This window comes from Xenorhabdus sp. KK7.4, from assembly GCF_963876465.1.
Classification (GTDB): domain Bacteria; phylum Pseudomonadota; class Gammaproteobacteria; order Enterobacterales; family Enterobacteriaceae; genus Xenorhabdus; species Xenorhabdus stockiae.
Map to the genome: position 1 here is coordinate 1 of NZ_CAWNQF010000013.1, position 115343 is coordinate 115343.

The following is a 115343-nucleotide window of genomic DNA, read 5'->3' on the forward strand; positions in this document are numbered from 1 at the left end:
TCACTAGAATGCAAATGTCAGATTGCGATGCGCCTGTTAGGGCGCGGCAGGTAAGAGAGCCTTATAGGCGCATATGAAAAACCCCCGGCTATGCCGGGGGATACTTATTGCGTTTCTGGAATATATAAAATTTATTTTTAGAGATAGAAAACCAATTCACGGATATAATTATCGGGCTATTTTAAATACTGATAAAGACTATAACCTGTCACTGCCCCAGCTACATCGTACACAAAATCCTGCCAGCTCCAGCCTGTTCCAGTAGGGCGGCTATCATAAAATTCTTTTGCAGCACCAATTCCAATCGATAGTAATAAACCAAATTGAGCACTTTCGCGATGTTTCCAGTTCTGGTGATCGCCATAAGCGTTACCCGCAGCGGCTATGGCAGCAGAAAATAGAAAATGTTGGGCTTTATCCTTGCCGGTCCAGGTGTCATTTGCCTGGCGAATATTAGTACATGCGGTAGTGGTAGATAGGAGGGATATTACTATTAATATATTTATAAATTTATTTCTTCCGGCCTTTTTCATCTTATTTTTCGCCATTATTAATAATTTAATAAATAATAGCGTTTTGATAAATAAGATACAAAAAATCCTCTCTTGTTATGACAAGAGAGGATTAATAAATGAGATAAATATTTATCTATGTTTACAATATTCTGCTGATCAGGCGGTCAACACGAATACGACGTAAACGGCGTATTAATTTGCGAACCTTAACGGGATAGAGCTGTATACTATCCAGTTCCTGATAACTGGTAATAACCGTTGTATGAGTGCGAATAGAATCCAGTTCTAAAGAGCGTTGTTCTTGCATTTCTTTATGCGGATCGTGAATAAGAATAGCATTTTCTAAATCCAGTCCCCACGCTCGTGGATTGAGATTATTACCGGTGATCAGCTGCCATTTATTATCGACCCAGACGCCTTTTAAGTGATAGCTATTATCTTCATCTTTCCACAGCCGGATAGTCAGCTGCTGGCTATCGATAAAGTGTTGCAATCGACTAGTGAAACGGCGCAAGTTAATCTCATAGAGATAAGGCAACGCTCCGATAATCTTGAATGGCTCTTCGGGCGGGATATAAAAATCATTAGCTGTTTTGTCGCCAATGATAATTTCAATGTGTTTTCCTTGTCGCAGTAACCTTGAGATAGAACGCACCAGTACTGCCGGTAAATTAAAGTAAGGAGTACAGATGACTAACTTCTCCTCGGTGCTGGCGATCAGATGGCAGATAGTTTTATTCAGCGGGTTTTTTTTGCCTAATCCAACAAGCGGAGTGACTGCCAGCTCTTCATTTGAAGCCTGATTTTCAACATGATACGTCGCACTACGTAAGTGGCCCCGAAATTGTCTGATAAAATTCTTTATTTCAAGGCTACGAGGGCGGTTTGGGCAGGCCAGATTATTGACTGCTTTGTCAGAAATAATGCTGTCATCTATATACTGCTTCATGATGGCTGCGAGCTTCGCATTATGCAGTAAATGATAACGATCATAACGATATTTTTCATGGCGGTGCAGATAGACATTATTAATGCTGGCACCACTGTAAATCACAGTGTCGTCAAAGATAAAACCCTTTAAGTGTAAGACACCTAGCGCCTCACGGGTATTGACGGGAACACCAAGAATGGAGATATGGGCATTCGGATATTTTTCAGCCATAGAGCAATACCAGTCTGCATTTGTTGCAGCTGCTTGTGCGCCAATACGACCACGCTGCGCGCGATGCCAATCGACCAGAATTTTGATATCCAGTTCAGGCCGTTTTTGCTTGGCTTCATATAACGCAGTTAAAATATCTTGACCGGCATCGTCATGTTCTAAATATAATGCGGCGATATAAATATGCTTTTTGGCGCCTGCAATGCGTTCCAACAGTGTGCTGCGAAACTCTTCAGATTGATAAAGGGTTTCAATATCAGCAACTGACTGTGGTAATTTAGGCAGTTGTGCAAGGTGTTGTTGGTGTTTTGCTTGTTTAAATTTAGACAACATCACAGTGCGATTTTTCTCTTAGTTTGGATGGTTATAATCCCATCGTAAATTTGTGAATCAAAATGATCTGGCGATGATACCACTAGTTTTGTCAATTGTGGCTAAAGTTTTAAAACAAGATTAACGATACCTTCTTCTAACTGGATATCGATGGTAAATCCCAGTTTTTTAGCCAGCCTGATCATATTGCGGTTTTCTGGCATTGTTATCGCAGTCAAGACCTGTATGCCATGTTCTTTGGCGTAATGAATGAGTTTAGCCATAAGCTGAGATCCTAACGTGATTCCTTTCAGATCCGATCGCACCAATACAGCAAATTCTGCTTCGATATTATCGGGATCAGCCATAGCACGTGCGACACCGATAATTTCTGGTTTTGTTGTCGGATGACGTATTGCGACAAAAGCCATCTCACGGTCATAGTCAATCTGAGTCATATTGGCGAGATCATCATGAGTAAATTCATTGATCTCACTAAAATAACGATAATAAAGATCTTCTTTTGTTACCTGCTCAATGAATTCTTTTAATAGTGGTTCATCTTCCGGCAGAATCGGGCGTAGCAAACAGGTAAAATCGTCTTTGATATAGATAGTTTCTTCCAGTTCATTAGGATAAGGCCGAATTGCCAGTCGATTCCGCGGATCGTCAGTGATTGGGGTTAATTCCATTGTGACATCTAAGAGTGTGAATTCACTTCCCGAAGCCAGTAATGGATGAATATTCAGACGGGTGATTTGGGGGCAATCGATCAGTAAATTAGAGACCCGCACCAGCAGCTGGCTCAGTGAGGGAATATCGAGAGGCTGCAATGATGCTCCGGATTTTATTTTACCACTCTTAATCGCCTGAATGACCAGATAACGTGCCAAAGCCATATTAAGCGGTGGCAGAGCAACCGCCGCCTGCGTTTCATTAACCCAGTCTATCCCGCCTTCTCCAAGCATAATTAAAGGGCCAAAAACTTCATCCTGTTCAATGGCAATTCTCAGTTCCTGTGCACCGGCACGGTTTGCCATATTCTGCACCAATAATCCCTCAATTCTGGCTTGCGGAAAATTCTGTTTTACACGTTCAACAATGGCCTGAGCTGCGGTTTTCACTTCTTCCGCAGTACGAAGATAAAGCATGACACCCTGTACTTCTGATTTATGAGGAATATCAGGTGAGCGAAGTTTCAGCGCCACAGGATAACCAATTTTTTCTGCGATACTGACCGCATCGTCACTGGAGTGAGCAATCCATGTCGGCAACGTATTCAGCCCATAGGCTTCAAGAATAGAATGAACTTCATGCGTATCTAACTGAGTATTACCCTTATCAAGAGCCTGTTGAATGCAATCATGGGCGTGGGCCGTATTTGAAGTAATACCAATTGGCAGGGCAGGTGTTTCTTTGAGTTGTTTCTGATTACGGCGATACTCCACCATATGCATAAATGCGGTGACCGCTCCTTCAGGGGTGCGATAGGTTGGGATCCCGGCTTCGCTGAATAACCGCCTTACTTCCTGTGAAGAATATTCCCCACACCAATTCGTGAATATTGTCAGCCATTTTCCACGGGGATGTTCTTTGATAGTCCGAATAACGTTTACGGCTGTTTGCATACTGTCGGAAATTGCACAGGGAGAATGAATCAACAATAAGGCATCATAGCTACGGCTATCTAACAGTATTTTCAGCGCGTCAATATATTGTGCAGTTGACGAAGCGTCCCCGAGATCCAAAGGGTTTTGTAAGATTTGTACATCCGGTAGTACACTGACCAATTTAGCAATAGTTTCTTCTTCTAAGTCAGCTAATTTACCGGTTCTTCTGATTAGTTCATCTAGTGCCATAGCGGCTGGAGCTGTGCCATTGCTGACAATTAACAGGCGTTCTCCACGTAGTGGACGCATAAAACTCAGTGTTTCGACAGCAGAAAACATTTCATGCGTATCCTGTACGCGTAACAATCCGGCTCTTTGAATTGCGGCATCATAAGCGACATCAAAATTTTGCTGTTCTCCCAGTAACTGCTGCGCTTTACGGGTACGGCTGCTTTTGACTACCAGAATTGGTTTATTGCGTGATGCGCTGCGTGAAGCGGAAAGGAAACGGCGGGCATCGCTAATATGTTCCAGATGCAGGAGGATTGCACTGGTTTTACTATCTCGCGCTAAAAAATCCAGTAGATCATCAATATCAATATCAACGCTATCTCCCAGTGCAATAAAATACGAAAAACCGATATTGCGATGGTTTGCCCAGTCCAGAATCGTGTTGGATATTGCGGCTGATTGCGAAATAAAAGCCAGTTTTCCTTTTAGAATAGGAATAGGAGAGAAACTGGCATTCAGCCCGATCCACGGGGCCAGAATACCGAGGCTGTTAGGCCCAAGAATGCGGATATGATGTTTCTGGCTGTATTGCTTCAGTTCAGCAAACTGGGAGGGATGGGATGAGAGAATGATAACCGTTGTACATCCCAGCTCGGTCAGTTGGGCTAATAATGGTAAGTTACGGCTGTGATGAGTACAAATAACCGCCAAATCGGGCGTTAAGGGTAGCTTGTCGATAGAAGGATATGCCAGCACACCGAGAACAGAACTTTTATTGGGAGTGACGGGAAGGATCGGGCCGGTAAAATTTCCTGCTAACAAATTCCGCATCAGGAGCGAACTGGCTTTTTCTGGTTTCTCGGAAGCTCCGATAACGGCAATGGATTTGGGATGCAGTAGGGCTTCAAGTCCACGCTGGCTCATTTTTCGCTCCTTGTTAAGATCACGTCATCATTAGTTAAGCAACTACCATGAATAACTTTAGCCGTGATCGACAGGAATTACTGTGATTTATACCGCTGGATGATTTGATTTCCCAGCCAGATACTGTTCCCGAAAATGATTGAAATGGTTCAATAATTGTTGGGATGCTTCAAAATCATTGGCTAACTCTAACGCTGCGGCAGCGACCTCAGCAGTACAGTGTTGCTCTTCTCTTGATGGCATTCGCAGTAAATAGTCGATTTTGGCAATGCTATTGATTGATAACAAAGGAATATCATCCAGATATGGGCTTTTGCGAAACATTTTTCTTGCTTCAGGCCAGGTGCCATCCAATATAATGAACAACGGCGCTTTTTGCGTGTCTGGCAGTTGCTGATACACAGTTCGCGATGGTGTGGCGTAACTATCAGGAAAAATCAGATAAGGTTGCCGGCTCGGATCACGCAGTACATCAAGCATTCTGTGGTCAGGCTCAGTTCTTGACCACAGAAACGCCTGTGTATCAGGCAGAACATCTGCAATTAACTTTCCTGTATTACTAGGCTTCATTGGCTCAGTATCAAACATAATAAGGCAAAAACGGCTGTCAGCTTTTGCAGGTGAAATATTTTCACACAGACATCTTTTTTGGGGTAATAAACAGTACGTACAACGTTTAACCCGACAGCCTCTTGCTTGAAAAGGGCGGGTAGAACGCGCAAGACGGTGTTGGCGAAGCTGATAAACGGCGTTGTTATTTCTCATTTAAGAACTCAGAAATGCTCATGTGCAAAGTCAGAAGAAAATTGACGGATATTTTAATTGATTGTCGTTGCCAGAGGTAGCTTCGGAAGCGAACATCGGGTAATCTGCGCGCCATAGAGAAGTTGGAGAAATAGATGAACGATTCCTATAGTGGTAAGAGTGGCAAAGTCAAAGTAATGTATGTCCGTAATGAGGGCAGCAATGACAGCCGTAATAATAATGATCGTCGTAACAACAATGATCGCCGTAACAGCAATGATCGTCATAACAACAATAAACGCCCGTCAGGTAAAGGACGCGAGCAGGGCGGCAGACGTTACGACAATGATCGTCCTGAGCAACCAAAAGAGCGTTCTCCATGGAGAACAGTTTCCCGCTCGCCAGATGAAGAGTCAAAACCTGATCATGGCGGCATTAGTGGCAGAAGCCATATCGATCCTGAACAACTGCGTCGTCAGAGACTGGAAGAAACCCGGATCTATGGCGAAAATGCGTGTCAGGCAATGTTCCAGAATCGCCCGGATGCAATTGTGAGAGCATGGTTTGTTCAGTCAGTAACCCCTCGTTTTCGTGATGCACTGAAATGGATGGCAGCAAACCGTAAGGCTTACCATGTAGTGGATGATGAAGAATTAGCAAAAGCATCCGGTACGGAGCATCATGGCGGCGTTTGTTTTCTGATTAAAAAACGTAATGGCCTGAATGCCGAAACTTATCTGCAACAGGCTCCGGCAAAAGATTGCGTATTGGCATTAGAAAATGTCGGTAATCCACATAACCTCGGCGCAATTATGCGTAGCTGTGCTCATTTTGGCGTACAGGGTGTGATATTGCAGGATACGACAATGCTGGAATCCGGTGCGGCAGTCCGTACTGCGGAAGGTGGTGCTGAACACGTTAAAGGTATTGATGCAGATGGTTTTACCACAGCACTGAGCCAATTCCGTGATGCAGGTTATACCATTGTGACCACATCAAGTCATAAAGGCAGCACAAAACTGGCAGAAGCTAAACTTCCTGAAAAAATGGTTCTGGTACTGGGGCAGGAAGGCGACGGCCTGAGTGACAGCGTCTGGGAAGATGGTGATATCCGTCTCTCGATTGGTGGTACTGGTCGGGTCGAAAGCCTGAACGTTTCTGTCGCAACAGGGGTTATGCTGGCGGAATGGTGGCGTCAGAATAAAATCTGATTGTTAATAAAGAATATAACTTCTTTTATAAATAAGGCTCTGAATTTTCAATCAGAGCCTTATTCTTTTGAAAAAATAAATAACTCACAACAATTAAATTTAATAAATAATATCAACCGTAATAATTTGGTTTTAATATCACAAATATTAATTTTAAATAAAATTATTTATTTTTGAAATTTATTTAGATTCCTTATGTTATACCTTTGAACCTACCTTTACCCATTTCCTTCGTCTTTTGAGTTGTCTCTTTTGCTAGCTAAGGCTGCTTATCCCAATCATTCCCGGTTGCCGTAATTTATCCTGAAATGCGTTATGTATAAAACCTTTGCAGTAATATGGTTGTTAATGATAATGGTTTTAATTATCATTCGCTAAAGCGTGTCTCTTATGAATACAGGGTGTGGTAATGGATATGAATGAAAAATTTTATTACATGATCTCGCTGTACACCGGAGCTGAACTTGGTTCCTGAATTCTCTAAGAGAAAATACAGGATCACCATTCAGATAAATAATCAAAAAATTGAAGAAAAAATAATAGAAAATCATTTTGATAACAGGACAAAAAAAGAGTGATTAACACAATTTCTCATCGAAATCATTTAACCAAGAAAAAATTACTTTCAGTCCTAATCCCGCTGCTTATTACAGGGAACAGTACGGCAATAGCGGAAGAAGGGCATGGGCAGAATGATAAAATTGTCGTAATAGCAGGAACTCCGGGGCATGAAGGAGTCACTGAAGACAGCGAGATGTACAATACGACTTCAATGGTAACCTCAACCGGCCTGAATTTATCTGCACGTGAAACGCCACAAAGTGTCAGTGTGATGACTAAGCAGTTGATGATAGATGAGAATCTGGACAGTGTAAAAAGTGCCATCGGTAGTATCACAGGCATGACAGTGAATCAGGCTGACAGCGATCGCTTTACCTTTTCGTCAAGGGGGATGACGGTCAGAAATATGTTGCGTGATGGCGTACCAACCTTTTACGACATTCGCTTTAATTACGGTGATAACCTGATGGATACTATCATGTTTGACCGTCTGGAAGTTGTGCGTGGTGCTGCGGGTTTGATGGTGGGGCCGGGTACACCTTCTGCGGCAGTGAATGTGATCCGTAAACGCCCAACCAAAGAATTCCGTGGTGAAGTTACTTTGGAAGGCGGTTCCTGGGATAAATGGCGAACAGGCCTTGATTTATCCAGCTCATTAAATGAAAGCGGCACAATCAGAGGCCGTTTTGTCACAGCTTACCAACGTTCCAACTCTTTTATTGATCGTGACAAGCACGAGAAATACCCATTCTACGGCATTATTGAAGCTGACTTGACAGCGAATACTCTGCTAACTATTGGTGCTGATTATCAGATTAACCATACCCGTGGCGGAATGTTTGGTGGTTTGCCGATTTATTTTAAAGATGGCAGCAAAACTGACTATAAACGTAGTAACAGTTATGCACCTGATTGGGCATTCTCAAAAGTCCGTTCGTCCTCTGTTTTTACCAGCCTACAACATAAATTCGATAATGGCTGGGGTGTGAAAGGAACCTTTACCTATGATAATAATGCCCTTGATCAAAAAGTATTATGGGCAACGGGTTTTCCTGATCGGGCGACGAATGAGGGAATGTATCCGGGGAATATAACATTGATCGATGGAACCCGACATCAGCGCAATGTTGATTTACAGGTCAATGGTAATTACGGATTACTAGGGCGTATTCATCACGCTAGTTTTGGTTTGAACTACCAAAAACAGAACTTCAGGAATGACTATTACAATGCTCCATGCATGAAGCCGTCTTTTAGCTGTAATAAATATCCACTGGGTGATTTCACTAAGCCTTCATGGGATTATCCTGAGCCAATCTGGAGTGAAACCCGAGATAATGGTTCAGATGGCTACATAGAGCAAACAGCGGGTTATGCGGTTACTCAGCTATCATTAGCCGATCCATTAACGCTGATTCTTGGTGGGCGTATCACAAACTGGAAAACCCGTGGTGATAATTTTGGTACACCGCAGAATGGCACCTACAATAATGAATTTTTGTCATATGGTGGATTAGTTTATAACCTCACTTCCGATTTCTCCGTTTATGGTAGCTATACCAAAATTTTTGAACCGGAAGGCCGGATTAACCGTGATAACCAACTGCTGAAGCCAGTTACCGGAGAAAATTACGAATTAGGGCTGAAAGGTGTCGCTTTTGATAACGGCCTTGATTATTCTCTGGCTCTCTTCGAGATCCATCAAAATAATTACACAATCCGTGATAATTCCCCACAGAGGCATCCGGAGATTCCAAAGAACTCAGTTGTTTATTCTGTCGTTAATAAAGTAAAAACCCGTGGTTTTGAATCTGAAATCACTGGTCAGATTACCGATAACTGGCGTATTTACGCTGGGTACACCCAATTCCGCGCTATATTGCCTGACGGTAAACGTACCAATACAGATAAACCAAACCGTTTGTTCAAGCTATTCACGACTTATACCTTACCTGATGCCCTGAGCGACCTGACTCTTGGCGGTGGTGTTAACTGGCAGGGTAAAACACGGTTGGAGCTTAATAGCCCAGACGGCATACGTGAAGATGGGCAACGTAGCTTTACCACGGTTGATTTGATGGGACGCTACCATTTCACTCCGGATATTTCCCTGACTGTTAATCTGAATAATCTGTTCGACAAAAAATACTACACCTCATTTGGTAGCTACACCCAGTATTACTATGGTGAACCACGTAATGTCTCAGCGACTTTACGTTATAAGTTCTAACTGATTAACGGACAGCGGCGATGCATTTTTATCCATTAATGTTGATACAGAAAATATACACACATTGCAAAATATGGGTCGTCGTACCGCTGGTACTGCTGGCCGGTTTATTGGCAGGTTGTGATAAGCCAGCGCCAGCAGACGCGTTACAGAAAAATACCACTGGCTACCCTAAGACGATTACGACTGAGTTGGGAACTGCGGTAATTAACCAGCCAGCGCAACGCGTTGTAGCGCTGGGAACCGGTACTGAAGATATTTTATTAGATCTTGGCATTATTCCCGTAGGTGTTGAATCGCATCGCTGGGGTGGTGATGCAGACGGATATTTACCCTGGTTCAGGGAAGAAATAGAGCGACGTGGAGCAAAATTACCGGTGGTTATCGAAATGTATCCGGAGCTGGATATTGAGAAGATCATTAAATTAAAACCGGATCTGATTCTGGCAACACAATCAGGTATCACACAGGAAAATTATGATCATCTGTCTCATTTTGTGCCTGTCGTTGCCTATCCCCATAAACCGTGGCAGACAACACCCCGGCAACAGATCGAACTAGTCGCCCGCGCACTGGATAAAATACCACAGGGAGAAACGCTCAGTACCGAACTGGATACTATTCTGACTCGGGCAGGAAGTACAATCCCTAATATAGCCCGTTATTCTTTTGCTTATATTAAAGCAGGAACAACAGGTAACACCTTATCTATCTACGTCAAAAATGATCCACGCGTAGATACCCTTGTCCATCTCGGTTTGTCCTTACTTCCACTGGCTGATTTCCTGACCGCGCCTTTTGGCAGTTTTACAGGCAACATTGGTTTGGAAAATGCGGATCTACTTAATGGTGCAGATATTCTGGTGACTTGGTATAGCAGTGAAAAAGAGCGTCAGCAGACAGAAGCACAACCTTTGTTTCGTTCAATCAGGGCGGTACATCAGGGAGGATATATTCCACTGACCGATCAATCTATTGTGATGTCGATGTCTTATGGCTCACCACTGAGCTTGCGTTGGGGGCTACCCAGATTTATGCCATTGCTGAAGCAGGAGATAGCAAAACATGAAAAACCCTAAACGGCATAAGGTTCGTATCTTGGGTTTGGTATTGATGGCCTTGCTGACCTGTCTTTGCATTATTGCCAGTCTGAGCCTGGGCTCGAAACCAATACCAATGTCAGCAGTCTGGCTGCATTACTGGCAGGGCGATCAGGGCAGCTACTATGATTTAGTCATCAATGCCCGTGAGCCGCGTACTCTTATTGGCCTGATGGCCGGAGCTGCATTGGCTCTCGCGGGAGCAGTCACTCAGGGCTTGCTGCGCAATCCGTTGGGGGATCCGGGATTATTAGGAATTAATGCGGGAGCGGCAGTTACCGTGGTTTTTTTCTCTTTTATTCCGGCGCTAGAGGGATTCTCCCGTTTTTGGAGTGCATTTATTGGCGCGGGTTTATCAACCTTATTGTTCTATTTACTCAGCGGCGGTGCCCGTAATACTAACCCTGTACGGCTGGTTCTGACAGGTGCGGCTATCAATGCCTGCCTGTTTGCGGTTGTACAGGGAGTGGTATTGATAAACGCACAGGTAATGGACAGTTACCGTTTCTGGACAGTGGGTTCATTGAGTGCGATGTCGCTGAATGAGGCCAGTTTACTGATACCTTACCTGCTGGTGGCGATTGTATTGACGCTTTCACTCAGTGCTTCATTAAATGTCATGGTTTTTGGGGAGGGAATTGCAGGCGCTCTCGGCGCTAACGTTGCCCGTACCCGTATTCTGTCACTATTAAGTGCCACGATGTTGGCTGCCGGAGCGACAGCAATGGCTGGCCCAATTGCTTTTATTGGTCTGGCAGCACCACATCTGATGCGGGCATGGGTAGGCAGTGATTTTCGTTGGTTGTTGCCTTACTGCCTGTTTGCCGGCCCTTGCCTGTTATTGATATCAGATGTTGTGGGGCGGTTATTAATATCGCCTGAAGAAATCATGGTCGGCATTATTACCGCCTGTATTGGTGCTCCGCTGCTTTATCTGGTTGCTAAAAACCGGACACAAAAAATCATGGTGGAATAGAGCATGACTCAGATTTATTCACCGAGGCCAATAAGGCAACAAGCTGTCAGAACTTTCTCACTGGGAAGAGCTATATTCATCAGCCCATCATGGCACACGAGTAAGGTAATCATGCTCATTCTGCTGTTGCTGGTGGCGCTTTTCTATCTGACGTTGTCATCGGGCAGGAAAGGGATGGATAACCCCTTTCTGGGGACAGGAAACTCCTATCAGGAATTTATTTTATTGCAAATCCGCTTACCCAGAGCGTTGTTAGCAATAGGGGCCGGAATGGCTCTGGCGCTTTCGGGAGCGCTTTTTCAGCTGACGACCCGTAACACACTTGGCAGCCCGGACATCATCGGTATCAATGCGGGTGCCGCACTGGGGATTATGGTTGCATTGCTTGTCTGGCCTGATGTATTGCCAGCCTCTGTAGGGGCAATATCAGGTGCCGGGCTTGCAGTATTGCTGGTTTATCTCGGCAATGGTGCAGGGCTGGGCAGAATGCAAACAGGTAAAATCGTGATATCCGGCGTGGCCATTGCTGCATTCTCTATGGCAATCGTTGATTTTGCTGTTTCAAATATTCGTGTTGAACAGGCCCAGCAAATACGTGCATTACTGAGTGGTAGCCTCGCCAGCAGGGGATGGCGGGATGTGGCAATTATTAGTGGGCTGGTCGTTTTCACTCCCGTTTTATTTTGGCTGGGCAGGCAATTACGTTATACCCATTTTGGTGACGATATAGCTAATACATTGGGTGTGCCCGTACGCCTTATCCAGATTATCAGTATATTACTGGCTGTCATTTTCGCTGCAATGTCAGTATTAGTTGTCGGCCCCATTTCTTTTATTGCCCTGTCTGCGCCACAAATTGCCCGTCGGTTAGTCCATGCGAAAGGTGCTGCATTATTTTGCTCAGCTTTAGTTGGTGCTTTACTGATGCTGCTGTCTGATTTTATTACCCTAATTTTACCTACTCCGGCACGTTTGCCTGTTGGTTTAGTGACTGCGGTGATTGGGGGAATCTACTTGATGTATTTACTGTATGCAGAATTAAGGAGAACACGATAATGCCATCGGATGCGAATTCCCCAGAGGTGATTTCACGGCTTAAAGCCCGGAGTCTTTCACTGGCATACGGTAAAAAAACGATTATTGAAGATATTAATCTTGCAATCCACGATAACGAGTTCAGCGTTATTATTGGCCCTAATGGGTGTGGAAAATCGACGTTGCTGCGGGCAATTAGCCGAAGCATGCATCCACAACACGGTGAAATTCAACTTGATGGAATAAATATCCATCGTTATAAGCCAAAAGCGGTTGCACGTGAATTGTCACTGTTAACCCAAGGGGCAATTGTGACGGAAGCGTTGACGATTTATGACCTTGTTTCCCGCGGTCGCTATGCTTATCAGACTTTCCTGCGGCAATGGTCAGAAACAGATGAACGCATTGTCAGAGAAGCCTTACAGGCTGTCGATTTATGGGATATGTCGGAAAAATTTGTCAGCGAACTCTCTGGAGGCCAGCGTCAGCGGGCATGGTTTGCCATGACACTGGCACAACAAACGCCGATTATCCTACTGGATGAGCCGACGACTTATCTGGATATTTCTCATCAGATTGAAATGCTTGATTTATGCCAGCGCTTACATCAGCAGGGGAAAACACTGGTATTGGTTTTACACGATATTAATTTAGCTCTGCGCTATGCTACACGATTGATCATGATGAAGAATGGTCATATTTATGCGGAAGGAAAGCCTGAAGAAATTATCACAGAGCAGAGTATTGCCGATGTATTTGGTCTGGCATGCCGAATTATCCGTGATCCAGAATCCGATAAACCATTAATTATTCCAAGATATTATGGAAGGGTGTAGAATGACTCAGATAACGTTAGAAGTAGATGTTAATAATATTGTTAGTTTATTCGACAGCGCATTCAGCCATTTTAATTCATCTATGAAAGTGAATGCAGAAAATATTCCAGAAGATAGCATGGTATTTCACCAATGGTCGGATGAAAAAGAATTTTTATTATTAATGCAACGTTACCATAATGAGTATTATGCAAATAGTGATCAGAAGCCGAATAATAAAGGGCTTTATTCTTTATGGGCACAGTGGTATTTCGGTTTAGTTGTTCCTCCAATGATGCTAATGCTGCTGGAATACCCTCAGGCGGCAGATGCTGATTATAATCTTTTTCAGGTTGAATTTCATGAAAGCGGCCGGCCTAATATGGTTTACTATCAATTAACTTGGATGGATGAGCCTCTGTCCTTACTGGAACGCTATTATGCTTTATTGGATCGCCATATTATTCCGGTCTGTGAAAAGATTGAATCTTATAAAGGAATTAATGGGCGTTTGCTATGGAATAATATTGGTTATGTGATGTATTGGTATTTAAGTAACTTTAAAGAAAGAATGAGTGATGAACAATATCAAATATTGGTCAATAATCTTTTCTTTGAAGCAAAATTACCTGATGGCAGAGATAACCCATTATATCGTACAGTGATATTAAGAAATAACATTATACAGCGTCGCTGTTGTTGCCAGCGGAATAAATTACCGGGAGTAGGAAACTGTCGTGACTGCCCACTTGAAATTGGTTAATCAACAGGAGTCGCTTGGCCAATTCTGCTTTGGGATAAATTGATATACGGCGAGTGGATTTTCAGGGGGTTAAACTGGAACACTCTCAGGTTGCTGAAATCATGGAACAGCTCGGCATTGTGGTTATTGGCTAGCAGCAGGATGCATGTCAGGCGGTCAATCACGGCAATACATCCGAAACAGTCTGGCTAAATGCTCTCCGGCGGGGGTTAAATTGGTATCTTTACGACGGATCAGACAAAACATGGCTAATGGAAGCTGTTCTTTAAGGTCTAAGGCGACAAATTGCTGATGAAACAGTACATCATCTGCTAAATCGACAGCGACGATGGTCACAAAATCACTTTTGGCAACGAGGCTCATGCAAGACATCAATGTTTCGCACGTGACGCTGAAGACAGGAGGCTTCTCCATTAATGAAAGCCTTTCGAATAAACTGCGATAATAGGTACCTTTTGGTGTTGGCATGGTCCAGTTGCAATCAGATAGCTCTTCTAGAGAGGTCGCATGCTGTTTGGGGTGCCCTTTACGCACAATCACTTTGTACTCTTTTTCCATCAACCTCTCAAAGCTGAGGTCTGCATCTGTATTCTCGGGATAATAGGTATTCACAGAGAAATCCAGTTCACCTTGTCTGAGTTGGGGTAACATAGCCAATAACTGCCCTTCAACAATACGCAATTTGACGGTGGGGTAATTGCGATGAAATTGTGTAATGATTTTTGGCATGATTGTGCGGACAATACAGCCAGCAACGCCAATATTGATGACACCACCGAGTAATCCAATACGTTGCTGAATATCTTCTTGAGCAATTCTCAACTCTTCAAGTATCAAGCTGGCACGTGATAAAAAACTTTGCCCGCACTCTGTTAAATGAATGCCCTGATTACTGCGTATAAATAATTTTGCCCCCAGTGAATCTTCCAATTCACGAACGGATTTTGTCAAAGCAGGTTGCGAAAGTGACAAGGATCGGCTTGCTGCTCGAATACTGCCATAGCGGCTAATTTCAACAAAAGCCCGTAACTGATTGAGTTTTATTGGCATCACTATTTTCTCTTTTGCGATAACTATTAGTTATATAGATGAAGTTAATTGTATCTCATTTAAGCAGCGCCTCTTGTCTACATTAATTAAAAACAAACTACTGATGTGATAACTAAAAGGGATAGGCATATGCAAACTTTATTGAATGAATCTATTCGGCAAATTGCCGGACAACTACAAAACTGGCGTCGTGATTTTCACCATTTTGCTGAGTCAGGCTGGTTTGAATTCAGAACCGCGACCCTTGTTGCTGATGAGCTACACCGGTTAGGTTATAGCCTGAAAATGGGGCAGGAGGTGATTAAAGCCGATGCGAGAATGGGGCTGCCTTCAGTACAGGCATTACAGGAGCAAGAACAGCGAGCCATCCAACAGGGCGCGAAGGTAGAATGGTTGCCGCATTTTTCCGGTGGTTTTACTGGCATTGTCGCAACACTGGATACCGGCAAAGCAGGCCCGACACTGGCATTCCGGGTTGATATGGATGCACTTGATTTGAATGAAGATCAGACTCATGTTCATCGCCCTCATGCTGAAGATTTTTCTTCCTGTAATGCACATATGATGCATGCCTGTGGTCATGATGGTCACACAGCTATCGGGCTCGGACTTGCGCGTATATTGAAGCAATATGAAAATCGGCTCACAGGAAAAATCAAACTGATATTTCAGCCCGCAGAAGAAGGGACAAGAGGGGCTAAATCAATGGTTGAGGCCGGGGTTGTGGATGATGTTGATTTTTTTATCGCCATCCATATTGGCCTCGGTATACCTATGGGGGAATTAGTTTGTGGTAATGATAGTTTTCTGGCGACGACCAAAATTGATGTCACTTATCACGGGGCTGCTTCTCATGCGGGCGGAAAGCCGGAAGAAGGAAAAAATGCTTTGTTGGCTGCGGCTCAGGCTACGGTAGGACTGCATGCAATTTCTCATCACAGCAAAGGTATTTCGCGTATTAATGTTGGCGTATTACAGGCTGGTACTGGTCGTAATGTTATTCCTGACTATGCATTAATGAAAGTGGAAACCCGTGGTGAAACGAATGAAATCAACGAGTTTATCTACAGTCACGCCCTCGATGTTATCGAAGGCGCAGCAAAAATGCAGAATGTGGAGTATGAAATCGAGCTAATGGGGGCAGCGAAAAGTAGTAAACCCAGTCCGGCATGGGTCGATTTTATTTATCAGCAGGCTCAACAGCATGTCCCTGAGCTTTCATCTGTTGTTAAAAGCGGTCGTCAATCCGTAGGTTCAGAAGATGCAACTTATTTTATGGAGCGGGTTAAAGCAAACGGAGGTCTGGCTTCTTACCTTATTTTCGGTACTGAACTCAGTGCAGGCCATCATCATGGGCAGTTTGATTTTAATGAAGATGTACTGGCAATTGCAGTGAAAACACTGGCAACCATCACCATTCACCTACCTGATTTTGACGCTCAGCGTCACCAATAACATTTATTAGGCTTGTCTGTTCAGGGCAAACCTGCATCCAGACACAACCGCATACAACATAACAATGTCAGCAAATGCAGAGGAAAAACTATGAATCAGGCCTCTCTATCTGTAAATAAGAGTCCGGGATATATTTTGGGATGGATTGAAAAAGTAGGAAATAAAATTCCGAATCCTTTTGTTTTATTTATCTATCTGATTGCCGTGTTAATGATTGCGACCGCTATTTTATCCTGGTTTGATTTGGCGGTAAAAAATCCGATAGATGGAGAAATGGTCAGGGTTAAAAATTTACTCAGTGCTGAGGGAATACAATGGATTCTGCCTAATATTGTAAAAAATTTCAGTAGCTTTACCCCTCTCGGAGCCATTCTTGCGTTAGTCATTGGTGCCGGGCTGGCTGACAAAGTCGGTTTGTTAAGAGCTCTGATGTATAAAATGGCAGCGGGTATCAATAAACGTTATGCCAGCTATATGGTGTTGTTTATCGCCTTTTTTAGCCATATTTCGTCGGATGCGGCACTTGTTGTGATGCCCCCGTTGGGAGCACTGATGTTTATTGCCGTTGGGCGACATCCAGTGGCTGGATTACTGGCTGCAATTGCGGGTGTAGGATCAGGATTTACGGCAAATCTCCTGATTGTCACAACCGATGTTCTGCTGTCTGGTATTAGCACGGAAGCGGCTAAAATGTTTGATCCTAATTTGAATGTCAGTGTCATTGATAATTGGTATTTTATGGCAACATCCGTGATTGTACTGACGATTGCGGGAGCAATTCTGACGGATAAGTTTATTGAGCCGCGTTTACCTGTCTGGGAAGGAAATAGCGAGGATAAATTAGAAAAGCTTACGCCACAACAAAATCGCGGGTTATTAATGACCGGGCTGTCGGCCCTGATTTTTATCGGTATTGTTGGGTTGATGGTAGTTCCTGAAAATGCGCTTTTGCGGGATCCTCTGACGGGATCAGTCCTTCCGTCACCTTTTATAAAAGGGATTGTGCCGCTGATTATTCTGTTTTTCTTTGTCGTTTCGATTACATATGGTGTTTTTACCAAACAAATAAAAACACCTAACGATATTCCGGAGTTGCTCGTTGACCCGATGAAAAGCATGGCGGGTTTCATTGTGATGGTTTTTCCTTTGGCTCAGTTTGTTGCTTTCTTTAATTGGAGCCATATGGGCAAATTTATGGCCATTGGTATCACTGGCCTGCTGGAAACACTGGGTCTGACTGGCGCACCTGCTTTTATCGGACTGATGTTTTTATCTTCTTTTTTGTGCATGTTTATTGCGAGTGGTTCAGCCATTTGGTCGATTCTTGCACCTATCTTTGTGCCGATGTTTATTTTACTTGGCTTTCATCCTGCTTTTGCGCAGATCATCTTTCGCATTTCTGATTCTGCTGTATTCCCTTTGGCACCGATGTCACCTTTTCTGCCTCTCTTTTTAGGATTTCTCCAGCGTTATTATAAAAATGCCCGTTTAGGCACTTACTATACGCTGGTACTGCCTTATCCTCTGGTATTTTTTATCGTCTGGATGCTGTTGCTTATCGGATGGTATTTTGCCGGATTACCTATCGGGCCGGGTATTTATCCAATATTAAATTAATGACTAATATGTAGTGGTTATAACTTAATCTGATCTCCGTTGAGAGGCTTCGTCCTCTCATTAATCCCCAGTAAAATAATCCTCCCAATCTATTTATTCCTGTTATTACAGAGTTCGGCAAAGAGTAATTATTCATTTTTTATATAGGGCATTTTATTTTAAATGGCGTGTTTATTTTGAACGGGTGTTTGTTTTTGAAAGTATGATTTGTTTTTAATGGGGCGATATATTTTAAAGTCTGCAATGTTGCCGGGTTTATTTATATTACGCCTTGTTGTTGTTAATAAATGCTATCCAGACGTTATCAAAACACTCATTATTATTTATGCCCACATTCATTTCGTGAGTTATTCCTCTGGTTTTCGATGTGATAGCTATTTTATTACACCTATTTCTAAATTTTACTGTCGTGGTTTGAAGCATGACTCACACTTAATAAAGAATATAAAAGTATACGAGGAAGGTGGTATGTTCTTAAGTAAAGAATCGTTCAGTGACGAGGAGTGGAACGATCCCAAGTTTCAGTTACGTAACTTAATTAAAACATCTGAAGGGCTGGAAAAATGGGTAGCATTAACTGACGGAGAAAGAAAAGCCATAGAAGCAGTTAAAGGAAAATATCTTTGGCAGAGCACTCCGTATTATGCTTCGCTTATGGACAAACATGATGAGAATTGCCCCATTCGATTACAGACTATTCCTCATTTAAGAGAAATGAACGTAGCGGAAAACTCTGATAATGATCCGGTAGGAGATACAGCTAACCTCAAAACAGCCAGAGTAGTACATAAATATCCGAATAGAATTGTTTTACTGGTTTCGGATACTTGCCCTGTTTATTGTCGCCATTGTACGCGAAAGTTTCATACCACAGATGTCAGTGGCACCTATTTTGGTTCCGATCTTGCCGCATCTTATGAAGAAGACTTCGCTTATATTGAGAGCCACCCCGAAATTGATGATGTTCTGCTGACGGGCGGTGATCCCTTAATACATTATGACAAGTTTCTTGAAGCGATTATTAAGAGACTGAGGAGCATCAGTCACATTAATATTATCCGTATCGGAACCCGTTATCCCGTATTTGCCCCTCAAAGAGTGACAGAAAAATTCTGTCAGATGCTGGAAAAGTACCACCCTATCTGGGTTAACACACATTTTAATCACCCGAAAGAAGTGACCGAAGAAGCGGCTGCTGCCTGTGATCGATTACTGCGACATGGCATCCCTGTGCAAAACCAGTCCGTTTTATTAAAAGGGATCAACGACGATGTAGAAACGATGCGGTCACTACTCAAGGCGCTTTTGAGGATCAGGGTTCGTCCTTATTACTTGTACCATTGCGATAACGTATCCGGTGTTTCTCACTTCATGACCACTCTGGAGAAGGGACAGGAAATTATGGATGCGATGGTAGGGTTCGAGACAGGTTTTAGCGTGCCGCAGTATGTCGTTACAACGACATTAGGCAAATTACCGGTTAACCGGGCCCATGTTACCGCTCATGAAGATGGTCGTGTAACGGCGAGGAATTATAAACAGGATTCTTTGGATATTACTGAATATATCAAACCGCCCTCAGATTTGAATGATTATCCCTCTGAATATCGTAATAGTGAAATTATTCCCTCTAAGACTGTCGATTTATAAAAAGAGCGATCTGTAGGCTATCGGTTTTTAAAACGAAAGATTAAGCATTGTTATATTAATTAACTGAGATGTTCATAATGATACAAGAGAATCCTTTTTCATCCCGCATTGCTGGCAGAGCAAAGAATATTAATGCCTCAGTAACGGTAGGGCTGGCAGATATCGTTGCCAAATTGAAAAGTGAAGGTCGTGACATTATTGGATTAAATGAAGGTGAGCTGGATTTCAGTACTGGGGCTACGATTGTTAATGACACCATCCGGGCACTGATAGATGGCAGGACACGTTATAGCTGGCTCAACGGTGAACCTGAATTAAGAGAGAAAATCTGCCAAAAAGTATTTGAAGATAACCGGATTAAAGCGACGCCTGAAAATGTCATCGTAACCAATGGCTCCAAACAAGTTATTTATGAAATCTTACAGACAGTCATTAATCCCGGTGATGAAGTCATTATTCCCGTGCCCTGTTGGGCAACATACCTTGAAGCAGTCAAATTAGCCGGTGGGAAAGCGGTATTAATTGAAAATATTGGTGTTGATCTGGATGTTGAAAAAATAAAGCAGGCCATTACCGAAAATACCAAACTTATCATTATCAATACGCCAAATAATCCGACCGGGGCTGTTTACTCGAAAGCTGCATTACAGACCCTGTGCCAAATCGTCAAAGAAAAACAGATTTTCATGTTATCTGATGAAGCCTATGAACAAATTGTCTTTGATGGTGAACATCATAGTCTGGCTGCCCTTGATGACAATGAATACATAATCACGGTGCAAACATTTTCAAAAAGCTTTGCCATGACGGGCTACCGTATTGGTTACATGATAGCCCACTCTGAATTAATCAACAGAGTCTCTGACCTGCATGGTCATATGACCGATAATGTCTGCACTTTTGCCCAGTATGGTGCAATTGCCTCGCTCGAAATGCCCAAAGATTTTTATCAGGAAAGGTTAGAGATACTCAAACAACGCCGGGATCGGGCATACCGATATACCCGCGAACTTTTCGATTGTGAGCTTCCTGCGGGCGCATTTTATCTGTTCCCCAATGTTGAAAAATACCTCAATGATCGTTGTCGTGATGCCACTCAATTCTGTGAATATCTGCTCACTCATGCAGGGGTAGCCCTGATCCCGGCAGAAGCCTGTCTGTATCGTGGACACGTACGAGTTTCTTTTGCTGCGCCTATGGATGCTATTGAGCAGGGGTTTGAACGGATCGCAAATGTATTGCGGTAATTTATGACCATAAGGATTAATAAGAATGAACCAGGCGATATATTCCATTGAATTGTCTAATTCAGAAGTTGATGAGATTCAGGCTCTCATCGCAAATTTACAAGAACGTTATCATTCTACTGATGATCAGGCATTTGTTCGCAGCTTGCCGGAATGGGTCGAGTCATTGCCCACCCGATTACGTATTGAAGTCAAAAAATTCCGCCATCAGGGTTACCCGCTAGCTGTTATAAAGGGATACCCCGATATGTCCGGTTCGATGGGGGCAACACCAAACCACTGGAAGGACGTTTCCAATACGAACGGTCATTATGATTACTACTGTTGTTTGATGTCGAGCTTATGCGGTGATGTAGTCGGTTTTTCCGATTTACAAGACGGCAAACTGGTGCAAGAGATCTTCCCAATCCAGCAAGATGCCGGAAAGCAATTAGGCACGGGTTCTGTCGATCTATTACTGCATACCGAAGATACCTCGCTGGACTATCGTGCGGATTACCTCGGTTTCATGTGTATTCGCAATATTTACCGCATCCCCACCAGCGTGTCAGTTCCCGATTTTTCCAAACTCAGTGAAAAAACCGTCACTATTCTCAAGAAAAACAAATTCCGTATTTTTAATGATCGTCCGTGTTTGTCAAAAGAAGAGCGGGATGAAAATTATACGGTTTGTCCTGTTTTGACGGGTAGCGGCGAGCATATTCATATGCGCTACGATCCTCTGTATATGGATAAAGCTGCGTTGGATACCGAAGAACTTGAGGCGGTGGCTGAACTGGAGACATTAGCTGAGTCGGCGGTATTTGATCTGGTTTTAAGCCCCGGTGAAATTGCTTTTATTGATAATTACCGCTGTGCTCATGGCCGTAAAGCGTATCAACCCAGATATGATGGCACTGATCGCTGGTTGAAGCGTACCCAGATTTTAACAAGATTACGGGATTTTAAACACCTGTCATTAACCGGCCGCATCAACGTGTTGCCTTAAATTTTTACCTTAATTCTAAGCACTAAGGTGAATTTTTGCTGCCTGAAATATTGATGTATTTGAGTGATCTTTTTTATTTGGTTTAAGAGTATGCGTAAACACAATCAAAATGCAGGAGCAGATCGTTTTGTTGAGCAATGGCGTGTCTGCCTTCAGGGACTCGATACTGATAATGTCCTTATTCTGGCGTTACTGAAAAAAGCACTCAGCGATATTGATACAATACGGTTTAACGACTTGCAATCCGGGCGTCAGCTAAGCTGGCGCCAATTACTGTGCAGTATTGCCCGTATTTATCGTTATTTGCATGAATTGAACATTACTCGTGGTCAGCGGGTAGTGACAATTTCGCATAATTGCTGGGAATTACTGGCTATTGAATTCGCCTGTCAGCTTAAAGGCGCTATTTATGCGCCGGTATACGCCAATTATTCTGAGGAGATGATGACTTACTGTCTGTCATTGGCAGAACCCGCATTAGTCATCACCGAAAAGGTATCACTTGCTCAGACGCTGGCACAGCATAGCCCGTGGCAGGTGATGATACTGGAACAGGCCGGACCTTTCCCTGATTTTGCCGGTATTGACAGGGAAACTGATCTGATTAGCCCGGATAAAGCCGTCAGCCATGAAGCTATCGGAGAGGCGTTACTCAGGGCTATTACGACAGATTTACAGGCCACGCAGGCAGAACAGGCATTCTGTTTGATGTTTACTTCCGGTTCCAGTGGTAAACCGAAAGGTGTGTTGCTCAGTCAGAACAATATTCTTTCACAGCAGCAGGCTCTGCAAACATTATGGCATTTCGATGGCCCGCAATCTTTTCTCAGTTACCTGCCGTGGCACCACAGCTTTGGTGGATTATTTGAAAAATACACGGCCATTTTCAGTCAGGCGATGTTACATATTGATAATAGCCGGGGCATGGATATTGACCGGATGTGCACTAATCTGAGTCAGTTAAAACCGACACGTTTTTTCAGTGTGCCCAAGATACTGACAGTCGTTGCCAACAAAATGAAACATTCCGGGGCTTTTTACCGGGCAGTGGCACCGACATTGCAGATGATCTTCTCTGCTGCCTCCAAATTGCCTCCGGATATCGAAGACTATTTTAAGCATTGCGGTATCTATGTTGCTGAGGGCTGGGGGCTGACGGAAACCAGCCCATGCCTGACACTTAAAGGCCCGGGCTATGAAGAACACAACAGTGTAGGTCGCCCCTTACCCAATGTCATTCTCAGAATTGATGAAGACAGTGGGGAGATTTTGGCAAAAGGGCCGAATGTCATGCTGGGCTATTATGCAGATGAAGCCGCTAACCAGCGTTGTTTCAGGCAGGGCTGGTTCAGGACAGGCGATCTCGGCAAGATGGTCAAGGGTGAACTTGTGCTTCTGGGGCGGTTAGATTCGGTTAAGAAACTGTCTAATGGCGAAAAGGTATCCAGTGATGCCATTGAACAGAGTCTGTTTGAGAAAACCGATATTATCAACCATGCCATTATTGATATTGAACAACGTCCCTACGCTACTGCTCTATTGTTTATTAACCCTGAGTTGTGTCGCCAGCGATTTGGTGAGAATTGCACACTACAACACTCATCCCGCTTGCAGGAGCATATTGCTGAGGTGGTACAACAGCATAATCAGCAGGTGGAGGATAGTTCGTTTAAATTGATTGCGGTGGCGGTCACTGAAACCTCACTGTCTCTGGAGAAAGGAGAAGTCACACCGTCATTTAAAGTGTCGCAGCATACTGTACGCGAGAATTATCAGGCTGTGCGTGATGCCTTATACGATACCCGTAAGCCTTTCCATATGAATCCGGCATGTCATTCATTCCTGAAAATTACCGAAAATCATATTGTTTCATCCGTTATTCCTCAGGAGGCTGTGCCAATACAGAGAATTAACTGGGAAACATTTGTTCACATCATTGGTCAGGTGCGGGGTCAGAAACTGGCCGAAGATGATGTACAACGTTCTTTAATGGATCTGGGTTATAACTCCGTGACCATCGTCCAATTGGCTGACAGTTTAAGTCAGGCTATGGGCCATGCGGTGACTGAAGTCGTGTTGTTCTCCGCTTCGTCAATTCATCAGCTTTGGCAGAGGCTGGCATTAGCAGTACCTACAGTAAAAACCACAGATGAAAGCCTTTCGCGCACTGAGGCCACAACGTCACTGCCGTCTAAACAAAATAATGCTGAAGTAGCGATTATCGGCTATGCCGGACGTTTTCCCGGCGCAGAAGATTGCGATCAGTTGTGGGAGAATCTGCTGGCAGGAAAAAGCCAGTTCAGCCGTTGCCCGGAAGACCGTCCTTTTATGGCATCGCTATTAGCCGAGTTTGAGGCGAAGGGCATCCAGTTGAGCGGGGCATTTTGCGACGATATTCGTCAGTTCAATCATAGTTTCTTCCAAATTACGCCTAAAGATGCCCGGCTGATGGACCCTCAGCACCGATTATTGCTGATGGTGACATGGGAGGCTATTGAGCAGGCTAACCTGAGCCTGAATGACCTGAAAGAAAGCCGAACCGGTGTATTTGTTGGTATCAGCCAGAATGGTTATCGACAGTTGCTACAGAATTATCTCACGGAGACAGGGGAAGAGGGATATCCGAGCAGTGCAATCAACAATCAGAACAGCGTATGCGCTAATCGGCTATCGTACTTTTTGGATTTGAGAGGGCCTTCGTTAACGGTCGATACCTTGTGTTCATCATCGCTGGTGGCATTGCATCAGGCACGTTTGAGTATTGAGCGGGGCGAATGCGATACCGCTATTGTGGCGGGGGTACATCTACAGCTGGATATGGCCCATTTCAGGGAAATGCAGCAATTGAGCGTATTATCCCATGATGGCTTATGCCGCCCTTTTGATGCCAGAGCCAACGGAACTGTTCTGGGGGAAGGGGCAGGTGTGGTTATCCTTAAACGTCATGATCTTGCCATCCGTGATAATAACGATATTAAAGCCAGTCTGCTGGCTTCTGAGATTTATCATGGTGGTCGTAGTAATGGCATCACAGCCCCCGATCCGCTTGCACAGCAACAGTTGCTGGAACAGTGTTGGGCAAATGCTGATGTGAAGGCGAGTGATATCGGTTATTTCGAAACTCACGGTACGGGCACTCATCTGGGCGATCCTATCGAAATGGCGGGTATCCATGCCTGTTTTCACGCTCAAAAAGCGCAGACTCCCTGCTATTTAGGCGCTATCAAAGCTAATATCGGGCATCTCGAGGCTGCGGCAGGTATTGCCGGATTAATCAAACTGTTGCTGATTGATAAACACAGAATAGCGCCGCCAGTGGCAGGATTCAGCGAGCTGAATCCACGTATCACGCTGACCGAAGGACAACTTGCGATCCCGACTATCGCCCAACCGCTTGCCCCCGAAAAAACGTGTCTGGCCGTCAGTGCATTTGGCATGGGAGGAACAGGGGCGCATGTGGTGATCAAAAGCCACCATAAAAGTCAAAAAAGTCTTGTTGAGACAGAGCCGGAAAACCAGACGTTGCCTTGTGTGCTGAGCGGATACGATCAGGCACATTTGAAGGCGTTTGCCAGCCGATTATTGGCGGATGTGCAGCAACATATCAAACAAAAGCAATTTGTGCTTAGAGACTTTTGCCAGACACTGGCTCAACGGACGGTATTGCCGGTTGTTTGTACACTGGGGGTCAAGAGTGCTGAGCAATTGGTTGAGCAGCTATCCGCAGTATCCAGAGGCGAAATAGTCGGTTATCGCGCCAGTGAACATGGCCCATCAATTGCTGATACCACAACTGATAAAACAACGATGGCATTAGTTTTTGCCGGGCAGGGAACGCAATCGGTAGCAATGGCGGCTCAGTTGTATCGTCATAATGTGCAATTTGCCCAGTGGATTGATCAGATTGATCAATTATGTTCGGAGATAGCACATGAAAGTGGGCAACTCAAGGTGGAGGTCAGACAACTTCTGATTGAGCAGGTAGACGAGCAGATAATCAACCGCACTGAGTTTGCTCAGGTTATTTTGTTTGCTTTTGAATATGCGCTCTATCAGTGTCTGCGTCCTGCCATCGGACGCATTGATATTCTGCTTGGTCACAGTCTTGGTGAATATGTGGCGGCCTGTATCGCCAATGTATTTTCCCTGAAAGAAGGGCTGAGGATCATCATCAAACGCGCTCAATTAATGGAAGCCAGCGATCCCCGTGGTGCAATGATGATGGTAAATGGTTCGGCGGAGCAAGTCAGTGAGCTGATAGAGCACGCTGAGCTGACTATTGCCGCAGAAAACAGCGAAACCAACACTATTATCAGCGGTACACGTGATGCGCTTGAGCATTTCCGGCAAAAACTGGAGCAGCATGATCTCCATGCCCGATTTATCAATACCAACCGGGCATTTCATTCTCCGATGATGGATAAGGCAGCTCAGGAATTTGGGGCGTTTCTCGCTGATATTCCGCTTAAAGTGGCAGAAGTGCCGATTTTGTCGAATCTGACAGGACAACCGGAAACAGCGTGTTTCGCGACAGTCGAATACTGGCAGCAGCACATGTTAGGCCGTGTCCTGTTCCGGCGTAATCTGGAGAATTTAGTGGCGATGTCTGGGCTGAAAGTCATTGAGATTGGGCCTAAAAGTATGCTCAGCATATGGTTGTCGGAGAAACAACCGCAACACTTTGCCTCCGCTTATAGCTCCTCCCGGAACAGCCAGCAACTCAATTATTGCGATTTATTGGCAGTATTAGCCAGCGACTATTTATCCGGCTCACCGAGAGAATGGCTGACAATGTATTCACCGTTCACATTTAATCCCGCCTTATTGCCGGCCAGAAAACTACTGACAGAAACGTGTTGGTTTACGGAATACACCGCCACGTTAGCGAATGGCGTAAGACAGCAGAAACAGCCTGAAGAATATGAGCAGGGCAATCTGCTCGATCATGAACCTTTCTTCATCATGCAGCAGCAAATTGACTGTATGAATGCCATTTTCCAAGCCCAATTAGAACTTATGAAGGGAAAGTAACGTAATGACGCAACTGCCAAATGAACTAAAACACGCTTTGCAAAATTGGCTAGAGTCGGAATTAGCGAGTGAGCATGTGCCTACCAATACTGACTTTTTGGCGCTGGGTATTGAATCTCTCACGTTGATTAGATTTAAAAACAATATTAAATCCCAATATGGCGTGGATATCAGCATCGGGAAATTTTTTAAGGGATTGTCGAATATCGATAAGGTTGCCAGTTTCATCAGTGAACAGGCTCAGCCTGCCGTGGCTGAAAGTGTTAATCATGAACCGAATGTGCCGCTAACTGCGCCAGAGATGCCAACACCGCAGCAATCACTGGCAGAGCCACAGGCAGCCGACAATAGGCAGCCTGAGCCGATAGTTAACGAATCTATGGTTAATCAATCTGTAGTTAACCAATCAGTGGTTAACCAGTCTACAGTTAACACACCTGTCGTTAATGTGCCGATGACTCCTGTCCGTGAAACCAAGCTCGATATTGAGACTAAACAGGGCATTATGGTGGCTCAGTTAAACGCTATGCAGCAACTGTTTCAGCAGCAGCTGGCGGTATTGCAGAATATCAGGGGAGGAACCACGAATTTTATCACGGAAAATCAACCGCCAGTATCAGCATTAGCCCCGGTATTATCTACAGCCCCAATAGCGCCACCAGCACAAATAACGGTGCCTACAGCATCAAATACCGTTCCATTGACCAGCACTCAATCAGGTAAACAATCTGTTGAGATCCCCGATCATCACACTGAGCAGCCTCAGCCTGAGGTGACAAAGCCAGCAGCTTCATCAGGTGAAAAAGCCAAATTTACCTATAAACCGGTTGTGCTTTCAGAGCCTGTGCAATGTGATGCGGAAACGACAGCGTTTATTCAGCAATACAATGCGAAAACAATCGCGTCAAAAAACACTATCCAGAAATATCGGACAGCGCTTTGTGATAACCGCAATGCGATCCAATTCAACAGCAAACTGAAAGAACTGTGTTACCCGATTGTGGGGAAAACGGCAAAAGGGGCGCACTTTACCGATCTGGACGGTAATGTTTTTATCGATATCGCGATGGGATTTGGTGTCAACTTTTTTGGGCATAACCCCGATTTTATCCAACAGGCGTTGCAAAAGCGGCTCCAGCACGGTTTTCATCTTGGCCCTGTTGATGAGTCTGCGATGGTTGTTGCGGATCTCATTACCGAAATCACCGGCGTTGAACGCGTCGCGTTCACCAATTCAGGTACTGAGGCGATTATGCTTGCCTGCCGTGTGGCGAGAGCTGCCAGCGGGAAACAAAAAATTGTCATCTTCAATAATGCCTATCACGGTCATTATACGGAAATTCTCTTTATGGGCGGCATGAAGCCCGGAGAGCAGTTCCCACAATCCAGCGGTATTCCTGATAATCTGGGGCGGGATATTGTGGTGCTTAATTATGGCGAACAGCAAAGTCTGGATTACATTACAGCCCACGGGCATGAAATCGCCATGGTTATGGTTGAACCGGTTCAATCACGCAATATCACTTTACGACCAGAATTGTTTATTCAGACGTTACGGAAAATCACCGCACAGAAGAATATCGTCTTGTTATTTGACGAAATTATTACAGGATTCCGTTATCACGCCCGAGGCGCCCAACATTACTATCAGGTTAAGGCAGATTTGGTGACTTATGGCAAAGTCATCGGTGGCGGCCTGCCTGTTGGTGTGCTGGCCGGAGATGCGGTAGTCATGGATTATATTGATGGTGGTTTCTGGCAATTTGGTGATGTTTCTTACCCGCCTAATGAGACTACTTTCTTTGCCGGAACATTTTGTAAACACCCTTTGGCAATGGCTGCCGCAGAAGCAACGCTGTTACATATGAAAGCACAAGGGCCCTCATTACAAGCTGATTTGAACGACAGAACAACGGGATTCGTTAAACGGCTTAATGGTTTATTTACTGCGGCAAATAGCGGGATAGAAGTTGCGAATTTTGGATCACTTTTCAAATTCAGCCAGAAGAAAAACCATGAACTGTTTTTCCATCATTTATTGATGAATGGGGTTTATACGTGGGAAGGGCGTACTTGTTTCCTCTCGACGGCTCATGACGATAATGTTCTGGAGGCGTGTTTCACTGGCTTCGAAAAAACGGTTGAAGGAATTACCGCTGCTTCTCGCTCTTCTTCTGCCCGTCCGCCGGATAGACCAATTACGCCGAAAATGCAGGAAACAACGGTTTTGGCTGAACCCAGAATGCAGAAAAATCTGGCGATGGCGAGTTGGTACGATCCGGCAGCCTCAAAATCTTATAATGAATTCATTCAGTGTGTGATTACCGATGAATTACAGCCTCATCGTTTGAACAGCACCATTAAGTATCTATTCAATCGTCATCAGCAGCTACAACAGGTTTTTTGCCCTGAAACGTTTAAAACCGTAACGGGGCAATTTGACTATTATGCTGCCATGCGTGTTGAGAAGTCTCCCTTCGATTCACCGGAGCAGTTTTCTCAGTGGCAACAAGCCTGTATAGATGAAGAATTTATACTCGATCGCGGGCCTATGTTCAGAGTGCATGTGGCGCAGGTCGATCTGTCCAAGCCATTATGGAATGGAACTTCTTTAGCGCAATACGCATCAGATCATTGCCGGGTGGATATCATCTGTTTGGTTGCCCATCATACGGTTGTTGATGGTGTCTCTTTGGATATCTTTATCAATGAATTAGTTGCTGTTTATCATGGTGCCAGTGATTTGCCACCCGCTGCGCAATATCAGGATTATCTGGGACGGCTGGCAGCTTTCAAAAACACACCAGATTTTATTCATCAGAAATCATTCTGGCATAAATATCTATCTGGCTGGCAGAAGGATTTGGCTAATTTACCCGTTACGGTACCTGTCGAACTCACTGAAGAAGGTGACGTGCTGGCTACGGGGGGCTTTCATCTGGAGAAATTACCGGCTGAACTGACGGCTAAGCTGTTACATTACGCCACTAAACATCGCGTAACACCTTACATACTGATGTATACCGCCTACTCCATTTTTCTGGGATCGGTACTTAAACAATCTCAGTTCGTTATGGCGACATCGGTGGCCGGGCGTAATTTTGATAACTTCGATAATTTGGTCGGGTTAACGACCGCGATGTTGCCCGTCCGGGTTAATACCTGCAATGAACAGCAGCTTTTCAGTGAGTATCTTGACCTGACCTGTGAGCAATTGTTGGAGGTTCTTTCCCATCAGGATGTGACTGTTGATGATCTGACAGTGCAAAGTAACAGCCTGAGCAATCGTTCAGAAATGCTGACTCGTTATCTCAATTACGATTTCAATTTCAGCCCCCGTAAACTGAGGCTGAATGAGAGTGGTAGCTGGTCGGTATTGCTGGACAATCCCAAACGTTTCATTGTGGGTCAATTGTCTCTGGATGTGTTCCAGAGCGAGAATGATCTGTATCTGCACTGGGAGTATGCGGCTCAGGCCTACAGCAAGGTACAAGTTAAAATGCTGTCCGGTAAGATGGCTCAATTATTGGACTATCTGGTAAGTGCACCAGAGCAGAATGCACTGACTTTGGCTGATATTACTACTCATCTTAAATCACTGGATGCGTCTTCTATTGCCATAGGAACAGTGCGGAAGGATTTTCTGTATCAGGCACCGATCCATGCCTTGTTTGAGCAACGTGCTTCTGATGCACCACAGGCGTGTGCATTAGTTGATACCAGCTTGCCGGAAGGGGTAAAACAACTTTCATTTTCTGAGCTGAACCGTCAGGCAAATGCGTTGGCTCATCACCTGTTACATCAGGGATTACAGCCAGAAGAACCTGTTTTTGTCAGGGTGCGCCGCGGTGTTCCTTTGGCAATCTCCGTGTTAGCCATACTGAAAGCAGGGGGCGTATATGTTCCTGTCGATAAAAAATTACCGGTGACTCAGGTTGAATATCTGCTCTCAATACTGACTCCACGATTTGCCCTTATCGACGAAGATTATGGCACCTTCAGCACTCTCTCACATGTGCAATATTTAAACTTTTATGATGAAGAGACGCTGTTACGTCAATGTGGTGTGGATGAAGATGGAGTGAGTGAGGAAAATTCGGCGTTACTGAAAAATCCCGAAAAAGTGATTGCAGCAGGCCAGACGGCTTACATTACCTGTACTTCAGGCAGTACTCAGCAACCTAATTGTGTGATGAACTCTCATGGAGCCATTGCCCACCACTGTTTGATGATGAAGGAATATCTGGCGATTGGGCCCGAAGATCGGATGCTTCAATTTACCGATTTATTCTGGGATATTGTTCTTGAAGAACTTTTCCCTGTCTGGAGCGCCGGCGGTCGGGTTGTCTTTCTGGGAGATACACCGCCAAGCACTTTCTCTGATTTTAATCAATTGCTGACTGAGCAACAGATTACGCTGGCTGATTTACCATCGACTTACTGGCAAGGCTGGGTGGAAAGTTTAGACGATCCGGCGATTGAGTATCCCTCTCACTTACGACGTATTTTAGTCGGGACGGAAAAAGTTGATCCACAGACACTGAAAAAATGGCAGCAGCACGTTCCGAAAGGCGGAATTTTCTCCAATGCTTATGCTCAGACTGAGACAACCATCACCGCGACGGATTCGGTAATCACTACTGATACATGGGTCGGTGAAACAGTTCCGCTGGGCAAGCCATTAGCGAATACTGGTTTTTATGTGCTGGATGAAGCCGGGCAGCCAGTGCCCCGTGGCGAACCCGGTGAATTGTATATTGGCGGCCCGCTGGTATCCAAAGGGTATTACGGTAATAACACCCTGACTGCTGCCAAATATGTGGCTGATCCGTATATTCCGCGTGAAGCCTGCAACCATGCCACTCCACGCATGTATAAAACCGGGGATTTGGTCAGCATGGATGAGCAGGGATGCCTGTCATTCCTCGGTCGTACCGATTTCCAAATTAAAGTACGTGGCTATCGCATTGAGCCGACTCAGCTGGAAAGTATTATCGGCCAGTGGGAAGGTGTTGAGCAGGTTGTACTGACAACAAACAGTGTCATTGATCCACGTATTCCGCCGGCGGAAACAAAATTACTCTGTTATGTGAAAACTCAGGCGGATAAAGCGGAACAAAAAGCGCTAAGTGAGCGGATACGCCAGTATATCCGTGGTAATTTTGCTCATTATATGCAGCCACATGCCATTATTTATCTGACTGACTTCCCTAAAACCACCAATGGCAAAGTATCGATAAAAAGATTTCCTTTGCAACCTGACCTATTCCCAAATAACGCGTTACAACACCGTTCATTACAGATGCATGTTGCCGAACGTGTCACGCAAGCGCCATCACCGGCGGATCTTAGCAGCACAGCGGGTCGTTTGCTGATGACTCATCTTGGACAGCATGGTTTGAATATGAATGAAAGCTTTGTTGCATTGGGCGGAGATTCGTTAATTGCGATCAAAATTCTGTCCGCCTTGCAAAAAGAATATGGCATGACGCTGAGACTACCGGAGTTTATGGCCTGTGAAACCTTGGCTGATCTGATTGGGTGGATTGAATCAATGCTGGCTGAGAGCAGGGTTACAGTCCGATCTCAGTCACTCTTATCGAATAGTCATGCAGAGATGGCCGGGCAAAAAGTAAAACCAGTATTACAGGCCCGTAGCCGAAAAAAGAAGGTAATGGTTGAATGAAGGGGATCAATGGTTTTTATCCGCTGTGGATTGGCATTGCAGTGTCGATTTTTGGCAGTGAGCTGACCGAATTTGCATTCGGGCTGTGGTTGCTGGAAAAGCAAATGTCAGTCACTGCCTACACAAATATGTATCTGGTATTAGTGCTTCCGGCCTTTTTACTGATGCCTTTAGTCGGGTATGTGATTGATCATTACGATAAACGTAAGGTGTTATTGTTCACAGAGGGCATTGCGGGTTTAGCCCTGGCGATTGTGCTTATTTTCAATCACTTTGGCTATCTCAATAACATCGTGGTTTATCTCTATATCGCATTGACCAGTGTGTTGACGGCGTTACAAATTGATTGTTACAGCACGCTGGTTTTCCGGCTGGTTCCGGCTGCTTCACTGAATCGGGCGAATTCATTGGGCAGCCTCAGCGATTCATTACCACAGATGCTTGCTCCGATCATCGGGGCGTTTCTGTTCTCTCATTATGGTTTAGGGATTGTGCTGACGCTCGATCTACTGACTTTCATGATCAGTGCCTTTGCTGCCGGATTATTGTTCAGGGTCAGCGCTGTGCAGTTTCTGCCGCATGATGATGGCACGCTCTCTAAATTGAACTGGAAAGCCATTTTTCCTGATATGGGGTGTGTCCGGTTGGTCAGGGCATCGCCGGAAATGACTTATATGATTGCGTACACCTTTTTTAAAGCCATTCTGGTCGGGGGAACGCTAATCACTATTGTGCCTTATTTCACCACTTATTTTTCTGTCGCAGATGCCGGTTACATGATGTCTATCGGTGGTGTCTCCATGGTGATCGTCAGCCTTATCTCAGCATGGCGGCCTTCTATATTAAAACGTATGCCGCTATTCGCGCTGGAATTCCTGTTCGCGGCGGGTTTTGTGATATTGACCCAGATAAAGAATATTTATGTCGCTGGCATATGTATTGCGCTTAGCTTTATCACGATGCGGATAAGCATCATTAAAATGCAAACGTTATGGCAAACAACGGTGCCGAAAATATATCACGGCCGAGTCTTCGCACTGCGTAATCTGGTTAAGACATTCAGTAGTTTCATTATTTATCTCATCACCGGAATTGTATTGGATCTCTTACTGGCTCAAGAGGGTGGATGGGCGATTTGGGGGCAGGGTAATCCTATGGATCTTTACTTTATAGGGATTACCTTACTGATATTACCTCCCTTGCTTATCTCGACACGCAGGCTGTTAGTCGCTATAGGGGGAGAATAATATGCTCAGAATAGGCATTATCGGTACGGGGGCGGTTGCGTGTTACTTAGCCCATCAATGTAAACAACAAGGATGCCAGGTTTTTTTATTGTCTTCACGCGGTACAAGACATCAGGCACATCCGATCAGCCAAATACAGCTGTTCGATGAGACAAAACCAGAATACGCCGCGAGTGTGGATCTCGGTAGCATTACTATTGATGGGCATCTTACCGACTACAGTGCTTTTTTGGCTAAAGAGTTTGATCAACTGTATGTGTGCAGTAAAACCGTTTCCAACCTGCATATTTGTCAGCAATTGTCCCGCCATAAAAACCGTCTTAAAGGCCCGGTGATCTTATTTCAGAATGGGTTTGCCACTGAACGGACATTCATTGATGAAGCTCTGGATGTCACGATTATCCGAGGAGTGCTCAATTTCTCAGTGACTCAGCACGGGAAACAAAAACTGAAATTGAGGTTCCTGAAAACCAGTTATCTTGGTGTCCCTGAGCAGATCAAAAGAATCAAAGAGCGGTCAGAAACGGACATTTTAGCGGCGTTGGATTTACTCAACCGCGTGGGCATTCCCTTCGAAGGCTGTACAGATATAGAGCATAAAGCATTTGCTAAAAACACCCTGAATGCAGCGGCTTCCGTGTGTGGGTTAGTCCGTTCCGGCGTAGAAACAGCGATGCGTAACAGCAGTTCCCGAGCCGTGATACAGGCGATTGTTGATGAATGTACGGCTATTGGTGAGAAGGCAGGATACGTCGGAGATAGTGAAAATTTTCGTCGTCAGTCTATGGGATATTTGATGTCGATTCCTGATTTTAAATCCTCATTGGTGCTGGATGTACTTCATGGCAAAGAAACAGAAGCTGAAACCTTGCTCGCTTCTTTTATCAATCTCAGTCAACGAATGGGCATTGCGGTACCAAATCTGGATTTCGTTTATCGTTATTTCGATTTTTACAATACCTATATAACTCAGTCGTGCATAACCCAGTCCTATACATTCACAGATATGACTCTGGTTGAAGGAGATGTGTAATGAGCGGAACAACAGTCAGTTCGCTTGATGATGGTGAAGGCGTTCTGAATAACGTATTTTCTCCTTATGCTGATTATTTTATCGACATACTTAGTCAGCGTAATTCTTTTATTGCAACGCAACCCGTTGGGATCTATGAAAGCCAGATTAAACACTATATTTGTCAGGATTATTTTAAGGACGAACAGCAAAAGCTGTGGAAAAAAATCCCTCAGTTTATAACTCCTATTCAGTCACTGGAAAATATCGGGGATTTTATTACGGTTGATTACCAAGGCCGTGTTCCTATGATCGTAAGCAAAGTAGACAGTGATCGCTGTGCTGTATTTGCAAACGTGTGTCCACATCGGGGAGCAAGGCTGGAAAACCAGACGGAAGGATGCAAGAAAGCCTTTGTTTGCCCTTATCATAGCTGGTCATTCAGCCATCAGGGACACTTAATTGCTGCGCGCTGGCGGGAAGCCTTCCCCGAAATACCAGACCAATACCGTTCACTGAATTCAATTAATGCCCGACAAAGATTCGGTATGTTGTGGCAAATGCCGAGCGATCCTAAACCTGATTTTTCGCTGGATAACTGGTTCGCTGCCATTGAAGATCAAATGACAGCCATCGGTTTTGAACAGCATCAACTGCTGAATTCCCGCGAAAGAATGGTGCAGGCTAACTGGAAACTGCTGATTGAAAACTTTATCGAATACTATCACGTTCAGTCGTTGCACCGGAACAGTCTGGCACCCACATTGAATGGTCAATTGTACTCACTGGATTCTTTTGCCCAGCACGGCCGTATTCTGACTCCGCTGAAAAATCTGGCTCAGGTTCGCCAGCAAACTCCTCATAAGATACGCCGGGAAATGGTTGCGACTTATTTACTGTTCCCTAACGTGATTATCGGGGTACAGCCTTATCATGTTTTTGTCTCTTTTTACCATCCTGTATCGGCTAATCAAACGTGGTCGAAGACCTTCAACTTTATCCATAACGCGGATGAAGAGATTAAGGAAGTATGCCAGCTAGATGTGGAGTATTTGGCGGAAGCGTTGGAAGAGGATTACGAGGCCATCGAACAAGTACAGAAGAATCTGGAAGTATCCAGTGCTCCGAGCCTGTTATATGGTGAGGCTGAGTCTCTCATCAGCCAGTTGCACCGCAACTTAGCGGCGATTTTACATCCAAATGGCAGGAAGGAAAGTCAGGCATGAATAAGATGAAAGACCAGATGCATACTGATACTGAGATGGAACGTACCTGTGAAATTGATGAAATACAGGCCTCTGCCGGTCAGCAAGATTTATGGCTGGCGGAGCAGTTGAACGAAAAACAGCTCTACATTGTGCCTGTCACCTACGAGTTGGTCGGAACGTTGGATCAGGTGAGGTTATTGGATGCCATTGAACAGACGATCCAAAACAGTGAAGCTTTCCGTACGGCATTTGTCGAAACTGAACAGGGGTTGGTGCAGCATATTTACCCTGTGGTTGAATTACCGGTGACGGTTGTAGATCTGTCCGGGCAAAATGAGATCCCGGATGATCATCAGCAGTCGCAACTGCAACGGGCACTGGCTTACTGCCAGAATAATCTGGAAACACCATTTACATTGAGCCAGCCCGGTTTAGCCCGCTTTCTGTTGATCAAATTAGGAGAGCAACGGCATATTCTGCATTTTTGCCTTCATCACCTGATTTGTGACAATGATTCTGTCGCCTTAATTCTCAATAACATTGCGACTGCATACGCAGGAGAACTGTTATTCGGTGATGATGCAGGAGCCGATATCCTCGAGTACGCTGATTTTGCAATTTGGCAGGACGAGTTACTGCGTGGGGATTACTTGGATGGTGATGAAGCTTACTGGCTGAATGAATTGTCCGGAGTAGATGGCCGGTTGGAGTTTGCTATCGGTAATCCCATCTCCTCAAAGAGTGAGCAGGGCGGTATGGTTCGACGTTTGCTGAACTCGCATTTAGCTAATACTTTCAATCAATGTGCTTCTGGTCTGGGCATTTCACCGGCACTTGCTTACTTCACTGTATACGCTGCGCTGCTATACCGACTGACCGGACAACAAACGATTGTGTTCGGTGTCCCCACGTCTTTGCGGGATGATGCACGTCTTGATAAAACAATAGGTTACTTTATCAATGTGTTACCCATTAAAGTAACCTTCCACCCGAAAATCAGTTTTGCCGATATTGCTACTCAACTGAGTAACCAGCTTTATACCGGTATACAGCATCAGCAATTTCCTTACAGCTCTATTGTGCGCAGTGTCAGCCATGCGCAGCAGACCTCACAAACTCCGTTATTCAATGTGATGTACAACTATTTTATCGGTCAGACAGATTGGACGTTACCCGGTACTCGTGCTTATTTACATGAGTTAACGCCGGTCGGGGGAAAATTCCCACTGACGCTGTTTGTGGTGAATCACGTTGATACCGTGGAGCTATGTTTTGAATATCAATATAACCATGTTGCGGCAGACTATTCTGACGTATTAATCAATAGCTATCAGCAGTTATGTACCGCGATGACTCTTAATGCTGATCAGGAAGTATTGGCTCAGTCTTTGCTGAGCGAGGATGATTACCAACGTCAGGTACTGGCATTCAATCAGACCGATACTCTCTTTCAGGAAGACTTCTGTCAGCATTTTTTGCGCCAATTAAGTACAGAGCCTGAGTTAACAGCAGTTGAATATTTAACTGGCTCACATGATGAAAGCATGAGTTATGAAAGACTATATTCTCTGAGCCAGAAAGTCGATGATGAGTTACGCCGGCATATTACGTCAGAAACGGCGCAGCAGGCCCGGGTTGTGATTTTCTCCGGTGCTACCCCTTTGGCTCTGGCCACTATTATTGCCTGTTTAATGGAAGGCATTGTCTGGATACCTGTCGATAGCCATTTACCTCTTAACCGTTTGCTGATGATTATTGAAGATGCCTGCCCTGACGCTGTTGTGATTGAGGAAAGTGGTGTCGAGGGTAAAAATGCGTCTTTGGCTGCGGAGATATCGCGTTTCAATACGCCTGTTATTGAGCTGACGAGCGAATGGGAAACGGCCAGCAGAGACAACAGAAACTATGGTGCCTTAGTCCCTCAATGGGAACAAATTCCCCAGAATAACAGCCTTTGCTACATGATTTACACCTCCGGTACGACAGGCAAACCCAAAGGCGTTGAAGTTTATCGTAAGGGGCTGAATAACTATCTCAACTGGGCAGCACAAACCTATATTCCGACAAAATCTATTCCGACAAAATCCCATGATTTAGGTGGGCTGGGTGTTCCCGTAACAACATCCTTCGGTTTTGATGCCACTATCACCAGTTTACTTTTGCCGTTAATGGCACGGGGACATGTCATACTGTTCTCCTCACAAGCCAGTCAGGATAGCCAGGATGGGCCATTACTGCGCCTATTAGAACTGAATAAGCCACTGGGATTAATGAAAACAACACCTTCACAACTGGAGCATCTGGCACTCAGTCTGGGACAGAAACAGACATCGCTGGACGTTAAAGTGGTCGTCGTCGGTGGCGAGCAAATGAGTCGTACCCATCTGGAGTATCTCAGCGCTATTGCGCCTGAAAGTGTGTGTTTTAATGAGTATGGCCCGACAGAAACGGTTGTGGGTTGTTGTGTCGAGCGATTGAATATCGGGTCAGACCTCCAAAGGAATCAGGGGGTGTTACCGATTGGCTCTCCCATTGCCAATACACAGATGTATGTTCTCAATGAACGGGGCTGCCATCAGCCAGCCGGAGTGGTTGGTGAGTTATTTATCGGTGGTGCGGGGGTCGCGAAAGGATACTGGCAGCGTCCCGACTTAACTGCAGCTGCGTTTATTGAAGATACTTTCTCCCGTATCAACGGCGAACGGCTTTATAAAACCGGTGATCTGGGTTGTTTTACTCTGGATAACACGCTGTTGTGTCTGGGGCGGAAGGATAAGCAAATCAAACTCCGAGGTTATCGGATCGAGCCGGAAGAGATTGAATCTTGGATTAAGCAAGTACCGAATATTGATAAAGCTGTCGTCGTTGTTGAAAAACAGCCCCATGAGCGGCTCTGTGGTTATCTGGTGCCAGCTTCGGGGGTTATGGAGAGCCCTCATCAACTTATTGATCTGGTCAAACAGCACCTGCAAGGCCAATTGCCGGATTATATGATCCCAACGCAATGGCGGGTAATCGATGCTATTCCTTATACCATAAACAATAAGATTGATACTGCCGCTTTATTGATATTAGGGCAAAACCAACATTCTCCACTGGCAGAGAAACATGTGGAGTGTGAATTTAACTCTGAGATTGCCAGACAGCTCTGTTCCCATTTCAGTGAGGCTCTCAATCGCAGCACTGTTTTGCTGGAGGACAATTTCTTTGAGCTGGGAGGAGATTCTCTGATGGCTGTACGCCTGCTGGCAAAAATTAATGCCCATTTTAGTATTGAGCTAAAACTTAAGGCCTTTTATCAGCGCCCGTCTCTGACAAATTTGATTGCGTTAGCGGAAGAACAGCTGCGCTATCGCAATACGCATATGAATAGGTAATTTATGGAAAAACAGGAGGGAAGTTTGGAGAGTAATAAGCTATTTATTATACCTAAGCCGATCCATAACCCGAGGCTGAGAATATTCTGTTTTCCCTATGCGGGAGGCTCTGCCAAGACGTACCATGACTGGGCTAAATATTTTACGGATGATATTGAAATTGTTGCCGTACAGCCGCCGGGTAGAACAACCCGGATTGATGAAGCGCCATATGAAGATTTGCAATTACTAATCGATGAGTTAGTGGCTCATGCAGAATTTATTACGACAATCCCATATGCTTTCATCGGACACAGTCTGGGCTCCCGGGTGGCATTTGAGCTTGCCTGCAAACTTCAATCCCGTGGTTATCCGGTTCCTGTGCATTTGTTTGCATCAGGCTGTACAGCTCCGCATTTGAGACATAATTACCCCGTAACTCACGACTTACCGCATGATGAATTTATCTGTGTATTACGGGAAATGAATGGTGCTACGGATGAAGTCCTGTTAAACAGGGAACTGATGGATTTCTTGCTGCCGCTTTTAAGGGCTGATTTTAAAATGGCCGAAACTTATCCGATAAAACGGTGCTTGTTGAAAAGCCCGATAACCGTTTTAAGCGGAGATTCAGACCCGGACATTAAACCAATTGAACTCTATGCCTGGTCAGAATTATCCAGTGAAGGTGTAACCGTACAATATGTTCACGGCGGTCATTTTTTTATTGATAAAAATAAAGAGAAAGTTATTGAAATTGTGTTAGCGTCACTGCCTGAAGAACCCGAATGATCCCGGGTTCTTTCAGTCAGAGAATGAGCGGCAATTGTCGGAAAAACCATGAACGGAAATATAAAATCCGCTCAGTGTGCTCCGCCACTACCCTGTTTTCCTGCTACAAAAGGTGGTTTCGCCATCCAGATAAGTAATATCAGGATCAAGAATATACCTGCTGAAATCCAAAAAATTTCATTAGCTGAAATGATCAACCCCTGATGAGTGATCTCTTTTGCCAGATAGGCGGCAATTTGCTGATCATTCATTCCCAATTGAGAGAGTTGCTGATGAACCTGCTGATAATTGGGGTTATACGGGGTGATCTGCTCGGTAAAGTTTGCATGATGCATCGATTCACGTTGTGTCCACAGTGTGGTTGTGATCGATGTACCAATTGAGCCTGATAATATACGGGTAAAGTTTGACAGGCTGGAAGCGGATGCCATGCGTTCAGGCCCCAAACCTGACAAAGTGATGGTTGTCAGTGGCATGAAGAAGCAGGCCATCGCAAGCCCTTGTAAGAATTGGGGCCATGCCGCCGCCGCAAAATCCATTCCTGGTTCGAATGTATATGCCCGCCAGTAAAAACAGATAGCATAAACAATAAAGCTGAAGGTGATGAGGATACGCATGTCAACTTTATGACCATATTTACCGAAAAGTGGTGACAGTAACAGCGGGAGTATCCCCACCGGGGCGGCTGCAAAACCGGCCCATGTTGCGGTATAGCCAAATACTTCCTGTAGTAGCTGCGGTAGCAGAACGATGCTGCCGAAATACAACATAAAGGCGAGGCTGATACTCAATGTTCCGATAGTAAAATTACGCTCCCGGAACAATGAAAGGTCGATAATGGGGTTATCGTCGGTTAATTCCCATATGACTAAAAGTACTAATGAAATAACAGCGATAGTTGCCAGAATAATAATTTCAGTCGAATTAAACCAATCCAGCTCTTTACCCTTATCAAGCATGATCTGTAAGCATCCGACACCTGCGATGAGTAAAATTAAACCAACTGTATCAATCGGTTTAATTTCTGTTTTGGTTTCCCTGTCTCGCAGGAGTTTCATTGTGACAAAGATAATTCCGATACCAAGAGGGACATTGATAAAGAAAATCCAGCCCCAGTGGTAGTTATCACTGATATAACCGCCCAGTATCGGGCCACAAATGGGAGCAACCACCACCATGACCGACCAGAGTGCCAGCGCCATATTCCGCTTGGCTGGTGGGTAGTTATTCAATAACAGGCTTTGGCAAAGCGGAAGCACTGGGCCTGCTACTAATCCCTGAATAATACGAAAAGCGATTAACATCTCAAGGCTGCCTGAGATCCCACACAGCCATGAAGAGAGGGTAAACAGTGCTGTAGACCAGATGAACAGCCTGACTTCACCAATGCGTTTTGCCAGCCAGCCGGTAATGGGGATGGATATGGCGTTGGCAACCCCAAATGAGGTGATAACCCATGTTCCCTGGGAGTTTGATGCCCCTAAATTCCCCGCAATAGTTGGTATGGCAACATTGGCAATGGTTGAATCCAAGACCAGCATAAAAGTAGCCATTGCGAGAGAAATGGTCACTAACGCCAGTTTTGCGCCTGTAAGTGGTGCTCGTGTTACCATGGCTCCCCCTTATAATTAATTCTTTAAGTTACTATTAATGATGTCAGTAACTATTTTGTTTGCAGGAGACATGTCTATCGCCAACGCATTTGTGTGATAGGCTGGTTTAATGCGTTCAGTAGTGGATAAGGCAATTCCGTTGGTATCCGCTGTATCAACGGTGGTTTTTGTTGATAGCCCGATGCGGAGAGGATGTTTTATCAGGTTTTCTGAGTCAATTTCAATGCGGACAGGCAGGCGCTGGACAACTTTGATCCAGTTTCCACTGGCATTTTGAGCAGGTAGCAGAGAAAATGCGCTGCCTGTACCCATATCAAGGCCGACAACTTTTCCTTTATACACGATTTTATCACCGTAAAAATCGCTGACGATTTTTGCTGGTTGACCAATCCGCATATTAACGAGCTGGGTTTCTTTGAAGTTGGCTTCAATCCACATGCCGGTGGCGGGTACGATAGCCATCAAAGGCGTTCCTGTATTGATACGGGAGCCTATCTGTACATTACGGCGGGAAACATACCCGTCTACAGGGCTGATAATTTTGGTTCTCTGTAAATTCAGCCAGGCATCACGGACATCGGAGGCTGCTTTTTCCACTGCGGGTTGTTTTTCCAGCGGTGTATGCAAAATAACAGCCTGATTACTATTGTACTGTTCAATTGCGACATTCAAATCTGCCTGAGCAAGCGCGACACTTTCATAAGCATGTTGTAGCTCTTCTTTACCAATTACTTCTCGACTACCCAGTATTTTCCTGCGGTCAAAATCATTCTGTGCTTTTCTGAGGGCAATTTTTTTCTGTGCAATGATTGCCTGATATTTTTCACTATTAACTATCTGCTGCTGAGTGTTCCGAACCGCCATGGCAAGTCCATTCTGTGCTTTTTCCAGTGCAAGTTCTGCATCTTTAGGATCGAGCTGGACCAGAACACTACCACTTTTCACGAAATCGGTATTATCAAAATAGACCGTGGTGACACTGCCATTCACCTGAGACATGATCTGAATCTGATTGCCTGTGACATAGGCGTTATCCGTTTCTTGCTGGTGGCGCGAGAAGAGATACCAGTAAATGGCGTAAATAACTCCGACGATGAGAAATAATAAAGAGATTAAAATCAATGCATTGCTACGAGAGCGTTTTTTGTTTCTCATATTTTTTTGAGGTTGATTCGAAGTTGGTGGTACTGGATTTCCCTCACTAGAACTCATAGTGAATCTCCGTAATTTCTGTTTATGTTGCTGTATGACATAAATATCATAAAAACCATTCAATTCCAGTAGTGTAGATGACACTACTGGAAAAGATAGACTTATGGGATTGATTATTATCAGAGGATAATCGTTAGCCATATGAAGTATCAAATGATACAGGCTAGCGGAAAAGTTTTTTTAGGTCATATTGCCATAATGTGATTTTTTGACTCAGTACTATTCAGGGAGAAACAATCACTTTTTCAAACAATCCCCAATATTATCCAACTGTGTCAGCAATTTTCTCATCAAATTCTCTAATTGTTTTTGTTCCTCCAGATCAAGGGCAGACCAAAGTTTAACCAAGCACTCATGCTGAGGCGGGAGTAAACTATTCAAAAAAATTGTACCTTTTTCTGTCAGATGAAGATGGAGACAACGGCGGTCGTTGTGGCTCTCCTTTCTTTCTATCCAGCCTTGCTTCTCTAATTCATCAGCAATTCGAGTTGCGTTTGTACGAGAAGAACCCAACGCTGCACTAAGTTCTGATGGCTGAATGCTGCGACTTTCTTTGGTATCCAGGATCATCAGTGCCATAAACAAGGTTTCGTTGATTCCTTGAGCTCTCAGCATGTTATTTCTATTTTCCAGCATCTTACTCTGGACATGCATCGATAAGCGAGTCAGTAATATCTCTTGATAGGGCAAACTTTTGTTCAACTCTTTTTGCTGTGCAACACGGCAATTAAGCAACTCTTCTGTGGGAGTGAATGAACTTTCCATTGTTTAGATACCTTATTAGTTTCAACCGGTAAAGTAACTTCTGTTAAAAACCATACAAATACTATATTAAAAGTTAAATTTAGCAATTATAGTTATTTATTATCATCATATTTCTTTTAATATTGATACCTAATTCATAAATACTTTGAATGTTAATCCAAAAATGGCTGCTCCGGACAGTGTAGATATGATAATGCTACGCGTCTTATAGAAGCATATACCGATAGCCAGACAGCCCAACAGTGTAGGAAAAAACTTGTTATGTGCCCGCATCACCTCAGGAATTCCTGCAACGATGAGGAGCGAACAAATTGATGCCACTCCAATACTGTCCAATATGATCCCGATGTTTCCCATTTTTGCGCCGGGAGAACGGTTCGAGCCAAAGCACAGTGGCAGATAGCGGAACAAAAAGTTTGCTATTCCTACAACCATTCCAATTATGAATATCTTATGATCAATCATGAGATGCTTTTTCCCCCACTTGAGTTAGGTGAGCTTGTACAAGAGCACCTAAGCAGCCACCAATAATTCCTGCCAGAATGGCAACCGGGATAGAAAAAAACATGACACCTATTAACGCGCCTGCCAGAGAAGCAATAACGCAGTAATTATTTTGTTTTTTGAAGGAAGAGAGCAGAAAACTTAAAAACAGGGCTGGCAGCATAAATATCATTGCTGCTTCAATAGCGGGGTAAGATTCGAGATAACCATTACCCAGTAATGCGCCCGCTACTGTGCCCAATACCCATGACAGCCACGAACACATGGCAATGGCGACCATCCAGTTTTCGCTCCAGCTGCGCTGATCTTTTATTAATTTCGTTGTAGCAGCAGCGAAAACTTCATCGGTTAATCCAAACGCCCAAATAACCGTTTTCTTTTGGGATAACTTTTGCTTGAGCCGATAGCGTAAGGCTGGGCCATACAGAATGTGGCGGATATCCATCGCCATAACCGTCAGGGCTGCAATCCATAAAGATGTACCTGCACTGAGTAATGCTGTGATGACGAATTGGCTGGCACCTGCGTAGATAACACACGAAAAAAATATGGCTTCGAGAGGAGAAAAACCCAGTTTGACTGCACTTAGACCGAAAGCAAAAGAGATGGGAATATAGCCGATGACAATGGGGAGACTATCAAAAATACCTTCAATAAATGAGGAACTTTTGCCTGTTATAGTGTGGTCATTTATCGGCGTGTCTGAACTTAAGCTATCGGGCACGGGTGTATCAGGTATCGACATAGGGTAATTTATTTTTTTGTTAACAGGTAAAACAACATTAACAAAATATAATAAAAGTGAAAATGTGAAATGTCTAAATTATTTAATAAATATTATTGAGAACAATGATTTTGATCGAAAAAATGGAGTAACCAGAGATATGGGTGTTGATTTGTTAATAAATTTATGTGTGGCTACGAACAGGAGCAGAGGAAAGGATTTTTGCTTTATGGATTTTCTGGTTACTCTGGAGAAGAGCGTATTGAATGTTGTCTGAACAGGATCCCTGTCTGAGCTATCATTTTTCTGCATCACCATGAATCTCTTTTTTCCGGTGTTTTTTTTATCGGGCTCTAAATTTTCTCACCAATGTATATACCCTGATTATATTCTTTGCCGCATTTAAATATGGCATGAGGGAAAATTGGCCTGATCGGAAATTATACTGTTTTTATTGTGGAGAATTTCCCGTCATTAGTTATCTGAACTTATACAATTATCTTGTCTATTGATATTTTTCTGGTTTTTAAACAGTTTTATCAGGCGATTATGAAGACATACATCCTGCTTTTTTTGCAAATGTTCAGATTTATCGTAGTTGAATTTCAATAAATTAACAGCTTGTTATTGGACAATAACTGAATACGTTATATAAATTCTTAACTTTGGGTTTAATTGTCATGTAATAAATATTTAGCTTTGTGAAAAGGTATATTCTCTTTAATGGCTTAATCTAGATAAATTTTCCAAGCTATATACCGAAGCGTTGAGATATGCTGACAAATTATTGTTTATTATTGTTAATCAAAAGATAATCTGTTTTGTAGATAACTGTTTGCATTTAAGACTTAATTTGAATCTTTCATTGCAGACAGCGTGATTTAATAGAAAAAATATTGATGTCATGGCTGGGATGAAAAATAACTCCTCAGGAGTTTATCTCTTCTGGGGGAGGATATACGTTGAGATTTATTTGTTATCGCTGCCAGATGAAAAGTGTTTGCATCTGATTTTCGATGAGTATAACTACCCGGGATCCAATGGTGTTTGCCATAAATTATCACTCTTCTGGTAAAATTCTTTATTGATCCGGGCACTTATTGAAGAATAAAAAAGAGTATTGATGCATTACACTTTGATAATCTCTTTATGAGAACGATACTATATATGGATTTGTATTTATTTTTTGTGTCAATATATGGTGTTTTTATCTTTTTTGAATGTGTGTTATTAAAAGTAAGGTATTATATCTTATTGGCAAACCTCTGATTTTTATTATCAGTAGGCGGTATGGTTTCTTTATCAAATTGTCAGATGTGTAACTGAATTCATCATTGCAAATTGATGAAGGAGAGCTTTAGGCTAGTATAGAAATAGTGCAGAAATTATTAACAATAAATTAAATGGAGGTAGTTTATGTATCACCATTATCTGAATACTCCAGAAGGTTTTCCTAAACCTTATGTGCACGTCACTGCTAATGATGAAGGCGTTACTAGTATTTATTTTGTTAATGAAAAGAAAGAATTAGAATCTAAAAATGCGATAACTAAGCAGTGTGTAAAAGAGTTACAAGAATATTTTAAAGGAAAGCGAGATACATTTACGGTTCCTTTAAGTATGCAGGGAACTGAATTTCAGCAGCGGGTTTGGAAGCAGCTCTGTAATATCCCATTTGGTGAGATGTGGAGTTACAAACAATTAGCACTAACACTGGGTTCGGTAAATTATTGTCGTGCCGTTGGTATGGCGAACTCACGTAATCCTATTTCACTGATTGTCCCCTGCCATCGGGTAATTGGCCATGATGGTAAGTTAGTCGGATATACAGGGGGGCTGAATATTAAGGAATGGCTGCTGGAGCACGAGAAGAAAAAGAAGGTAAAAAAGTAAACAAAACTAAAATGAAACGCCAATTGATTTGTGAAATGGCGATTGGCGTATAAAATAAATCAATGAAATTAAACAAAACGTGCGTTTTTCGCATTTTGTTATATATTTCGTGATCTAGGTTGCAGACAGTAAGCTATATTATTTGTTGTACTGTATGTAGCACGGAGTTTGTGTCATTTTTATTAAAGGTAAGTTTGATGTCTAAAATTAAAGGTAACGTTAAGTGGTTTAACGAATCTAAAGGATTTGGTTTTATCACTCCAGAAGATGGTAGCAAAGATGTTTTTGTACACTTTTCCGCCATTCAATCAAATGGTTTCAAGACACTGGCAGAAGGCCAAAAAGTTGAATTTGAAATCACCGAGGGTGCGAAAGGTCCATCTGCTGCAAACGTTGTCGCGATCTAATTTCTAATCCCGTATTTTGAAAACCCGTTATAAAAACGGGTTTTTTTATGTTTCCTGATACTCGCTCGCTGTCTCAGAGTTTGTTTATCACAGCAAAGGCGAGCATGGTCATCAATAATGAGCCAATTACATTCGCCAGAATGCTGCCCAACGCCCAGCTGATTTTTCCTGCCTGTAATAAATAAACCACTTCAGCAGAAAATGTAGAGAACGTCGTCAGGCCACCACAGAAGCCTGTTGTTAACAGAAGTTTCCAGACGGGATCGATATGTGTTGCTTTACTGAAATAAGCCAGCCCCAGCCCGATAATAAATGCGCCAACACAGTTAGCCGTCAGGGTCCCGACGGCAATCGGCGCTGAGATATGATTCAGGCGGAGGCTGATAAACCAGCGTAAGACGCTGCCTATGCCACCACCGATAAATACAGCAAGAACAAGATTCATCAGTAGTGGTATCGCTTATTTGACTTCCATACCTTTGGCCTGCATGTCTGCATGGTAAGATGAGCGAACAAACGGGCCACAGGCTGCATGGGTAAAGCCCATTTCTAAGGCTGCCTCTTTCATTTCATCAAATTCTGCCGGGCTGACATAACGCTGTACAGGTAAATGATGGCGGCTAGGCTGTAAATACTGCCCCAATGTCAGCATGGTGACGCCATGTCTGCGCAAATCACGCATCACTTCCAGAATTTCTTCGTTAGTTTCTCCCAAACCTACCATCAGGCCAGATTTGGTCGGAATATCCGGATGAGCTTCTTTAAATCTTTCCAGTAATTTTAATGACCATTCATAATTAGCACCCGGACGGATCTGACGATACATACGTGGTACGTTTTCCAGATTGTGGTTAAACACATCAGGTGGTGTTGCGGTCAAAATTTCCAGTGCGCGATCCATACGACCACGGAAATCCGGTACCAGAGTTTCAATTTTAATTGATGGATTTTTTTCACGGATCGCAGTGATACAGTCAGCAAAGTGCTGTGCTCCGCCGTCACGTAAGTCATCACGGTCAACTGACGTAATAACGACGTAGCGTAACGCCATATCCTGAATGGTTTGCGCAAGTTTAATCGGTTCATTAGCATCAGGCGCGTTTGGTCGGCCATGTGCCACATCACAGAACGGGCAGCGACGGGTACAAATAGCACCCAGGATCATAAAGGTTGCTGTTCCGTGATTAAAACATTCTGCAAGGTTAGGGCAGGAGGCTTCCTCACAGACGGAGTGCAGCCCATTTTTGCGCATTGCAGCTTTGATTCCCTGAATGCGGCTGGAATCCGCAGGAAGTTTGATTTTCATCCACTCAGGTTTACGCAAGAGTGCTTCACGTTCTGTAACCACTGTTTTCACAGGGATTAAAGCCATCTTATCTGCGTCGCGGTATTTGACACCACGTTCCATCTGAATTGGTTTACTCATAATCGTGCTGGTTCCAGTTATATTCTTCAGATTGTAATTTATTGCCTGATTGCTATTTTGCTGATTAATAAAATAAATTCAGCATCAAATTCATCGGGGCAATAAGACTATTCAAATTTTTTTGAAAAATGTTAAAAAATTATATCATCTTTCATCGGTGAGTTGGAATCCCAAGATCTGGCAGAATTTTTGTGCCAGAACGGGCTGTACATCTTCAACCGTGATCCCGGTAACGAGGTCACTGAGCTGGGTCATTTGCATACCTGCATATCCACATGGATTAATGCGCAAAAATGGCTGTAAATCCATTGCAATATTTAATGCCAGCCCATGAAAAGAGCACCCTTTGCGGATACGCAATCCCAATGAACAAATTTTATTACCATTGACATATACCCCCGGCGCATCGGCCCGGGCATAAGATTCAACGCCAAAATGAGCTAACGTTTCGACAACGGTATTTTCAATCGCGGTGACTAGCTGACGAACCCCGAGCTTAGCGCGTTTCAAGTCGATCAAAATATACATGACCTGCTGCCCGGGACCATGATAAGTGATTTGCCCACCCCTGTCGGACTGAATAACAGGAATATCACCTGCGGCAATTATATGTTCTGCTTTACCCGCCTGACCTTGTGTAAACACTTTCTCATGTTGGACAAACCAGATTTCATCGGTAGTTTCCGCTGTCCGTTGCTCGGTGAACTGGTGCATGGCTTCAGAAACCGGCTCGTAGGGCTGAATACCCAACTGGCGTAAAATAACGGTGTTATGTTGCAATGGACTGTCATCATCGGTTAACAAAAATTGCCCGCCAGTATAACGCTCTAAAAGGATTCTCACCAGTTCACAATGCGCTAATACACGAATAATGTTAATTAGACGAATATATTTAAATTTTATATTATCATAGTTATATATTTTGATGATTTCCTCCTTGTTTTCTGTTTGAGCTAACAGATGGTCAGAAAAAACCAACTTTTGATTGTAGGGCATCTTTGCAGTTCTCTGGTGCTCCTTTACAGCCTCTCAATGTTGCTGCCTACTTTTGTTGCCCTATTTTATAAAGAAAAAAGCGTTTTTGCTTTTTTAGAAACTTTTATAATCGGGTTGATTTTTGGCGGCGTTGGGTGGTATTTCACTCGAAAAACAAAAATACAACCCAGTACTCAGGACGGATTCCTTATTATCGTCCTGTTCTGGTTGCTCTTTTCGTTGTTGAGTGCCTTACCTTTCGTACTGGATAAAAGCCTGAATATTAATCTTGTTGATGCCATGTTTGAAGGTGTATCCGGTATTACAACCACCGGAGCAACAGTACTGAATGATGTTTCTACACTACCTAAATCCGTTCTTTACTATCGTGCCCAGTTGAACTTTATCGGTGGTTTGGGCGTGATTGTTCTTGCTGTGGCTATCCTGCCACTACTTGGCATCGGTGGCGTAAAACTTTATCAGTCAGAAATGCCGGGCCCATTTAAAGAGGAGAGATTGACCCCACGTCTGGCTGATAGCGCCAAAAGCCTATGGGTAGTTTATCTGTTATTGGGTGGACTATGTTCGTTCAGCTTCTGGGCTGCCGGGATGTCTTGGTTTGATGCCATTTGTCATGGGATATCAACGGTTTCCCTGGGAGGATTTTCGACCCGCAATGAAAGTCTTGGCTATTATGATAACTCCCTGATTGAAATGGTGGGCGGTGTTTTTTCAATATTGTCGGCAGTTAACTTCACACTTTATTTTGTCATTCTGACCCGGAGAAGCCTTAAACCGTTACTGAAAAATGCAGAGTTTAAATTTTTCTTATTGGTACTTTTCATCGTAGTTTGCATCATTTGGCTGGAGTTATACCGTTCCGGTATGTATGGGCTGAAAGATGCATTTGTGCATGGTTTCTTTATGACCAGTTCAATGATGACAGATAATGGTCTGTCGACTTCCGATTATGCACAGTGGCCACCCCATACGATGTTGATGTTATTGGCTGTCAGTTTCTTTGGTGGCTGTGTTGGTTCCACTTGTGGAGGCATCAAAGCATTACGTTTCCTGATCCTGACAAAACAAAGTTTCAGTGAGATTAATCAACTTATTCATCCGAATGCGATTTCAACCATTAAAGTGGGTCAGGCACCTGTGCAGGAAAGGGTACTGCGTTCGGTCTGGGGCTTTTTCTTCTTATATGTTTTTTGTAGCTGTTTCTTTATTTGGGCGCTAAATCTTCTTGGTTATGATTTGGTGACTTCATTTGCCACGGTTGCTGCATGTATCAATAACATGGGAGTAGGTTACGGCGATACAGTACAAGGTTTTGGCAATCTTAGTGCAGTAGCGAAATGGATGATGTGTGCTGCTATGCTATTGGGAAGGCTGGAAATCTATCCTATTTTGATCCTGTGTTCGAAAGCGTTCTGGCGTTTTTGAGTGGGGATTAACAGATAATCGGATAAAGTCAGGTTAGATAGATCAGATAGAGAAAAGCGCTGGTTTTTTGCCAGCGCTTTGTCGAAATAATCACAGATTAACAAAGTGATGCATTACAGCACGACACGCACCAGTTCCAGTGCGCCTAACTCTTCATACAGTGTTTCAACCTGCTCAATGTGAGTTGCATTGATGGTAATAGAAACAGAGTGGTAGTTGCCTTTGCTGCTTGGTTTCACATCTGGGGAGTAATCGCCCGGTGCGTGGCGCTGAACCACTTCAACAACATGGTCCACCAGCTCAGGCTGAGCTAAGCCCATCACTTTGTAAGTGAATGAGCAGGGGAACTCAAGCAGTTCATTTAATTTCGTTTTCATGGGCACTCCTGATTTATTCGCCACGGTAAAATCAGGCATTCTACCGTAGCATAACTATTTTCTGACAAGTTATATGAATATGTGGTTTAACTTTAATTTTTCAAGATATCAGCCAAGCCAGTGATGGAACATCAAACGGATATAATCAATCAGACGGCTAAAGAAACCACCTTCTTTCACTTCCTGCATCACGACCAGTGGACGTTGCTCAATCGTTTTACCATCAAGCTGGAAATTGATGGTGCCAACAACCTGATTCTGGGGAAGTGGGGCATGTAACTCATTGCTGTTCAGAACATAGCTGGCTTTCAGATCTTTCAGGCGACCACGAGGAATAGTCAGATAAACATCTTTTTCGACGCCCAGTTGTACTTTATCGTTATCACCAAACCAGACGGGTTCAGAGGCAAATTCTTTACCTGCCTGCAAAGGGGAAACAGTTTCAAAGAAACGGAAGCCCCAGGTCAGCAGTTTTTTACTGTCTGTTTCACGGCCTTTGAAGGTCGGGCTGCCCATCACCGTAGCAATCAGACGCATATTACCTTCTGTGGCGGAAGAGACAAGGTTATAGCCTGCACCGCTGGTATGCCCTGTTTTAATACCATCAACATTCAGGCTCTTATCCCACAGTAAGCCGTTACGGTTAGGCTGGCGAATGTTGTTGTAAGTGAATTCTTTTTCTTTATAGATGGAGTATTCATCTGGTACATCACGGACTAGCGCCTGACCAATCAGAGCCATATCATGAGCAGAGCTGTATTGACCTGCTGCATCCAGACCATGAACCGTCTGAAAATGAGTATTTTTTAATCCTAAGCTCTGAACATATTTATTCATCAGGCTGACAAATGCATCCTGACTACCTGCTACATAATCCGCCATTGCGACACAGGCATCATTACCTGATTGCAGGTTAATACCGCGGGAAAGCATGGCAACAGAAACTTGATCGCCGGGTTTTAAAAACATCAGGGAGGAGCCTTTGAAAATAGGATTTCCTGTTGCCCAGGCATCTTTACCCACGGTAACGATATCATTCGGGCTAATTTTCCCGGATTTAATAGCCTGACCAATAACATAACTGGTCATCATTTTGGTCAGGCTGGCAGGATCACGACGGACATCTGAATTCTTTTCAGCCAATATTTTTCCTGAATTGTAATCAATCAGAATATAGGCTTCGGCATCGAGTTGTGGAACACCGGGGATCATGGTTTTGAAGCTATCCTCAGTGTTGGCGAATGCAGAAGCACTGGCTGCCAGAGCAATGCTCAGCGTGGCATTTTTAATAAAACGGGAAGTAACTATGTATTTCATGATTGATTAGATAACATCCGTGAAGAAGCATTGATAAAAGATAAGTCACATCATAACAAATGACGAAAAGAGTGACATTAAACAAAATCGGGACAGAAGTATATTTGCACTTTTTTACTCGATGGCGCTGTACTCGATGACTGCCTGTATTTTACTTGGTTTCTCCCCACTAATAATGGCCTGAATAAAGGCAAATATCAGTGGGGAGCTGCTAATCACGGAGTAGTAATAAAGGAAGATTGCTGCATTTGATCCGTTAATTTCTTTTGTAACTCTACGGCTTGCTGTCGGGCATTGAAAGGCCCTAGTTGCACGCGGTAAACATGACCAAATTGAATCACTCTTCCGGGAGTATCAAAGCGTTTACTTAACGACTGCTGCCACTCTCTGGCCTTAGCTTCGGTACTGACCGCGCCAACTTGTACCATATAACCTGATACGTCAGCGGATTCTGGTGTAGCAGAAGATGTGACAACTGACTTTGTTTGTGCCGGAGTCTCCTGTACGGTTTCCTGCACAGAAGCAGGCTTTTCAGGTTGTGAGGCGCTCTGACTATCAGTGTTAACAGTATTTGCGGATGGATTCTGTTCTGGGGGCGTTTGTTCAGATAAACCGGAGGCAGAAGCTGATGATGACGGATTCAGCGCAGGTCTGTCGGGTAGGGCATAGCTTTGTTTGATAATAGTTGAACCTTCTGTACCCAACCCCGCAAGTGAGCCATCAGGAGCAACCTGAATGCCATCCAGCTTAACTTTGCTTTGCGGCATTAAATTCAGGCGATCAGCAACAGCCCGTGATAATTCGATAATTTTTCCCGGCTTATTATAAGGGCCACGATCATTAACCCTGACAATTATCATACGTCCATTACTTAAATTAGTAACCCGTACATAGCCCGGTATTGGTAGTGTCGGGTGGGCGGCTGTCAGTGCATAAGGAGTATCCCGTTCTCCAATCGCGGTCAATTTTCCGGTGGATTCTTCACCAAATACACTGGCATACCCTGTCTGAGTAAATTGGGCCGGATCCTTGACGATGTGATAATTCACACCGTCCTTTGTGTAATCCTGATTAGCACTGGGGTGATAAGGCTCATAGACAGGCTCTGCACCTAAAACATCACGGGTCGGAATGGGCAGAACGGAGGTGGCGCCTTTTTCATTTTTTGTTGTACAGCCTGAAATCAGTACAGCCACTATGCCGAGAATAAGCCATTGTTGACGCATGAAATCTCTTCCTCATAGACTTTTGGATAATAACTTGCGATGGGTATGTATCGACATGATAATGCCGAATCCAGCCATTAAGACGATTAATGCCGAGCCTCCATAGCTGACTAGTGGCAGGGGTACGCCGACCACTGGCAAGATACCGCTAACCATACCGATGTTAACGAAAACATAAACAAACAGTATCAATATTAGCCCCCCAACCATGACACGGCCGAAAGTATTTTGTGCTTTGGCTGCAATAATCAGCCCACGGATAATGATCAGTAAGTAAAGGGCAAGCAATACGATGACACCAACTAACCCCAGTTCTTCTGCCAGAACCGCAAAAATAAAATCGGTATGACGCTCAGGCAAAAACTCTAATTGTGACTGTGTGCCCTGTAACCAGCCTTTTCCAAATAATCCGCCCGAGCCAATGGCAATCTTTGATTGAATGATATGGTAGCCTTTTCCCAGAGGGTCGCTTTCCGGATCTAACAGCATCATGACTCTGGCCCGTTGATAGTCATGCATCAGAAAGAACCACAATATTGGTAAAAAACAGGCTGCCAATACAACGGCAATCGCGATTAAGCGCCAGTTCATGCCAGCCAGAAACAGGATAAACAGCCCGGATGCGGCGATCAGGATAGATGTACCTAAGTCAGGTTGTGCCGCGACAAGCAGGGTCGGTAAGAAAATCAGAATTAATGCAATTCCCGTATTTTTCAGGGAAGGAGGGCAAAGGTCCCGGTTCATAAAGCGGGCCACCATTAGAGGAACCGCAATTTTGGCAATTTCTGAAGGCTGGAAACGTACAATGCCCAGATCCAGCCAGCGTTGTGCCCCTTTACTGATTTGCCCGAAAACATCAACAAGGATAAGCAGGATCACACAGACAATGTAAAGGTAAGGAGCCCAACTTTCATATATTCGGGGCGGTACCTGAGCAAGGGCTACCATAACCACCAGCCCGATAAGCACCTGTCCGACTTTACGTTCCATCATGCCAGCATCCTGTCCGCTGGCGCTCCACATAATAAAAAGGCTGTAGGCAAGCAGTAGCAGAATGCACAATAGCAGCGGGGTATCTATATGTATTCTGTTCCAGAAAGGAACTTTTTTCTGCGATTCTGTCATAGCATTACTCATTAACTCGTGTCCCGCTGGCTGGCTTCCCAGCGGGTAGTGACCTGTTTTTATCAGCAGGATCAGTAGGTGAAGGATCTTTATCACTCTTGATTAGGATATGATCCAAAATCTGGCGCACGATGGCGCCAACAGATGGCCCTGCACCGCCATTTTCTAAAATAATTGAGATGGCAACAGTTGGATTATCATAAGGAGCAAAAGCAATCATTAGCTTGTGGTCCCGCAGATGTTCTGCAAGTTTACTTGCATTATAGGTTTCATACCTGAATACCTGAGCTGTACCAGTTTTGCCTGCGACTTTGTAGGGAGTACCAGCGAAAGATCTGCGTGCCGTACCGTTCGGGGCGTTGACAACACCATACATTCCCTCTTTGGCGATCTCCCAATAGCCGGAATGAATATCTCCGATAGGTTCAATGACTGGAGGATGGTAAGGATGGACGCTATTATTCAGATGAGTCTTCAACAGAAAGTGTGGTGTTTTCACCTCGCCGTCATTGATCAATATCATCAGGGCTTTTACCATCTGCATAGGCGTAGCGGTCCAGTAACCCTGACCGATACCGACAGATATTGTATCACCTTGATACCAAGGTTTTTTATAGCGTTTTTGTTTCCATTCCCGGGTTGGCATATTACCCGCAGTCTCTTCTTTCAGATCAATACCGGTAAACTGACCGTATCCAAATTTTATCATCCACTCGGAGATCCTATCGATACCCATATCATAGGCGAGCTGATAGAAAAAGGTATCAGCCGATTCAACAATAGCCTTATGCACATTCAGCAGGCCATGCCCATAACGTTTCCAGTCGCGGTAACTCATATTGGAGTTAGGTAATTGCCATCTTCCTGTATCGTGGATAGTTGTATTCTTTGTAATAACACCGCTGCTTAGCGCTGCAACAGAAATAAATGGTTTTACTGTCGAGGCCGGAGGATATGCGCCTTGTGTTGCACGGTTAATCAATGGGCGGTCAGGGTTATTGAGCAGCGCTTTATAATCCTTACTGGAAATACCATCAACAAACAGATTGGGGTCATAGCTTGGAGTCGATACCATCGCCAGCACTTCACCAGTCCGGGGATCGGTAACAACAACGGCGGCCCGGCTGGTTGTCAGGATCTTTTCAATGTAAGTTTGCAGCTCTAAGTCGATTGACAGATAAATATCTTTACCCGCTTGCGGAGGTTGTTCGTGTAGCTGGCGGATAACTTTACCACGGTTATTAACTTCAACCTCTTCATAGCCGGGTTTGCCATGCAGAATGGATTCGTAATAACGTTCAATACCCAGTTTTCCGATATCATGAGTCGCCGCATAATCTGGTAATATCCCTTCCTGATCGAGCCGTTCTACATCTTTGTCATTAATTTTAGATACATAGCCGATAACGTGGGTGAGGGCAGAGCCATAAGGATAATAGCGGCGTTGATATCCTCTGATTTCCAGACCGGGGAAACGGTACTGATTAACAGAGAACCGGGCAACCTGTACCTGAGTCAGCGGTGTCTTCAGGGGAATTGAGGTAAAACGACGGGCACGTCGCCGTTCTTTTTGGAAATTTTCGATATCTTCATCAGTTAGCCCGACGATAGAACGCAGCTCATTGAGTGTCTTATCAAGGTCATCAACTTTTTGTGGCACAATCTCCAATTGGTAAATTGTACGGTTAGCTGCCAGAAGTGTGCCGTTACGGTCATAAATGAGCCCACGGCTTGGCGCAATGGGAACAAGTTTAATACGGTTCCCATTTGAGCGTGTCTGGTAATCTTCGTGCCGGGTGATCTGGAGATTATAGAGGTTGGCAATCAGAACCCCCGTTAAAAGGATAACGCCAACAAACGCCACGAGTGCGCGGCGTATAAAGAGGGCTGATTCAGCCGTATAATCGCGAAAAGGAGTTCGTTTATTCTTCATCCCATTACCAGAATTCACGGTGATAGATTACCTAATTTATTCCCGATGATAAGGGTGATTAGTTGTGATACTCCATGCCCGGTATAGGCTTTCAGCAACCAAAACCCGTACCAGAGGATGTGGAAGAGTCAGTGGAGAAAGTGACCAGCTTTGTTCTGCCGCAGCTTTACAGGCAGGGGCTAACCCTTCCGGACCACCAATCAGTAAACTGACATTTCTTCCGTCCTGTTTCCAGCGTTCAAGCTGTTGTGCCAGTTGGGGCGTTTCCCAACGGGAGCCGGGGATATCCAGCGTGACAATACGGTTGCCTTTACCGACAGCCGACAACATTTGTTCGCCTTCTTTTTCCAGAATACGTTTGATATCTGCGTTTTTGCCCCGTTTTCCTGCCGGAATTTCAATCAGTTCAAATGGCATATCTTTTGGAAAACGGTGTAAGTAATCCATGAAGCCGGTCTGTACCCAGTCCGGCATTTTTGTTCCCACAGCGACAAGTTGTAACTTCAAACTCAGCTCCAGAGTTTTTCCAGTTCATACATCCGGCGGCTGTCTTCCTGCATGACATGCACCATTACTTCGCCGAGGTCTACAACAATCCAGTCTGAGATCCCTTGTCCTTCGACACCCAGAGGCATAATGCCGGCTTCGCGGCAGTCATCAACCAGATTGTCAGCGACTGACATCAGATGGCGACTTGATGTACCGGTGCAGATCAGCATGCAGTCTGTAATGCTGGATTTTCCACGAACATCTATAGAAACAATATCCTGTGCTTTTGAATCTTCAAGTTTATCAATAATAAATTGTTGTAGTTCTGTGCCTTGCAAAAGGATCACCTTAATTTTATCAAAGTAGTTGAGTAACGCAGAATAATAGCATGCCCGTCTCTATAAACGTAAGCTACTGAGCCGGGAAATCACATATGATTTAACTATCAACTATATAACTGCTGGGAATCAATATAATTTTGTATTAATGGGGGTAATAAATCATCACAGTTTAAGCCCTGTTGATGGCGGCGGCGAATATCGGTTGCTGAAATGTCCAACAACGGTGTTTCGGCCAGATAAATGTAACCATGTGATTTATGACTTAATGGTGCGGGAGTATCAATTTTATGCTGTTCCAGCCATTCCTGCATTTCCGGTGTTGAAAGCTGCCTTGCATAGCCGGGACGGGAGCAAACCAGTAAATGACAGATATCCAGCAATTCAGACCAGCGATGCCAGGTATGAATGGATTGCAGGGAATCCTGCCCGATGATAAATGCCAGCGGACACTGCTCACCGACTTCTTCACGGAATGACTTTAATGTATCAATAGTGTAAGAAGGTGTCTGGCGCTGCAATTCCCGCGTATCAACAGTAAACAGGGGATTATCCTGCACTGCCAGACGCACCATTTCCAGCCGTTGCTGAGCGGTGGCTTCTGGCTGAGGGCGGTGTGGCGGAACATGGTTAGGTAACAGAATAACCTGTTTAAGCCCCGCCAGTTTTGCTAATGCTTCTACCGGACGTAAATGACCATAATGGATGGGATCAAAAGTACCACCAAATAAAGCATGAATAATCGGTGAATTTAACGATGGATGAGTTAAGGATGAATTAGTGGTGTGAAGCATTCAAAAAGCTCTCTGGTAATATTTTTCCGTGCGTTTTCCCGAGGTCTTTTCCGTATAACAGCAGCATAGAAAGAGTTTCCAGGTCAGCCCAAATAGATTGGCCATAATCCTGTTTGATGCGCAACTCCATCTGGGTCAACAAGTGTATAGCTGAGTGCAGATCTTGCAGTGATAGCCGTTGTAATGCCGAAGTCAAAAGCATCCGACGGTTTTGCCAGACTTTATGTTGATCAAACAGTGTCTTTAAAGGTATTGTTTTTTCCTGACGCTTAAGGGTTAACAGTAGCATCAGTTCTCGCTGTATAGTACGAAGCAGAATAATCTCTTCGGTATCTTCCTGCCGCAATTGTTTCAGGATATGCCATCCGCGTTTGACTTTGCCTGCCAGTAGCGCATCGATCCAATGGTAAGGGGCAAAATGTGCCGCATCATTGACAGCCTCTTCGACCCGATGAAGCGTCAGGCGATTATCAGGATAGAGCAGTGAGAGCCGCTCCAGCGCCTGTGACAATGCCAGCAGATTTCCTTCGTAGCAATAACACAGTAACTGGTTAGCTTCATCTTCCAGTGACAGGCCCATGCTTTTTGCGCGTTGTGCGACCCATTGAGGAAGACGGTTTTGCTCAGGATTGAGGCAGCTGACATAAACACCATCTTTCCCGATCGCTTTGAACCAGGTGCTGTTTTCCTGTGCCTTGGTCAGTTTATGCCCACGGAGTATCAGCAAAACATCGTCATGCAGTAATTCTGATAGCTTAGCCAGACGTTCCGCCATTGCAGCATTGGGACCATTTTCAGGTAACAACAGGGTAATTGACTGACGGCTGGCGAAAAGGCTGAGTGACTGGCATAAACTGAAGATTTCATCCCACTCGGTATGGTTATCCAGTGAAAACGAGAAATGCTCCAGAAAGCCGTGCTGCTCAGCTACCTTCCGGATACTGTCCTGACTTTCCTGTAGCAGCAATGGCTCATTGCCCCATAGCAGGTAGTTATTTCGCAGCCCTTCATTGAGCTGCGAAAGAAGTTGTTCAGGATAGAGTCTGATCATTGCTTTTGTGTTTCAGCAGATTTAGGTTGCTCTGAACTTTGAATTGTCAGCAGTTTGCGTATCAGCTGACGAGCCGCTTGTTCACGCATTTCCTGCTTAACAAGTTCGTTTTCTGCATCTTTTGCCAGTGCTTCCAACGGGTTATCAAAAAACGAACGTTCAACCCTGACCTCTAGTGGATAAATGTTACCATTTGGCATCAGAACCTGTGCATCAACATCCAGCACTAGTTGGCGTTCCGCCGCTTTACCATCCTGAAAGACTGAAACCGTGACATTGTTTTCACTTGAACCCAGTAATTTCAGAATTGGCAATGAGGCACTGGCCTGTTCAGCAATTCTGACATCGTTCAGACGTAGCTGCTGACGTACTGCCCGTGCCAATGGCCCATAAGGATCACCAGAGTTTAGCTGTAATGTCTGGAGTTCTTTGGGAACCTGTGTTGTGCCACGTAGATGAAAGCCGCAGCCAGCGGTGACAAGCACCGCTAACCCCAGCAACAACGTGAAAATACGATGTCGCATACTCTTTCCTATAATATTAACCAACGACCAGATTCAGCAATTTACCCGGAACATAGATAACTTTCCGGATACTGACGCCTTCAAGGTATTTCGTTACGCTGTATTCCTGAGAAGCCATCTCCTGAACATATTCTTTTGTCGCATCTGCCGGTACGGTGATACGGCCACGAACTTTACCGTTGATCTGAATGACAACCAGTTTAGTATCATCAACCATGGCTTTTTCATCAGCCTGTGGCCATGCAGCGGTATCGATGTCACATTCATTACCAAGTGCTTTCCACATCACGAAACAAGCATGTGGTGTGATAGGTGAAAGCATACGTACAACGGCTGTCAGCGCTTCTTGCATCAGGGCACGATCTTGCTCTGTTTCCAGCGGTGCGCGGGTCAGTTTATTCATCAGTTCCATGATAGCGGCTATTGCGGTATTGAATGCCTGACGGCGGCCGATATCATCTGTGACTTTAGCAATAGTTTTGTGCAGGTCACGACGCAAATCTTTCTGTTCGGTTGTCAGGCTGGTGATATCCAGTGGCTGAATTTCGCCTTTGTCAGCATTTTTGCTTACATGCTCGTGAACCAGACGCCATACACGTTTCAGGAAGCGGTTAGCCCCTTCTACACCGGATTCCTGCCATTCCAGAGTCAGCTCTGGTGGTGCAGCGAACATCATAAACAAACGAACAGTATCAGCACCGTATTTATCAACCATAAGTTGTGGGTCGATACCGTTATTTTTGGATTTGGACATTTTGCTCATGCCGGTATAAACCAGTTCATGACCATCACTATCCATTGCTTTGGTGATGCGGCCTTTCTCGTCACGTTCAACAATAGCATCAGCCGGAGATACCCAGATTTTTTCACCGTTGCTGCCAGTGTAGTAGAAGGCTTCTGCCAGAACCATGCCCTGACACAGCAGATGTTTTGCTGGCTCATCTGAATTGACCAGACCCGCATCACGCATCAGTTTGTGGAAGAAACGGAAATACATCAGGTGCATAATGGCGTGTTCAATACCACCAATATATTGATCCACTGGCAGCCAGTAGTTAGCAGCGGCAGGATCAAGCATGCCTTTATCATAATCCGGGCAGGTATAACGAGCGTAATACCATGACGATTCCATAAAGGTATCGAAGGTATCCGTTTCACGTAATGCAGGCTGACCATTAATAGTGGTTTTCGCCCATTCCGGATCTGCTTTAATCGGGCTGGTGATGCCATCCATTACAACATCTTCCGGCAGAATAACCGGCAGTTGATCTTCAGGAACCGGAACTACTGTACCATCTTCCAGTGTTGCCATTGGAATTGGTGCACCCCAGTAACGCTGACGGGAAACTCCCCAGTCACGCAGGCGATAGTTAACTTTGCGTTTGCCTACACCCATTTCAACCAGTTTATCAGCGATAGCATTGAAGCCGTCTTCATGGCTCAGCCCACTGAATTCGCCGGAATTGACCAGCGCGTTTTTATCGGTAAATACGCTTTCCTGAACGTTTGGTACATTACCCTCGTTGTTCAGAATGACCGCTTTTATTGGCAGGTTATATTTGGTTGCGAATTCCCAGTCACGCTGATCATGGCCCGGAACCGCCATAACTGCACCTGTGCCGTATTCCATCAGAACGAAGTTGGCAACCCAGATAGGCATTTTTTCGTTAGTTAATGGATGGATTACGAACATACCGGTCGGCATGCCTTTTTTCTCCATTGTTGCCATATCTGCTTCAGCAACTTTGGTATTACGGCATTCGTTGATAAATTCTGCCAACTCAGAATTGTTTTCCGCCGCCTGTTTTGCCAGAGGATGACCCGCCGCTACAGCAACATAGGTAGCACCCATAAAGGTATCCGGGCGAGTGGTATAGACGGTCAGTTTTTCCTGACTGTCAGCAACATTAAAGGTGATTTCAGCACCTTCTGAACGGCCAATCCAGTTACGTTGCATAACTTTGACCTGCTCAGGCCACTCTTCCAGCTTATCCAGATCGTTCAGCAATTCTTCTGCGTAATCGGTGATTTTAATAAACCACTGCGGGATTTCTTTACGTTCTACAGGGCTGTCACAGCGCCAGCAGCAACCATCAATAACCTGCTCATTCGCCAGAACGGTCAGATCGTTCGGACACCAGTTCACTGCAGAGGTTTTTTTGTAAACCAGACCTTTTTCATACAGTTTGGTGAAGAACCATTGTTCCCAGCGATAATATTCCGGTGTACAGGTTGTGACTTCACGATCCCAGTCGTAACCAAATCCCAGCATTTTCAGCTGGCCTTTCATGTATTCGATATTGGAATAAGTCCACGGTGCTGGTGCGGTATTGTTTTTAACTGCCGCGCCTTCCGCCGGTAAACCGAATGCATCCCAACCGATAGGTTGCAGGACATTTTTACCAAGCATACGTTGGTAACGGGAAATCACATCACCAATAGTGTAGTTACGGACATGGCCCATATGTAGTCGGCCAGAAGGGTAAGGTAGCATGGACAGGCAGTAGTATTTTTCTTTGCTGCTGTCTTCGGTCACTTTAAAAGTTTGCTTCTCTTGCCAATGAAGCTGGACTTGTTGCTCTATGTCTTCTGGACGATATTGTTCTTGCATGGCACCGATGATCCTATGGTGAGTAATAATGCTACGCCTTTATACCCTTCACCTTTCAGGCTGCCTCTTTGTTGGGCTATCTGGGATTAACTCCCTGCCGACGCGAAGCAACTCGAAATTTATTGGGTATAGCGAGTATGTTTGTTTATGAAATTTAAGATGCCATAGCATAGCGGATAGGAATAGGGGCAACAACACCTGTTAGTGGCACAACACAGAAAATTAGTGAATTTTTACCCCTCTTCATCTTTCCTACCGGGCACAGATGTGGCTTAAAGCCGGCGGTATGTTGATACCGCCGGCCAGGAACGTAATCAATGCAGAATTTTTGCCAGAAAATCGCGGGCGCGTTCTGATTTAGGGTTGACGAAGAAATCTTCTTTTCTGCTGTCTTCGACAATTGCTCCCTCATCCATAAAGATAACGCGATGAGCCACTTTTTTTGCAAACCCCATTTCATGGGTAACGACCATCATGGTCATTCCTTCGTTAGCCAGTTCAACCATTACATCCAGCACTTCATTGATCATTTCTGGATCAAGGGCAGAAGTGGGTTCGTCAAACAGCATGGCAATCGGATCCATACAGAGAGCACGTGCGATAGCTACCCTCTGCTGTTGCCCGCCGGAAAGCTGGGAAGGGAATTTATGGGCGTGGTTTGATAATCCAACTCTATCTAGCAGTTTCAGGCCTTTTTCTGTTGCTGCCTGCTTATCGCGCTTGAGAACTTTAACCTGAGCCAGCGTCAGATTGTCTATGATCGACAGATGAGGAAACAGTTCAAAATGTTGAAATACCATGCCGACTTGGGAACGTAATTGTGCCAGATCGGTTTTTTTATCATTGACTTTTGTTCCATTGACCGAAATTTCACCTTGCTGGACAGCCTCGAGGCCGTTGACCGTTTTTATGAGTGTGGATTTGCCAGAACCAGAAGGCCCGCAGACGACCACGACTTCGCCTTTTTTGACTTCAGTTGAACAGTCATTCAGCACCTGAAACTGGCCATACCATTTGGATACATTTTTCAGCGAGATCATTAAATAGTCCTTTTCTTTAAATAGTTAACCAGCATCGAGGCGGAAAAACTAATAATAAAATAAACCAACCCGGCAAACAGAACCATTTCAACCTGTGTACCGTCACGTTCACCGATATTACTTGCTGTACGGAAAAAATCCGCCAGACTCAATACGTATACCAGAGAAGTATCCTGAAATAATACAATGCCCTGCGTCAGCAGCAACGGTATCATTGCCCGGAATGCCTGTGGCAGAATGACCAAACGCATACTTTGCATGTGTGTCATCCCTAATGCCAGCGATGCGGCTGACTGACCACGGGAAATACTCTGGATACCGGCCCGGATAATTTCAGAATAATAGGCCGCTTCAAAGATTGAGAACGCTACCATTGCAGAGATTAATCGGATATCAGTTTTTGGTGATATACCCAGAACATTTTGAACTAAGCTAGGCACAATTAAATAGAACCATAACAATACCATTACCAGAGGTACGGAACGGAAGAGGTTAACATACAGGGCCGCAAACCAGCTCAGAGCCTTAATGGAAGAAAGCCGCATCATTGCCAGAATGGTTCCCCAGGCAATGCCAATCACGATAGCTATCAGTGTGATCTCTGCGGTGATGATTAATCCATCCAACAGAAGCGGCAGGCTGGGAACAATTGAACTCCAGTCAAATTGATACATGTTCTATTTCCCTCCTATGTTGCCCGGCAGCTGTATTTTTTTCTCTAGCATGCTCATTGCCAGCATAATCACGAGATTGATACCCACATATGCCAGTGTGATAACCGTAAATGTTTCATAGGCATGTGCTGAATAATCCAGTAATTTCCCTGCCTGTGCTGCCATATCCACCAGACCGATAGTTGAAGCAATCGCGGAGTTTTTCACCAGATTGAGCATTTCTGAGGTCATAGGTGGCGTAATGACACGATAAGCGTTGGGTAGCAGAACGTAACGGTAAGTCTGAGGCAGCGTCAGCCCCATTGCCAGCCCTGCGGCTTTTTGTCCCCGTGGCAGGGATTGAATAGCAGCCCTGACTTGCTCACATACTCGTGCTGCGGTAAATAATCCGAGACAAACCAATGAGGAAAGGAAAAACTGGATATTAGGATCTAAGTCCATTTTGAACCAGTCACTCAGGTTTTTGGGCAGGAATTCCGGAACAACCAGATACCATATAAAAAACTGGACTATAAGGGGAACGTTACGAAATAGTTCGACATAGCAGGTTCCTAACCCGGAAAGAAATTTATTCGGGACAGTTCGCAGAATGCCGAAAAAAGAACCGACAATAAATGCAATAACCCAGGCACATATTGAAAGAGCGACAGTTACCTGAAATCCAGAAATGATCCACCCCAGATAGGTGGTATTACCAAAAGGCGCTTCCTGTAGAAAGATGCCCCAGTTCCAATCAATTGACATACATATGCTCCCTGAAACATAAAAATGAGGTAGGAAACGGCTACCTCATACCCGTCGTGCCAATGAAATCGGGGTTTTAGGTTTATAATTAATTCAGTGACTTATCATTTGGTGCTTTGAACAGCTCTTTCATCTCATCAGACAGAGTAAAATTCATATTCAGATTTTTGGGTGGAATCGGCTGCTTGAACCAGATATCGAACCTTTCTGCGGCTTTGCCTGACGTCTGTATTTCTGCAACCGTTTCATCCAGCAGCTTCTTGAACTGAGGGTCATCCTTGCGCATCAGACAGCCATAAGCTTCTTTAGATTGCGGTTCACCAACGATAATCCACTGTTCAGGTTTTTTCGCTTTGGCGCGCTCTCCTGCCAATAGCGCATCATCAACCATGAAGGCGACAGCACGGCCTGATTCCAGTGTCCGGAATGAATCACCATGATCTTTTGCGCTGATAATGCGCATCTTCATTTTTTTCTCGTCATTGAGCTTATTCAGCAACATTTCAGATGTTGTACCGGCACTGACAACAACATTTTTTCCACCCAGATCATCAAATCCTTTGATACCTGAATCTTTATTGGTCAGAAGGCGGGTATTGACGATAAAAATAGTATTGGAGAATGCGGCCTGTTTTTGGCGCTCGGGAGTATTGGTGGTTGAACCACATTCAAAATCAAAAGTCCCATTTTGGAGTAATGGAATACGGTTCTGGGAAGTAACCGGAATTAACTTAACTTGCAGATCAGGAGCACCAATTTTTTTCTTAATCGCTTCCACGATTAAATTGGAATGGTCCTGGGCGAAACCGACAACATTCTGTTTTCCATCATAATAAGCAAATGGAACAGAAGATTCTCTGTGCCCGACAGCAACAACTCCACTGTCTTTAATTTTTTTCAGTGTGCCGGTCAGTTCCTCAGCATGGGCAGCTCCTACCGCGCTAAGAAACATTGTGGCTAACATCAACTTACGCATATACAGCTCCTTCATGTGGTTGTTTTATTCAATACTGGGTTTGTTTGCAGGGGGTGGATCTATGCTTTTATTTCTGTTTTACAGATATCGTTAACATAGAAATTAATTTCTAATATTGTTTTGTGTATGAGTCGTAAAAAAATAATTCATAATGTTACTTTTTTGAAACATTGATGTTTTTATTTTGCGAGCCAACTCGAACTATAAACAAACAATTTTGTTTAAGTGTGATTTTGTGGCAAATAATTTTGAATCTCGTTCACAGTTTGCACTTTTTAGGAATAAATACCGTAGTGCGGTGATTTTTTAGGCTGTTTTTGTGTTTTTTGTGAATATTTTAGAAATGGAACTAATGGAGGGATTCGTCTTGGAGAAATTACCTAACATGATATACGAGAAAGAATAAGTTCAGTATGTAAATACATTCTGAACTTATTCTTTGGAGGATTTTTAGGGGGTATTGTTAAATACTTAACTAAGTATGGCGGCGGTTTCTGATTAATCCAAACAAAATAAACAATACAGTCATTCCCCAAACCGGCCAGTTCCCAATACGGAAATAAGGGGTGATCCCACTGGCTGGAGTGACTTCTGCTTCCAAGACCTGACGGGTGAACTGCGGAATTTCAGCCTGTATTGAACCATCTGGCCGGATTACGGCAGTAATGCCATTATTGGTGCCCCGTAATAATGGGCGACCCAGTTCAAGAGAGCGCATCCGTGCCATCTGGAAGTGTTGCCACGGGCCAATAGATCGTCCGAACCACGCGTCGTTGGAAATTGTCAGCAAAAATTCTGTGCTGGGTTTGAAATTATCGCGGACTTGCTCACCCAAAATGATTTCATAACAGATAGCAGCAGTAATGTCATAACCAGCCACAGAAAGCTGAGGTTGTATATAACTGCCCTGACTGAAAGAGGACATTGGCAGGTTAAATAAGGGCGCCAATGGACGCAGTAATGATTCCAGCGGTACAAATTCACCAAACGGCACAAGGTGATGTTTGTCATAGCGGTCAGCCGCCGGATACTGGTAAGGCGTTTTCTCTCCTAACACAATAATGCTGTTATAGAATTTGTATCCGTCTAATGTTGGTCGTGCATCGGGAATACCGGTAATCAGGCTGGTGTGATGTTGCCTGAGCAATGCATCCAGTTTGGTCAGGAAGAGACTCTGGTTGTGTTCATAGTCAGGAATTGCTGCTTCTGGCCAGATAATGATGGGAACTTTCCCAATAAAAGGGCGGCTGTTATCCAGATAGATATCCAGTGTTTTGCCCAATGCTGAAGGATCCCATTTTATTTCCTGAGGGATATTCCCCTGTACCAGTGCTATATCAGCCGATTTTTCCGGTAGTAAGGTATACCACTGATAATGCCTCATTGGCCACGGTAACATCAGCAAAACAATGGCAGCGATGGCAGCTACGATTTTTTTATGTACGGTAGCAAAAACCAGCAACCCGCTGATAATCATCAACAGGAAAGTAATACCTTCTACCCCGAAAAGCGGCGCAATGGCTTTTAACGGGCCATCAATTTGACTGTAACCAAATTGTAGCCACGGAAAACCGGTAAGCACCCAGCCACGTAAAAATTCCGTTAACTGCCACAGAGCAGGGCTGGCAATCATCAGCCTGATCCCGTTTGAAGCAGGGAAAAAGCGGTTAAGTAACCCGGCAAACAGAGCTGGATAGAGCGCAAGGTAAGCCGCCAACAAAACAACTAAAAAGATATTAACGGCGGTTGGCATACCCCCGAAACCGGCAATACTGACATAAACCCAGTTTGTTCCGCTGCCGAACAACCCAAGCCCCCAGCAGAAACCAATAAAGGCTGCTTGTCGGCTGGTTCGGTTTAACGTCAGGGTCTGCAGGCCAAAGAGGGAGATAAGAGCAGCAGGCCAGAAATCAAAAGGTGAAAAAGCCAGTGTTCCACTGGCTCCGAAGAAAAGCGCCAGCAAGGCACGCAGCCGCTGGCAACTTATTAATGAGGTTTTGTTCATCCAGATCCCATTAGTCTTTATCAAGGCCAGGAACTTCAGCATCATCCGGTATTTTTACATGAACCTGAATGATTTTACGGCTATCTGCCATGGCTACTTTGAAATGATAGCCATTAATGCTGATGGATTCTCCACGGGAAGGCAGATGCCCGAATGCCTGCATGACCAATCCGCCTATGGTATCAACTTCTTCATCACTGAAATTAGTGCCGAAAACATCGTTGAAATCTTCAATCTGAGCCAATGCTCGTACTGAATAAGTATGGCGGCTCAGGGCACGAATGTCGTTATCTTCGTCATCGTCGTACTCGTCTTCAATTTCGCCTACAATCAGTTCAAGTATATCTTCAATCGTGACCAGACCGGAAACACCGCCGAATTCATCGATAACAATCGCCATATGGTAGCGTTGGGAACGAAACTCTTTCAGCAATCGGTCAACGCGCTTACTTTCCGGCACCACCACCGCTTGCCGCAGAACTTTATCAATGCTGAAAGGTTCTGCGTTCGTACGCATAAATGGCAGAAGATCTTTTGCCATCAGAATGCCTTCAATGTGATCTTTATCCTCGCTGATCACAGGGAAACGGGAGTGGGCTGACTCGATAATGACATCCAGACATTCGTCCAGAGGCTGGTTGCGTTTTAAGGTAACGATTTGTGAGCGTGGGATCATAATGTCACGCACACGCTGGTCAGCAATATCCATCACCCCTTCGAGCATTTCTCGGGTATCGGGGTCGATGAGGTCGTTCTGTTCTGAATCACGGATCAGTTCAACTAAATCATCGCGGTTTTTCGGCTCACCGTGGAAAATCTGATTAAGAAGTGCAAAAAAGCCTTTCTTAGGTCCAGGGCTATCGTTACTAGAAGGATGGTCGTCGCTCATGGCGTTCTAATTGTATTTCCTCATTAATTAAAGTGATCGTAATATTTATCATAAAAATATTATTGGTGGTTATTCTTTTTCCGCAAGATAGGGATCAGGATAACCCATTTTTCCCAGAATTTCTGTTTCCAGAGATTCCATTTCTTCTGCTTCTTCATCTTCAATATGGTCATATCCAAGCAGATGAAGACAGCCGTGTATCACCATATGTGCCCAGTGTTCTTCGACTGTTTTTTGCTGCTCCTGAGCTTCTTTTTCAACAACCTGACGGCATATGATTAAATCACCGAGCAAGGGGAGTTCAACTTCAGGCGGAGCTTCAAACGGGAAAGATAACACATTGGTTGGTTTATCTTTCCCTCGATAAGTGAGGTTTAATTCGTGGCTTTCTGCCTCATCGACTAAACGGATTGTGACTTCACTTTCTGCCTGAAATTGCGGCAAAACGCCTTCCAGCCAGTTTTGGAAAAGGACCTCCTCAGGAAGCCCTTCTGGTTTTTCACATGCAATCTGTAAATCTAATATAACTGAACTCATTGTGCTTCCTGCCTGCGCTTTTCATTAAGCGCCTGTTTACGTTTCTGCTCAGCGGCTTCCCATATTTCATAGGCGATAACGACTTTGGCAACCACCGGATGGCGCACAACATCTTCGCTGTAGAGAAAGTTAAAGCTAAGATCATCAACGTCAGATAAAACTTCCATCGCATGACTCAGGCCTGATTTCTGGCCTCTGGGCAGGTCTATCTGGGTGACATCACCAGTGATAACTGCTTTGGAGTTGAAACCAATACGGGTCAGAAACATTTTCATCTGTTCGATGGTTGTATTCTGGCTTTCGTCGAGAATAATAAAGGCATCATTGAGCGTTCGTCCACGCATATAGGCTAGTGGAGCAACTTCAATGACATTTCTTTCGATCAGCTTCTCAACTTTTTCAAATCCCAGCATCTCAAATAATGCATCGTAAAGCGGACGTAGATAAGGATCGACTTTCTGGCTCAGATCCCCCGGCAGAAAGCCCAGTTTTTCCCCGGCTTCAACAGCAGGACGGGTGAGCAATATCCGGCGGATTTCCTGACGCTCCAGTGCATCAACCGCTGCTGCAACGGCCAGATAGGTTTTACCTGTTCCCGCAGGCCCGATACCAAACGTAATATCATGGCTAAGAATATTGGCAATATACTGAGCCTGATTAGGTGTACGGGGTTTGACTACGCCCCGTTTGGTTTTGATATTCACGGTCTTACCGTAGTCAGGGACGCTTTCTGCTGTTTGCTCCAGTACGCGGGTTTCCGTGATAGCCAGATGAATCTGCTCAGGTTCAAGATCCGGTATCACTCCGCGTACAGGGGCGGTTTCAACATACAGGCGGCGCAGTATACTGGCTACTGCGCTGACACACAGTGGCTTGCCCACCAATTTGAAACGATTGTCGCGGCGGTTTATCTCTATTCCCAAACGACGCTCAAGTTGTTTCAGATTGTCATCAAGTGGGCCACACAGGCTCATTAATCGCTGATTATCTGCGGGTTCCAGAAAGATCTCTTGTGTTGCTACTTGTGGGTTGATTTGTGTCACTGATTATCTCTATGTTAAGGCCTGTGAATCCGGCCTATTTGTTAAAGTTATCCTGTTCTTTTACGGCTATCCTGTCATTAAGGCTGACTTGTTATGAAGGCTGATAAATGCCAACACCGATTTCGTCTTCCTTACGGGTTCGGGCAATGACTGATTCAGGTGATTCATAGACACGTAAATCCATTTCATCTTCGGTGCGGATGACCTTACCGCGCAGGGAATTGGCATAGACGTCGACAATTTCAACATCAACAAACTTGCCAATCATATCAGGTGCGCCTTCAAAATTAACTACACGGTTATTTTCCGTGCGTCCGGAAAGCTCCATAATATTCTTACGGGATGGGCCTTCAACTAGAACACGCTGAGTACTGCCAATCATCGCCCGGCTGAAGCTCATAGCTTGTTGATTTATACGTTGCTGGAGAAGGTACAGACGCTGTTTTTTCTCGTCTTCACTCACATCATCCGGCAAATCGGCCGCAGGGGTACCCGGACGTGCTGAATAAATAAAACTGAAACTCATGTCGAAATTAACATCGGCAATTAATTTCATTGTTTTTTCAAAGTCATCCTGTGTTTCACCCGGGAAACCAATGATGAAATCTGAACTGATCAGGATATCAGGGCGAGCCTTCCGCAAACGGCGAATAATTCCTTTATATTCCAGCGCAGTATGAGCACGTTTCATCAGAGTCAGAATGCGGTCAGAGCCACTCTGGACAGGTAAGTGCAGGAAGCTGACCAGTTCAGGGGTGTCTTCATACACGGCGATGATATCGTCGGTAAATTCAATCGGATGGCTGGTGGTGAAGCGTATGCGGTCGATTCCGTCAATAGCAGCAACCAGACGCAGTAATTCAGCAAATGTGCAGATATCTCCGTCAAATGTTGCACCGCGATAAGCATTCACGTTCTGGCCGAGCAGGTTTACTTCACGCACACCCTGCGCAGCAAGCTGAGCAATTTCAAACAGAATATCATCACAAGGACGGCTGACTTCTTCCCCACGGGTGTAAGGAACCACACAGAATGTGCAGTATTTATTACAGCCTTCCATGATAGAAACAAAAGCCGTCGGGCCATCAGCACGGGGTTCTGGCAGGCGGTCGAATTTCTCGATCTCAGGGAAACTGATATCAACAACAGGGCTGCGGGTGCCTTTCACATGATTAATCATTTCCGGCAGGCGGTGCAGGGTTTGTGGCCCGAATATAATATCAACACTCGGTGCACGCTGGCGAATGTAATCCCCTTCCTGAGAAGCCACACAGCCCCCGACGCCAATGATAACTTCAGGGTTTTTGTCTTTCAGTCCTTTCCAGCGTCCGAGTTGGTGAAAGACTTTTTCTTGGGCCTTTTCACGGATTGAACAAGTATTCAAGAGTAAGATATCTGCGTCTTCGGCGATATCGGTTAACTGATAACCGTGAGTGGTTTCCAGCAGGTCGGCCATCTTGGATGAATCGTATTCATTCATCTGACAGCCCCAGGTTTTGATATACAGTTTTTTTATCGTCGACATTTTGTGTATCCGGTGTTTCCAGTGGAATGATGCGTCAACACTGAAAAGCATAGTCTATTGAACCAGCATATTGAATACAGTGTGTTTAGCATAATGTTACAGACTATTGTATTCATTTGAGGCACCAGTGACCAGACTGTAACACCGGATATTCACAGCCGGAAAGGGAAAATTCCGGTACACTATTTTAATCAAGAAGTTAATAGCGTGATGAATATGAATAATCCACAACAAAAATTCGATATGGTTATCGTGGGTGCCGGGATGATTGGTGCGGCAACGGCATTGGGATTGGCGCAGGAAGGCTGGCGTGTCGCTCTGTTGGAACATCAGCCGCCACAACCCTATTGTGCAGAAAGCGAACCGGATATTCGTATTTCTGCCATTAGTCGGGCATCCGTGGATTTACTGAAGCAATTGGGTGCTTGGGAACATGTTGTGCAGATGCGTAGCGCACCTTATCGGAAGCTGGAGACATGGGAACAGAATGATTCCAATGTGATTTTTGATGCAGTAAGTCTCGGCCTGCCTGAACTTGGGTACATGGTAGAAAACCGTATTCTGCAACTGGCTTTGTGGCAGGAGTTTGAACGGTATCCTAACCTGACACTGTTTTGCCCCGCAGAGCTGAAATCGATGCAGCGTCATGGTGACCATAAAACATGGCAGCTTGAATTGACTGATGGTACGGAATTAAACACTCGTTTGATTATCGGTGCTGATGGCGCCCGTTCTCAGGTTCGGCAATTAGCGGGAATTGGCAGCAGGGGATGGCAATATCGTCAGTCGTGTATGTTGATAACTGTTAAAACGGAACAACCTCAGCAGGACATAACATGGCAGCAATTTTTTCCTTCTGGTCCCAGAGCCTTTCTGCCGTTATTCGACCAGTGGGCATCGCTGGTGTGGTATGACTCTCCCGCCCGCATTCGTCAGTTACAGGCGATGTCAATGACACAGCTTGAGCGGGAAATATTTCAGGCATTTCCGGCCCGTTTGGGTAAAGTGACTCCGATTGCTGCTGGTTCATTTCCTCTGGCCCGCCATCATGCCAGTGATTATGTACGTGAAGGGCTGGTTTTGCTGGGGGATGCAGCTCATACAATTAACCCACTGGCAGGGCAGGGTGTCAATCTGGGCTATCGGGATGTAGATGCTTTACTCAATGTATTGATTGATGCCAAAGAATCACTGGAAGAGTGGGATTCCCTGACTGTACTGATGCGTTATCAACGCCGCAGGATGCCGGATAATTTGGTCATGCAGGCGGGAATGGATCTTTTTCACACTGCATTCAGCCATGATCTGCCGGGATTGAAAACTATGCGTAATCTGGCCTTGATGGCAGCGCAGCGCTCAGGCGCACTGAAAAAACTGGCGCTGAAATATGCGCTGGGGGGGTGATTACTGTTTTTTAGCAAATATTTTTGAGGGTAGGAGCTGTTTTTTAATACTTTTACCCTTAGATATGTTTTCTACTGAGCACTTCATAAACAGGGTTAGATGTGTCAATTTTAGGCTGGTCATCAAACAAAGATGGAGACTATAAAGCGGTAAGCTGGAGATATTTTTTGGCACAAAAACAAAAAAAAACCACCAAAAGGTGGTTATCAGTTCAGTCAACGTTTTGAAAATTTGGCTGGGGTACCAGGATTCGAACCTGGGAATGCCGGAATCAGAATCCGGTGCCTTACCGCTTGGCGATACCCCAACTGAATTTAAAATGGTGGCTACGACGGGATTCGAACCTGTGACCCCAGCATTATGAGTGCTGTGCTCTAACCAGCTGAGCTACGTAGCCATTTACGTTAACCGTAAATTTTATGAAAACCTTCAGGAGAATGGCTGGGGTACCTGGATTCGAACCAGGGTATGCCAGGATCAAAACCTGGTGCCTTACCGCTTGGCGATACCCCACCTGAATATTTTCATTTTAAACCTTGTTTTATTAACGGTTATCTATTTCTTAGCAATTATCGTTTTCAGAAATATGGCTGGGGTACCTGGATTCGAACCAGGGTATGCCAGGATCAAAACCTGGTGCCTTACCGCTTGGCGATACCCCACCTGAAAAACAACACACTAAAACTTAAAACAACCTTAGCAAAACTCGATTTAAGTGCAACCGAAGAAGAAATGGTGCGGGAGGCGAGACTTGAACTCGCACACCTTGCGGCGCCAGAACCTAAATCTGGTGCGTCTACCAATTTCGCCACTCCCGCAAAGATGGTGGCTACGACGGGAATCGAACCTGTGACCCCAGCATTATGAGTGCTGTGCTCTAACCAGCTGAGCTACGTAGCCATCTTTTTTCGCTTTGCCTTCATCGGCGGTGCGGGGCGCATTATGCGTATATCAGACAGATGCGTCAACTGCTTTTTTAAAAAAATATGCATAAAATCGCTTGTTTGTTTGCCCTGTAATCATCTTGATGATAAAAGCAGCTAATGTGGCGGATTATCCTCCAAGAAGGTGTTGTAACAGCAGACCATTGAGCATAGCTCGCTTCGTTAAGGCGAATGCGCCTATTGCAGAACAGTGATTTAATTCGGAAACCACGATAGGCAGGTCTTCACGGAAGTTTTTTAAAGTCTGAGTGTTGATGCAATTTTGAATAGCGGTAAGCAGAGCCTGCTCTGCTTCAGTGATATCACCGGCAATAACAACTTTCTGTGGGTTAAAGAAGTTAATGGCAATGGCGATGGCTTTACCGAGGTTATGCCCTGCCTGCCTGATCACTTCGACTGCCAGAGAGTCACCCTGATTAGCCGCGCGACATATGTCATGGATGCTGCATTTATCCAATGTCAGCTTACTTGGAAACCCCTGCTGTAATTGGTGCTGTATTTTAGCTTCTATGGCCGGATTGGATGCGATCGTCTCCAGACAACCAAAATTACCGCAATGGCAACGCTCACCCAGTGGTTCAATTTGGATATGGCCTATCTCTCCCAGATTGCCACGTTTATTGAGCAAGATATTATTTTTGATAATAACGCCAGCACCTACACCACGATGAACACGTACAAGAAGAGAGTCTTCACAATCGCGAGTGGCTCCGAAATAGTTTTCTGCCAGCGCCAAGCTGCGGATGTCGTGCCCGATAAAACATGAAATATTGAAGTGATTGCGCAGGTTTTGCACTAATGGCCAGTTATCGACTTTAATATGTGGCATATAGCGGATAATGCCATTATGGGGATCAACTAATCCGGGGACAATAATGGAGATCGCGATCAGCTCGCGGTTACGCCGCTGATTTCTGCTGATAAAGTCTTCAATCACGGAGATAATCCGTTGTTCGACTTCTTGCTGGCTATTTTCCAGAACAGGATGTTGCTCTTCAGCCAATTGTCTGGCGCTCATATCAAATAACGCAATCGTCGCATCCCGACGGCCTAGCCGAACACCAATGGTATGAAAATGGCTGGTTTCTGTGACGATGGAAATAGCGCGACGTCCGCCAGTAGATGCTTGCTGATCAACTTCTTTAATCAAACCACGCTCAATTAACTGACGAGTAATTTTTGTCACACTGGCCGGAGCAAGTTGGCTCTCTTCCGCAATTTGTATACGGGATATTGGCCCGAGTTGGTCTATCAACCGATAGACCACGGCGCTATTGAGCTGTTTGACCAGCTCAATATTCGCGATTTGTTTTTGTGTATTATGGTTGTTCATCAGGCACTATGCTCGATAGTTCAGCTTCATTTCCTTTGTTGTTATTGTCATTAACGATATTTCCGTTAACTATGGTTTTACAGATTTTGAAATCATGAGTGAATGCTGTCAGGTTTGCTACTTTACCCGGCTCAATCGTTCCAAGATGTTTATCGACACCGATAGCTTTAGCTGGGTAAAGGGTTGCCATGCGCAGTGTTTCATCTAAAGCGATACCAACTTTTTCGACACTATTCCTGACACACTCAATCATTGTGGCTGAAGAGCCACTTAATGTGCCATTCTCATCGACACATAACCCGTTACGATAATATATTGTTTTATTGGCGAAGGTGAATTGTTCTATATTACTGTCTTCATCCAGCCCGGCAGGGACAATGGCATCTGTCACAAGCACTAATTTTTCATTTTTCAGACGCTTGGCGCTACGAATGTTGGGCCAGGCAACATGCATTCCGTCACAAATAATACCGGCATAGACTTCAGTAGTATCATAAATTGCGCTGATTAACCCCGGCTGTCGGCCAGAAATGGCCGGCATGGCATTGTATAAATGAGTGGAGAAGGTAATACCATTTTGGAATCCCCGTCGCGCCTCTTCATAGGTTGCGTTGGAATGACCCGCGGAAACAACAATGCCCGCTTCAGTTAACTGGTGAATGTAATGATTTTCTACCATCTCAGGAGCAAGAGTAATTTTCTTGATCACATCGGCATTAATACACAAATAATTGACCATTTCCGGTGTTGGTTTGCGTATATAGGCAGCATTATGTGTGCCTTTTTTTACCGGATTGATGTAAGGCCCTTCCAGATGTAAACCAATCGCCTGATTGGGGTTGTTAGCCAGATAGATACGCATTACTTCAATGGCTTTGATCATCAGCTCATCAGGGCTAGTGATAAGCGTTGGCAGAAAACTGGTACAGCCGTATCGCTGATTGGTTTTCTGCATGATATGCAGTGTCCCTTCCGTAATATCTTCCATGCGGTCATTATACTGGCCCCCGCCACAACCGTTGACTTGCAGGTCAATAAACCCGGGAGAGAGGTTTGCACCCTGTAAGTCATGCTGTTCAATGCCTGCCGGTAACTCATTTTCCGGACAAATATGCTTGATTATCCCACCTTCAATAATAACAGCATATTCACTGAGCCTGTCGTGTCCGGTGTAGATAATACAGTTGGTTAAAGCGTACATTCTGGACTCCTAAATGCCTGAACCTAAATGCCTGAATAAGTATTAACTGGCGAATTCACTCAGAATATCAGCCTCTATCTGGCGAAAATATTTTACGGTTTTTACTCTTAACTCCATTGTTGCAGCTTCATCACACGCAATAATTGTTTTTGGGTGTATCTGTAGACAGCTTACTGTCCACATATGGTTAACATTACCTTCAATAGCAGCTTGTAGAGCCAGTGCTTTTTGAGTTCCGGTTACGAGAATAATGATCTCTTCAGCATCCATTAACGTACCCACACCAATAGTTAACGCATATTGGGGGACTGATTCCACGTTATTATCGAAAAAACGGGAATTGGCAGTTCGTGTTTCCAGAGTCAGCGTCTTAATTCGTGTACGGGAAGAGAGAGAAGACGCGGGTTCGTTAAATGCAATATGACCGTCGTTACCTACACCGCCCATAAACAGATGAATTTTGCCATACGCTTTAATTCTATTCTCATAGCGTAAGCATTCAGCTTCGATATCTGTCGCATTCCCATTGAGTAAGTTGATGTTTTCTTTTTTAATATCAATATGATTGAAGAGATTCTGATACATGAAAGTGTGGTAACTCTGGGGGTGATCCTCAGGAATGCCAACATATTCATCCATATTAAAGGTTACAACATTTCTGAAACTAACTTTTCCTGCCTGATATAGAGAAATTAGTTCTTTGTAAGTTGCTAATGGTGTACTGCCTGTAGGCAGGCCGAGAACAAAAGGGCGTTCTGCTGTTGGTTTGAATTCATTGATTTTTCTAACAATATAGTGAGCAGACCATCGACCTACATCACTTGCATTTGTTAGGGGGAGCAGCCTCATGATGACCTCTTCAAAAAATTATTCATTTATTAAATTAAAATTATACGGACAGTGGTAGGGCAAAAGCTGCCTATCATACCTGTTCTTTACAGCGGTTCTACCGGACACACACGCGATAATGTTATTTTTTATAATAAAATAAGTTTTTGATTAAGGCCATATTTAGCTCAAAAATATATCAATTTAAGTGATTTTTATCACACATACGAATGATTTAATTTGCGATGAAAAATAAATTTCTTAGACTTAAAATTATTCAACAACAAATAGATGAAGATGTTATTACATCATTCATTAAACAAAAGACTCCATTCATGGGGCTTTAAGGGGGCGTGAGTGAACATTTTAACTTACTTACAACAGATTGGTCGGGCATTAATGGTGCCTGTTGCAACATTGCCTGCTGCGGCGATATTACTCGGGATTGGATATTGGATTGATCCGACCGGTTGGGGAGCTGACAATAAAATGGCAGCTTTGTTTATCTCATCCGGTAAGGCTATTCTTGACAACATGGCAATATTATTTGCAATTGGTATTGCTTATGGTATGTCAAAAGATAAAGACGGAGCTGCTGCACTGACCGGATTAGTCGGGTTTATGGTTGTTATGAAACTATGTTCGCCCGAAGCCATCGCGATGATTGAAGGTATTCCGGTTGCTGATGTGCCAGTGGCATTCAATAAAATTAATAACCAGTTTATTGGTATTTTAATAGGGGTTATTTCAGCTGAGCTTTATAACCGCTACAGTAATGTTGAATTACCTCTGGCACTGTCTTTTTTCAGTGGACGCCGTTTGGTACCGATCCTGAATTCTTTTTTAATGATTCTACTTTCTTTTATCCTGATATTTGTCTGGCCTGTCATTTATGATTGGCTGGTGGTATTTGGTGAAAGTATTACCAGCCTCGGATCTGTAGGGGCGGGGCTTTATGCATTCTTTAATCGTCTGCTAATACCCTTAGGCTTGCACCATGCGTTGAACTCAGTTTTCTGGTTTGATGTGGCGGGTATTAATGACATTCCTAACTTCCTGGGAGGAGGAAAATCTATTGCTGAAGGAACGGCTATTCCGGGTATTACCGGGCGTTATCAGGCTGGTTTCTTCCCCATCATGATGTTTGGGTTACCGGGAGCGGCATTGGCGATATACCACTGCGCCCGTCCTGAGAATAAAGCAATGGTTGGCGGTATCATGTTGGCGGGAGCATTTGCTGCATTCTTTACTGGTATAACTGAGCCACTTGAATTCTCTTTCATGTTTGTGGCACCTGTGCTTTATTTTCTGCATGCCATTATGACGGGTATTTCAGTTTATATTGCAGCGGCGATGCATTGGATTGCCGGTTTTGGTTTCAGCGCCGGCTTTATTGATCTTTTCCTCTCCTCACGCAACCCGTTAGCTGTTCACTGGTACATGCTGATCCCACAAGGGTTAGTATTTTTCTGTATCTATTATGTTGTATTTCGTTTCACTATCAAAAAATTCAACCTGATGACATTAGGCCGTGAGCTACCTTCTGCCGCGGGAACTGATGCTGATATGAAATTGAATGCTGGTGGCAAAAACGATATTCAGGAAGAAGCATATAACTATGTTGCTGCGATAGGTGGATCGGCCAATTTAATCAATATTGACTCTTGTATCACCCGTTTGCGTTTATCCGTGAAAGATTCCAGTTTAGTTAATGAACGAGTCACTAAACGTCTTGGGGCTTCTGGTGTTATTCGCCTGAATAAAGGAAGTGTTCAGATTATTGTTGGTATGCGTGCTGAACTGATTGCTAGCGCCATGAAAGATGTCATTGCTAAAGGCCCGATTGCCGCTGCGACAGAAAATGATATTCCAGAGTCTGATACTCCGGTAGAAAAAAAGAGTACGCAGGAAAATAAAGAAATTCTGACTTTGCTAGCGCCTGTAGCGGGTGAGTTAGTCAAGCTGGAAGATGTACCGGATGAAGCTTTCTCCAGTAAATTAGTGGGTGATGGTATTGCAATTAATCCGACCTCGGAAACAGTCTTCTCACCCGTTACAGGTACGGTGGTAAAGATATTTGATACTAACCATGCGTTATGTATTGAGGCGGATAATGGTGCTGAAGTTATTGTCCATATGGGCATTGATACTGTTTCTCTGGGCGGCCGTGGGTTTGAATGTCTGGTGAAAGAAGGCATGAAAGTCAAAACAGGAACGGCGTTACTGAAATTAGACCTTGATTATTTGAATTCTCATGCCAAATCAATGATAAGCCCAGTTATTATCAGCAATATCGATAACTATTCAGGAATCCGACTGATTGCAAAAGAGGGAGTTATTGCCACAGGAGAAGATTTATTTCAGATATATAAATAATTAATAACCTACCTCATAATTTTTATCTCATAAATATTTTTTAGTATTACCTGTATGCAGCAATGCATGCAGGTAATGTCAGAATACTTTTTTTTACTTTTAACCCCTAGAAATAGGTAAATTATTTCTAGGGGAGCGAGTTAAAATCATATAATTCTAAATATAGAATTATAGTTCCTCTCTTCAAGTTTCTAAAAAACGAAAAATATATCATTAATTATTTTTGGTAAGATATTTATTATTACGATGTGTCTGGAATGTGGAAATATAAAATTAAATATATGATGATTATTTTTTATATTCACGAGAGGTATTTGTTATTGTCATTTTTTCGATAAGGAATAATTGAATGTGGGTATTTTACAATAATTTTTGTTTTTTATTTTATTTGTGATTTACCTCAATTTTTTTATAAAAAATATCCTTTAATTTTATTTGGCTTAGGTTGAGTTTATTTTAATGATTTATATTTCCCGTCCGTTTTATAAACATTTTAGATCAAAGTCTAATGCACTTAAATTATCTCTGATAGAGAGATTAAACTGTGTTCGTTGATAAGATAACCAAGTGAAATAAATATAAGTAGGTGGAAATTATGAGTTTATCTATTTCAGAAGGAAAAATGGAAAAGTATTTAAAGAGTTGGGATGATAATGGTTATATCATCATAGAGTCGGCAGTAAGCAAAGAACAAGTTCAAAAAACTGTCGATGCTATATTTTATTTTTTGGAAATGGATAAGAGTAACCAGAGTGATTTTTATAACATGGAGATTCGCTCTCGTTCAGGAATTGATGAAATGGGGCGGATTCCTTTTTATCATCATCAGGCTTTGTGGGATAATCGTCAGAATCAAATCATTTACTCTGTATATGAAAAGATTTTTGGTACCTCAGATTTACTGGTTAGTGTTGACAGGGTAAATATGAATCCTCCAGTTAACGAAAACTGGAAATATGAAGGTTTTATTCATTGGGATATTGATGTTTCTAAACGCCCACTGGAAAGAAAAATACAGGGTCTTTTGAGCTTAACTGATGATAATGGTAATTCTGGTGGTTTCCAGTGTGTTCCCGGTTTTCATAAAGTTATCTATGAATGGCTATCAAAACAGCCAGCGGGATATAACAGTAGATTTCCTGATACAACAGGAATGAATATTAAATCAATTCCATTGAAAGCAGGGGATTATGTCATTTTTGACAGTGCACTGCCTCACGGGAATATACCTAATACTTCGAATGAGCCAAGATTAGCTCAATATTTTTGCTTATTTCCACGAACAGATATTACAGAACAACAAGTTGCCGAGAGAATTGTAGCTTATAAAAAAGGCTTGCCGACGACATCTATAACAGGGAAAGCCTTTCCGGTTAAAAAAGCACATCAACAAGAGACATCTCAGATACACTTAACAGATTTGGGTAAATTATTATTGGGATTTTAGTACATTATACCTTAAGGTATCATTATGGAGACAAAAAATCATCGCATAGAGGATGATGCTATTGATGTTTCAATTATTCTTCCTCGCTATAATGAAAATTATTCTGTTATTGAAAAAACTATCCAGCGTATCCGAAACATTCAGGAGAAGTTGAAGGTACAAATAATTATAGTCAACGATTCAGATAAAAATAATTTTCATGACCAAGATGTTGTAAAAATAAAGAAAAATTATCCTGATGTTCTGGTGATCTCTAACTGTGGCAACTATGGAAAAGGCTATAGCATTAGAAGAGGCGTCGATTTAGCAAAAGGGAAATATATTTTTTATACAGATATTGATTTTCCTATAAAAGAAAGTGATTTTTTTATTGCATACAGGAGGATTGAAGTTTCAAATGTTGACTTGGTTATTGGAGAGCGCTTTTCAAAGAATAAATCAAAAGCAAATTCATATAGGAAGATAACTAGTAAAATATTTTTAAAAATAGTCAACTTACTATTGAATTGCAAAGTTTCTGATTCTCAATGTCCATTTAAAATGTTGAAATCTGATGTGGCAAAAGAAGTGTTTTCTAAGCAGAAGATTAATGGATACGCATTTGATGCTGAAATTATTTATCTGACAAATAGGTTATCTAAGAAATTAGATCAGTTCCCAGTGGCCTGGGAGGATACAAGAGAGAACTGGAGTCTGGCGAGGACGTTAATTAACTATAGCATAATGATATTTGGCATTTTTTCCATTAAGATTTATTGGGTTATAAACGATCCGGAGATAATCTGAAGTGATTAATTAGCAGATGCTGTGATATTGATTTATCCTAATGAAATAGGTCTGATGATTTATTGTAATTCCTATGTTTTATTATAAATGATTGGGATGGTTTACAGTGTTTGTTTTTTATTATCGGAGGGGTAATGGGGATTTATAATATAAAGGCTATTTTATTTGATATGGATGGGACTTTGGTTCAATCTTTATCGGAAGTTGAAATGATTTGGTCTAAATGGTGCGAAATGCAGAATGTGCCTATCCAACATGTATTGGAGATATGTCATGGTGTTCGTTCCAGAGATGTTATTTTGTCTATTGCCCCACATTTGAATGTGGAAGAACAGGTTCAATTATTGGATGATTTAGAAGTTCAACATTCAGGTTCAGCACAAGCTTTATTTGGTGCAAAAGAATTTTTACTTTCTTTAAATGATTGCCCTTGGGCTGTAGTCACTTCAGCCAGCCAGAGAGTTGCATATCATAGAATGAATGTTTGTGGTCTTAAAATACCGGATCTCATCGTGGGTTCTGATGATGTACAGGACGGGAAACCGCATCCTGCTCCCTACCTCATGGCAGCTGAACGTTTGGGAATGAAAGCCAAAGACTGTTTAGTTTTTGAAGATTCATATGCAGGAATACAAAGTGCATTAGCAGCAGGTTGTGAGGTCATACAAATCGGGGGACAAGAGAAAATACACTCTTCAGTTCTCGAAGTAATTAAGCACTGGGATGAAATTAAAATTGATAAAAGAGGAATGAATGCTTTTGAAATTAAAATTAATTCATAAGGATGAATTAATGTTTTTATGACTCTATACCCTATGGATTTCGAGTTGCATCGCGGCGGCAAAGGAGAAAGTCCCCTGAGCATGGATAACTATGCGACTGGGGTGAGCGAGTGCAGCCAACAAAGAGGCAGCTTGAAAGATGACGGGTATATACACAACGGATTTCAAGATGAAGTGTATAACCCTGTGTGATTAAGTATAGCGTGGGTTTTTATATAAACATTATGGTTGAGATGGATTATGAATAATGTGATTGCAACTAGAGCTGTTTTCTTAGCTGCTGGTATGGGAATTGCGGCATGGGCTCCTTTGATACCCTTGGTAAAAAATTTTTTAAATATTGATTCAGGAGAGCTGGGTGTTTTATTGTTTTTTCTGGGTCTTGGGTCAATTGTATCCATGCCTGTTACAGGATTTCTGACTACTTTATTTGGTTGTCGTAAGGTTATTATAATTTCAGGAATTTTTGCTATTGTTTCTTTACCGCTTCTAATATTATCTTCGAGTGTTACCCAGCTTGGAATTATGCTTTTTATCTTTGGGGCATCCATTGGTACAGTGGATGTTGCAATGAATATCCAGGCTGTAGAAGTGGAAAAAAATACAAAGAGAAACTTGATGTCAGGCTTCCATGGGTTTTTCAGTTTGGGAGGGATTCTGGGTGCGGCTGGCGTATCGATATTACTTTATATGAACTTTTCTGCTCTTGTCGCATGTCTGGTTATATCTTTTATATTATCGTTGTTATTTATTTTTTCTTTCTCCGGGCTTATAAATAATCACGATAATAATAAAGAAAGAAAGGATAAAGGTTTCTTTTTTCCGAAAGGCATTGTTATCTTGGCGAGCTTTCTTTGTTTTCTAATGGGGATCATTGAAGGTTCAGTTATTGACTGGGGCGGCGTTTTTTTGGTTAATGAACGTAATGTTGATATTGCATTTAATGGATTTGGCTATGCTGCATTTGCAGCAGCGATGACGACAGGACGGTTTTTAGGGGATCGAGTTATATCTAATATAGGGCGTGGGAAAGTCTTTTTTGCAGGGACATTTAGTATTTTTATCGGTTTCTTTATTGTTGTTAGTGTAAGTTCTTTCTATCTATATATGATAGGTTTTTTCTTTATAGGATTAGGTGCATCAAATATTGTTCCGATATTATGCTCTATATCGGGAACTCAAACAGTTATGCTCCCCGGTCATGCAATAGCTTCAATTGTTACATTTGGCTACTTTGGAATAATGATTGGGCCTGCGTTAATCGGGTTTATTGCTCAGAGTTTTAGTCTTGAAACAGCATTTTATTTATTATCTGTTGGTGCATTAATTATGTTAGTTAACTCAAGGTTTATAAAAAATAATTAATTTGTTTTTATATAAATAAACTTATCTCTTGTAATAATATTAAGGTGTGATTTTATGAAATTCCCACAATGGCCTGATTTTGCCGAAAAAACATTAAAAGATATTCAGCAGCCACTGTTATCCGGTGAAGTTAATTACTGGACCGGAAAAAAAGGCATGGAATTTGAAAATAAATTTGCCGACTGGATTGGCGCAGAAATGGCAATCTCCTGTAATTCAGGCACCTCTGCTGTGAATATTGCTGTGGGGGCATTAAATATCGGCCCCGGTGATGAAGTTATTGTTCCTTCATACACCTTTATTGCTACTTCCTTTGCTGTATTACAGTGCGGTGCTATTCCTGTATTTTGCGATACGACGGAAGAACACACTATCGACCCTGATAAAATAGAAGCTCTGATTACCGAGCGCACAAAAGCCATTATCGTTGTACATCTTTATGGTGTTGTCTGCGATATGGATGCAATTCTTGCTGTTGCCCGCAGACATAATCTCAAAGTAATAGAAGACAGCGCGCAATGTCTCGGTGGAAAGTATAAGGGGAAATCTGTTGGAACGATTGGTGATGTTGGCACATTCAGTTTCTGTCAGTCCAAGCATTTTACCACCGGTGGTGAAGGTGGCATGGTTGTGACCAATAATCCTGAAATCGGTTGGGAATGCCGTGCCTATCGTGATCACGGGTTTGATGTGAAAAGGAAGTTTGACTTACTTGCTTTGGAAGAGGTGTCATGGCATGTGCATAATCGCATTGGCTATAATTACCGTATGACTGAAATTCAGTCGATCATCGGGATTAATGAGCTGGAGCGGTTTGATGACTGGAATATGCATAACCGTAAACAATACGCGAAAATCTATGACGCAAAATTTGCCGAAATCGATTTAATTCATAGCCTGCCACTGAATAATGAAGACAGGCAAAACGGATATTGGCTATATCCTATCGTGTTTGATCTTGCCAAACTGGATTGCACAGCTGAAATCATTTTGCGTGATTTGAAAAAAATCGGTGTGCCTGCGTTTAAAATCCAGTGGCCGGAAGCCTATGGTGAACGGGTCTTCAAAGAGCTACGTGGTTTTGGCTCTGCCAATTTTCCTTTCCATTCCAGTGAGTACACATCGCCTGAATCGGTCAATTATTGCGATGTTGTGTGTGAAACAGCCCGTTCTTTATTGCCCCGAACAATCAGCTTGTATTTGCATCCTAGCTGGAATGAAGAGCATATCGTTTATTGTGCAGATCAATTAATCGCAGTGCTGGAAAGTCATCGTATCCGCTGATCTTACTTACCTCTCTTATAGAAAATGACAGGCCTTTACTCAGAATGGCCTGTCGTTATCCTTTTTTCAGCAAGACTTTCTTTTTTTCCTCTATTTCCCACTAACTAAGTGTTGTTTCTCGGTTCAGCTTAATAGATTATAGAGCGTTATATTGAAGCGCTTTTTGCATTGAGGAATAAAACGATGAGTGAGGCAGATACTCGCCCGACAAACTTTATTCGTCAGATTATTGACGAAGATTTGGCAACTGGTAAACATACTTCCGTACATACCCGTTTCCCGCCTGAACCTAACGGCTATCTGCATATTGGTCATGCAAAGTCGATCTGCCTGAATTTCGGCATTGCGCAAGACTATCAGGGGCAATGCAACCTGCGTTTTGACGATACGAACCCGGTTAAAGAAGATATTGAATACGTTGAGTCAATCAAGCAAGACGTACAATGGCTGGGTTTCCAGTGGAGTGGTGATATCCGTTATTCTTCTGATTACTTTGACCAGCTGCATCAATACGCCATTGAGTTAATCAATAAAGGTCTGGCGTATGTGGATGAGCTAAGTCCTGATGAGATCCGCGAATATCGTGGTACGTTGAAAGAGCCGGGTAAAAACAGCCCGTACCGTGATCGTAGTGTGGAAGAAAACCTTGCTTTGTTCGAGAAAATGCGGGCGGGCGAGTTTGCAGAAGGTAAAGCGTGTCTGCGGGCCAAAATTGATATGGCTTCTCCTTTTATGGTCATGCGCGATCCGGTTCTGTATCGTATCAAATTTGCAGAACACCATCAGTCTGGTAATAAATGGTGCATCTATCCGATGTACGATTTTACCCACTGTATTTCCGATGCGCTGGAAGGGATTACACACTCTATTTGTACACTAGAGTTTCAGGATAACCGCCGCCTGTATGACTGGGTATTGGATAACATCACAATTGACTGCCACCCTCGTCAGTATGAATTTTCCCGCCTGAATTTGGAATACGCAATAATGTCCAAGCGTAAACTTAATTTACTGGTGGCTGAAAATATTGTTGATGGCTGGGATGATCCACGCATGCCAACCATTTCCGGCTTACGCCGTCGTGGCTATTCTGCTGCGTCAATCCGTGAATTCTGCCGCCGTATTGGTGTGACTAAGCAGGATAACAATGTTGAAATGGCTGCGCTGGAATCCTGTATCCGCGATGATCTGAATGAACATGCTCCACGTGCTATGGCCGTTCTTGATCCGGTGAAACTGGTTATTGAGAATATGCCGGAAGGTGAAGTTATTCTGACTATGCCTAACCATCCGAACAAGCCGGAGATGGGCAGCCGTGAAGTGCCTTTCAGCCGTGAACTTTATATTGACCGGGCTGATTTCCGTGAAGAAGCTAACCGTCAGTATAAGCGTCTGGTTATGGGTAAAGAAGTGCGTTTGCGTAACGCTTATGTGGTTAAAGCTGAGCGTGTTGAGAAAGACGCAGAAGGCAACATCACCACGATTTACTGTCATTACGACGAGCAGACTCTGAATAAAGATCCGGCTGATGGCCGCAAAGTGAAGGGTGTTATTCATTGGGTAAGTGCAGTACATGCCGCGCCAGCTGAATTCTACCTGTATGATCGTCTGTTCAGTGTGCCAAATCCGGGTGCGGCAGAGGATTTCCTGTCCACGTTTAATACCGAGTCATTAGTGGTACGTAAAGGTTTTGTTGAGCCAGGTCTGGTCAATGCCATGCCGGAAAAAACTTACCAGTTTGAACGTGAAGGATACTTCTGTGCTGATAGCAAACTTTCAACGGCTGAACACTTAGTGTTTAACCGCACTGTAGGTCTGCGTGATACCTGGGCGAAAATCTCTAAAGAGTAATATCAGCTAAGAACACATACCTGATAGATGTCTAGTTATATCGAGATGGTATGTGAATGGCAGATTCTCGGTAACGAATTTGCCTAGTTAAAAGCTGGTTTTTGGTGAGAGGCTTCGACCTCTCACCAATCTTTAGCAGAATGGGTAACGGTATACCTTGTACATTGCAATTAGAATAGGGTTCTATTAAGAAATAATAATTTTTCAAAATATCATGGTCATATGGAGTTAATATGCATGGATTAGCTACATCGCGAGATTGGGTATATAGAGCACCTGAAACAAGGAAAGTCGAAAGAATAGAGGCTTATTTTTTAAATCACGGTTATGACCCTCATAGACATGATACCTATGCAATTGGGAAGACCTTGTTTGGAGTCCAGAGTTTTCACTATCGTGGTAAGATGCAACACAGTCTTCCTGGCAATACTATGGTATTACACCCTGATGAAGTTCATGATGGCGAGTCTGGAACGAGTGCTGGCTTCCACTATCAAATGATATATATCGAACCATCAATGATACAAGAAATAATAAAAGGAAAACCATTACCATTTATAAAAAATGGCATCACCAGTGATCCCAATATTTTTAGGGCAACGAATGCTATTTTACAAAATATGGATTGCAGAATAGATCCTTTGGAAGAAGATGATGCTCTTTATGATTTAGCTGTCTCATTAGTTGAAGCAAGTGGATCTGCTTTAAATAAAAAAAGAAATTTTGATTATTTTGCTGCGGAAAAAGCAAGAGAGTATATTCACTCAAATTTAGATAAAAATATCACACTAGGTGAGCTTGAACATAACGTAAATCGTGATCGCTGGAGTCTTTCGAGAGATTTTAGGTTATTATTCGGAACAAGCCCTCATCGTTATATGACAATGCGCAGGTTAGATATAGTAAAATCCTGCTTAATTGTTGGAGATTCTATTACTGATGCTGCGTTGATAGCAGGCTTTTTCGATCAAAGCCATATGGCAAGACATTTCACAAAAACGTTTGGCTTAACACCAGCACACTGGAGAAATATAAACAGAAATAATCACCATAAAAACTTTATATGTTAATACAAACGATATGACGAAGTGCCTCCACCTTCAAATGTAAAATAAATAATTCCAAGTAGAATGTTTTATTATCACCGAAAGGTGAAATCTATTTTTCGCATTATTTAAAGATGGAGGAAATGACGAGCGTGTCTTATATTAAGTTAATGCCAGCAAAAAAATCATAAGCCATAAAAATGGCAACAATAGCCAGCATAGTACCCATTACTTTATTTAGATGATTAAGCCATGAGGTATTTTTTATCTGTTTGCCAATAATTTCGCCAAAAAATGCATAAAGCCCTGGCGCGCCAGCTCCACCAATTGAAATCAGTACCGATACTAAAAATATCATTGGTCCTGTAATATGAGCAGCAGGAAACATAATCGTAGTGACAGGTAAGACGACAAGTGCACCCTTGGGATTTAATGCCTGAATTAAAAAACCATTCCAAAATGTAAGAGTTTTATCAGGTGTCGCTATTACCTCTTTCTTATCTAACTGCATATTAGATGTTACCATTTTAAATGAAAGATAAAATGTATATAAGGATCCAAGTAATGAAATATAGGGAAGATGTTTATGAGAGATAATAGCTTCTCCTGCATACCCTAAAAATATAAATAATATAAGCATTGCACAGCCTACACCAATAAAAAATCCAATCGTTTTTTTAAATTGACCGGTTAAACCAGAGTTCATGCCCATAAAGTTAACAGGGCCGGGGCTATACATTACGCCAAGGGTATAAAGAAATATTTCCATACAATCGCTCTAAATAAATTTTAAATTTTTATAATCTTGAAATAGACCGCTATCCAATCAACATTGAATCATTTGTGAAGAGATAATCCTTTTATTGCTTTATCTACCGATTTCTTTGGACCATGCACAGCGAGGCCGACTAAATTCATGTTATCCGCATTTTCAGCTAAAAAAATTTCTCGGTTCGCTGCATCGTGATTTGTTGAAAACATAGTATAGACGTAAGGAACTAGAAGGAGAGACCGCTCCAAGCCTTTCCTATGAACACGTTGAAGTTCATCAAGATCAGCACCAAAAATAAGCATAGGTTGACCACACATACTTCCATATTTATAGCCAGAAGAGTCAATATAGGGGGTACCTATAACCTCCGATGCAGATGAGGCAATGCCTGTTGCGAGGAATGCAACCACATTCATTTTTTGCCAGATATGTAAGTCATCCCGCACTATGAAAGCAATTTTCGTATCAAACATTTTAAGTCATTCTCCATACGTTGTTATGTGAACAATATATTTAATTAACGGCAGCATATTTGTCTTGTACGTTTGTGCATGGATGCATACCACACCTGATGAATATTAAAAATGCGTGGTTCCAAAGAGAGATTAAGTATGATTTTCATCACTTTTTTTATATACAAAAGAATCGTAATGAAAATTAAGCCCTTCTACCAAGATTAAAAATTGCCTTATAGTCACATGTTGTGTAGGGTTATTTTGTGTTGATGCCATGTCATTTAAATCGTGTTATTGAAGCCATATTGCTTAAATGATGTTGTTCATAACATGTTGTTTAAACGCATTTTAATATGTCAGAAACAGCCTTTTGTTCTGGGCGAAAAAATAAACTCGGACGAGGTCATTATTAATGAAAAGCATTAAATTACATACTTTGGCAGCATTTCTCATGGCGGCAGGGTTCACTGCGGGTGCTTGTGCAGAAAATATTCGTACGGAAATGACATCACAGCAGGTAGTGGATTCACTTAGCAAATTAAATGTGAATTTCAGTATCGTAGACAATCAGGCCGGAGCACATGGGACTAATTGCGCCATTTTAGGTGCAGACTGGGCAGCGTGTAATCGGGTTAATATCATATTGACCAATGGTGATCAGAATATTGATTCCGCGGATTGGTCACTCTATTTCCACAGTATCCGCCAAATCCTCAGAATTGATCATGAGCAATATAAAATCACTCACATCACAGGGGATCTGCATAGGCTGGAACCGACTGAAAAATTCAGGGGCATCAGAGCGAATGAAAAAATCATACTGCCAATTATTGGAGGATACTGGCAGGTTTATAGCACTGATTTTATGCCACGCTGGTATGCCACATCCGGTGATGCCATCCCTAAGGTATTGGTAAATACGGATACTGAAGATCTGAGCGCATTTTTATCTCCTTTTCAGGGAGAGCAGTGGAAACGCACCACAACGGATCATAATATCCTGATGACACCTGAAAACCGTTTTGAGAAAAATCGGCAGATGGTGCTAATTAGTGAAGATAAATTACGTGGGAAGATTATTCCGACACCTAAAAAGGTGACGATTCACTCACAGGATGTCAATTTGTCCCGCGGAGTAAAACTGGAACTGGGAGGATTGAGCGGCCAATCAGTCAGGGTGATTCGGGATCGTTTTGCTGCTCACAAGATTAAATTAACCGATAACGGTTACCTGATTACAACGCAAATAAATGCTGACAAATTTTCGGGTGACTCGCGGGTGAAAGGTGCTTATTCGCTGGATATCACCCCCAAGGGAGCACATATAGTTGCTTTTGATCAGTCCGGCGTGTTTTATGGGCTGCAATCGCTGTTTTCCCTGATCCCGGCTGATGGTGTACCGAAAATTGCCACACTAACAGCACAAGATGCACCCCGGTTTGAGTATCGTGGCACGTTCCTTGATGTCGGGCGTAATTTCCATAGTAAAGAAGCTGTATTGCGCCTGTTGGATCAAATGGCTGCTTATAAGCTGAATAAATTCCATTTCCATTTAAGTGATGATGAAGGCTGGCGTCTGGAAATTCCCGGTTTACCCGAGCTAACAGAAATCGGCAGTAAACGCTGTCATGATTTAAGTGAGACAAAGTGCCTGCTACCACAGTTAGGCTCAGGGCCGGATAGCAATAATATGGGAAGCGGTTACTTCAGCCGTCAGGATTACATTGATATTCTGGAATATGCCAAAGCCCGTCAGATAGAGGTGATCCCGGAGATTGATATTCCGGCTCATGCCCGTGCAGCGGTGGTGTCAATGGAAGCCCGTTATAAGAAACTGATGGCAGAAGGAAAAGAGCAGGCAGCTAATGAATATCGTCTGCTCGATCCAACAGATACCTCAAATACAACATCTTCACAATTTTATGATCGCCATAGCTATCTGAATCCATGTATGGACTCTTCCAAACGTTTTATTGACAAAGTTATCAGTGAAATTGCCGACATGCATAAAGAAGCCGGCTCACCGCTGACAACATGGCACTATGGGGGAGATGAAGCGAAAAATATTCGTTTAGGTGCGGGATATCAGGATAAAGATGGCCCGATTGAGCCGGGTAAAGGGATCATCAATAAAAAAATTGAAGATAAGCCGTGGGCAAAATCTCAGGCTTGCCAAAAAATAATTGAGAAGGGGATTATCAAAGATGTTGATGAACTGTCCAGTTATTTTGCGGTTGAAGTCAGTAAAATCGTTAATAAACATGGCATTGATACGATGCAATCATGGCAGGACGGACTGAAACATGCGAAATCAGCAAAAGACTTTGCTACACGACATGTCGCGGTAAACTTCTGGGATACGCTTTATTCGGGCGGCGCGGATTCTGTTAATGACTGGACCAATAAAGGCTATCAGGTCATTATTTCCAGTCCTGATTATGTTTATCTGGATATGCCCTACGAGGTCAATCCGAAAGAGCGGGGTTACTACTGGGCTTCCCGTTTTAATGATGAAGCGAAAATCTTCAGTTTTGCACCCAATAATATGCCACAAAATGCTGAAACTTCGTTGGATATCAACGGAAACCATTTTAATGCAAACAGCGGTAAACGGTGGCCGGGAGCATATGGGTTGTCAGGGCTGTCATGGAGTGAGACTGTGCGCACTGATGAGCAGATGGAATATATGATTTATCCGCGCTTATTACCGTTGGCGGAACGGGCATGGCATCAGGCTGAGTGGGAGCAGAATTACCAGCAGGGAAGGGAATATAAAGGCGGAATTACACGGTATGTAGACACCGATAAGCTTAATAAGGACTGGCTGCATTTTGCTAATCTGGTGGGACAGCGCGAAATGGCTAAACTGGATAAAGCTGATATTGCGTACCGCCTGCCGATACCCGGTGCAAGAATTATCTCCGGGACACTGGAAGCGAATATCGCCTTGCCGGGTCTGACTATTCAGTATTCATTAGATGATGGAAAAACATGGGAAACTTATGATGACAGACAGCGGCCGCATGTTAATGGTCATGTGAAAATTCGTTCTGTCAACACTGACGGCAAGCGTTTCAGCCGGGTGGAAGAGGTATCCTCTGAATAATCTTACAGTTGCTCCTTAATAGGATATTCAAAAGCAACCTGCCGATTAGTCTTAGCTAATCGGCAGTAGCTTCTCTGACAGGATCAGACACTAGAAGTAGCAGTAAATGCTGACTCCTTATCGTGCTTTCTCATCATGTAACGAACCGTCTTTGCGACAATCGCCCGTAGTGCAGTGACCATACAGGTATAGACTATGATTTGACAGCTTGATTCCATAACGTGTTGCGATATCTTTCTGACGTTCTTCAATGGATTCATCGCTGAATTCAATCACTTTACCGCAGTCGAGACATATTAGATGGTCATGGTGATGTTGTTGAGTGAGTTCGAAAACCGATTTACCGCCTTCAAAATTGTGGCGTGTAACAATGCCTGCATCATCGAACTGGTTCAACACGCGATAGACAGTGGCGAGGCCAATCTCTTCACCGATATCAATCAGTTTTTTGTAGAGATCCTCCGCACTGACATGATGGCATTCTGGGTCCTGTAGCACTTCCAGAATTTTCAGGCGAGGAAGTGTTACTTTAAGTCCAGCATTTTTCAATGCTTTATTGTTGTCGGTCATGCGGATTCAGTCCTGTAGCTTGAGTTTAGTGAACTTAACAATACATACCCATCGTTTTTCAAATCGCCTTTTTTTTGGCTGTACTCATTGATTTCTGTCACATAGTGACCTATGTTTCGGAGGATGAGTACCCTTGCCATCGTGATGCGACTCAAAATCCATAAGTTATGGGTGTTATTGTGAGAGAATCATGATTTAGTTTCACGTTGTAGATTATAGGCATGGATATTGAAAATGAAAACCATGCCTATCGCGTTATCATGACACATTATTCAGGAATTATCCTGTGCAAAAGACGTTTCTTATGTCTATCAGACGCCAGAACAATTTTATGCGCCAAGGATTTCTGACAGGCTCATTTCAGCCGTGATCTGTTTTACCCAAGTTTCAACACGTTCATCAGTCAGTTCTGGCTGGCGATCTTCATCAATGGTGAGCCCAATGAAGTGTTTATCGTCTGCCATTCCTTTTGATTCTTCATGGTGATACCCTTCGATTGGCCAGTGACCAACGATAATTGCACCACGAGGTTCGATGACATCGCGAATGGTGCCCATGGCATCACAGAAATACTCTGCATAATCTTCCTGATCACCGCAGCCGAACAAGGCAACCAATTTTCCTTCAAAATTGATTTCTTCCAGTGTCGGGAGAAAGTCATCCCAGTCACATTGAGTTTCGCCGTAATACCAGGTTGGAATGCCTAGCAGCAGGATATCGAAAGCTTCAAGATCTTCTTTGCTGCTTTTGGCAATATCGTGGACTTCCGCAACATCAGCACCGCCCAGTTTTTCTTGGATCATTTTGGCAATGTTCTCTGTGTTGCCAGTGTCGCTGCCGAAGAATATACCTATTATTGCCATAAAGTGGATTAACCTCTTGTTTTATGTGTAGTTAAGTTATACACGTCACGCTGAAATCAGCAGGAGAAAAATATCAGTTTTAATAAACGAAAAAACTTTATTTTGACCAAACATCAGTGACAAGTCTGTCAGATTTGTGTGGTAGCGCCGTATCACGCTGTTGAATTAAAGCCGTTAATTGGTAAGGTTATTTTCTGTTGCTAACTGAGCCAGCAACATCTGTTCAATCAATTCACTGCGGCTGATATTGCGCTGTTTTGCCAGATGATTCAGTGCATCGACAGCTTCTTCATTAAGTTTTAGCTCCACCCGGCGAAGTCCTTTGACTTTATCCCGGCGCAGCTGATTACGTTTATTGATCCTAAGCTGTTCATCTCTGGACAGCGGACTTGTTTTAGGTCGCCCAGGCCTGCGTTCATCTGCGAACAAATCCAGTGTGGTGCGATCAGTTTGTTCTTTTGCCATAAATTCAATTGATAAAGGGCGTGTACCAATAATATAGCCGGCAATGATACCTTAGCTGGGCGCGTGTCGCTACTGGTTGATAGGAGAGATTATCAGGATTGGGTATAACAATAGTGGTTAATAAAGTATCAGTGGTTAATAAAGTATCGTGAAACAGATAAAGCAGAAAAGGAACCATTTGTACTGATTAAGGTCATTCCCTTAATCAGTACATGGATACCGGGGTTACGGCATAAAAACCTTTCGTATCATATAGGTAAAAGAATCAAGACGTTGCTGCCATGCAAAATCAGGTTCCATGATTTGCCTGCCGATGGAACCATCAACGGTGATCATCAGCCAGGAAGCGGCCTGTTCAGCATTAATCTGTTTATCAATTTCTCCATTTTCAATGCCTTTGCTGATTAGCCGGGTTAAATGTTCGCGGACTTTTTTTTCATTTTCGATAAATATCTTATTAATAGCCGGATTCCGGCTGGCCTCAGCAATAATTTCGATACTGAGCCGGGCATAGCCGGGTTCGTTATAGAGCTCTACCAGCTTTGCTAACAACTTTTCGATAGTCACGGTCACTGAATTTTCATCATAACAGGCAGCCAGAATTTCATCGTAGTCATGGCTATCTTCTTCTGCAATAGCTTCAATAATGGCATTTTTGGTCGGGTAATAATGAAACAGGTTTCCGGGACTCATACCAGCCGTTTTGCAAATTTCTGCTGTCGATGTTGCATGAAATCCTTTTTCGATAAAACAGGAGATGGCTGCATCAAGAATATGCTTACGTTTTTCCCGCTGTTTTTCGGTCTGTTTTTTCACCTTATATTCCTCCAAAGGCTGGGTACAGAATCAGATCGATTCATATCAGTGATAATTAAGATCGTCTTTTGTTACCGATGACAATTTCCTGAGACGTGGAATGATATAATTTTTAAAATCATCCATATAACTATAAATAACGGGCACAAACAGCAAACTGAGTAAAGTTGAGCTGAGTAACCCGCCAATGACGGCGATAGCCATGGGAGCACGGAAATTGGTATCCGCACCGCTGGTCAGAACCAAAGGGATCATGCCGGCAATCATGGCAATTGTTGTCATGATGATCGGCCTGACGCGCTCTTTCCCTGCCTGAATGATGGCATCATTGCGTGACATGCCAGAGCGGGATTTTTCGAGAATAAACTCAACGAGTAAGATTGAGTTTTTACTGACAATACCCATCAACATTAAAATACCGATAATAACGGGCATATCAATCGTGGCATTATAAAGAAGCAAAGCAATAATGGCACCACCGATAGCGAACGGCAGGGCAATCAGAATGGTGATAGGCTGTAAGAAATCTTTGAACAGAATAATCAGGATAGCCAAAACCATCAGGATACTGAGCATTATGGTGGTGAAGAAGCGTTCGAACATTTCATTCATGTATTCAACATCACCATACTCAATCCTTTTGACTTCCGGTGGTAATTTCTCCAGCGTGGATAATTGATTAATCTGCTCTAATGCGGTTCCGATAGCAATGCCGTCAAGGTCTGCTTCAATCACGGCCTTACGTTCTCTGGAGATGCGTTCTATGGCATCAGGCCCTGAGCTGAAGGTAATATCTGCAACAGATTTAATCGGGACATTAACGCCTGATGTACTGCTGACATACATATTACGCAGCACGGCCAGATTATCCCTGTCCTCTTTAGCCAATAAAACGCGAAGCGGCACCTGCCTGTCAGGTAAATTAAATTTTGCAGTATTGGCACTGGTTTCACCAATGGTAGCGGTTTTAATGACAGCGCCAATCGCATCGGTTGTTACACCTGCTCTGGCTGCTTCCGCAATATTGGGGGTGATGATAATTTCTCGTCTGGGTAACGGTTGTAGGATCTGAACATTTTTCAATCCGTTTAACTGCATCATTTCCTGACGTAGCTGCTGTATTGTTTGAGAAAGAATATCCGGATAGTCGCTGGCTAAAACAATTGAAACATCCCTATTGCCGCTACCGCTGCCAAAGTTATATCGAATATCTGGCGTTGCACTCAGAATAGGTGCTAATGATTCTTCAAACTCTTTTTGTGACAATTTCCGATCATTAATCGGCACTAAATTAATAATAATAGTGCTTTTACTCTGACTGATATCCCCGGCTGTCCCTTCAACACCTGCGATAGAAAAGATATCTACAATTTCTGGTCGGTCTTTAAACTGCTTAATAATCTTCTGTAAAAGTTCATCACTTTTGGCTACCTGTGTTCCGGGAGGTACTTCAATATCTACTTTAGCGATACTGATATCTGATTTGGGTAAAAAACCGGAGGGCAATAGCTCAAGCAGGCTTAATGAGCCAAAAAGGAAAACAAGGGCTAAGGCCAAAGCTGTTTTACGAAATCTGAGTGTTTTATCGAGAATAGCAACATATTTGTTGATCCACTCAGGTGTCCTGACTTTATCTGCTTCGTCATGTTTTTCCGATAATGTTTTTTTAGCCGATGCCTTTTTCGGTAATAACAGGTAGGCAGACATCAGGGGAGTAACCAGTCTGGCAACTAACAAAGATGATAAAACAGCGGCTGAAACAGTAACGCCGAAAGGCACAAAATACTGGCCGACAAAACCACCGACAAAACTGACCGGTAGAAAAACGGCAACAATCGTAATCGTAATCGCGATGATGGCAAACCCGATAGCATTGGATGCTTTGATAGCGGCAATATAGGGTCTTTCACCTCTTTCAATATATTTTTCTATATTCTCTATTTCGACTATCGCGTCATCCACTAAAATCCCGATCACCAGCGTTAATGCTAATAGTGTGATGCTGTTTAATGTGTAGCCAAATAAATGCAGAATAATAAAAGTAGGCAAGATAGATAACGGCAGGGCAATTGCAGCAATTAATGTTGCCCGCCAGCTTTTCAGAAAGAAGAACACAACAATGACCGTTAATATTGCACCTTCGATCAGTGTTTGCATAGTGGCATTATAACTGGCTACGGTGTATTTCACATTTGATGAAACGAGTTTGATATTAATATCAGGGTATTCTTTTTCAATTTTTTTTAATGCCTGTGTGACTCCTTTTTCAACTACGGTATCACTTGAGCCTTTGGTACGGAAGATGGCAAAACCAATAACAGGTTCACCATTCAGGCGTGCAATAGTATTTGTTTCTGCATGTGAATCTTTAATTGTGGCAATATCGCCCAGTGTTACCCAGTTATTATTATCTAATGGGAATTTTAATTGACGTAAATAATCGATTTTATTTTTAGCACCTAAAATACGGATAGCATGATTCTGACCGGCGATAACCATTTTTCCGCCGGGGATATTGACATTACTTTGGAGTAATAACCGGTTAATATCTGCAACACTGATTTTTAATGCAGCCAATTTCACTGGGTCAGGCTCAACTAATATTTCTCTGCTTGTGCCTCCAGAGCGGCTGACCTTCTGTACGCCGGGAATAGTTAATAAATGCTTACTTAATTTGTCATCCACAAACCAGGATAATTCAGTCAGACTTTTATCCTTTGACTGAACAGCGTAATTCAGAATAGAACCTCCCTCTATATCAATACGATTTATCAGAGGCTCATCTATAGTTTGTGGTAATTCTGCCCGTATTTGGGTGATTTGTTCCCGAATATCATTAACGGCGACATTGGGATCAACGGTCAAATTAAATTCAACAATAGTAATAGAGACACCATCAGTAATGGTTGAGTTAATATGCCGGATCCCGGGTAAACCAGAAACTGCCCGTTCAATAGGCTTGGTAACGGCATTCTCCATTTCGGAAGGAGAAGCCCCATTTTGTGCAGCAGTGACCGTCACTATCGGGAAATTAATCACCGGATTGGCATTAATGGGTAACTCAGAGAAAGAGAATAACCCGGCAATTGTCAGAGCCAGGAAAATAACAATGGTGGGAATTGGCTTTCTGATGGCCCATTCTGATAATTGAAACTTCATTTTATTTTCCCTGTGGCTTAATAGAAACGGTATCCATCTCCTGTAAGAATGGAGATGCAGAAATAACAACTTTATCGTTTGCTGATAATCCTGATTTTATTTCCACCCAATTACCAAAAATACGTCCTATATTAAGTTGTTTCTTTTCGACCACATTTTTTTTACCAACAATAAAGGCACTGGCTTTATTTCCGTTGGTAATATTAACTGCACTATAAGGAATGGCATTAATATTTTCAGGCTTAAACTGAAAGAAAGCATAACCGAAATCACCCGGCCTGATATCTGCGGGAACATTTTCAAGAGCGATCCTGATAGTTCCTATCTGAGTGACAGGATTAATTTTGGGCGAAATATATCTGACTTTACCCGTTATTTTTTCACCTTCAGTGAGCGTTATTGTTGTGGGGAAACCGACACGGATCTGTTTTAATTCAGTGATATAGGCTTCAGCAGAAAATTCGTACTGGTTATCAGCGATAAGTTTAAACAGGTAATTATTATCGGTGGTCATCCCCACTGTAGCGATGCGTTCACTGATAACTCCGTCATTAGGAGCAAGGATCGTTGTTTTGGCCCGCTGGCTTTTTTCTTCCTGCAATAGAGCCTGTAACTGTCGATACTCAGCTTTTGCTGCATTCAGGGCGGCCAGTGCGGAGTTTGCTTCCATTTTATATTTTTCAAATTCACTGGCTGAAATTACGCCTGTGCTGATAAGCGGTTTTACTCGCCTCAGTTCAGATTGTGCCTGATTGTTTACAGCTTCGTTCTGTTTTATCAGAGACAGTGATTGTTCGAGTTTAGCGCTGGCCTGCCTGACTTTCTCATCCTGAATGGGCGTTTCCAGCATAGCCAGAACATCCCCCTGCTTGACATGATCACCTTCTTCGACCAAAACATGCGTAATGATAAGTTGAGTCAGCGTAGGGCTGATGACAACCTCATTTTTGGCGACGATAGACCCTAATATATTGACGGTGGGAACAAAGGGAACAGACTGAATTGTTGTGGTTGAAACATACATCTGTTCCGTGGATGTCTGGGCGTTTGTATTGAAAATGAGAATAGAAAAACAAAAGCCAAGAAGGGGTAACAAATTTCTTGCCATTTATCGTCCTTACTAATGAGCAGAATGCCTAAATTAGCACCTATATTTTTAGATAGATTAGTCTATCTAAAAATCGAGCGCAAACATTTTAACCACATTCTAATCTAAATTGCTTCGTACGAAATTAACTATAAGTTGTGTATGGGATTGGTGTTTTTGTTCCTTTACCTACTTTTTGGGCAGGTAAGGGAACAAAAGAGAAGAAGGGGTATTGCAAGGAGACAAGCTCTTCGCGGCTGAGACCAGTGTTTTTCATAACCCGTTCAATACTGGCACCGTTTTTTAAGAGGTTTCGGGCAATGTTAGCTGAAGCCCTATTGGGTTTTCACTGAATAAAGCACATCAGACATGTTTAAACGTAACTGACGATCAATAAATGAAGAGTTAGTCAATTTTAACGTATTAAAATTACATGGTTTATTAATTTTTTCATTATTTAATAAAAAATAATTATTAAAACACCAAAGTTATAATTTGACAAAATTAAAATTAACGCCTACGACTTATATATGGGTAAAAATTTTAATCTGGTACTAATCTTATAATTGTTCATTAAAAAATAACAAATTGTATTTTTTTGAAACAAAAAATTATAAATAAGGTAATTATTATGACTACGCAAAAAAAATTAATGTTCAATTCTACGTCTATCACTAAGTTTATGAAAAACTATGAGATGGAAAATAATAATGAACATAATATAAATGATAATCTTGAAACTATAGAGAATAGAAATGGAGAAATTGAGGTTTTTTATCAGGAAGTTGGCAATAATGTAAATGTCATTAATATGTATCCTAATGCTAATGGGGGTGAGTATAGTGGATATAGTAGTAAAAAAATTCCTATTGAAATCAATAATGATTATAATATTAAAAATATATATTTAACTACATTTGATAATGGTAGGATAGTCGTATTTTATATAAATGGAGATTACATAAAATATATTTATGAGAATGAAGAAACAGATGGTGAACGTTGGGTTTCGAGTGAAAAAAAATATCATTTACCAAAATATCATTATGATAATGATGGTGTTGAATATATTATTAATGAAATGAGTATAAAAACAATTGAGATGGATGGCAAAGAAGTAATAGAAATCAGCTCAAACTATTTTAATATAAAAAAACAATTTCATAACACAGTGAATTCAAATAATAGAAAAAATATTATAAATAAATCAAAAATAAATAAAGTGGATGATAATTTCAAAAAATCATTAAATATTACCAATGAAAAAGCCGGTGAGCCCAATATAAATTTTGATATAATTTTATCCACCATAACAAAAGAGGGTCATGAAGTAACTAATTCTATACTTATAGGTAATAATTATGATGAACTTATTAATTTTAATATAATATATGATACTTATAATTCCGACTATATGTTTATATGTCATATTTTTTCAATGAAATATAAAGTGGATTCATACGCATATTACTTTGCCGAAGATTGCATATTAGACGGGAAAATAAAAAAAATAGAGAAATTAAAACAAATTGAATATTCTTATAATGGAAAGAAAAAAAGCAAAATTTACTGTAAAATTTACACGGAATATTTGCATCAGTATATTGTTTCATTGCGTATTGATGGTGATAGAGTATTAGTTGATAAAGTTATCTCTGAAAAAGATCTCAATATAACACCAAAAGGTAGAGATATCTTTGATTTTAAATTATCACTTGATAGTAAAAATAGAACACATTTATTTCTAGATTATAACGAAGATAAAAGCCGTATACATGAATCTGTTCTATATCATATGATGGAGTATAATAACTCTCCCAAAGGTTGGAGCGAGCCTACTCGAATTAATACACAGGTAATGTCATATGATAATACAGCATACAGTACACTCTTGAGCATATCAGGTGGGGTTAATGTCTTTTTTGTTGATAAAAATAACACCTTTATTCGTTCAATGTGGTCACGTGAAAATGACCAATGGATTATTAGTGATATAACACCAGGGATAGAAAAATCCATAAAAGAATTTTTTTCTTATAGCACAGAGTTATATATAAAAGATAAAGCAGGATTTCCATTAACTAATGAACCTGTAAAAATATCATCATCTGCACAAACTAAGCTGATGATTAATGGTGATACATATTTCCTTGGTGAATATCAGGAAATAGAAATTAAGACGAACGCCCGTGGGAGTTTTATCATTATACAACCCGCTGAACAGTTAGGTGTAGCAGCATTATCATTTACTTTGCCTCAACGTGATCCTTCCCCTGTTGCTATTCGTCAATATGCGGATATTAAAAAACGTCTGTCTACGTTAACGGGTGATGAATTAATCAATGCTAAGGATAGTGAAGGTAATCCGTTATTACCTAATAAAATTAAGAAAAAAGTTGCAGATTCAGTAGTGGATGGTGTGAAAAAGTGTATGGAGCTTGTTGATACAGCACCTAAATTACGCAGTACATTTAAAAAAGATATTCATGTTGGAAAATATCTTACTGAAACATTACGTCAGCTAGAGACATTGAATGTACCTGAGCAGTACCAACCATGGATGCTTGACTTAAGTGCAGGTATACCAATTTACCGTGAACTCAATGAAAAAGATATTCAAGATAAACTAACTAATTTATTTGGTTTGCCTGAGTGGTTTGGTGATATAGGTGATTTTATTTTAAATGTAAAAAATAAAATTTTTGAGATTGGTGAATTTGTGGTTAACGAATATGGCAAGGCTGTTAAATGTACATTTACATTTTTTGAGGAGGGAGTTAAGAAAATTTTTAATGCAGTGGTGAAATTTGCGAGTGACGCTTTAAATTTAGCATCAGAAATATTTAATTCTATAAAACTAACAATTGATAAAATTATTGAATGGATTGGGTTTGTTTTTGATTGGAAGGATATTATGAGAACCAAGAAAGCTATTTCTCATTTATTATCTATGCAAAAAGGAGCTCTTACAGGAATGATTGAAAAAGAGGGAGGAGAATTTGAAGGTATTTTAAGAAAATCTAATGAAATTGACAATAATGATTTAGATAAGGTGATTAAATGCCTTGAGGGTAAAAATGTTAGTTATTACAATTCTAAAATGGAATTGTATGAGAGTAAAAATAATAATATTTATAAAGATATAGAACAAGCTTTTTCTAATAATTTTTTACTGGAAAAATTTATTAAGAGTAATAACAATGATATTGTAATGTTATCCAATGAAAATCAAGTTGGGCTCTTGGTTGATTCTAGTCATAAGTCAATAGATGATTTCATAAAAAATACAGAAGAGTACAGTGGTAAATTTTTAAAATCTAAAGAATACAAATCGGTTTGTGATAAATTAACTAAACATCAAGACATAGATTCTATTTTATCTATGACAATGATAGAGGTTTTTAATTCTTTGAAATCATTAATGGATGAAGGAATAAAATATGTTATTGGGTTATTTAAATCAGTTATGGAAATAATTAAATCTATAGTTGATAAGTTTTATAGTTTTATGGATACACCTTTAGAGATTCCTTTTGTGTCAAAATTTTTCAAATTTATTACAAACACTGAAAATAATCCAAGCTTAAACGATTTTTTATCATTGATTATTGCTATTCCAACAACTATTTTGTCTAAATTAGTATTAGGTACTCAATTATTTTCTAATGAAGAAAGTATCTTAAAATTTAAAAAAGAAATTAGTTTGAATAAATTCTTGGATATCATAAATCCAAAAGATAATCATTTAACTGTCCTAACTAAATGTATTTCAAAAATACAGAATGAAAAATACACTAAGGATTCTGAAAATATAAAAATACTAAAAATTCTTAGCACAAGCTTTTCGTTTTTATCATCGATCCTTGGAATATTACGTGTGTTTGCTTTTACTTTTTCAAAAAATTCTGGAGGTACTCTGCAGAAATTTTCCATGGGAATAATAAATATAGCTGATGCTTCGATCTCTACTATAAATTTAATTATCACTGCATTTTATTCTTTTAATAGTGGGTTTTCACTTATTATTTGGATTTTTTATTTATTCTTAACCCTTATTTCTCTGTTGTGTGGATTAATATTGGTATTTTATATAAATTTATCCGATCCGGAAGTAGTTGCTTTAAATATTTTAACTTTTGTTGGGAATATCATATGTGGTTTATTTATATTTATTATTACTATTGTATTTGTTTTTGTAGAAAGTTTATTTTGGATGGATGCCGTGTTAGGTATTTCATTTGGAATAGGAAAAATTATTAGTGTAGGCACTCTTATGGATATTCGGGTTGTTGTCATTACTTTGGGTCTTCAATTCTCTTTAGGAATTCTTGGTGCCTGTATTAAATTAGCATCCTTACTTGATGAGTAACACTTCTAAGAAAGATGGTCAGTTGTTTAAAGTTAGTTTGCTAAAAGAATAATGTACGATGGTATATAAACAACTGGCCGAAATAAAAAGATATCAGATTTTTAATCTGAAGGAAGCGGGTGTTTTACAACGAGTGATTTTAATCTCTTCGGGTCGAATTCCCCGCCGCTTGCGGCGTAAACTAACATAATGAGCGAATACATCCATAAAAGTCATAATGTCACCATCTTGTTGTATCACTTAGTGTTACCCGCTAAGTACCGCAAGGCAGTTTTTGACTTGCAGGTAGATGAAGTCCTAAAAGATATTTGCCTTGAAATTGAGCAAAGGTATCAGCTGAAATTTTTGGAAATAGGTACAGACAAAGACCATGTGCATTTCTTGATCCAATCGGTGCCAACATACAGTGTGACAAAAATTGTAACGCTGATAAAAAGTCTGACTGCAAGAGAAATATTCAAACGTTGCCCTCAAGTGAAAAAGGAACTATGGGGCGGAGAATTTTGGACAGATGGATATTTTGCCAGCACAGTTGGTAAACATGGAGACGAACAGATGATTGGCAAATATGTTAAAAATCAAGGTAAAGAATATAACAAATTACATCCAGACTATCAGTTTGCACTGTTTTAAGATACCCCGCTGCTTGCGGCGGGGTTTTTCATTATCACCTAATAGGTCATTAATCAGTATAGCGGTGATACTTCTGTCGATACTCTTTGGGCGTCAGGCCATTACAGCGTTTAAACAACTCCCTGAAATAACGGGTATCTTCATAACCCACTTCATGGCTGATCTCTTCAATCGTTTTTTGTGACTTTTCCAGCCAGTGTTTGGCCTGTGACAACCGTATTTTCTGAATATACTGGATGGGGGTTTGCCCTGTGGCAATTTTGAATCTGCGTTTCATTTGCCGTTCACAAAGGTGAATTTTACTGGCTAAATCAGCGACGGATAAAATCTCAGAAGGGAAAGAGTGCATCCAGTCCTGTAATTTGTGGATGAGCAGATCAGAATGCTGGCGGTAAGGAACAAAGCTGACTGAATCATACGAACTTTGGTTTTCGTTTTCCCCGAACAGAAAGTGCGCGCAATGCTCTCTGGCACATTTACCATAGAGTAGCTCGACAATATTCATCATGGCGCTGGCGGTGCCATAAGCGCTGGAAATACAAAAACGGTTATTGTCACAAGTGATTTTTTTATCCATATACAGGGGAATATGGGGAAATAATGCCTTAAATTCAGCAGAAAAATGGGGATGAATGGTTGCACTTGTTTTCAGTAGACCGGCTTTTGCCAGCATGAACGTGCCAGAACATACGGAAACGATAGGAATATGTTTTTCATCCATCGCTTTAAGCCAGTCTATTATTTCCGGTGAGCAGTGTTGTGGCTGCCATTTTGGAAAACCCAGTGAGCCGATCAGGATGAGGTCAGGATACTCTACCTGATAAAGGCTGCTGTGAGATACCGGGATAGATTCAATCAGCCTATCATGGATTTCATCCATTTTCTGAAGGGAGGGGGAAATAACATGAACGTGAGGAGTGGGGCCGCCAATAGCATTGGCGGCAATAGTCAGTATTTCAATCGGCATGGTAACCGATGTGACTGATGAATGTGAAAAAACCAGGGCTGTGATAGAGATTTGTTTCATAGTCGTATTCTCTTCCTTAAGAACATCTTACAATGCTGTGTTAATTTCGTTATGAAATTAATTTTAAGATGAAACAATCCACATCTTCAATGAATTTCCTGCCGTAATAATCACTCAGTTTGCTGATGCCAGAGTTGAGCATAAAGCCCATTTTGTTGTAACAGGTCGGTATGTGAACCGGATTCAATAATTCTTCCCTGATCTAAGACGAATATTTTATCTGCATGACGAAGCGTATTCAGCCGGTGGGCAATACTGATGATAGTCCTGTTCTGGCGGATCTCATCCATATTACTCATAATGGCGGCTTCGGATTCATAATCCAGTGCAGAGGTTGCTTCATCCAGAATCAGGATCTTGGGGTCATTCAGTAATGCCCTTGCCAGAGCGATACGTTGCCGCTGGCCGCCGGACAGGTTACCGCCTTTTTCCCCGACCGGATGGGCGAATTTATGGGGAAACTGATTGATGAAATCGATGGCACCGGCCAGAGTCGCAGCGCGATACAGTTCTTCATCGGTGGCATTGGGTTTACACAGGCGGATATTGTCAGCAATGCTGCCGGAAAACAGAATGCTTTCCTGTAAAACTACGCTCATGTTACGTCGCAGCGATACCGGATCTGCAATAGCCAAATCCATACCATCCACCAGAACCTGACCATGTTGTGGTATATAGAGGCGCTGTAATAAACGGGTCAGAGTGCTTTTCCCTGAGCCGGATGGCCCGGTAATCCCGATAAACTCCCCCGCACTGATTGATAGTGACAGGTTCGCCAGTACTTCAGGGGTATCCTCATGATAGCGGAAGCGAATATTTTTAAATTCAATCTGTCCGGCCAGTTCAGGGGAAGAAACTAACCCTTGTTTACTGTTTTCCATCGGCTCATCAAGAATATCGCCGACACGTCTCAGGGCGATCAGGGTATGCTGAAAATCCTGCCATACCTGTGCCAGACGCAGGATTGGCTGGGTGACATGCCCGGCCAGCATATTAAAGGCAATCAGTTCTCCGGGAGAGAGTTCTCCGGCCAGCACACTTTTGACACCCCACCACAATAATAATGCGGCCACAATTTTCTGGATAAGTGCGATCCCTTGCCCAGCCGCAAGCCCGCTTTTCTGGGCGGAAAAACGCTGAATTAACTGTCGGCTGAGTACGGCCTGCCACTGGTGCAGAAAGCGCTTTTCTGTTGCTGTGGTTTTGATGGTTTCGATACCGGTAACCGCTTCAGTCAGGAAACTGGTTGCCTGAGCATCTGCTTCATATTCGGCTTCCACTTTATGCCGGATAATCGGGCCGACGGTTACCCAGAGCAGGAAATAGAGAACCAGTGATCCGGTTACAATCCATGTCAGCAGGCTGGAGTAATGGAACATGACGCCGAGAAACAGCACAATGAAGATCAGGTCGAGCAATAACATCAGGGTAGAACCGGTCAGAAACTGGCGGATCTGAGCCATTTCTCTGACGCGGGCGATGATTTGCCCTGTCTGACGCTGTTTGAAATAGGGCAGTGGCAGCCCTACCAGATGACGGTAAAGCCGACCGGAAAGTTCCGCATTGATTTGGCTTGCCATATGCCCGAATACGGTATTACGCATAAACCCGTACAGAGGTTCCGCAATGGCGAGCGCCAGCATCGCCAGACCGAGAACATGCAGGCTGGAAAGGCTGCGTCCGACTAATACCTTATCAATGATATTTTCAAACAGTAAAGGTGCTGCCAGTGCAAAAAGCTGCAATACAATAGCCAGCAGGAAAATATCCTTTAACTGTTTTTTCTGCCTGAAAATGGAAGGATAAAACCAGCTTAGGCCAAATTTGACGTGTTTTTTAGTCAGGCTTTTTTCGGCAACCAGCAGGATCTTATATTGATCGCGCAGAGCATGTACTTTTTGTTCTCCCGTAATGGGATTGAGTGCGGTGAAACGGTCTGCATTAATACTCAGCAATACCCACCAGCACTGCTCCAGCTCAATCAATGCAGGCAGTGGCAGAGTCGATGCAGTTTCTGCTGACAGGGAATCAAACTTACTGTGCAGCCCGATGGCATCCACCGCTTCCCGTAGCTGCCAGTCCGTCAGTTCCAGCGAATCCAGCCCCAGCGCATGATGTAATTGCCCGGCATCGGCAACTTTATGGAATTGTTTTCCCAGCCAGACGGTACACTCAATAGCATGATTATTGACGTGATTTTCTGTATCAGTGCCGTCTGTACCTGAAAAACGTTTATCGGAAAAAACATTTACCATGATTATTTTTCCCTCAGCGCTTCAGACTGATATTCGCGAATCGGGCTGAGCAGATAATCAATCACTCGTCGCTGGTCAGTTTTGATATCCGCAACAATTGACATCCCGGCTGTCAGTTCAACCGGTTTGCCGTCAACCATAATATTGTTCTGGTTGAGACTGATTTGTGCCGGAAACACCAGCCCCAGCCGTTCATCTACCGTGGAATCGCGGGAAACACTTAACAATCTGCCTTCAATGGTGCCATAGCGGGTATAAGGGAATGCATCGACTTTTACGGTGACCTGCTGCCCCGGACGGATAAAACCAACGTCTTTATTCAGGATCTGGACTTCAGCCAGCTGTATATGGTCGTCAGGAACAATCACCATCAGATTTTGTGCCGGTTGCAACACTGCCCCCAGTGTATGGACGCTCAACTGCTGGACGGTACCTGTTACCGGAGAGCGAACGACTGAAAGCTCTTCCCGTTCTTTCATTTTTGACAGCTCCTGTTTCAGTACAGATAGCTGCATATCCGCCTGCTTGATTTTTTCAAACCATTCGCGATCTTTTTGCGTTTTCAGGCTCTTCAGCCGTTCTTCCAGACTCTTGTTCTGCGTCATCAGGACGCCAAGTTCTGCCCTTTGTTGCGTCAGCAGACGTTCTGTCTCCAGAAACTCTTTTTCTTGCTCCAGATATTCCACCCGGCTGATAACCTGCTGCTGGCTTAATGTTTTTCTGGCTTGTAAGCGCTGGCTGATATTCTGGCGCAGGTTGCTCAGTGCCTGAATATCATTCTCTTTGGCTTTCTGTGAAGAGAGATTGACATTCATTTCAGCATAAATATTGGTTACAACCGCATCGAATTCCTGCTTTTCATGCTGGTAATGTGTCAGAATTTTTTTCTGACTGACAGCGGATTGTTGCTGAAAAAGTTCGGATGATTTGGGGTCGTGATTATCCAACAATGCCTGATAACGGATCTTTTCTTCGGTGAGATATTCACGCTGTTCAAGCATACGTGTAATGTCCTGATTGACACCGAGTGTGTTCAGTGTCAGCAGTTCTGCGCCTTTTTCAACGTGTTGCCCGTTGGCGACATGAATAATCGCCAGACGGCTCTGCTCATAGGCCTGAATCACCTGTGAACGACCGGATACTATCAGGCGTCCGGTTGCCGTGGCTTGTACATCCAGTTTTCCCAGATAAGCCCACAGCAGAAGTACCAGTACGCCGATACTGAGCGCGATTGCGGTATAGCGGGCAAACGGCGAAGGCGGGCGTTGCGACAATGCCAGATGCGTGGGTAAAAAATCGTAATGTTGAGAAGGGGAACGCAGGCGTTTCAGCCCTTTACGCAAAATGGCCTTAAACATGGGAAGAACCCTCCTGTTCCTGTTTTAGTTCCTGTTGCAACTGCCAGAGTTTTTGGTAATGCCCGCCATGCTGTAAAAGCTTTTCATGGCTGCCCTGTTCGATGATCTGGCCGTGATGCAGCACAATAATCCGGTCGCACTGACGTACAGTGGAGAGCCGGTGTGCGATAGTGATGACGGTTCTTCCCTGAGCAATACCCGCCATATTGGTCTGAATAATGGCCTGTGATTCATCATCCAGCGCGCTGGTGGCTTCATCGAGGATCAAAATTCGCGGATCGGAGAGCAGGGTTCTGGCAATCGCCAGACGTTGTCGCTGCCCGCCTGACAGTGACTGACCACCTTCTGCGATAACCGTGTCATACCCTAACGGCAGTTTAAGAATAAAATCGTGTGCGCCTGCCAGCCTTGCAGATTCAATAACATCAGACAGCGGTGCGTCAGGCCGAGATTGGGCAATATTTTCCTTGACGGTTTTATTGAACAGGAAATTTTCCTGTAACACGATCCCGGCCTGTTGCCTTAATAATTCCGTATCCAGTTGTTGTAACGGAATACCGTCCAGCCTGATTGTTCCATGCTCCGGGGTATATAGGCGCAGTAACAGACGGGCGAGGGTACTTTTCCCGGAACCGGATGTGCCAACAACGCCAAGAGTTTCTCCTGCCCTGATATCCAGTGTGAAATGGTTAATGGTCGGAGGAATATCAGGCTGATAACGGAAAACGACATCAGAGAAGGAAATAGCACCGGTTAGTGCCACCTGTTTCTTCTCTGCCTGTTTTTCTACGGATTGCTTTGCGACAGACTGCTGCTCTGTCGGTAAATTCAGCATATCTGCCAGCTTATCGACGGCAATCCGGGTACGGATAAATTGCCCCCAGAGCTGAACCAGTTTGGCTAACGGCTGTTGGGTATGATTAACCATCATATTAAAGGCAATCAACTGACCGATAGTCATATGCAGGGAGAGTACTTCGGATGCGCCAAGCCAGATAATAACGGCACTGGTGACTTTCTGTAACAGCATAACCAGATGACTGGAGCGGTTATCCCATTGCTGAACCTCATAACTGGTACTGACCATATTTTCAGTCTGGCTGTCCCAGCGGCGGGTGAAACGTGGTTCTGCTGCGAGGCTTTTCAGCGTTTCAGCCCCTGCGACAGTTTCTGTCAGAAATGACGTATTGAGCGCCGCATGAGTGAACTGTTTTTCTACCGATTTTTCGAGTTTCGGTGTAACCCACCATGCCAGCAGGGCATAGAAGGGGATGGTAATCAGAAAAATCAGGGTTAATGTGCCGGAAATCAGGCTCATAACATAGATGAACACAAACATAAACAGGACATCAATGCATAATGTAAACATCGATCCTGTTAAAAATTCCCGGATGGTTTCCAGTTCCCGTACCCGTGTGACAATCGCGCCCACCTGACGGGTTTTGAAAAACAGTAAAGGCAGTCCAAACAGATGTTGAACCAGTTTCAGCCCCAGTTTGATATCAATCCGGTTGGCAGTATGGGAATACTGATACTCGCGCAGTCCCCTCAGGACAACTTCAGTAATTCCGGCGAATATAAGACCGAAAACCAGTACATCCAGTGTGGATAGCGCCTGATGTACCAATACCTTATCCATCACGACCTGAATGAATAAGGGGGAGATCAGGGCTAAGATCTGCAAAACGAAAGAAAACAGCAGTATTTCAGCCAGATTTTTCTTCTGCCTGATAAATTCGGGAATGAACCAGTGGATATTAAATTGGCTACTGTTTTGCTTTATTTTTAGCCAATGACCGTTCCATAAATTGATAAAATCTTCCTTATCCAATATTTCCGGCTTTTCCTGATGGGGCTTTTGTATTAGCACCCGATGTTCATCGCATTTTGCTAAAATAAAAGGATTTCCATTATTGTCAAACAGAATTGCCGGTAAAGATAAAGTGTTAATTTTCTTCTTTATCGAACGCTTATTTTTAATGGATATATTGTGTTCTTTCTTTAATTTATTTAAAGCGGCAGGGTAATCATCATTATTGTTTATGTTTTTATCAGATATAACCGAGGGCTTGCCATTAGATATCATTATTATTAATTTAATTAATGATAATGTTGTTTTTTCTATTTCATTCATGCATGGAAGTCTATTTGTAACGAAAGTCAAAACTCAAATTAAAGAAACAACCAGAAAAAGAGTGTGGTATTTCTCGATGAAATATTTTTAATAAATCTAATAACAATTATTATCTGCTATGATTGTGGATATTAGCGTGGGTTATTGGGACAAAATGTGGTGTCTAAACAGACATTTTAATATTTATATGTTGATTTTAAAGAGCAAATAGATATATTTTCGATCAAAGTGGCCGGTAATTTATTTGTTTTTTCTCTCTTATTTTGTCTGCCATTACAGATTATGTTGAATTTTATGTATGTTTTAAATCTTCATTCTGATTATTCACTCATGTTGTAATGGTGTTTTTGATACGCTTTAACCAACTGATTTTTTGTAATCAATTTACGGCAAAAACGGAATTTAATAATAAATGAAATTCTGCGGAGTATAGCATTCATTTATCATTTAATTATTTCAATTTAATATACCTTTAACATTGGGTTAATATTTATTTAATGGATAGTGATATGTCTGAAAAATTTGTTCAAACAATTTCAAGCGTTAATTACAATAAAGGCGTGTTCTCTCTTTATTTTGTTGGTCAGGATCCTCAGCGAATGGCAAATGGTGTACTGGCCGAAAACGATCAGGAACTGGAGTTAAAACAAGTTATCCATATGCCGGCATCCGGTTTTATGTATATGGTTTCTATGGTGAAAGGTATGCTCGAAGATCCGCGTATGGAAGCCGAAATCAATAAACTGATTGCAGCCGGTTTTTTGCCGATGCCGGAAATAAATGAAAGCCCTGCGACGGCTGAAGCTGACAATACAGTTGCAGAAGCTGAACAGCCGGAAAAACGTGCTGCACGGAATACTAAAAAATCAAAATAAAATCAGCCGGATAGTTGCTTTATTATGATGATCACACATCAACAGGCAACCCTGAATCAGACTGAAATACAGGCCATCATTGGCGGGGTAATGTTACTTTGCCAACATTCCCCCCTGCATCGCCGTTATTTAGTTGCCGAATGGCAACAACGTATCTTACCGTCATTTCAGCTCAATCAGTTTTGCTATTACGAAGATGAATACCAGCGCCCAGTTGCTTTTTGTAATTGGGCTTTTTTGTCTGACAGCAGCCGCGCGGCAATTCTTTCCGGTGAAAGGGAAATATTGCATGAAGACTGGCGCTCTGGTCAGCATATCTTTTTTCCAGAAATGATAGCCCCATTCGGGCATGCACATGATATCGCCCGGGATTTGCGCCGCCGTGTATTTGCGGCCTGGAAAGGCCAGAGAGCCTGTACTGTCCGGGGTATTCTGGATGTTAAAAATGACCGCTGTATCCGCCGGATACAGTGGTTTACTGTTTAATTTTTTGCCCAACACCAGGAATATTTATGGGGAAATCATCTAACCGAAGTACGGAATACTTCTTTACCGGTAGATATGAGGATGATAATGACGGTAACACAATACATGCGATAGGCGTTGGCGGCGTTATTAATGCTTATGGCGGTAATGATTATATTGTCGTCGGGTCAATCGGTGCCACAGTCAATACAACATGGGGTCATGATACGGTTGTCGGTGGTGCCGGTTATCTGAACATCAATGATACAAGTGGCTCCCTGACGGTCAAAGGCGGGTCAGGGTATACCGCCATTAATAAAACACATAACGGTACGATAGAGTTTGCCGGTGCTGCTGGTGGGCTGAACATCAATCACACCGGTGATAACGGTGCTATCAACTACGCGGGGGTTTCCGGTTATAACGGGATCACCCGTAAAGGTGTAAAAGGTGATATCAGCTTTAAAGGCGCCGGTGGTTATAACAGCCTGTACTCCGATGTAGAACAGGGGAATATCCACTTTGCCGGAGCGGGCGCATATAACCGGATTATCCGTAAAGGCGCTGACAGTGACTTAAGCGGCGAAGGCATAGAGTACGCTAATGCCAAAGAGATTATCCTGAAAAGTGCGACCATGAATGGGTCATGGATTGGCAGCGATAATCAGGTGTCAGGCATTAAGTCAACACGGGAGCCGAACACTTACCTGTTTGCCTTTGCTGATAGCACTTACACTAAAATTCATAAAATCCAGCTTCGCAATGATCCCGCAACCGGAAAACTGACCTACCACTCTACCGCCTGGTATAAAGAGGGTAATCACCTTCAGGGGCTTGAAAAACAGGATATCTCTGCGCAGAACGGTTTTGTGGATGTGGGAATTGACGGAGCCTATACCCTGTCAAATCTGGTTGTTGAACACCAGCAAGCCACCACGATTCAGGCAGTAGAGCAACAACTGACAGAAAACGAATGGGTGACATATGGCAGTGGTGTGCGCATTAAGGCCGCCGATGTCATTTTATCTGATGCCAAAATGGGCGGCTATGCGGTTTATCAGGATGGCACCAAGGTTGATGTAACAGCGGTTAAATCCCATCGCATGCCAAACACCTATGTGTATGCCAAAAAGCTGGGTGTTTACACCAAAATCGTTGTGGTTGAATTAAGAAACGATCCTGAAACCGGAATACTGCAATATATTGCCCGCCCCTGGTATAAGGAAGGCGACCATACGGTCAATCTGGCAGATAAAATCATCTCAGAAAGCGACGGTTATAGCCCGATGGGAACCGGCGGTTATTCACTGAGTGATCTCCATTACAGCGCCAGAATGGTAAAGACAACCACAGAGCGTGTTGCCAGTACACACGAATACAGTGACCAGTCACTGTTTCCGGTGACTGAGCGTCGTGAAACTTCAGGTGATGTCCGTTTTGAAGGTGCTGGTGGCGGTAACGTTATCAAATCCAATGTTACAAAAGGCAACGTTTATTTCAGTGGCGCAGGTATTGCCAATGTGATTGAACATACATCTGCATTCGGTGATACGGAATTTAACGGTGCCGGTGGTGC

General features: G+C 43.0%; 85 protein-coding genes, 6 tRNA genes and 1 pseudogene (1 of these 92 running past the window's edge). 37 read left to right on the top strand and 55 right to left on the bottom strand.

The window, feature by feature from the left end; genetic code table 11:
- Positions 1-176 precede the first annotated feature (176 nt).
- From AACS90_RS03095 to AACS90_RS03110, 4 genes are all read right to left on the bottom strand, one after another.
- On the bottom strand, positions 177-533 hold the full coding sequence (locus tag AACS90_RS03095) for a YfiM family lipoprotein (protein ID WP_099121655.1): 357 nt from the start codon (positions 531-533) through the stop codon (positions 177-179).
- Positions 534-654: 121 nt separating this feature from the next.
- Positions 655-2010 (bottom strand): CDP-diacylglycerol--serine O-phosphatidyltransferase, encoded by a 1356-nt coding sequence (gene pssA / locus AACS90_RS03100; RefSeq protein ID WP_193757176.1) that lies wholly within the window; start codon positions 2008-2010, stop codon positions 655-657.
- A 101-nt stretch (positions 2011-2111) separates the two neighbouring features.
- On the bottom strand, positions 2112-4754 hold the full coding sequence (locus tag AACS90_RS03105) for a bifunctional acetate--CoA ligase family protein/GNAT family N-acetyltransferase (protein WP_099121657.1): 2643 nt from the start codon (positions 4752-4754) through the stop codon (positions 2112-2114).
- An 87-nt stretch (positions 4755-4841) separates the two neighbouring features.
- On the bottom strand, positions 4842-5519 hold the full coding sequence (locus tag AACS90_RS03110) for a tRNA-uridine aminocarboxypropyltransferase (RefSeq protein ID WP_099121658.1): 678 nt from the start codon (positions 5517-5519) through the stop codon (positions 4842-4844).
- A gap of 134 nt (positions 5520-5653) precedes the next feature.
- Between AACS90_RS03110 and AACS90_RS03115 the strand changes: the two genes are divergently transcribed.
- From AACS90_RS03115 to fhuF, 7 genes are all read left to right on the top strand, one after another.
- Positions 5654-6709: a tRNA/rRNA methyltransferase gene (locus tag AACS90_RS03115; RefSeq protein WP_099121659.1), complete on the top strand. Its 1056-nt coding sequence runs from the start codon at positions 5654-5656 to the stop codon at positions 6707-6709.
- 574 nt (positions 6710-7283) lie between these two features.
- A complete protein-coding gene (locus tag AACS90_RS03120) occupies positions 7284-9500 on the top strand; it encodes a TonB-dependent siderophore receptor (protein ID WP_099121660.1) in 2217 nt (738 codons plus the stop codon).
- 20 nt (positions 9501-9520) lie between these two features.
- On the top strand, positions 9521-10579 hold the full coding sequence (locus AACS90_RS03125; protein ID WP_241538217.1) for an iron-siderophore ABC transporter substrate-binding protein: 1059 nt from the start codon (positions 9521-9523) through the stop codon (positions 10577-10579).
- Positions 10566-11576, top strand: a complete 1011-nt coding sequence (locus AACS90_RS03130) for a FecCD family ABC transporter permease (RefSeq protein ID WP_099121661.1) — start codon at positions 10566-10568, stop codon at positions 11574-11576. Before AACS90_RS03125 ends, AACS90_RS03130 begins: the two co-directional genes overlap by 14 nt.
- Positions 11577-11579: 3 nt before the next feature.
- A complete protein-coding gene (locus tag AACS90_RS03135) occupies positions 11580-12632 on the top strand; it encodes a FecCD family ABC transporter permease (RefSeq protein ID WP_099121662.1) in 1053 nt (350 codons plus the stop codon).
- Positions 12632-13447: an ABC transporter ATP-binding protein gene (locus tag AACS90_RS03140; protein ID WP_099121663.1), complete on the top strand. Its 816-nt coding sequence runs from the start codon at positions 12632-12634 to the stop codon at positions 13445-13447. The genes AACS90_RS03135 and AACS90_RS03140 overlap by 1 nt, the downstream gene beginning before the upstream one ends.
- A 1-nt stretch (position 13448) precedes the next feature.
- Positions 13449-14189, top strand: a complete 741-nt coding sequence (fhuF, locus tag AACS90_RS03145; RefSeq protein WP_241538218.1) for a siderophore-iron reductase FhuF — start codon at positions 13449-13451, stop codon at positions 14187-14189.
- Between the two features lie 156 nt (positions 14190-14345).
- Here the strand turns inward: fhuF and AACS90_RS03150 are convergent, their stop codons facing one another.
- On the bottom strand, positions 14346-15239 hold the full coding sequence (locus tag AACS90_RS03150; protein ID WP_193757174.1) for a LysR family transcriptional regulator: 894 nt from the start codon (positions 15237-15239) through the stop codon (positions 14346-14348).
- Positions 15240-15368: 129 nt separating this feature from the next.
- Here AACS90_RS03150 and AACS90_RS03155 point away from each other — a divergent pair, with 129 nt between their 5' ends.
- The 12 genes from AACS90_RS03155 to AACS90_RS03210 all read left to right on the top strand — a co-directional run bounded on the left by AACS90_RS03155 (position 15369) and on the right by AACS90_RS03210 (position 40528).
- On the top strand, positions 15369-16694 hold the full coding sequence (locus AACS90_RS03155; RefSeq protein WP_099121666.1) for a M20 family metallo-hydrolase: 1326 nt from the start codon (positions 15369-15371) through the stop codon (positions 16692-16694).
- Positions 16695-16784: 90 nt separating this feature from the next.
- The gene (gene abgT / locus AACS90_RS03160; RefSeq protein WP_099121667.1) at positions 16785-18311 is read left to right on the top strand and encodes a p-aminobenzoyl-glutamate transporter; all 1527 of its coding nucleotides are present in this window, start codon (positions 16785-16787) and stop codon (positions 18309-18311) included.
- Between the two features lie 468 nt (positions 18312-18779).
- On the top strand, positions 18780-19961 hold the full coding sequence (gene blsG, locus AACS90_RS03165) for an arginine 2,3-aminomutase (protein WP_099121668.1): 1182 nt from the start codon (positions 18780-18782) through the stop codon (positions 19959-19961).
- A 77-nt stretch (positions 19962-20038) separates the two neighbouring features.
- A complete protein-coding gene (locus AACS90_RS03170; protein WP_099121669.1) occupies positions 20039-21208 on the top strand; it encodes a pyridoxal phosphate-dependent aminotransferase in 1170 nt (389 codons plus the stop codon).
- Between the two features lie 25 nt (positions 21209-21233).
- The gene (locus AACS90_RS03175) at positions 21234-22196 is read left to right on the top strand and encodes a TauD/TfdA family dioxygenase (protein WP_099121670.1); all 963 of its coding nucleotides are present in this window, start codon (positions 21234-21236) and stop codon (positions 22194-22196) included.
- Positions 22197-22286: 90 nt separating this feature from the next.
- Positions 22287-27227: a type I polyketide synthase gene (locus AACS90_RS03180; RefSeq protein ID WP_099121671.1), complete on the top strand. Its 4941-nt coding sequence runs from the start codon at positions 22287-22289 to the stop codon at positions 27225-27227.
- Positions 27228-27231: 4 nt separating this feature from the next.
- Positions 27232-32913 (top strand): non-ribosomal peptide synthetase, encoded by a 5682-nt coding sequence (locus tag AACS90_RS03185; protein ID WP_099121672.1) that lies wholly within the window; start codon positions 27232-27234, stop codon positions 32911-32913.
- On the top strand, positions 32910-34160 hold the full coding sequence (locus tag AACS90_RS03190; protein ID WP_099121673.1) for an MFS transporter: 1251 nt from the start codon (positions 32910-32912) through the stop codon (positions 34158-34160). The genes AACS90_RS03185 and AACS90_RS03190 overlap by 4 nt, the downstream gene beginning before the upstream one ends.
- A 1-nt stretch (position 34161) precedes the next feature.
- Positions 34162-35193: a ketopantoate reductase family protein gene (locus AACS90_RS03195; RefSeq protein WP_099121674.1), complete on the top strand. Its 1032-nt coding sequence runs from the start codon at positions 34162-34164 to the stop codon at positions 35191-35193.
- Complete coding sequence (locus AACS90_RS03200) at positions 35193-36398, top strand: aromatic ring-hydroxylating oxygenase subunit alpha (RefSeq protein ID WP_099121675.1); 1206 nt, start codon at positions 35193-35195, stop codon at positions 36396-36398. The genes AACS90_RS03195 and AACS90_RS03200 overlap by 1 nt, the downstream gene beginning before the upstream one ends.
- Positions 36395-39757 carry a non-ribosomal peptide synthetase gene (locus tag AACS90_RS03205; protein ID WP_241538219.1) on the top strand — a complete coding sequence of 1121 codons (3363 nt, stop codon included), beginning with the start codon at positions 36395-36397 and terminating at the stop codon, positions 39755-39757. The genes AACS90_RS03200 and AACS90_RS03205 overlap by 4 nt, the downstream gene beginning before the upstream one ends.
- A gap of 3 nt (positions 39758-39760) precedes the next feature.
- The gene (locus tag AACS90_RS03210; protein WP_339373601.1) at positions 39761-40528 is read left to right on the top strand and encodes a thioesterase II family protein; all 768 of its coding nucleotides are present in this window, start codon (positions 39761-39763) and stop codon (positions 40526-40528) included.
- A 71-nt stretch (positions 40529-40599) separates the two neighbouring features.
- On the opposite strand, the gene emrB is transcribed toward AACS90_RS03210, so the two are convergent.
- From emrB to AACS90_RS03235, 5 genes are all read right to left on the bottom strand, one after another.
- The gene (gene emrB, locus AACS90_RS03215; RefSeq protein WP_099121676.1) at positions 40600-42141 is read right to left on the bottom strand and encodes a multidrug efflux MFS transporter permease subunit EmrB; all 1542 of its coding nucleotides are present in this window, start codon (positions 42139-42141) and stop codon (positions 40600-40602) included.
- Positions 42142-42156: 15 nt separating this feature from the next.
- On the bottom strand, positions 42157-43353 hold the full coding sequence (gene emrA, locus AACS90_RS03220) for a multidrug efflux MFS transporter periplasmic adaptor subunit EmrA (protein WP_099121677.1): 1197 nt from the start codon (positions 43351-43353) through the stop codon (positions 42157-42159).
- A gap of 237 nt (positions 43354-43590) precedes the next feature.
- Positions 43591-44118 carry a transcriptional repressor MprA gene (gene mprA, locus AACS90_RS03225; protein WP_099121678.1) on the bottom strand — a complete coding sequence of 176 codons (528 nt, stop codon included), beginning with the start codon at positions 44116-44118 and terminating at the stop codon, positions 43591-43593.
- A 129-nt stretch (positions 44119-44247) separates the two neighbouring features.
- On the bottom strand, positions 44248-44583 hold the full coding sequence (gene ygaH / locus AACS90_RS03230) for an L-valine transporter subunit YgaH (RefSeq protein ID WP_099121679.1): 336 nt from the start codon (positions 44581-44583) through the stop codon (positions 44248-44250).
- A complete protein-coding gene (locus AACS90_RS03235) occupies positions 44576-45367 on the bottom strand; it encodes an AzlC family ABC transporter permease (protein ID WP_099121680.1) in 792 nt (263 codons plus the stop codon). Before AACS90_RS03235 ends, ygaH begins: the two co-directional genes overlap by 8 nt.
- 1395 nt (positions 45368-46762) lie before the next feature.
- Here AACS90_RS03235 and AACS90_RS03240 point away from each other — a divergent pair.
- On the top strand, positions 46763-47239 hold the full coding sequence (locus AACS90_RS03240) for a methylated-DNA--[protein]-cysteine S-methyltransferase (protein ID WP_099121681.1): 477 nt from the start codon (positions 46763-46765) through the stop codon (positions 47237-47239).
- Between the two features lie 197 nt (positions 47240-47436).
- A complete protein-coding gene (cspE, locus tag AACS90_RS03245; protein ID WP_045969514.1) occupies positions 47437-47646 on the top strand; it encodes a transcription antiterminator/RNA stability regulator CspE in 210 nt (69 codons plus the stop codon).
- A gap of 73 nt (positions 47647-47719) precedes the next feature.
- On the opposite strand, the gene crcB is transcribed toward cspE, so the two are convergent.
- From crcB to lipB, 3 genes are all read right to left on the bottom strand, one after another.
- Entirely contained in the window at positions 47720-48094 is a 375-nt protein-coding gene (crcB, locus tag AACS90_RS03250) for a fluoride efflux transporter CrcB (protein WP_099121682.1), read from the bottom strand.
- Between the two features lie 12 nt (positions 48095-48106).
- Complete coding sequence (lipA, locus tag AACS90_RS03255; RefSeq protein WP_099121683.1) at positions 48107-49072, bottom strand: lipoyl synthase; 966 nt, start codon at positions 49070-49072, stop codon at positions 48107-48109.
- Between the two features lie 144 nt (positions 49073-49216).
- Positions 49217-49852, bottom strand: coding sequence for a lipoyl(octanoyl) transferase LipB (gene lipB, locus AACS90_RS03260; RefSeq protein ID WP_099121736.1), 636 nt, complete (start codon positions 49850-49852; stop codon positions 49217-49219).
- A 180-nt stretch (positions 49853-50032) separates the two neighbouring features.
- Between lipB and AACS90_RS03265 the strand changes: the two genes are divergently transcribed.
- Complete coding sequence (locus tag AACS90_RS03265; protein ID WP_099121684.1) at positions 50033-51493, top strand: TrkH family potassium uptake protein; 1461 nt, start codon at positions 50033-50035, stop codon at positions 51491-51493.
- 113 nt (positions 51494-51606) lie between these two features.
- Here AACS90_RS03265 and ybeD read toward each other — a convergent pair whose 3' ends face one another.
- The 20 genes from ybeD to miaB form a co-directional block, all read right to left on the bottom strand.
- Positions 51607-51870 carry a DUF493 family protein YbeD gene (gene ybeD / locus AACS90_RS03270; RefSeq protein ID WP_086953830.1) on the bottom strand — a complete coding sequence of 88 codons (264 nt, stop codon included), beginning with the start codon at positions 51868-51870 and terminating at the stop codon, positions 51607-51609.
- A gap of 108 nt (positions 51871-51978) precedes the next feature.
- A complete protein-coding gene (gene dacA / locus AACS90_RS03275; RefSeq protein ID WP_099121685.1) occupies positions 51979-53187 on the bottom strand; it encodes a D-alanyl-D-alanine carboxypeptidase DacA in 1209 nt (402 codons plus the stop codon).
- Positions 53188-53402: 215 nt separating this feature from the next.
- Positions 53403-54413 (bottom strand): endolytic peptidoglycan transglycosylase RlpA, encoded by a 1011-nt coding sequence (rlpA, locus tag AACS90_RS03280; protein ID WP_099121686.1) that lies wholly within the window; start codon positions 54411-54413, stop codon positions 53403-53405.
- Between the two features lie 12 nt (positions 54414-54425).
- Positions 54426-55538 carry a peptidoglycan glycosyltransferase MrdB gene (gene mrdB, locus AACS90_RS03285; protein ID WP_099111181.1) on the bottom strand — a complete coding sequence of 371 codons (1113 nt, stop codon included), beginning with the start codon at positions 55536-55538 and terminating at the stop codon, positions 54426-54428.
- Positions 55539-55542: 4 nt separating this feature from the next.
- On the bottom strand, positions 55543-57471 hold the full coding sequence (gene mrdA, locus AACS90_RS03290; RefSeq protein WP_099121687.1) for a peptidoglycan DD-transpeptidase MrdA: 1929 nt from the start codon (positions 57469-57471) through the stop codon (positions 55543-55545).
- 36 nt (positions 57472-57507) lie between these two features.
- Positions 57508-57978 (bottom strand): 23S rRNA (pseudouridine(1915)-N(3))-methyltransferase RlmH, encoded by a 471-nt coding sequence (rlmH, locus tag AACS90_RS03295; RefSeq protein WP_099111164.1) that lies wholly within the window; start codon positions 57976-57978, stop codon positions 57508-57510.
- 2 nt (positions 57979-57980) lie between these two features.
- A complete protein-coding gene (gene rsfS / locus AACS90_RS03300) occupies positions 57981-58307 on the bottom strand; it encodes a ribosome silencing factor (RefSeq protein ID WP_099111163.1) in 327 nt (108 codons plus the stop codon).
- 98 nt (positions 58308-58405) lie between these two features.
- Positions 58406-59092 (bottom strand): nicotinate-nucleotide adenylyltransferase, encoded by a 687-nt coding sequence (gene nadD, locus AACS90_RS03305; protein WP_099121688.1) that lies wholly within the window; start codon positions 59090-59092, stop codon positions 58406-58408.
- Positions 59076-60143, bottom strand: a complete 1068-nt coding sequence (gene holA, locus AACS90_RS03310; RefSeq protein WP_099121689.1) for a DNA polymerase III subunit delta — start codon at positions 60141-60143, stop codon at positions 59076-59078. The genes nadD and holA overlap by 17 nt, the downstream gene beginning before the upstream one ends.
- A complete protein-coding gene (lptE, locus tag AACS90_RS03315; protein WP_099111160.1) occupies positions 60140-60667 on the bottom strand; it encodes an LPS assembly lipoprotein LptE in 528 nt (175 codons plus the stop codon). Before lptE ends, holA begins: the two co-directional genes overlap by 4 nt.
- Positions 60668-60683: 16 nt before the next feature.
- A complete protein-coding gene (gene leuS, locus AACS90_RS03320) occupies positions 60684-63278 on the bottom strand; it encodes a leucine--tRNA ligase (RefSeq protein WP_099121690.1) in 2595 nt (864 codons plus the stop codon).
- A 314-nt stretch (positions 63279-63592) separates the two neighbouring features.
- Positions 63593-64318: an amino acid ABC transporter ATP-binding protein gene (locus AACS90_RS03325; protein ID WP_099121691.1), complete on the bottom strand. Its 726-nt coding sequence runs from the start codon at positions 64316-64318 to the stop codon at positions 63593-63595.
- Positions 64318-64992: a glutamate/aspartate ABC transporter permease GltK gene (gene gltK / locus AACS90_RS03330; protein ID WP_099121692.1), complete on the bottom strand. Its 675-nt coding sequence runs from the start codon at positions 64990-64992 to the stop codon at positions 64318-64320. The genes AACS90_RS03325 and gltK overlap by 1 nt, the downstream gene beginning before the upstream one ends.
- A 3-nt stretch (positions 64993-64995) precedes the next feature.
- Positions 64996-65736: an amino acid ABC transporter permease gene (locus AACS90_RS03335; RefSeq protein ID WP_099111156.1), complete on the bottom strand. Its 741-nt coding sequence runs from the start codon at positions 65734-65736 to the stop codon at positions 64996-64998.
- 88 nt (positions 65737-65824) lie between these two features.
- Positions 65825-66712: a glutamate/aspartate ABC transporter substrate-binding protein gene (locus AACS90_RS03340; RefSeq protein ID WP_099121693.1), complete on the bottom strand. Its 888-nt coding sequence runs from the start codon at positions 66710-66712 to the stop codon at positions 65825-65827.
- A gap of 475 nt (positions 66713-67187) precedes the next feature.
- Positions 67188-68717 carry an apolipoprotein N-acyltransferase gene (gene lnt, locus AACS90_RS03345; protein ID WP_099121694.1) on the bottom strand — a complete coding sequence of 510 codons (1530 nt, stop codon included), beginning with the start codon at positions 68715-68717 and terminating at the stop codon, positions 67188-67190.
- Between the two features lie 10 nt (positions 68718-68727).
- Positions 68728-69606 carry a CNNM family magnesium/cobalt transport protein CorC gene (gene corC, locus AACS90_RS03350; RefSeq protein ID WP_099121695.1) on the bottom strand — a complete coding sequence of 293 codons (879 nt, stop codon included), beginning with the start codon at positions 69604-69606 and terminating at the stop codon, positions 68728-68730.
- 69 nt (positions 69607-69675) lie between these two features.
- Positions 69676-70143, bottom strand: coding sequence for an rRNA maturation RNase YbeY (gene ybeY / locus AACS90_RS03355; protein WP_099121696.1), 468 nt, complete (start codon positions 70141-70143; stop codon positions 69676-69678).
- On the bottom strand, positions 70140-71117 hold the full coding sequence (locus AACS90_RS03360; protein WP_206601838.1) for a PhoH family protein: 978 nt from the start codon (positions 71115-71117) through the stop codon (positions 70140-70142). The genes ybeY and AACS90_RS03360 overlap by 4 nt, the downstream gene beginning before the upstream one ends.
- A 160-nt stretch (positions 71118-71277) precedes the next feature.
- Positions 71278-72711 (bottom strand): tRNA (N6-isopentenyl adenosine(37)-C2)-methylthiotransferase MiaB, encoded by a 1434-nt coding sequence (gene miaB / locus AACS90_RS03365; protein ID WP_099121698.1) that lies wholly within the window; start codon positions 72709-72711, stop codon positions 71278-71280.
- A 216-nt stretch (positions 72712-72927) separates the two neighbouring features.
- Between miaB and ubiF the strand changes: the two genes are divergently transcribed.
- On the top strand, positions 72928-74115 hold the full coding sequence (gene ubiF, locus AACS90_RS03370; protein WP_099121737.1) for a 3-demethoxyubiquinol 3-hydroxylase: 1188 nt from the start codon (positions 72928-72930) through the stop codon (positions 74113-74115).
- A 232-nt stretch (positions 74116-74347) separates the two neighbouring features.
- Here the strand turns inward: ubiF and AACS90_RS03375 are convergent.
- The 9 genes from AACS90_RS03375 to nagB all read right to left on the bottom strand — a co-directional run bounded on the left by AACS90_RS03375 (position 74348) and on the right by nagB (position 78442).
- Positions 74348-74422 (bottom strand) — tRNA-Gln (locus AACS90_RS03375).
- 13 nt (positions 74423-74435) lie between these two features.
- Positions 74436-74512: transfer RNA gene (locus tag AACS90_RS03380), tRNA-Met, on the bottom strand.
- Between the two features lie 41 nt (positions 74513-74553).
- A tRNA-Gln gene (locus tag AACS90_RS03385) sits at positions 74554-74628 on the bottom strand.
- A 74-nt stretch (positions 74629-74702) separates the two neighbouring features.
- Positions 74703-74777 (bottom strand) — tRNA-Gln (locus AACS90_RS03390).
- A gap of 71 nt (positions 74778-74848) precedes the next feature.
- A tRNA-Leu gene (locus tag AACS90_RS03395) sits at positions 74849-74933 on the bottom strand.
- A 5-nt stretch (positions 74934-74938) separates the two neighbouring features.
- A tRNA-Met gene (locus tag AACS90_RS03400) sits at positions 74939-75015 on the bottom strand.
- 153 nt (positions 75016-75168) lie between these two features.
- A complete protein-coding gene (gene nagC, locus AACS90_RS03405) occupies positions 75169-76392 on the bottom strand; it encodes a DNA-binding transcriptional regulator NagC (protein ID WP_099121699.1) in 1224 nt (407 codons plus the stop codon).
- A complete protein-coding gene (nagA, locus tag AACS90_RS03410; protein ID WP_099121700.1) occupies positions 76379-77593 on the bottom strand; it encodes an N-acetylglucosamine-6-phosphate deacetylase in 1215 nt (404 codons plus the stop codon). Before nagA ends, nagC begins: the two co-directional genes overlap by 14 nt.
- Positions 77594-77635: 42 nt before the next feature.
- Positions 77636-78442, bottom strand: a complete 807-nt coding sequence (gene nagB / locus AACS90_RS03415) for a glucosamine-6-phosphate deaminase (protein WP_099121701.1) — start codon at positions 78440-78442, stop codon at positions 77636-77638.
- 336 nt (positions 78443-78778) lie between these two features.
- Between nagB and nagE the strand changes: the two genes are divergently transcribed.
- The 8 genes from nagE (at position 78779) to AACS90_RS03455 (ending at position 89382) form a co-directional block, all read left to right on the top strand.
- The gene (nagE, locus tag AACS90_RS03420; protein ID WP_099121702.1) at positions 78779-80797 is read left to right on the top strand and encodes an N-acetylglucosamine-specific PTS transporter subunit IIBC; all 2019 of its coding nucleotides are present in this window, start codon (positions 78779-78781) and stop codon (positions 80795-80797) included.
- Between the two features lie 595 nt (positions 80798-81392).
- Positions 81393-82244 carry a phytanoyl-CoA dioxygenase family protein gene (locus AACS90_RS03425; protein WP_099121703.1) on the top strand — a complete coding sequence of 284 codons (852 nt, stop codon included), beginning with the start codon at positions 81393-81395 and terminating at the stop codon, positions 82242-82244.
- Between the two features lie 24 nt (positions 82245-82268).
- A complete protein-coding gene (locus AACS90_RS03430) occupies positions 82269-83030 on the top strand; it encodes a glycosyltransferase (RefSeq protein ID WP_099121704.1) in 762 nt (253 codons plus the stop codon).
- 134 nt (positions 83031-83164) lie between these two features.
- Positions 83165-83812 carry an HAD-IA family hydrolase gene (locus AACS90_RS03435; protein WP_099121705.1) on the top strand — a complete coding sequence of 216 codons (648 nt, stop codon included), beginning with the start codon at positions 83165-83167 and terminating at the stop codon, positions 83810-83812.
- Between the two features lie 240 nt (positions 83813-84052).
- Entirely contained in the window at positions 84053-85177 is a 1125-nt protein-coding gene (locus AACS90_RS03440) for an MFS transporter (protein WP_099121706.1), read from the top strand.
- A 54-nt stretch (positions 85178-85231) separates the two neighbouring features.
- Positions 85232-86461, top strand: coding sequence for a DegT/DnrJ/EryC1/StrS family aminotransferase (locus AACS90_RS03445; protein ID WP_099121707.1), 1230 nt, complete (start codon positions 85232-85234; stop codon positions 86459-86461).
- A 183-nt stretch (positions 86462-86644) separates the two neighbouring features.
- Positions 86645-88312: a glutamine--tRNA ligase gene (glnS, locus tag AACS90_RS03450; RefSeq protein ID WP_099121708.1), complete on the top strand. Its 1668-nt coding sequence runs from the start codon at positions 86645-86647 to the stop codon at positions 88310-88312.
- Positions 88313-88545: 233 nt separating this feature from the next.
- Positions 88546-89382, top strand: coding sequence for an AraC family transcriptional regulator (locus AACS90_RS03455; protein ID WP_099121709.1), 837 nt, complete (start codon positions 88546-88548; stop codon positions 89380-89382).
- A 133-nt stretch (positions 89383-89515) separates the two neighbouring features.
- Here the strand turns inward: AACS90_RS03455 and AACS90_RS03460 are convergent, their stop codons facing one another.
- Positions 89516-90127 (bottom strand): LysE family translocator, encoded by a 612-nt coding sequence (locus AACS90_RS03460; RefSeq protein ID WP_099121710.1) that lies wholly within the window; start codon positions 90125-90127, stop codon positions 89516-89518.
- 68 nt (positions 90128-90195) lie between these two features.
- Positions 90196-90603, bottom strand: coding sequence for a DUF2000 domain-containing protein (locus AACS90_RS03465; protein WP_099121711.1), 408 nt, complete (start codon positions 90601-90603; stop codon positions 90196-90198).
- Positions 90604-90997: 394 nt separating this feature from the next.
- Between AACS90_RS03465 and AACS90_RS03470 the strand changes: the two genes are divergently transcribed.
- The gene (locus AACS90_RS03470; protein WP_099121712.1) at positions 90998-93691 is read left to right on the top strand and encodes a beta-N-acetylhexosaminidase; all 2694 of its coding nucleotides are present in this window, start codon (positions 90998-91000) and stop codon (positions 93689-93691) included.
- 117 nt (positions 93692-93808) lie between these two features.
- On the opposite strand, the gene fur is transcribed toward AACS90_RS03470, so the two are convergent.
- From fur to AACS90_RS03505, 7 genes and pseudogenes are all read right to left on the bottom strand, one after another.
- Positions 93809-94261: a ferric iron uptake transcriptional regulator gene (gene fur, locus AACS90_RS03475; protein ID WP_099111135.1), complete on the bottom strand. Its 453-nt coding sequence runs from the start codon at positions 94259-94261 to the stop codon at positions 93809-93811.
- 329 nt (positions 94262-94590) lie between these two features.
- On the bottom strand, positions 94591-95124 hold the full coding sequence (gene fldA, locus AACS90_RS03480) for a flavodoxin FldA (protein WP_086956021.1): 534 nt from the start codon (positions 95122-95124) through the stop codon (positions 94591-94593).
- Positions 95125-95298: 174 nt separating this feature from the next.
- Positions 95299-95589, bottom strand: coding sequence for a LexA regulated protein (gene ybfE / locus AACS90_RS03485; RefSeq protein WP_099121713.1), 291 nt, complete (start codon positions 95587-95589; stop codon positions 95299-95301).
- 225 nt (positions 95590-95814) lie between these two features.
- Entirely contained in the window at positions 95815-96405 is a 591-nt protein-coding gene (locus AACS90_RS03490; RefSeq protein WP_099121714.1) for a TetR/AcrR family transcriptional regulator, read from the bottom strand.
- Positions 96406-96450: 45 nt separating this feature from the next.
- Positions 96451-99564 carry an efflux RND transporter permease subunit gene (locus tag AACS90_RS03495; RefSeq protein ID WP_099121715.1) on the bottom strand — a complete coding sequence of 1038 codons (3114 nt, stop codon included), beginning with the start codon at positions 99562-99564 and terminating at the stop codon, positions 96451-96453.
- Between the two features lies 1 nt (position 99565).
- The gene (locus AACS90_RS03500) at positions 99566-100672 is read right to left on the bottom strand and encodes an efflux RND transporter periplasmic adaptor subunit (RefSeq protein WP_099121716.1); all 1107 of its coding nucleotides are present in this window, start codon (positions 100670-100672) and stop codon (positions 99566-99568) included.
- 317 nt (positions 100673-100989) lie between these two features.
- Positions 100990-101103: pseudogene (locus AACS90_RS03505) on the bottom strand (Rpn family recombination-promoting nuclease/putative transposase); the annotation flags it as partial.
- A gap of 179 nt (positions 101104-101282) precedes the next feature.
- Here AACS90_RS03505 and AACS90_RS03510 point away from each other — a divergent pair.
- Together AACS90_RS03510 and tnpA are read left to right on the top strand one after the other, a co-directional pair.
- Positions 101283-105020: a hypothetical protein gene (locus AACS90_RS03510; RefSeq protein ID WP_099121717.1), complete on the top strand. Its 3738-nt coding sequence runs from the start codon at positions 101283-101285 to the stop codon at positions 105018-105020.
- A 189-nt stretch (positions 105021-105209) separates the two neighbouring features.
- A complete protein-coding gene (gene tnpA, locus AACS90_RS03515) occupies positions 105210-105653 on the top strand; it encodes an IS200/IS605 family transposase (RefSeq protein WP_099121718.1) in 444 nt (147 codons plus the stop codon).
- Positions 105654-105702: 49 nt separating this feature from the next.
- Here the strand turns inward: tnpA and AACS90_RS03520 are convergent, their stop codons facing one another.
- The 4 genes from AACS90_RS03520 to AACS90_RS03535 form a co-directional block, all read right to left on the bottom strand.
- Positions 105703-106680, bottom strand: a complete 978-nt coding sequence (locus AACS90_RS03520; protein WP_099121719.1) for a GlxA family transcriptional regulator — start codon at positions 106678-106680, stop codon at positions 105703-105705.
- Positions 106681-106790: 110 nt separating this feature from the next.
- Positions 106791-108935: a type I secretion system permease/ATPase gene (locus AACS90_RS03525; protein ID WP_099121720.1), complete on the bottom strand. Its 2145-nt coding sequence runs from the start codon at positions 108933-108935 to the stop codon at positions 106791-106793.
- Positions 108936-108937: 2 nt separating this feature from the next.
- Positions 108938-110293, bottom strand: coding sequence for an HlyD family type I secretion periplasmic adaptor subunit (locus AACS90_RS03530; protein ID WP_099121721.1), 1356 nt, complete (start codon positions 110291-110293; stop codon positions 108938-108940).
- On the bottom strand, positions 110286-112427 hold the full coding sequence (locus AACS90_RS03535; protein ID WP_099121722.1) for a peptidase domain-containing ABC transporter: 2142 nt from the start codon (positions 112425-112427) through the stop codon (positions 110286-110288). Before AACS90_RS03535 ends, AACS90_RS03530 begins: the two co-directional genes overlap by 8 nt.
- A gap of 509 nt (positions 112428-112936) precedes the next feature.
- Between AACS90_RS03535 and rtxH the strand changes: the two genes are divergently transcribed.
- The 3 genes in view from rtxH to rtxA are tightly spaced (at most 26 nt apart) and all read left to right on the top strand, a layout consistent with a single transcriptional unit that may run on beyond the window.
- Complete coding sequence (gene rtxH, locus AACS90_RS03540; protein ID WP_099121723.1) at positions 112937-113302, top strand: protein RtxH; 366 nt, start codon at positions 112937-112939, stop codon at positions 113300-113302.
- Positions 113303-113326: 24 nt separating this feature from the next.
- Positions 113327-113788, top strand: a complete 462-nt coding sequence (gene rtxC / locus AACS90_RS03545) for an RTX toxin-activating lysine-acyltransferase RtxC (protein WP_099121724.1) — start codon at positions 113327-113329, stop codon at positions 113786-113788.
- A gap of 26 nt (positions 113789-113814) precedes the next feature.
- Positions 113815-115343, top strand: partial view of an MARTX multifunctional-autoprocessing repeats-in-toxin holotoxin RtxA gene (gene rtxA / locus AACS90_RS03550; RefSeq protein ID WP_099121725.1) — the start only. Its footprint extends 11323 nt past the window's final position; the window shows 1529 of its 12852 coding nt (coding positions 1-1529); the start codon lies at positions 113815-113817; its stop codon lies off the right edge, out of view.

Coding starts and splice junctions, on each gene's coding strand:
- AACS90_RS03095 (WP_099121655.1), bottom strand. CDS start 533: ATGAAAAAGGCCGGAAGAAATAAATTTATAAATATATTAATAGTAATA.
- pssA (WP_193757176.1), bottom strand. CDS start 2,010: ATGTTGTCTAAATTTAAACAAGCAAAACACCAACAACACCTTGCACAA.
- AACS90_RS03105 (WP_099121657.1), bottom strand. CDS start 4,754: ATGAGCCAGCGTGGACTTGAAGCCCTACTGCATCCCAAATCCATTGCC.
- AACS90_RS03110 (WP_099121658.1), bottom strand. CDS start 5,519: ATGAGAAATAACAACGCCGTTTATCAGCTTCGCCAACACCGTCTTGCG.
- AACS90_RS03115 (WP_099121659.1), top strand. CDS start 5,654: ATGAACGATTCCTATAGTGGTAAGAGTGGCAAAGTCAAAGTAATGTAT.
- AACS90_RS03125 (WP_241538217.1), top strand. CDS start 9,521: ATGCATTTTTATCCATTAATGTTGATACAGAAAATATACACACATTGC.
- AACS90_RS03130 (WP_099121661.1), top strand. CDS start 10,566: ATGAAAAACCCTAAACGGCATAAGGTTCGTATCTTGGGTTTGGTATTG.
- AACS90_RS03135 (WP_099121662.1), top strand. CDS start 11,580: ATGACTCAGATTTATTCACCGAGGCCAATAAGGCAACAAGCTGTCAGA.
- AACS90_RS03140 (WP_099121663.1), top strand. CDS start 12,632: ATGCCATCGGATGCGAATTCCCCAGAGGTGATTTCACGGCTTAAAGCC.
- fhuF (WP_241538218.1), top strand. CDS start 13,449: ATGACTCAGATAACGTTAGAAGTAGATGTTAATAATATTGTTAGTTTA.
- AACS90_RS03150 (WP_193757174.1), bottom strand. CDS start 15,239: ATGCCAATAAAACTCAATCAGTTACGGGCTTTTGTTGAAATTAGCCGC.
- AACS90_RS03155 (WP_099121666.1), top strand. CDS start 15,369: ATGCAAACTTTATTGAATGAATCTATTCGGCAAATTGCCGGACAACTA.
- abgT (WP_099121667.1), top strand. CDS start 16,785: ATGAATCAGGCCTCTCTATCTGTAAATAAGAGTCCGGGATATATTTTG.
- blsG (WP_099121668.1), top strand. CDS start 18,780: ATGTTCTTAAGTAAAGAATCGTTCAGTGACGAGGAGTGGAACGATCCC.
- AACS90_RS03170 (WP_099121669.1), top strand. CDS start 20,039: ATGATACAAGAGAATCCTTTTTCATCCCGCATTGCTGGCAGAGCAAAG.
- AACS90_RS03175 (WP_099121670.1), top strand. CDS start 21,234: ATGAACCAGGCGATATATTCCATTGAATTGTCTAATTCAGAAGTTGAT.
- AACS90_RS03180 (WP_099121671.1), top strand. CDS start 22,287: ATGCGTAAACACAATCAAAATGCAGGAGCAGATCGTTTTGTTGAGCAA.
- AACS90_RS03185 (WP_099121672.1), top strand. CDS start 27,232: ATGACGCAACTGCCAAATGAACTAAAACACGCTTTGCAAAATTGGCTA.
- AACS90_RS03190 (WP_099121673.1), top strand. CDS start 32,910: ATGAAGGGGATCAATGGTTTTTATCCGCTGTGGATTGGCATTGCAGTG.
- AACS90_RS03195 (WP_099121674.1), top strand. CDS start 34,162: ATGCTCAGAATAGGCATTATCGGTACGGGGGCGGTTGCGTGTTACTTA.
- AACS90_RS03200 (WP_099121675.1), top strand. CDS start 35,193: ATGAGCGGAACAACAGTCAGTTCGCTTGATGATGGTGAAGGCGTTCTG.
- AACS90_RS03205 (WP_241538219.1), top strand. CDS start 36,395: ATGAATAAGATGAAAGACCAGATGCATACTGATACTGAGATGGAACGT.
- AACS90_RS03210 (WP_339373601.1), top strand. CDS start 39,761: ATGGAAAAACAGGAGGGAAGTTTGGAGAGTAATAAGCTATTTATTATA.
- emrB (WP_099121676.1), bottom strand. CDS start 42,141: ATGGTAACACGAGCACCACTTACAGGCGCAAAACTGGCGTTAGTGACC.
- emrA (WP_099121677.1), bottom strand. CDS start 43,353: ATGAGTTCTAGTGAGGGAAATCCAGTACCACCAACTTCGAATCAACCT.
- mprA (WP_099121678.1), bottom strand. CDS start 44,118: ATGGAAAGTTCATTCACTCCCACAGAAGAGTTGCTTAATTGCCGTGTT.
- ygaH (WP_099121679.1), bottom strand. CDS start 44,583: ATGATTGATCATAAGATATTCATAATTGGAATGGTTGTAGGAATAGCA.
- AACS90_RS03235 (WP_099121680.1), bottom strand. CDS start 45,367: ATGTCGATACCTGATACACCCGTGCCCGATAGCTTAAGTTCAGACACG.
- AACS90_RS03240 (WP_099121681.1), top strand. CDS start 46,763: ATGTATCACCATTATCTGAATACTCCAGAAGGTTTTCCTAAACCTTAT.
- cspE (WP_045969514.1), top strand. CDS start 47,437: ATGTCTAAAATTAAAGGTAACGTTAAGTGGTTTAACGAATCTAAAGGA.
- lipA (WP_099121683.1), bottom strand. CDS start 49,072: ATGAGTAAACCAATTCAGATGGAACGTGGTGTCAAATACCGCGACGCA.
- AACS90_RS03265 (WP_099121684.1), top strand. CDS start 50,033: ATGGTCAGAAAAAACCAACTTTTGATTGTAGGGCATCTTTGCAGTTCT.
- ybeD (WP_086953830.1), bottom strand. CDS start 51,870: ATGAAAACGAAATTAAATGAACTGCTTGAGTTCCCCTGCTCATTCACT.
- dacA (WP_099121685.1), bottom strand. CDS start 53,187: ATGAAATACATAGTTACTTCCCGTTTTATTAAAAATGCCACGCTGAGC.
- rlpA (WP_099121686.1), bottom strand. CDS start 54,413: ATGCGTCAACAATGGCTTATTCTCGGCATAGTGGCTGTACTGATTTCA.
- mrdB (WP_099111181.1), bottom strand. CDS start 55,538: ATGACAGAATCGCAGAAAAAAGTTCCTTTCTGGAACAGAATACATATA.
- mrdA (WP_099121687.1), bottom strand. CDS start 57,471: ATGAAGAATAAACGAACTCCTTTTCGCGATTATACGGCTGAATCAGCC.
- nadD (WP_099121688.1), bottom strand. CDS start 59,092: ATGCTTCACACCACTAATTCATCCTTAACTCATCCATCGTTAAATTCA.
- holA (WP_099121689.1), bottom strand. CDS start 60,143: ATGATCAGACTCTATCCTGAACAACTTCTTTCGCAGCTCAATGAAGGG.
- lptE (WP_099111160.1), bottom strand. CDS start 60,667: ATGCGACATCGTATTTTCACGTTGTTGCTGGGGTTAGCGGTGCTTGTC.
- leuS (WP_099121690.1), bottom strand. CDS start 63,278: ATGCAAGAACAATATCGTCCAGAAGACATAGAGCAACAAGTCCAGCTT.
- AACS90_RS03325 (WP_099121691.1), bottom strand. CDS start 64,318: ATGATCTCGCTGAAAAATGTATCCAAATGGTATGGCCAGTTTCAGGTG.
- gltK (WP_099121692.1), bottom strand. CDS start 64,992: ATGTATCAATTTGACTGGAGTTCAATTGTTCCCAGCCTGCCGCTTCTG.
- AACS90_RS03335 (WP_099111156.1), bottom strand. CDS start 65,736: ATGTCAATTGATTGGAACTGGGGCATCTTTCTACAGGAAGCGCCTTTT.
- AACS90_RS03340 (WP_099121693.1), bottom strand. CDS start 66,712: ATGCGTAAGTTGATGTTAGCCACAATGTTTCTTAGCGCGGTAGGAGCT.
- lnt (WP_099121694.1), bottom strand. CDS start 68,717: ATGAACAAAACCTCATTAATAAGTTGCCAGCGGCTGCGTGCCTTGCTG.
- corC (WP_099121695.1), bottom strand. CDS start 69,606: ATGAGCGACGACCATCCTTCTAGTAACGATAGCCCTGGACCTAAGAAA.
- ybeY (WP_099121696.1), bottom strand. CDS start 70,143: ATGAGTTCAGTTATATTAGATTTACAGATTGCATGTGAAAAACCAGAA.
- AACS90_RS03360 (WP_206601838.1), bottom strand. CDS start 71,117: ATGAGCCTGTGTGGCCCACTTGATGACAATCTGAAACAACTTGAGCGT.
- miaB (WP_099121698.1), bottom strand. CDS start 72,711: ATGTCGACGATAAAAAAACTGTATATCAAAACCTGGGGCTGTCAGATG.
- ubiF (WP_099121737.1), top strand. CDS start 72,928: ATGAATAATCCACAACAAAAATTCGATATGGTTATCGTGGGTGCCGGG.
- nagC (WP_099121699.1), bottom strand. CDS start 76,392: ATGAACAACCATAATACACAAAAACAAATCGCGAATATTGAGCTGGTC.
- nagA (WP_099121700.1), bottom strand. CDS start 77,593: ATGTACGCTTTAACCAACTGTATTATCTACACCGGACACGACAGGCTC.
- nagB (WP_099121701.1), bottom strand. CDS start 78,442: ATGAGGCTGCTCCCCCTAACAAATGCAAGTGATGTAGGTCGATGGTCT.
- AACS90_RS03425 (WP_099121703.1), top strand. CDS start 81,393: ATGAGTTTATCTATTTCAGAAGGAAAAATGGAAAAGTATTTAAAGAGT.
- AACS90_RS03430 (WP_099121704.1), top strand. CDS start 82,269: ATGGAGACAAAAAATCATCGCATAGAGGATGATGCTATTGATGTTTCA.
- AACS90_RS03435 (WP_099121705.1), top strand. CDS start 83,165: ATGGGGATTTATAATATAAAGGCTATTTTATTTGATATGGATGGGACT.
- AACS90_RS03440 (WP_099121706.1), top strand. CDS start 84,053: ATGAATAATGTGATTGCAACTAGAGCTGTTTTCTTAGCTGCTGGTATG.
- AACS90_RS03445 (WP_099121707.1), top strand. CDS start 85,232: ATGAAATTCCCACAATGGCCTGATTTTGCCGAAAAAACATTAAAAGAT.
- glnS (WP_099121708.1), top strand. CDS start 86,645: ATGAGTGAGGCAGATACTCGCCCGACAAACTTTATTCGTCAGATTATT.
- AACS90_RS03455 (WP_099121709.1), top strand. CDS start 88,546: ATGCATGGATTAGCTACATCGCGAGATTGGGTATATAGAGCACCTGAA.
- AACS90_RS03460 (WP_099121710.1), bottom strand. CDS start 90,127: ATGGAAATATTTCTTTATACCCTTGGCGTAATGTATAGCCCCGGCCCT.
- AACS90_RS03465 (WP_099121711.1), bottom strand. CDS start 90,603: ATGTTTGATACGAAAATTGCTTTCATAGTGCGGGATGACTTACATATC.
- AACS90_RS03470 (WP_099121712.1), top strand. CDS start 90,998: ATGAAAAGCATTAAATTACATACTTTGGCAGCATTTCTCATGGCGGCA.
- fur (WP_099111135.1), bottom strand. CDS start 94,261: ATGACCGACAACAATAAAGCATTGAAAAATGCTGGACTTAAAGTAACA.
- fldA (WP_086956021.1), bottom strand. CDS start 95,124: ATGGCAATAATAGGTATATTCTTCGGCAGCGACACTGGCAACACAGAG.
- ybfE (WP_099121713.1), bottom strand. CDS start 95,589: ATGGCAAAAGAACAAACTGATCGCACCACACTGGATTTGTTCGCAGAT.
- AACS90_RS03495 (WP_099121715.1), bottom strand. CDS start 99,564: ATGAAGTTTCAATTATCAGAATGGGCCATCAGAAAGCCAATTCCCACC.
- AACS90_RS03500 (WP_099121716.1), bottom strand. CDS start 100,672: ATGGCAAGAAATTTGTTACCCCTTCTTGGCTTTTGTTTTTCTATTCTC.
- AACS90_RS03510 (WP_099121717.1), top strand. CDS start 101,283: ATGACTACGCAAAAAAAATTAATGTTCAATTCTACGTCTATCACTAAG.
- tnpA (WP_099121718.1), top strand. CDS start 105,210: ATGAGCGAATACATCCATAAAAGTCATAATGTCACCATCTTGTTGTAT.
- AACS90_RS03520 (WP_099121719.1), bottom strand. CDS start 106,680: ATGAAACAAATCTCTATCACAGCCCTGGTTTTTTCACATTCATCAGTC.
- AACS90_RS03525 (WP_099121720.1), bottom strand. CDS start 108,935: ATGGTAAATGTTTTTTCCGATAAACGTTTTTCAGGTACAGACGGCACT.
- AACS90_RS03530 (WP_099121721.1), bottom strand. CDS start 110,293: ATGTTTAAGGCCATTTTGCGTAAAGGGCTGAAACGCCTGCGTTCCCCT.
- AACS90_RS03535 (WP_099121722.1), bottom strand. CDS start 112,427: ATGAATGAAATAGAAAAAACAACATTATCATTAATTAAATTAATAATA.
- rtxH (WP_099121723.1), top strand. CDS start 112,937: ATGTCTGAAAAATTTGTTCAAACAATTTCAAGCGTTAATTACAATAAA.
- rtxC (WP_099121724.1), top strand. CDS start 113,327: ATGATGATCACACATCAACAGGCAACCCTGAATCAGACTGAAATACAG.